105 protein-coding genes, 2 tRNA genes, 4 pseudogenes and 1 riboswitch (1 of these 112 cut by a window edge) are annotated in these 113054 nt (G+C 64.2%); of the genes and pseudogenes, 60 read left to right on the top strand and 51 right to left on the bottom strand.

The annotated features are described in order from the left end of the window. Positions 1–13, bottom strand: the beginning of a protein-coding gene (locus EJ071_RS09995; RefSeq protein ID WP_126097721.1) for a peptidylprolyl isomerase. Its footprint begins 905 nt before the window's first position; only the first 13 of its 918 coding nucleotides appear in the window; it begins with the start codon at positions 11–13; the stop codon falls past the left edge of the window. A 264-nt stretch (positions 14–277) separates the two neighbouring features. Here EJ071_RS09995 and secA point away from each other — a divergent pair, with 264 nt between their 5' ends. Next, positions 278–3010 (top strand): preprotein translocase subunit SecA, encoded by a 2733-nt coding sequence (gene secA / locus EJ071_RS09990; protein WP_126097720.1) that lies wholly within the window; start codon positions 278–280, stop codon positions 3008–3010. Between the two features lie 214 nt (positions 3011–3224). Here secA and EJ071_RS09980 read toward each other — a convergent pair whose 3' ends face one another. Next, the gene (locus EJ071_RS09980; RefSeq protein ID WP_126097719.1) at positions 3225–5810 is read right to left on the bottom strand and encodes a LuxR family transcriptional regulator; all 2586 of its coding nucleotides are present in this window, start codon (positions 5808–5810) and stop codon (positions 3225–3227) included. Between the two features lie 333 nt (positions 5811–6143). On the opposite strand from EJ071_RS09980, the gene EJ071_RS09975 reads away from it, so the two are divergent. The 5 genes from EJ071_RS09975 (at position 6144) to EJ071_RS09955 (ending at position 11619) form a co-directional block, all read left to right on the top strand. After that, positions 6144–6416: a DUF4242 domain-containing protein gene (locus EJ071_RS09975; protein WP_126097718.1), complete on the top strand. Its 273-nt coding sequence runs from the start codon at positions 6144–6146 to the stop codon at positions 6414–6416. Between the two features lie 496 nt (positions 6417–6912). Next, on the top strand, positions 6913–7416 hold the full coding sequence (locus tag EJ071_RS09970; protein ID WP_126097717.1) for a hypothetical protein: 504 nt from the start codon (positions 6913–6915) through the stop codon (positions 7414–7416). Positions 7417–7702: 286 nt separating this feature from the next. Next, positions 7703–9106: a lipopolysaccharide biosynthesis protein gene (locus tag EJ071_RS09965; RefSeq protein WP_126097716.1), complete on the top strand. Its 1404-nt coding sequence runs from the start codon at positions 7703–7705 to the stop codon at positions 9104–9106. Then, complete coding sequence (locus EJ071_RS09960) at positions 9106–10386, top strand: GNAT family N-acetyltransferase (protein WP_126097715.1); 1281 nt, start codon at positions 9106–9108, stop codon at positions 10384–10386. Before EJ071_RS09965 ends, EJ071_RS09960 begins: the two co-directional genes overlap by 1 nt. Positions 10387–10458: 72 nt before the next feature. Then, the gene (locus EJ071_RS09955; RefSeq protein ID WP_126097714.1) at positions 10459–11619 is read left to right on the top strand and encodes a YncE family protein; all 1161 of its coding nucleotides are present in this window, start codon (positions 10459–10461) and stop codon (positions 11617–11619) included. Between the two features lie 44 nt (positions 11620–11663). Here the strand turns inward: EJ071_RS09955 and EJ071_RS09950 are convergent. Further along, positions 11664–11748, bottom strand: a tRNA-Leu gene (locus EJ071_RS09950). Positions 11749–12022: 274 nt separating this feature from the next. Between EJ071_RS09950 and EJ071_RS09945 the strand changes: the two genes are divergently transcribed. Together EJ071_RS09945 and EJ071_RS09940 are read left to right on the top strand one after the other, a co-directional pair. After that, a complete protein-coding gene (locus tag EJ071_RS09945; RefSeq protein ID WP_126097713.1) occupies positions 12023–12613 on the top strand; it encodes a YqaA family protein in 591 nt (196 codons plus the stop codon). 24 nt (positions 12614–12637) lie between these two features. Continuing rightward, positions 12638–13156 carry a disulfide bond formation protein B gene (locus tag EJ071_RS09940; RefSeq protein WP_126097712.1) on the top strand — a complete coding sequence of 173 codons (519 nt, stop codon included), beginning with the start codon at positions 12638–12640 and terminating at the stop codon, positions 13154–13156. A gap of 286 nt (positions 13157–13442) precedes the next feature. On the opposite strand, the gene EJ071_RS09930 is transcribed toward EJ071_RS09940, so the two are convergent. Then, positions 13443–14000, bottom strand: a complete 558-nt coding sequence (locus EJ071_RS09930; RefSeq protein WP_126097711.1) for an HNH endonuclease — start codon at positions 13998–14000, stop codon at positions 13443–13445. A gap of 110 nt (positions 14001–14110) precedes the next feature. Next, positions 14111–14770 (bottom strand): DNA-3-methyladenine glycosylase, encoded by a 660-nt coding sequence (locus EJ071_RS09925; protein ID WP_126097710.1) that lies wholly within the window; start codon positions 14768–14770, stop codon positions 14111–14113. Positions 14771–14861: 91 nt separating this feature from the next. On the opposite strand from EJ071_RS09925, the gene gluQRS reads away from it, so the two are divergent. Further along, positions 14862–15731: a tRNA glutamyl-Q(34) synthetase GluQRS gene (gluQRS, locus tag EJ071_RS09920; protein ID WP_126097709.1), complete on the top strand. Its 870-nt coding sequence runs from the start codon at positions 14862–14864 to the stop codon at positions 15729–15731. On the opposite strand, the gene EJ071_RS09915 is transcribed toward gluQRS, so the two are convergent. After that, positions 15732–16019, bottom strand: coding sequence for a hypothetical protein (locus tag EJ071_RS09915; RefSeq protein WP_126097708.1), 288 nt, complete (start codon positions 16017–16019; stop codon positions 15732–15734). A 159-nt stretch (positions 16020–16178) separates the two neighbouring features. On the opposite strand from EJ071_RS09915, the pseudogene EJ071_RS09910 reads away from it, so the two are divergent. After that, positions 16179–17055: pseudogene (locus EJ071_RS09910) on the top strand (DMT family transporter). Between the two features lie 7 nt (positions 17056–17062). Here the strand turns inward: EJ071_RS09910 and EJ071_RS09905 are convergent. Further along, the gene (locus EJ071_RS09905) at positions 17063–17914 is read right to left on the bottom strand and encodes a YihY/virulence factor BrkB family protein (protein WP_126097707.1); all 852 of its coding nucleotides are present in this window, start codon (positions 17912–17914) and stop codon (positions 17063–17065) included. A gap of 58 nt (positions 17915–17972) precedes the next feature. Between EJ071_RS09905 and EJ071_RS09900 the strand changes: the two genes are divergently transcribed. The 7 genes from EJ071_RS09900 (at position 17973) to EJ071_RS09870 (ending at position 23540) form a co-directional block, all read left to right on the top strand. Then, positions 17973–18839 (top strand): SDR family oxidoreductase, encoded by an 867-nt coding sequence (locus EJ071_RS09900; RefSeq protein WP_126097706.1) that lies wholly within the window; start codon positions 17973–17975, stop codon positions 18837–18839. Between the two features lie 23 nt (positions 18840–18862). Further along, the gene (locus EJ071_RS09895) at positions 18863–19054 is read left to right on the top strand and encodes a twin transmembrane helix small protein (RefSeq protein WP_126097705.1); all 192 of its coding nucleotides are present in this window, start codon (positions 18863–18865) and stop codon (positions 19052–19054) included. 23 nt (positions 19055–19077) lie between these two features. Next, positions 19078–19659, top strand: coding sequence for a cob(I)yrinic acid a,c-diamide adenosyltransferase (locus EJ071_RS09890; protein ID WP_126097704.1), 582 nt, complete (start codon positions 19078–19080; stop codon positions 19657–19659). A gap of 25 nt (positions 19660–19684) precedes the next feature. Beyond that, the gene (locus tag EJ071_RS09885) at positions 19685–20494 is read left to right on the top strand and encodes a rhomboid family intramembrane serine protease (RefSeq protein WP_126097703.1); all 810 of its coding nucleotides are present in this window, start codon (positions 19685–19687) and stop codon (positions 20492–20494) included. Between the two features lie 249 nt (positions 20495–20743). Beyond that, on the top strand, positions 20744–21493 hold the full coding sequence (locus EJ071_RS09880) for an electron transfer flavoprotein subunit beta/FixA family protein (protein WP_040989245.1): 750 nt from the start codon (positions 20744–20746) through the stop codon (positions 21491–21493). A 22-nt stretch (positions 21494–21515) separates the two neighbouring features. Further along, positions 21516–22445: an electron transfer flavoprotein subunit alpha/FixB family protein gene (locus EJ071_RS09875; protein WP_126097702.1), complete on the top strand. Its 930-nt coding sequence runs from the start codon at positions 21516–21518 to the stop codon at positions 22443–22445. Between the two features lie 216 nt (positions 22446–22661). Next, the gene (locus tag EJ071_RS09870) at positions 22662–23540 is read left to right on the top strand and encodes a 3-hydroxybutyryl-CoA dehydrogenase (protein ID WP_126097701.1); all 879 of its coding nucleotides are present in this window, start codon (positions 22662–22664) and stop codon (positions 23538–23540) included. A 28-nt stretch (positions 23541–23568) separates the two neighbouring features. Here EJ071_RS09870 and EJ071_RS09865 read toward each other — a convergent pair whose 3' ends face one another. The 3 genes from EJ071_RS09865 to EJ071_RS09855 all read right to left on the bottom strand — a co-directional run bounded on the left by EJ071_RS09865 (position 23569) and on the right by EJ071_RS09855 (position 26840). Next, positions 23569–25470 carry a PAS domain S-box protein gene (locus tag EJ071_RS09865; protein ID WP_126097700.1) on the bottom strand — a complete coding sequence of 634 codons (1902 nt, stop codon included), beginning with the start codon at positions 25468–25470 and terminating at the stop codon, positions 23569–23571. A gap of 193 nt (positions 25471–25663) precedes the next feature. Continuing rightward, on the bottom strand, positions 25664–26302 hold the full coding sequence (locus EJ071_RS09860) for an NrsF family protein (protein ID WP_126097699.1): 639 nt from the start codon (positions 26300–26302) through the stop codon (positions 25664–25666). A 1-nt stretch (position 26303) separates the two neighbouring features. Then, the gene (locus EJ071_RS09855) at positions 26304–26840 is read right to left on the bottom strand and encodes a sigma-70 family RNA polymerase sigma factor (RefSeq protein ID WP_126102525.1); all 537 of its coding nucleotides are present in this window, start codon (positions 26838–26840) and stop codon (positions 26304–26306) included. A 207-nt stretch (positions 26841–27047) separates the two neighbouring features. Here EJ071_RS09855 and EJ071_RS09850 point away from each other — a divergent pair, with 207 nt between their 5' ends. The 3 genes from EJ071_RS09850 to EJ071_RS09840 all read left to right on the top strand — a co-directional run bounded on the left by EJ071_RS09850 (position 27048) and on the right by EJ071_RS09840 (position 30882). Continuing rightward, the gene (locus tag EJ071_RS09850; protein WP_126097698.1) at positions 27048–28055 is read left to right on the top strand and encodes an iron ABC transporter substrate-binding protein; all 1008 of its coding nucleotides are present in this window, start codon (positions 27048–27050) and stop codon (positions 28053–28055) included. A 173-nt stretch (positions 28056–28228) separates the two neighbouring features. Continuing rightward, a complete protein-coding gene (locus EJ071_RS09845) occupies positions 28229–29803 on the top strand; it encodes an iron ABC transporter permease (RefSeq protein WP_126097697.1) in 1575 nt (524 codons plus the stop codon). Continuing rightward, a complete protein-coding gene (locus tag EJ071_RS09840; RefSeq protein WP_126097696.1) occupies positions 29800–30882 on the top strand; it encodes an ABC transporter ATP-binding protein in 1083 nt (360 codons plus the stop codon). Before EJ071_RS09845 ends, EJ071_RS09840 begins: the two co-directional genes overlap by 4 nt. Positions 30883–30905: 23 nt before the next feature. Here EJ071_RS09840 and EJ071_RS09835 read toward each other — a convergent pair whose 3' ends face one another. The 9 genes from EJ071_RS09835 to ugpB form a co-directional block, all read right to left on the bottom strand. After that, positions 30906–31703 (bottom strand): phosphodiesterase, encoded by a 798-nt coding sequence (locus EJ071_RS09835; RefSeq protein ID WP_126097695.1) that lies wholly within the window; start codon positions 31701–31703, stop codon positions 30906–30908. Between the two features lie 22 nt (positions 31704–31725). After that, positions 31726–32826, bottom strand: coding sequence for a sn-glycerol-3-phosphate ABC transporter ATP-binding protein UgpC (gene ugpC / locus EJ071_RS09830; protein ID WP_126097694.1), 1101 nt, complete (start codon positions 32824–32826; stop codon positions 31726–31728). Between the two features lie 11 nt (positions 32827–32837). Beyond that, a complete protein-coding gene (locus EJ071_RS09825; protein WP_126097693.1) occupies positions 32838–33752 on the bottom strand; it encodes an ABC transporter permease subunit in 915 nt (304 codons plus the stop codon). A gap of 7 nt (positions 33753–33759) precedes the next feature. Next, positions 33760–34644 carry an ABC transporter permease subunit gene (locus EJ071_RS09820; protein WP_126097692.1) on the bottom strand — a complete coding sequence of 295 codons (885 nt, stop codon included), beginning with the start codon at positions 34642–34644 and terminating at the stop codon, positions 33760–33762. Positions 34645–34730: 86 nt separating this feature from the next. After that, complete coding sequence (locus EJ071_RS09815; RefSeq protein ID WP_126097691.1) at positions 34731–36083, bottom strand: extracellular solute-binding protein; 1353 nt, start codon at positions 36081–36083, stop codon at positions 34731–34733. A 201-nt stretch (positions 36084–36284) separates the two neighbouring features. Next, on the bottom strand, positions 36285–37352 hold the full coding sequence (locus EJ071_RS09810; RefSeq protein WP_126097690.1) for a sn-glycerol-3-phosphate import ATP-binding protein UgpC: 1068 nt from the start codon (positions 37350–37352) through the stop codon (positions 36285–36287). A gap of 6 nt (positions 37353–37358) precedes the next feature. Beyond that, positions 37359–38207 carry a sn-glycerol-3-phosphate ABC transporter permease UgpE gene (ugpE, locus tag EJ071_RS09805; RefSeq protein WP_126097689.1) on the bottom strand — a complete coding sequence of 283 codons (849 nt, stop codon included), beginning with the start codon at positions 38205–38207 and terminating at the stop codon, positions 37359–37361. Positions 38208–38215: 8 nt separating this feature from the next. Continuing rightward, on the bottom strand, positions 38216–39100 hold the full coding sequence (gene ugpA, locus EJ071_RS09800) for a sn-glycerol-3-phosphate ABC transporter permease UgpA (RefSeq protein WP_126102524.1): 885 nt from the start codon (positions 39098–39100) through the stop codon (positions 38216–38218). A 73-nt stretch (positions 39101–39173) separates the two neighbouring features. Continuing rightward, entirely contained in the window at positions 39174–40478 is a 1305-nt protein-coding gene (gene ugpB / locus EJ071_RS09795) for a sn-glycerol-3-phosphate ABC transporter substrate-binding protein UgpB (RefSeq protein ID WP_126097688.1), read from the bottom strand. Between the two features lie 342 nt (positions 40479–40820). Between ugpB and EJ071_RS09790 the strand changes: the two genes are divergently transcribed. Continuing rightward, positions 40821–43268 carry an EAL domain-containing protein gene (locus EJ071_RS09790; protein ID WP_126097687.1) on the top strand — a complete coding sequence of 816 codons (2448 nt, stop codon included), beginning with the start codon at positions 40821–40823 and terminating at the stop codon, positions 43266–43268. Here the strand turns inward: EJ071_RS09790 and EJ071_RS09785 are convergent. Together EJ071_RS09785 and EJ071_RS09780 are read right to left on the bottom strand one after the other, a co-directional pair. Then, positions 43252–43341, bottom strand: a pseudogene (locus tag EJ071_RS09785) (TlpA family protein disulfide reductase); the annotation flags it as partial. The gene EJ071_RS09790 and the pseudogene EJ071_RS09785 overlap by 17 nt on opposite strands. A 20-nt stretch (positions 43342–43361) precedes the next feature. After that, entirely contained in the window at positions 43362–44024 is a 663-nt protein-coding gene (locus EJ071_RS09780; RefSeq protein ID WP_245460190.1) for a WYL domain-containing protein, read from the bottom strand. A gap of 142 nt (positions 44025–44166) precedes the next feature. Between EJ071_RS09780 and EJ071_RS09775 the strand changes: the two genes are divergently transcribed. Then, positions 44167–44487, top strand: coding sequence for an antibiotic biosynthesis monooxygenase (locus EJ071_RS09775; RefSeq protein WP_126097685.1), 321 nt, complete (start codon positions 44167–44169; stop codon positions 44485–44487). 9 nt (positions 44488–44496) lie between these two features. After that, entirely contained in the window at positions 44497–45630 is a 1134-nt protein-coding gene (locus EJ071_RS09770; protein ID WP_126097684.1) for a DNA alkylation repair protein, read from the top strand. A gap of 42 nt (positions 45631–45672) precedes the next feature. Here the strand turns inward: EJ071_RS09770 and EJ071_RS09765 are convergent, their stop codons facing one another. Next, entirely contained in the window at positions 45673–46356 is a 684-nt protein-coding gene (locus EJ071_RS09765; RefSeq protein WP_126097683.1) for a TlpA disulfide reductase family protein, read from the bottom strand. Between the two features lie 36 nt (positions 46357–46392). Between EJ071_RS09765 and argH the strand changes: the two genes are divergently transcribed. The 3 genes from argH (at position 46393) to lysA (ending at position 49393) form a co-directional block, all read left to right on the top strand. Beyond that, positions 46393–47793 (top strand): argininosuccinate lyase, encoded by a 1401-nt coding sequence (gene argH, locus EJ071_RS09760; protein WP_126097682.1) that lies wholly within the window; start codon positions 46393–46395, stop codon positions 47791–47793. 72 nt (positions 47794–47865) lie between these two features. Then, a complete protein-coding gene (locus tag EJ071_RS09755; protein ID WP_126097681.1) occupies positions 47866–48072 on the top strand; it encodes a hypothetical protein in 207 nt (68 codons plus the stop codon). Positions 48073–48124: 52 nt separating this feature from the next. Then, on the top strand, positions 48125–49393 hold the full coding sequence (gene lysA, locus EJ071_RS09750; RefSeq protein WP_126097680.1) for a diaminopimelate decarboxylase: 1269 nt from the start codon (positions 48125–48127) through the stop codon (positions 49391–49393). A gap of 3 nt (positions 49394–49396) precedes the next feature. Here lysA and EJ071_RS09745 read toward each other — a convergent pair whose 3' ends face one another. After that, positions 49397–49699 (bottom strand): metalloregulator ArsR/SmtB family transcription factor, encoded by a 303-nt coding sequence (locus tag EJ071_RS09745; RefSeq protein ID WP_126097679.1) that lies wholly within the window; start codon positions 49697–49699, stop codon positions 49397–49399. 50 nt (positions 49700–49749) lie between these two features. Here EJ071_RS09745 and EJ071_RS09740 point away from each other — a divergent pair, with 50 nt between their 5' ends. Both EJ071_RS09740 and EJ071_RS09735 read left to right on the top strand, forming a co-directional pair. After that, positions 49750–50691 carry a threonine/serine dehydratase gene (locus EJ071_RS09740; protein WP_126097678.1) on the top strand — a complete coding sequence of 314 codons (942 nt, stop codon included), beginning with the start codon at positions 49750–49752 and terminating at the stop codon, positions 50689–50691. A gap of 114 nt (positions 50692–50805) precedes the next feature. Beyond that, on the top strand, positions 50806–53394 hold the full coding sequence (locus EJ071_RS09735) for a TIGR02302 family protein (protein ID WP_126097677.1): 2589 nt from the start codon (positions 50806–50808) through the stop codon (positions 53392–53394). Between the two features lie 51 nt (positions 53395–53445). Here the strand turns inward: EJ071_RS09735 and EJ071_RS09730 are convergent, their stop codons facing one another. Further along, complete coding sequence (locus EJ071_RS09730) at positions 53446–54330, bottom strand: LysR substrate-binding domain-containing protein (RefSeq protein ID WP_126097676.1); 885 nt, start codon at positions 54328–54330, stop codon at positions 53446–53448. A 189-nt stretch (positions 54331–54519) separates the two neighbouring features. Here EJ071_RS09730 and EJ071_RS09725 point away from each other — a divergent pair, with 189 nt between their 5' ends. Next, the gene (locus EJ071_RS09725; RefSeq protein WP_126097675.1) at positions 54520–55470 is read left to right on the top strand and encodes a DMT family transporter; all 951 of its coding nucleotides are present in this window, start codon (positions 54520–54522) and stop codon (positions 55468–55470) included. Between the two features lie 4 nt (positions 55471–55474). Here EJ071_RS09725 and EJ071_RS09720 read toward each other — a convergent pair whose 3' ends face one another. The 3 genes from EJ071_RS09720 to EJ071_RS09710 form a co-directional block, all read right to left on the bottom strand. After that, the gene (locus EJ071_RS09720) at positions 55475–55846 is read right to left on the bottom strand and encodes a response regulator (RefSeq protein ID WP_126097674.1); all 372 of its coding nucleotides are present in this window, start codon (positions 55844–55846) and stop codon (positions 55475–55477) included. Positions 55847–55917: 71 nt separating this feature from the next. Beyond that, entirely contained in the window at positions 55918–56460 is a 543-nt protein-coding gene (gene hpt / locus EJ071_RS09715; RefSeq protein ID WP_059187960.1) for a hypoxanthine phosphoribosyltransferase, read from the bottom strand. A gap of 24 nt (positions 56461–56484) precedes the next feature. Further along, a complete protein-coding gene (locus tag EJ071_RS09710; protein ID WP_126097673.1) occupies positions 56485–57126 on the bottom strand; it encodes a hypothetical protein in 642 nt (213 codons plus the stop codon). A 181-nt stretch (positions 57127–57307) separates the two neighbouring features. Here EJ071_RS09710 and ftsE point away from each other — a divergent pair, with 181 nt between their 5' ends. The 4 genes from ftsE to EJ071_RS09690 all read left to right on the top strand — a co-directional run bounded on the left by ftsE (position 57308) and on the right by EJ071_RS09690 (position 61266). Further along, a complete protein-coding gene (gene ftsE, locus EJ071_RS09705) occupies positions 57308–57967 on the top strand; it encodes a cell division ATP-binding protein FtsE (protein WP_126091697.1) in 660 nt (219 codons plus the stop codon). Continuing rightward, entirely contained in the window at positions 57960–58949 is a 990-nt protein-coding gene (locus EJ071_RS09700) for an ABC transporter permease (RefSeq protein ID WP_126097672.1), read from the top strand. The genes ftsE and EJ071_RS09700 overlap by 8 nt, the downstream gene beginning before the upstream one ends. 208 nt (positions 58950–59157) lie before the next feature. Continuing rightward, complete coding sequence (locus EJ071_RS09695; RefSeq protein ID WP_245460189.1) at positions 59158–59847, top strand: YdcF family protein; 690 nt, start codon at positions 59158–59160, stop codon at positions 59845–59847. 477 nt (positions 59848–60324) lie between these two features. Further along, entirely contained in the window at positions 60325–61266 is a 942-nt protein-coding gene (locus EJ071_RS09690; RefSeq protein WP_126096410.1) for an IS110 family transposase, read from the top strand. Positions 61267–61359: 93 nt separating this feature from the next. On the opposite strand, the gene EJ071_RS09685 is transcribed toward EJ071_RS09690, so the two are convergent. Then, positions 61360–61971, bottom strand: a complete 612-nt coding sequence (locus tag EJ071_RS09685; protein WP_126097670.1) for a pyridoxamine 5'-phosphate oxidase family protein — start codon at positions 61969–61971, stop codon at positions 61360–61362. Positions 61972–62073: 102 nt separating this feature from the next. On the opposite strand from EJ071_RS09685, the gene EJ071_RS09680 reads away from it, so the two are divergent. Beyond that, positions 62074–62976: a LysR family transcriptional regulator gene (locus EJ071_RS09680; protein ID WP_126097669.1), complete on the top strand. Its 903-nt coding sequence runs from the start codon at positions 62074–62076 to the stop codon at positions 62974–62976. Between the two features lie 82 nt (positions 62977–63058). Further along, complete coding sequence (locus EJ071_RS09675; RefSeq protein ID WP_126097668.1) at positions 63059–63859, top strand: 1-acyl-sn-glycerol-3-phosphate acyltransferase; 801 nt, start codon at positions 63059–63061, stop codon at positions 63857–63859. 102 nt (positions 63860–63961) lie between these two features. On the opposite strand, the gene EJ071_RS09670 is transcribed toward EJ071_RS09675, so the two are convergent. From EJ071_RS09670 to EJ071_RS09660, 3 genes are all read right to left on the bottom strand, one after another. After that, entirely contained in the window at positions 63962–64582 is a 621-nt protein-coding gene (locus tag EJ071_RS09670; RefSeq protein ID WP_126097667.1) for a LysE family translocator, read from the bottom strand. A 322-nt stretch (positions 64583–64904) separates the two neighbouring features. Then, the gene (locus EJ071_RS09665; RefSeq protein WP_126097666.1) at positions 64905–65852 is read right to left on the bottom strand and encodes an aldo/keto reductase; all 948 of its coding nucleotides are present in this window, start codon (positions 65850–65852) and stop codon (positions 64905–64907) included. A 132-nt stretch (positions 65853–65984) separates the two neighbouring features. Further along, on the bottom strand, positions 65985–66521 hold the full coding sequence (locus EJ071_RS09660; protein WP_126097665.1) for a gamma-glutamylcyclotransferase: 537 nt from the start codon (positions 66519–66521) through the stop codon (positions 65985–65987). 124 nt (positions 66522–66645) lie between these two features. On the opposite strand from EJ071_RS09660, the gene EJ071_RS09655 reads away from it, so the two are divergent. Both EJ071_RS09655 and EJ071_RS09650 read left to right on the top strand, forming a co-directional pair. Next, positions 66646–67644: a DUF2125 domain-containing protein gene (locus EJ071_RS09655; protein WP_126097664.1), complete on the top strand. Its 999-nt coding sequence runs from the start codon at positions 66646–66648 to the stop codon at positions 67642–67644. Positions 67645–67652: 8 nt separating this feature from the next. Further along, positions 67653–68582 carry a sugar kinase gene (locus EJ071_RS09650; RefSeq protein ID WP_126097663.1) on the top strand — a complete coding sequence of 310 codons (930 nt, stop codon included), beginning with the start codon at positions 67653–67655 and terminating at the stop codon, positions 68580–68582. Here the strand turns inward: EJ071_RS09650 and EJ071_RS09645 are convergent, their stop codons facing one another. Further along, positions 68583–69521, bottom strand: a complete 939-nt coding sequence (locus EJ071_RS09645; protein WP_189521436.1) for a prephenate/arogenate dehydrogenase family protein — start codon at positions 69519–69521, stop codon at positions 68583–68585. 6 nt (positions 69522–69527) lie between these two features. Next, complete coding sequence (gene hisC / locus EJ071_RS09640; protein WP_126097661.1) at positions 69528–70631, bottom strand: histidinol-phosphate transaminase; 1104 nt, start codon at positions 70629–70631, stop codon at positions 69528–69530. Between the two features lie 173 nt (positions 70632–70804). Next, positions 70805–70882, top strand: a riboswitch (SAM riboswitch). 92 nt (positions 70883–70974) lie between these two features. Here hisC and EJ071_RS09635 point away from each other — a divergent pair. From EJ071_RS09635 to EJ071_RS09615, 5 genes are all read left to right on the top strand, one after another. Next, positions 70975–72144 carry a homoserine O-acetyltransferase gene (locus EJ071_RS09635; protein WP_126097660.1) on the top strand — a complete coding sequence of 390 codons (1170 nt, stop codon included), beginning with the start codon at positions 70975–70977 and terminating at the stop codon, positions 72142–72144. A gap of 91 nt (positions 72145–72235) precedes the next feature. After that, positions 72236–72850: a methionine biosynthesis protein MetW gene (gene metW / locus EJ071_RS09630; protein ID WP_126097659.1), complete on the top strand. Its 615-nt coding sequence runs from the start codon at positions 72236–72238 to the stop codon at positions 72848–72850. Continuing rightward, positions 72799–73623, top strand: coding sequence for a Stf0 family sulfotransferase (locus EJ071_RS09625; RefSeq protein WP_126097658.1), 825 nt, complete (start codon positions 72799–72801; stop codon positions 73621–73623). Before metW ends, EJ071_RS09625 begins: the two co-directional genes overlap by 52 nt. Before the next feature lie 118 nt (positions 73624–73741). Then, positions 73742–74731, top strand: a complete 990-nt coding sequence (locus EJ071_RS09620) for a glycosyltransferase (RefSeq protein WP_126097657.1) — start codon at positions 73742–73744, stop codon at positions 74729–74731. 197 nt (positions 74732–74928) lie between these two features. After that, complete coding sequence (locus tag EJ071_RS09615) at positions 74929–75864, top strand: glycosyltransferase family 2 protein (RefSeq protein WP_126097656.1); 936 nt, start codon at positions 74929–74931, stop codon at positions 75862–75864. Positions 75865–75882: 18 nt separating this feature from the next. Here the strand turns inward: EJ071_RS09615 and EJ071_RS09610 are convergent, their stop codons facing one another. From EJ071_RS09610 to EJ071_RS09600, 3 genes are all read right to left on the bottom strand, one after another. Then, entirely contained in the window at positions 75883–76683 is an 801-nt protein-coding gene (locus EJ071_RS09610; RefSeq protein WP_126097655.1) for a DUF1194 domain-containing protein, read from the bottom strand. Between the two features lie 53 nt (positions 76684–76736). Further along, complete coding sequence (locus EJ071_RS09605) at positions 76737–78557, bottom strand: ABC transporter ATP-binding protein/permease (protein WP_126097654.1); 1821 nt, start codon at positions 78555–78557, stop codon at positions 76737–76739. Positions 78558–78664: 107 nt separating this feature from the next. Further along, positions 78665–79447: a methyltransferase domain-containing protein gene (locus EJ071_RS09600; protein WP_126102523.1), complete on the bottom strand. Its 783-nt coding sequence runs from the start codon at positions 79445–79447 to the stop codon at positions 78665–78667. A gap of 203 nt (positions 79448–79650) precedes the next feature. Here EJ071_RS09600 and gloB point away from each other — a divergent pair, with 203 nt between their 5' ends. Further along, on the top strand, positions 79651–80418 hold the full coding sequence (gene gloB / locus EJ071_RS09595) for a hydroxyacylglutathione hydrolase (protein ID WP_126097653.1): 768 nt from the start codon (positions 79651–79653) through the stop codon (positions 80416–80418). Between the two features lie 110 nt (positions 80419–80528). After that, positions 80529–80960, top strand: a complete 432-nt coding sequence (locus tag EJ071_RS09590) for a cupin domain-containing protein (RefSeq protein WP_126102522.1) — start codon at positions 80529–80531, stop codon at positions 80958–80960. On the opposite strand, the gene EJ071_RS09585 is transcribed toward EJ071_RS09590, so the two are convergent. The 3 genes from EJ071_RS09585 to EJ071_RS09575 form a co-directional block, all read right to left on the bottom strand. Then, a complete protein-coding gene (locus EJ071_RS09585; RefSeq protein WP_126097652.1) occupies positions 80957–81628 on the bottom strand; it encodes a lysoplasmalogenase in 672 nt (223 codons plus the stop codon). The genes EJ071_RS09590 and EJ071_RS09585 overlap by 4 nt on opposite strands. Next, positions 81625–82512 carry an EamA family transporter gene (locus EJ071_RS09580; protein ID WP_126097651.1) on the bottom strand — a complete coding sequence of 296 codons (888 nt, stop codon included), beginning with the start codon at positions 82510–82512 and terminating at the stop codon, positions 81625–81627. Before EJ071_RS09580 ends, EJ071_RS09585 begins: the two co-directional genes overlap by 4 nt. 142 nt (positions 82513–82654) lie before the next feature. Beyond that, positions 82655–83446 (bottom strand): DUF3108 domain-containing protein, encoded by a 792-nt coding sequence (locus EJ071_RS09575; RefSeq protein ID WP_126097650.1) that lies wholly within the window; start codon positions 83444–83446, stop codon positions 82655–82657. 255 nt (positions 83447–83701) lie between these two features. Between EJ071_RS09575 and rpmB the strand changes: the two genes are divergently transcribed. From rpmB to EJ071_RS09555, 4 genes are all read left to right on the top strand, one after another. Continuing rightward, the gene (gene rpmB, locus EJ071_RS09570) at positions 83702–83998 is read left to right on the top strand and encodes a 50S ribosomal protein L28 (protein WP_059187982.1); all 297 of its coding nucleotides are present in this window, start codon (positions 83702–83704) and stop codon (positions 83996–83998) included. A gap of 92 nt (positions 83999–84090) precedes the next feature. Further along, complete coding sequence (locus EJ071_RS09565; protein ID WP_126097649.1) at positions 84091–84771, top strand: queuosine precursor transporter; 681 nt, start codon at positions 84091–84093, stop codon at positions 84769–84771. Positions 84772–84773: 2 nt separating this feature from the next. Continuing rightward, a complete protein-coding gene (locus tag EJ071_RS09560; RefSeq protein WP_126097648.1) occupies positions 84774–85448 on the top strand; it encodes a hypothetical protein in 675 nt (224 codons plus the stop codon). A gap of 143 nt (positions 85449–85591) precedes the next feature. Next, positions 85592–87370: a GtrA family protein gene (locus EJ071_RS09555; RefSeq protein ID WP_126097647.1), complete on the top strand. Its 1779-nt coding sequence runs from the start codon at positions 85592–85594 to the stop codon at positions 87368–87370. A 43-nt stretch (positions 87371–87413) separates the two neighbouring features. Here EJ071_RS09555 and EJ071_RS09550 read toward each other — a convergent pair whose 3' ends face one another. The 4 genes from EJ071_RS09550 to EJ071_RS09535 form a co-directional block, all read right to left on the bottom strand. Next, on the bottom strand, positions 87414–88436 hold the full coding sequence (locus EJ071_RS09550; RefSeq protein WP_126097646.1) for an esterase-like activity of phytase family protein: 1023 nt from the start codon (positions 88434–88436) through the stop codon (positions 87414–87416). Continuing rightward, positions 88433–90331: a cobaltochelatase subunit CobT gene (gene cobT, locus EJ071_RS09545; RefSeq protein WP_126097645.1), complete on the bottom strand. Its 1899-nt coding sequence runs from the start codon at positions 90329–90331 to the stop codon at positions 88433–88435. Before cobT ends, EJ071_RS09550 begins: the two co-directional genes overlap by 4 nt. A 52-nt stretch (positions 90332–90383) precedes the next feature. Then, positions 90384–91370 carry a cobaltochelatase subunit CobS gene (cobS, locus tag EJ071_RS09540; RefSeq protein WP_059187986.1) on the bottom strand — a complete coding sequence of 329 codons (987 nt, stop codon included), beginning with the start codon at positions 91368–91370 and terminating at the stop codon, positions 90384–90386. A gap of 123 nt (positions 91371–91493) precedes the next feature. Next, on the bottom strand, positions 91494–92117 hold the full coding sequence (locus EJ071_RS09535) for a J domain-containing protein (RefSeq protein ID WP_126097644.1): 624 nt from the start codon (positions 92115–92117) through the stop codon (positions 91494–91496). Between the two features lie 136 nt (positions 92118–92253). Between EJ071_RS09535 and EJ071_RS09530 the strand changes: the two genes are divergently transcribed. Beyond that, positions 92254–92556: a BolA family protein gene (locus tag EJ071_RS09530; protein ID WP_126097643.1), complete on the top strand. Its 303-nt coding sequence runs from the start codon at positions 92254–92256 to the stop codon at positions 92554–92556. Positions 92557–92571: 15 nt separating this feature from the next. On the opposite strand, the gene EJ071_RS09525 is transcribed toward EJ071_RS09530, so the two are convergent. The 3 genes from EJ071_RS09525 to EJ071_RS09515 all read right to left on the bottom strand — a co-directional run bounded on the left by EJ071_RS09525 (position 92572) and on the right by EJ071_RS09515 (position 95734). Next, positions 92572–93636, bottom strand: coding sequence for an acyltransferase (locus EJ071_RS09525; RefSeq protein WP_126097642.1), 1065 nt, complete (start codon positions 93634–93636; stop codon positions 92572–92574). Continuing rightward, positions 93633–94697: an SGNH/GDSL hydrolase family protein gene (locus tag EJ071_RS09520; protein ID WP_126097641.1), complete on the bottom strand. Its 1065-nt coding sequence runs from the start codon at positions 94695–94697 to the stop codon at positions 93633–93635. Before EJ071_RS09520 ends, EJ071_RS09525 begins: the two co-directional genes overlap by 4 nt. 227 nt (positions 94698–94924) lie before the next feature. Beyond that, complete coding sequence (locus tag EJ071_RS09515; protein WP_126097640.1) at positions 94925–95734, bottom strand: alpha/beta hydrolase; 810 nt, start codon at positions 95732–95734, stop codon at positions 94925–94927. 290 nt (positions 95735–96024) lie between these two features. Here EJ071_RS09515 and EJ071_RS09510 point away from each other — a divergent pair, with 290 nt between their 5' ends. The 4 genes and pseudogenes from EJ071_RS09510 to EJ071_RS09495 all read left to right on the top strand — a co-directional run bounded on the left by EJ071_RS09510 (position 96025) and on the right by EJ071_RS09495 (position 101548). Further along, positions 96025–96390 (top strand): hypothetical protein, encoded by a 366-nt coding sequence (locus tag EJ071_RS09510; RefSeq protein WP_126097639.1) that lies wholly within the window; start codon positions 96025–96027, stop codon positions 96388–96390. A 219-nt stretch (positions 96391–96609) separates the two neighbouring features. Further along, the gene (locus EJ071_RS09505; protein ID WP_126097638.1) at positions 96610–98559 is read left to right on the top strand and encodes a PrkA family serine protein kinase; all 1950 of its coding nucleotides are present in this window, start codon (positions 96610–96612) and stop codon (positions 98557–98559) included. A 19-nt stretch (positions 98560–98578) separates the two neighbouring features. Then, a pseudogene (locus EJ071_RS09500) lies at positions 98579–99963 on the top strand (YeaH/YhbH family protein). A gap of 42 nt (positions 99964–100005) precedes the next feature. Beyond that, positions 100006–101548, top strand: a pseudogene (locus tag EJ071_RS09495) (SpoVR family protein). A 389-nt stretch (positions 101549–101937) separates the two neighbouring features. On the opposite strand, the gene EJ071_RS09490 reads toward EJ071_RS09495, so the two are convergent. From EJ071_RS09490 to EJ071_RS09480, 3 genes are read right to left on the bottom strand one after another with little or no spacing between them, the layout of a single operon-like run. Continuing rightward, positions 101938–102828 carry a transporter associated domain-containing protein gene (locus tag EJ071_RS09490; RefSeq protein WP_126102521.1) on the bottom strand — a complete coding sequence of 297 codons (891 nt, stop codon included), beginning with the start codon at positions 102826–102828 and terminating at the stop codon, positions 101938–101940. 10 nt (positions 102829–102838) lie between these two features. Next, the gene (gene aroB / locus EJ071_RS09485) at positions 102839–103969 is read right to left on the bottom strand and encodes a 3-dehydroquinate synthase (RefSeq protein ID WP_126097637.1); all 1131 of its coding nucleotides are present in this window, start codon (positions 103967–103969) and stop codon (positions 102839–102841) included. Further along, complete coding sequence (locus EJ071_RS09480) at positions 103966–104577, bottom strand: shikimate kinase (RefSeq protein ID WP_126097636.1); 612 nt, start codon at positions 104575–104577, stop codon at positions 103966–103968. The genes aroB and EJ071_RS09480 overlap by 4 nt, the downstream gene beginning before the upstream one ends. 196 nt (positions 104578–104773) lie before the next feature. Between EJ071_RS09480 and EJ071_RS09475 the strand changes: the two genes are divergently transcribed. The 5 genes from EJ071_RS09475 (at position 104774) to EJ071_RS09455 (ending at position 108673) form a co-directional block, all read left to right on the top strand. Continuing rightward, positions 104774–104926 carry a hypothetical protein gene (locus EJ071_RS09475; protein ID WP_040989318.1) on the top strand — a complete coding sequence of 51 codons (153 nt, stop codon included), beginning with the start codon at positions 104774–104776 and terminating at the stop codon, positions 104924–104926. Between the two features lie 23 nt (positions 104927–104949). Continuing rightward, positions 104950–105864: a site-specific tyrosine recombinase XerD gene (locus EJ071_RS09470; RefSeq protein WP_126097635.1), complete on the top strand. Its 915-nt coding sequence runs from the start codon at positions 104950–104952 to the stop codon at positions 105862–105864. Positions 105865–105963: 99 nt separating this feature from the next. Further along, a complete protein-coding gene (locus tag EJ071_RS09465; RefSeq protein WP_126097634.1) occupies positions 105964–106914 on the top strand; it encodes an acetyl-CoA carboxylase carboxyltransferase subunit alpha in 951 nt (316 codons plus the stop codon). Positions 106915–107124: 210 nt separating this feature from the next. Beyond that, on the top strand, positions 107125–108420 hold the full coding sequence (locus EJ071_RS09460; protein ID WP_126097633.1) for a murein L,D-transpeptidase family protein: 1296 nt from the start codon (positions 107125–107127) through the stop codon (positions 108418–108420). Between the two features lie 10 nt (positions 108421–108430). Continuing rightward, positions 108431–108673 carry a sulfurtransferase TusA family protein gene (locus EJ071_RS09455; protein WP_189521435.1) on the top strand — a complete coding sequence of 81 codons (243 nt, stop codon included), beginning with the start codon at positions 108431–108433 and terminating at the stop codon, positions 108671–108673. Positions 108674–108685: 12 nt separating this feature from the next. On the opposite strand, the gene EJ071_RS09450 is transcribed toward EJ071_RS09455, so the two are convergent. Further along, positions 108686–109789: a GTP-binding protein gene (locus EJ071_RS09450; protein ID WP_126097631.1), complete on the bottom strand. Its 1104-nt coding sequence runs from the start codon at positions 109787–109789 to the stop codon at positions 108686–108688. Between the two features lie 2 nt (positions 109790–109791). Further along, positions 109792–110958 carry a D-alanyl-D-alanine carboxypeptidase family protein gene (locus EJ071_RS09445; protein ID WP_126097630.1) on the bottom strand — a complete coding sequence of 389 codons (1167 nt, stop codon included), beginning with the start codon at positions 110956–110958 and terminating at the stop codon, positions 109792–109794. A 215-nt stretch (positions 110959–111173) separates the two neighbouring features. Here EJ071_RS09445 and EJ071_RS09440 point away from each other — a divergent pair, with 215 nt between their 5' ends. Then, the gene (locus EJ071_RS09440) at positions 111174–112337 is read left to right on the top strand and encodes a M20 aminoacylase family protein (RefSeq protein ID WP_126097629.1); all 1164 of its coding nucleotides are present in this window, start codon (positions 111174–111176) and stop codon (positions 112335–112337) included. A gap of 132 nt (positions 112338–112469) precedes the next feature. Then, positions 112470–112546 (top strand) — tRNA-Arg (locus EJ071_RS09435). The last annotated feature ends 508 nt before the right edge of the window (positions 112547–113054 follow it).

Raw genomic sequence — 113054 nt, 5'->3', positions numbered from 1 at the left:
ACGACAGGGACATCAAGATAAACTCCAATGGGGATTGCCAATAAGGATCGCTTGAGCGGAAAGGTTCCAGATCAGTCGGATTGTGGCGGAATTTGGCGCTGCCCATGGGGCTAACGCGGCGTTGACATCAGTTGAGCCCCCTCTTATCTGTCCAACGACTTGGCGTCCAGAACCGTTTTCCGGGCGCTATTTGCGTTTGTCCGCATTCACGCGGATTTGATGGGCCCGCCAGGCGCCCGTCGCAAACGGCTAAAATTGCTATCGAAAGGGCCATTGGATGGTCAGTCTCGGCGGTCTCGCCCGTAAGGTTTTCGGCTCCTCCAACGATCGCCGCGTCAAGTCGACCCGGCCCCGTGTCGAGGCCATCAACGCCATGGAAAACGAGATGCGGGCGTTCTCGGATGCCGAGCTGGCCGGCCGCACCGAAAAATTCCGCCAGGATCTCGCCAACGGCGCCTCGCTCGACGATCTTTTGATACCGGCCTTCGCCACCGTGCGCGAGGCGGCCCGCCGCGTTTTGGGCATGCGTCCTTTTGACGTGCAATTGATCGGCGGCATGGTGCTGCACAATGGCGGCATCGCCGAGATGCGCACCGGCGAGGGCAAGACGCTGGTCGCCACCTTGCCGGTCTATCTCAATGCGCTCGCCGCCAAGGGCGTTCATGTCGTGACCGTCAACGACTATCTCGCCAAGCGCGACGCCGAATGGATGGGCCGCGTCTACAAATTCCTCGGCCTGACCGTCGGCATCATCGTCCACGGCCTCTCCGACGACGAGCGCCGCGAGGCCTACGCCTGCGACGTCACCTACGCAACCAACAACGAGCTCGGCTTCGACTATCTGCGCGACAACATGAAATACGAGCGCTCGCAGATGGTGCAGCGCGGCCATGCCTACGCCATCGTCGACGAGGTCGATTCCATCCTGGTCGACGAGGCGCGCACGCCGCTGATCATTTCCGGTCCGCTCGAGGACCGCTCGGAAATGTACAACACCATCGACACCTACATGCTGAAACTCGGCCCGGCCGACTACGAGGTCGACGAGAAGCAGAAGACCACGATCTTCACCGAGGACGGCACCGAGAAGCTGGAAAACATGCTGCGCGACGCCGGCCTTTTGAAGGGCGAGTCGCTCTACGACGTCGAGAACGTCGCCATCGTCCACCACGTCAACAACGCGCTCAAGGCGCACCTCCTGTTCCAGAAGGACAGGGATTACATCGTGCGCAACGGCGAGATCGTCATCATCGACGAGTTCACCGGCCGCATGATGCCCGGCCGTCGCTATTCGGAAGGCCTGCACCAGGCGCTCGAGGCCAAGGAGCACGTGCAGATCCAGCCGGAGAACCAGACGCTCGCCTCCGTCACCTTCCAGAACTATTTCCGCCTCTACAAGAAGCTCGCGGGTATGACCGGCACGGCGCTGACCGAGGCCGAGGAATTTGCCAACATCTACAATCTCGAAGTCACCGAGATCCCGACCAACCTGCCGGTCGTGCGCAAGGATGAGGACGACGAGGTCTATCGGACGGTCGATGAAAAATACAAGGCGATCGTCAAGGAAATCAAGGAAGCGCGCGACAAGGGCCAGCCGATCCTGGTCGGCACCACCTCGATCGAGAAATCCGAGCAGTTGGCCGAGCGTCTGCGCAAGGATGGCTTCAAGAACTTCGAGGTCCTCAACGCCCGCCACCACGAGCGCGAGGCGTCCATCGTCGCCCAGGCCGGCAAGCCCGGTGCCATCACCATCGCCACCAACATGGCTGGCCGCGGCACCGACATTCAGCTCGGCGGCAATGCCGACATGCGCATCGCCGAGGAGCTTGCGGAGGTTCCGCCCGGACCGGAGCGCGAGGCCCGCGAAAAGCAGATCCGCGACGACATCGCGCAACTGAAGGAAAAGGCGCTGGCCGCCGGCGGCCTCTACGTTTTGGCCACCGAGCGCCATGAATCGCGCCGCATCGACAACCAGCTCCGCGGTCGTTCCGGCCGCCAGGGTGACCCCGGCCGCTCGAAATTCTTCCTGTCGCTGCAGGACGACCTGATGCGCATCTTCGGCTCCGAGCGCATGGACGGCATGCTGCAGAAGCTCGGCCTCAAGGAAGACGAGGCGATCATCCATCCCTGGATCAACAAGGCGCTTGAGAAGGCGCAGAAGAAGGTCGAGGCGCGCAACTTCGACATCCGCAAGAACCTTCTGAAATATGACGACGTCTCGAACGACCAGCGCAAGGTGGTGTTCGAGCAGCGCATCGAGCTGATGGACGGCGAAGGACTGTCCGAGACGGTCACCGAGATGCGCGAGGGCGTCATTGAGGAAATCGTCGCCAAGAACATTCCCGAAAACGCCTATGCCGAGCAGTGGAACGTCGCCGGCCTCAAGGAAGAAGTGGCGCAGTACCTCAACCTCGACCTGCCGGTCGAGGAGTGGGTCAAGGAAGAAGGCATCGCCGAGGACGACATCCGCGAGCGCATTTCGGCCGCTGCGGATGCCGCCGCCAAGGAGCGCGCCGAGCGCTTCGGCCCCGATGTGATGAGCTATGTCGAGCGCTCGGTGGTGCTGCAGACGCTTGACCATTTGTGGCGCGAGCACATCGTCAACCTCGACCACTTGCGCTCGGTCGTCGGCTTCCGCGGCTATGCCCAGCGCGACCCGCTGCAGGAGTACAAGGGCGAGGCGTTCGAGCTGTTCCAGGGCATGCTCGGCAATCTGCGCCAGGCCGTCACCGCGCAGCTGATGCGCGTCGAGCTGGTCCGCCAGGCGGCGGAAGCGCCGCCGCCGGAAGCGCCCGACATGTTCGGCAGCCATCTCGACGGCACCACCGGCGAGGACGATTTCCAGGGCGGCGAGACCGCACTTCTGGTCCGCCAGGAATCCAACGCCATCGTTGCGCCGGAAAATCGCGATCCGAAGAACCCGGCGACCTGGGGCAAGGTCGGCCGCAACGAGGCCTGTCCCTGCGGTTCGGGCAAAAAGTACAAGCACTGCCACGGCGCATTTGCTTGATTTTGATAGGTCGGCGGGACAGCACCCCCCTCTGGCCTGCCGGCCATCTCCCCCTCAAGGGGGGAGATTAGCGGTTTCGCCGACGGCGCCCAATCATCAACGTCAGCGATTGGCAAAAACCGAAGTAACGTCCGATCTCCCCCTTGAGGGAAGATGCCCGGCAGGGCAGAGGGGGGTGCCTGGCACCAACCTTCGAGTTCGCTCTCTCGAAACCTCACAACAACCCTGACGCCCGCGCGGCGGCCGTCGCCTCGCCGCGCGAGACGGCTTCCAGTTTCTCCAGCACCGCCGAAACATGGTGATCGACCGTCTTCGGCGAGATGGTCAGCTGCGCGGCGATCTTCTTGTTGGAGAAGCCGCGCTCGATCAGCTGCAGCACTTCCATCTGGCGCTGGGTGAGGCCGGCGCCATTGGCGCGCGTCGCCTGCCTTGGTCCCCGCGCGATATGAATGACGCCGCTCTGCCGCATCATGCCGCGCACACGCTGCGCCACCGGCCTTGCGCCAAGCCCTTCGAAAATACCGAGCGCCTCGCGCAGCGCCGCCTCGTCGCCTTGCAGCAAGGCGAGCGCGCGCTCGAAGGGGGCATCCATCCCGGCCCAGAATGCCGCGGCGCCGCGCCAATCGCCGGCAAGCAGAAGGCGATGCGGCTCAGTCATGCCGCGGGTGTCGCCGGGATCGCTCTCAGGCGACAGCAGCTGCCGCCAGGTCGCCAGCTCGCCGAACACCGCCCGCGTCGGCGACAGGTCTTCGGCAAGACCGATAAGGCGCAGCGCCTCGGCTCTGTCGCCCTGTCCAAGCCATGCGAGCTCGGCCATCACCGCCGCATAAGGCACCAGCCGTTGCAGCTCCATCCCCTTGTCCAGGAACCGCCTCATCTCGTCCAGCACCGGCTCGGCCGACGGATCGCCGCGCCGGATGCGCAGTTTCGCCAGCGCCACCAGCGAGGGATAGCGGACAAGCGCGGTGGTTGCCTCGTCGTCGATGACGTCATGCGCCACCGCGGCCGCGTCGTTCCACAGGCCGCGCCGCAGCAGCAATTGCGCCTGCACGCCGCGCATGTAATCGCACCAGGTCGCGAGATCGTTCTCGACGCAATAGGCGACGCCGCGGTCCAGAAGGGCTTCCGCCTCGTTGAGGTTGAGCCTGTTCATCTCGACGCAGGCGCAATTGGTGAAGGCGCGCGCCGCATGCTCCTGGAAATTCCCCGCGAGGGCTAATCCAAGGCTGCGGGCGAGATCGCGTCGCCCTTTGGCGAAATCCAGCCATTGCCCGGCGGCGCCGACATTGTTGAGCGCGTGACAGAGAATGTCCGGCCGGTTCAGCCGCTCGGCCAACTCGACCGCCTTGGCTCCAAGCGAAATCGTCTCGTCGAGCCTTTCGGCCAGCATCGCCAGCTGGGAGAGGTTCGAGTAAGCCATGGCAAGCTCGGGACTGTCGGGCGCCGTCTCCAGAAGCTCGACGGCCTGCGCCCCGAACCGGTCCGCCGCCGCGCGGTCGCCGAGCAGGTAGGCGAAGCGCGACAGGCATCTGAGGCTGTCGCCTTCCTTCAGCCTGTCTCCCAGCGCCTGCCGCAGCCGGCGCGCCTCGCCTTGCGCCTCCATGGCCGCGTCGACGCGGCCGATGAGGTGGCATTCGAAGGCATGGCCTTCATGCAGTGCCGCCTGGCTTTCCATCGGCAGGCCGTCGCAATATCGCAGGGCGACCTCGTAGTGGCCGGCGGCATCGCGATGCGCGCCGACGCGGGAAGCCTCGCGCGCGGCGAGCGGCGCGAGCTGGCGCACCGCCTCCAGGTCCTGCGCCTCAACCGCATGATGCACCAGCCTTGCGGTGGCCACATCCGGGTTTTCCCGCAGCGCCGCCAGCGCGCGCTGGTTGAACTCGCGCCGTCGGCTCGGTGTCAGAGCCGTCTCGATGGCCCGGCGAGCGATCTCATGCCTGAAGGCGTAGCCGTCGCCGAAATCCTCGAGCAGACCTTGGCTGATGCATTCGGCGAGCTGACCGGCGGCGGCGATCCCGCACAGGCCCTGCAGCGCCCAGCCGTCGGCGCGGCGCGGAAACACGGATACCGCGTCGAGCATCGAGCGGGCGCCGGGCGACAGCCGCTCCGCCCGCGCCAGCACCGCGTCGCGCACGCTGGCCGGCAGCGCGCTGTCGCTTTCGCCGGCGAGCAGCTCCGTGACGAAGAAGGCATTGCCGGCGGTGGCCCGGTAGATGGCGCCGCCGTCGCGGCCGGCTATCTCGGCCAGCGACAGCACGGCGGCTTCGCTGAGCAGCGGCACCTCGATACGCACGACATTGCCGGCCGGGATCTCGCCCAATGCCCGGCGTACGCGCATCTGACCCTCGCTGCGATCGGTGCGCGCCGTGACCAGAAGCAGGATGTGCGAGTTCGCAATACGACGACCGAGGAAGCGAACGAAATCGAGCGTCGCGTCATCCGCCCAATGCAGGTCCTCGATGATCAGCAGGCTCGGGCCTTTCGCCTCGAAGACGTCGAGCGCATCGGAAAACAGCGGCAGCCTCTGTCCCTGCCGGTCGTCGATCGCGCGCGGCAGTTCCCATTGCGCCTCGCGGGCGAGGTCATAGAGCGGCCCCAGCGGATCAGGGATCGATAGGTCCTCGCAGGCGCTGCGGAGCAGGGTCACACTTTGTCCCACACGATCCACCAAAGCCTCGACCAGCGCCGTCTTGCCGGCGCCGGCCTCGCCCGACAACGCCGCGACGCGGCCGCGGCCTTGCATTGCCTCCGCCAGGAGGGCTTCCAGTTGCCGCAGCTGCGTCTGCCGTTCCAGAAGCATTCTCGTTCTCTCACGCAAAGTCAGGATTTCACCGCGGCGGGTGCCGCCTCCGATAGTCCGGATGAGCGCGCCACAATGTGACCTTCCACACATTTTGGTGCGGTTCTCCACAATTAACGCTTCTAACATGGGGAATCGTCCCGCCCAATATGGGGAAAGGTTCCGATGCGCGGCCTTTCCGAGCGTGGTTTCAATGCATGTCGCCCAAAAGTGCGCAGCGGTTTTGGGAGAACGACATGCATCAAAACAAAGACCTAAAGCGCGTCGCCCGACGCGCTTTAGTCCAGCCGCGCTCTGATCGAGCGTGATTCAATCGTCAAAGGAAAACCAATCATGCCTCGCTATCTGGTTGAACGCACATTTCCCGACGGCCTCAACGTGCCGATGAACGATGCCGGCGCGACCGCCATGGGCGGCGTCATCGCCCGCAACGCCGAGAAGGGCGTGACCTGGGTGCAGTCCTTCGTCTCCCCCGACAAGGGCAAGAGCTTCTGCATCTATGACGCTCCCTCGCCCGAAGCGATCCGCAGCACGGCGCAGAAGAATTCGCTTCCCGTCGACAAGATCACGGAGGTGCGGGTCCTCGACCCCTACTTTTATCGCTGATCGAACAGCCGAGGGACGCAACGATGCGCTTCAGATCGTCCCCGCCGATGGCGGACCTGATGTCGTGCCGGACAGCGAGGGAGTATCCGCCCCGGCGGATATCTTCGCGCCACGGCGCGGCGTCATCCGGCGGGCCGTGTCGGCGCTGCTTTCGCCCTTGCGAAACCGGCGCCGCGGGATGCCCCCGCGGGACGACTATCTGAGACGCGACATCGGCCTCGAGGAGCGCGAGATGCCGCGCGAATACTGGGAATATTGGTGGCATCACCGCTGATTTTTGACCGGCGGACCTGATGCATGTCGCCCAAAAGCGCGCAGCGGTTTTGGGAGAACGACGTGCATCAATACAAAGACTAAAGCGCGTCGCCCGAATCCATTTCTGCGCGACGCGCTTTAGGCGGTTCCGCCAGCAATTACAGGCGTCGCAGGCATTCCAGGGCCGACCCTCAACAGGGCCGGTTCTGCCTTGCGCGCCTCAACTGAATTGGAGAGAAAAATGAGCATTCACAATTGTAATAGGTGCCTGGTCGCCGCGTCGGTCCTGGCCATCCTCACAACCGGCGCCGTCAGGGCCGAAACCGTCAATCCGCTCGCCGAAAAGGTGCTGGCGGCCGACAGCCGCTTCGAGGATGTCGCGGTGGCGAAAGCCGAAGGCTATGCGCCGATCCCTTGTGCCAGCGGCCTCACCGGCGGCGCCATGGGCATCCACTACGTCAATGCCGACTATCTGAAGGATGACGCCGTCGACGTCGCCAAGCCCGAGGCGGTGATGTACGAACCAATGGCCGACGGCACGCTGAAGCTGGTGGCCGTCGAGTACATCACCTCGAAGGGGCCGGCCTCGCTCGAAGGCCATCTGTTCAACTTCAACACCGCGCCCAACCGCTACGGCCTCGGCCCGTTCTACGAGCTGCATGTATGGGCCTGGAAGCAGAACCCGACCGGCGCCTTCGCCGACATGAACCCGAACGTGTCCTGCGACGCGATGAAGGGGATGTAAGGCAGACGCCATTTCCCTTCTCCCCTTGTGGGAGAAGGTGGATCGGCGCGCAGCGCCGAGACGGATGAGGGGTGTTGGAGGGAGCACGGCGCACAAGATTTGAGGATCTCAAGCGCCTGTGCCTGCAAAGCAGCGATCCTTCCAACATCCCTCATCCGTCGCCTTCAGCGACACCTTCTCCCGCAAGGGGAGAAGGAGGACGCCGCGCTCCCACCCAACCGTTTCTTAATGTGTTTCGAATACACCCGGCCGCTGAAAAAGAGGCGGAAAACGGAGAGTATTCGGGGTGCGCTTTTCCGCGGCGACGACTGCCGGGCGGTTCCTGCCGCAGCGCTGGGCGCTGCGCATGCGGCCGCTGCTTGGCCGCATCGACGCCGTGCTGTTCACCGCCGACGAGCGCGGCGAAGCCGGCCGCATGTCGCTGATCGCCTTCTCCATCCGCATCGTCAGCGCCGTTATCGCCTTCATCAGCCAGGTGCTGATGGCGCGTTGGATGGGCTCGTTCGAATACGGCATCTTCGTGCTGGTCTGGGTGACGATGGTGATCGTCGGCAATCTCGCCTGCCTCGGCTTCCACACCTCGGTCATCCGCTTCATTCCAGAATATCGCGAGCGCGGCATGCTCGCCGAGCTGCGCGGCATCGTGCTCGCGAGCCGGCTGTTCGTGCTTATTGCCTCGACGGTGATCGCAGGGCTAGGCGCGCTCGGCGTCTGGCTCGCCTCACCCTGGATCGAGAGCTACTACGTCGTTCCCTTCATCCTCGGTGTCATCTGCCTGCCGATGATCGCGATGGGCGATCTCCTGCAGGGCCTGGCCCGCGCCAATTCATGGGCGCTGTTCGCGCTGTCGCCGACCTACCTGGTGCGTCCGGTGCTGATCCTGGTGTTCATGGCGGCAATGCTCGCCATGCACTACCTGCCCGATGCCAAGACCGCGATCTTTGCATCCATTGCCGCCACCTATGTCACGACGCTCGGCCAGCTGGTGGGCGTCACCTCGCGCATGGACAAGAAAATTCCGGCCGGACCGATGGCCGTGCATTTCGGCCAGTGGTTCCTCGTCTCGCTGCCGATCTTCCTGGTCGAGAGTTTCTTCTTCCTGCTCACCAATGCCGACGTGCTGATGGTCGGCGCCTATCTCGACCCCAATGACGTTGCCGTCTATTTCGCTACGGTGAAGACGCTGGCGCTGGTGCATTTCGTCTATTTCGCCGTCAAGGCGGGCGTTGCCCAGCGCTATGCGCAGTTCACCCATGGCGAGCCGGAAAGGCTCGCCGCCTTCGCCCGCGAGACCGTCTCCTGGACCTTCTGGCCCTCGCTTTTGATGGCGCTGCTGGTGCTGGCGCTTGGCGAGCCGATGCTGGTGCTGTTCGGTCCGGAATTCAGCGCCGGCTATCCGCTGCTCTTCCTGCTGGTTCTCGGCGTCGTCGCGCGCGGCGCCGTCGGCCCCTGCGAAAGCCTGCTCACCATGAGCGGCAACCAGAACATCTGCGCCGCCGTCTATGCCATGACGCTTGCCCTGAACATCGGTCTCAACGTGGTCCTGATCCCGCTCTTCGGTCTCTGGGGCGCGGCGATCGCCACAAGCCTGGCGATGGTTTTCGAGGCCGCTGCGCTGTCCTTCACCGTCTGGCGCAAGCTCGGCATCGTGATGGCGATTTTCGTGCCTGCAAAGAAGGAAGTCGCCTGATGGCCGCCGTTCCGTTGCTCGAGGAGACCAGCGGCGGTACGGCCGGCGCCATGGTGTCGGGCCTTGCCGGCCTCGCCAGGGAGGCCGATCCCGCCCATATCGAGCTGTTCGCCAACAACCGGCCGGAGCGCAAGCTCGCGATCTATCCGGCATCCGCCGGTTTCGACCTCGTCGAGGAGCTCGACTATCTGAGCGCCCGCACGATCGAGCCCAACGTGTTCTTCAACCCGCGCTTCGTGGCGCCCGCCATGCCGAGGCTCGAGGACCGCGAGGTGCGGCTGGCCGTGATCCGCGACGGCGACGAATACCGCAACCGGCTGCGGCTCCTGGTGCCGTTCTCGGTCGAGCGCCCGGCGATCCCGCTCGGCGTCCCGGTCATGCGCACATGGTCGAGCCCGTTCGGCCCGCTCGGCACGCCGCTGGTCGACCGCGACGATCCGGTCGGCGTCATCGAGGATTTCTTCTCGATGCTGGGGAGGCCGCATCTCAAATTGCCGAAAGTGTTCGTGCTGCCCGACATGAAGCTGGACGGCCCGGTGGCGAGCCTGCTCACCTCCTTTGCCGACAGCCGCGGCCTGACCCTGGTCGTCACCGGCAAGGTCGAGCGCCCGGTGCTGGAAAGCGACGCCGACGGCGACGACTACCTCAAGGCATCGCTGCGCGCGCACCACTATCGCGAGTTTCGCCGGCTGAAGCGGCGGCTTGCCGACCTCGGCAGGCTCGAGCATGTCGTGGCGCGCGGGCCCGACGAGATCCGCCACGCCATCGAGAGCTTCCTGACGCTGGAGGCCGCCGGCTGGAAGGGGCGCGAGCGCACGGCCATGGCGATTGACCGCTACCGCGCCGCCTTCGCCCGCGAGGCCGTGCACAGGCTCGCCGAGCACGACATGTGTCGCATCCATTCGCTGAAGCTCGATGGCCGCACCATTGCCTGTCTCGTCGTCTTCGTCGAGGCGGGCATGGCCTACACCTGGAAGACGGCCTACGACGAGACGCTCTCCGCCTATTCGCCGGGCACGCTGCTGATGATCGAGGTGACGAAGCAGCATCTCGACGATCCCAACATCGTCATGACCGATTCCTGCGCGGTGCCCGACCATCCGGTGATGAGCCGGCTGTGGACGGAGCGCAAGCCGACGGGCACGCTGGTCGTGGGCCTCACGCCCGACGCCGACCGGCTTGCCCGCCAGGCGGCCTCGCAGCTCCACCTCTACCGCGAGACCCGCAACATGGCGCGCATCCTGCGCAACCGCATGCGGAGCCTGTTGAAAAGGCGCTAGATGGAGAGCGGATTACCGCGTATGGCATCCGGCGGCCGGATCCGGCCGGCCTTCACCACAAAGCATTTCCCAATGATCGAAACCTTCCTGCGCTTCGCCCGCCTTTGTGCGCCGCTTGTCCTCTTCGCCGTGCTTCCGGCCCGCGCCCTCGCCGATTCCTGCCCCGAGGATTGCAGCGAACCTCCGCCGCCGCCCGTCAACATCTACAGCCACACCACCGCCGCCGATGTGAGCCCCGCCACGGCCGGCGCACTGGCGCGCGTCTATGTGCCGAACCGCTCCTCGAACAGCGTTTCCGTGATCGACCCGGCGACGTTGAAGGAAGTCGACAGGTTTCCGGTCGGCAGCAAGCCGCAGCACGTCGTTCCTTCCTGGGACCTGAAGACGCTCTGGGTCGCCAACAACGGCACCGGCAAGAACGGCAGCCTGACGCCGATCGACCCGACGACCGCCAAGCCCGGCAAGCAGGTGCCGGTCGACGACCCCTACAACATGTACTTCATGCCGGACGGCAGCGCCGCCGTCATCGTCGACGAGGCGCTGAAGCAGCTCGACCTGCGCGATCCGCAGACCATGGCGCTGAAATCGATCATCCCGACCCCCGATTGCCCCGGCATCAACCATGCCGATTTCTCAGCCGACAATTCCTACGCCATCTTCACCTGCGAATATGGCGACGGCGGCCTGGCCAAGATCGACCTGAAGAACCGGAAGGTGCTCGGCCATCTCGACCTGTCGAAGATGGGCATGCCGCAGGACATCCGCCTCTCGCCCGACGGCAAGGTCTTCTACGTCGCCGACATGATGAATGACGGCGTGTTTCTCGTCGACGGCGACAGCTTCAAGGAGATCGGCTTCATTCCGACGGGAATAGGCGCGCACGGCTTCGTCGTCAGCCGCGACGGCAAGCGGCTCTACGTCTCGAACCGCGGCTCGCACAAGATGGAGCAGGGCCGCGCCGACGGTCCGGGCAGCGTGACCGTGATCGACTTCGCCACCCGCTCGGTCGTCGCCCAATGGCCGATCCCTGACGGCGGCAGCCCCGACATGGGCAATGTCAGCGCCGACGGCAAGCAGCTATGGCTCTCCGGCCGCTTCGACAGCGAGGTTTATATGATCGACACGACGAGCGGCGCGGTGACGAAGATCCGCGTCGGCGTGGAACCGCATGGGCTGACGGTATGGCCGCAGCCGGGGCGGTATTCGCAGGGCCATACGGGGAATATGCGGTAGGACTTTTCAGGTGGCCTGCCATCCGAAGCTCGCAGAGCGAAGGATGGTGCCCCTAGCCGGGATCGAACCAGCACTCCTTGCGGAACTCGATTTTGAGTCGAGCGCGTCTACCAATTCCGCCATAGGGGCTCAGGCCGGGCGGCCTGGATGGGCGCGGACTATACGGGCGGAGGGCCTTTCGTCAACTGGCCTGTTGCCGAATTCACCAGCGCCAACCGCGGCCAAACCGTCCCTTTCGGTTGCTAGACGGCGCCGCCATTGTGCGGCGCGGAAATTCTTTCTAGACAGACTGCGGGTCGGGTGGCCGGGCCAAAAGCATTCACTGCGGCGCTTTGGGTCCTTGCTTCGTGCATGCCGGTGGCCGAAAACCGCTCCGCCATTCGGAACCAAATCAGGAGAGCCGATGCTTCGCGGACTTTACGACTGGACCCTGTCGCTGGCGGCGCGCAAATCCGCCGAATGGTGGCTGGCCTTCATCGCCTTCGTCGAAAGCTCGGTCTTCCTGGTGCCGGCCGACGTGCTTTACCTGCCGATGGCGCTTTCCAAGCCGGAGCGCGCGTATCGCTACGCGCTGATCGCGACGATAGCCTCGGTGCTCGGCGGCGTCGCCGGCTGGTTCATCGGCCATTACGCCTATGAGGCGGTCGCCAAGCCGATCCTCGAATTCTACGGGAAATATGACGAGTTCGAGCAGCTGCGCACCTCGTCGGGCGTCGGCTTCATCATCCTGATGCTGATCACCTCGGGCGCGGCGCATCTGCCGCCGATCAAGGTGGTGACGATCCTGTCCGGCGTCATCGGCGTCAACCTCTTGCTGTTCATCGGGCTTGCGATCGTGGCGCGCGGCGCCCGTTTCCTGCTGCTTGCCTGGCTGCTGCGCCGCTACGGCGAATCGATCAGGGAGTTCATCGAAAAACGCTTGGGGCTCATCGTCAGCGCCGGTGCCACTGCCCTTATTTTGCTCTATATCGCGGTCAGATACGCCCACGGGTAAAGCCAAGCGAACGGACCAGGACCGATGACAGCGACCATGACTGCCGACACCGGACGCCAGCGGACGCGCGCCGCGCTGTTTCTCGCCGTGGCCATGGCAGCGACCGTCGGCTCCGCGCTCGCCTTCCAGTACATAGGCGGTTACATCCCCTGCCATCTCTGCCTCGAGCAGCGCACGCCCTACTACATCGGCGTGCCGCTGATGCTGGTGGCGGCGATCGCCTCGATGCTGCGCACGCCGGCCTGGGCGACGCGCGGCCTGCTGGCGATCGGCGGCCTTTTGATGCTCTACGGCCTCTATCTCGGCGTCTACCACTCCGGCGTCGAATGGGCCTGGTGGCCGGGCCCGGCCGATTGCACCGCCGGCGCCGGCCCGGTCGATACCGGCGGCAAGGGCGTGCTCGACGCGCTCGACAAATTCGTGCCGCCCTCCTGCGACAAGGCAGCCTTGCGCATCCTCGGCCTCTCGCTCGCCGGCTGGAACGTCATCGCGAGCCTCATCCTGGCCGCCGTCGCCTTCCGCAGCGCGCTGTCGCGCGACTGATTTTTTGAGCCGGAACGCCCCCGAAGCTCACGGCACCCGTCCTGGGGCTAGATTTGGAACGTCGGCGCCGCCCCTCATTGCCCTGCCGGGCATTTCTCCCCGTCTAGAGACGGGGAGAAAGATGCCGTCATCAATGGTTTCGCCAATCATCAACGCTGCAGAATTAGTGCCGGCGTCGCGGACAAGTTCCCTTCTCCCCGTCACTATACGGGGAGAAGGTGGCGGCAGCCGGATGAGGGGCAGCGCCAAGATCGACAATTTGCATAGCTGGTCAGTGTGCCGAACGCTACGGCTCAAGCTCAACATCCCAGTAGAGATAATCCATCCAGCTTTCGTGCAGATGGTTGGGCGGGAACAGGCGGCCGTTGTTGTGCAGGTCGTGAACCGTCGGCTGATAGGGTTTTTGCAGCGGCCACATCTTGGCCTGCGCCGGCATCATGCCGCCCTTCCTCAGATTGCAGGGCGAGCAGGCGGCGACGACATTCTCCCAGGTCGTCGCGCCGCCGCGATGGCGCGGGACGACATGGTCGAAGGTGAGGTCGTCCGGAGTGCCGCAATACTGGCACTGGAAGCGGTCGCGCAGGAAGACGTTGAAGCGCGTGAAGGCCGGATGCCGCGACGGCTTAACATAGGCCTTGAGGCTGACCACGCTCGGCAGCTTCATCGAGAAAGTCGGCGAGGAGACGGCGTGCTCGTATTCGGCAACGATATTGACCCGGTCGAGGAAGACAGCCTTGATGGCGTCCTGCCACGACCAGAGCGACAAGGGGTAATAGCTGAGCGGACGGTAATCCGCATTCAGCACCAGCGCGGGAAGCCCATCCGGAGATACGGCAACCGTCACGTCGTTGGCCTCCTTATTCCAGAACCGAACGGCGCGGATACTGTAAGCCCGACATGACAGGGATGTGAAGCGGATTGTCGTTCGACGAAACGGTCAAAAACGCATGATTTTCATGCTTTTTCGGCCATTTCGACAGGGGGCGCCGCATCCCTGCCCTTCAATTCACGATAATAGGCCCAGAAAAGCCGCGACGCCACACCTCGCCACGGGCTCCATGATTCGGCCAGTCGAATCAGCGTTTTCTCCGGCGGACGGGGGTCTATGCCCAGCGCATGGCCGACCGCCGTCTGCAGCGCGACATCCCGCGCCGGAAAGACGTCGGGATGGCCGGCGGCGAAAAGCAGATAGCACTCCGCCGTCCAGGGGCCGATACCGGGCACCGCCGTCATCGCCGCGATCGCCTCGCCGGCGTCGAGCGAGCAGAGGTGGTAGAGGTCGAGTCCGCCAGCCACGGCCTCGGCGACAGCGATGAGCCCGCGCTGCTTCGGCCGCGACAGGCCGGCCTCGCGGAAAATATCCTCGCCGGCGAAGAGAATCCCTTCCGGCGTCAGCGGATCGACCAGCCTGGTCAGCCGGCCGAAGATGGCGTCCGCACTGGCGCGAGAAACCTGCTGCGAGACGATGATGGACGCGAGGCTCCCGAACCCGGGCTCGGACAGCCTGAGCGGCACCTCGCCCGCCATGCCACGCACCTTCTCCAGCCGCGGATCGATGAGGCAGAGCGCGTCGAGTCCTGCCGAAATGTCGTCGAGCGAGGCGATGCGTTGCACGTTGCTTGTTCCCCAGGCGGCCGCGATATGGCTATTGATGGCTAACTAGCAACCGCCGGAAGCGCCTTTCAACCCGAATGCGCCTTGAGACATGACGCTCCTGACATTCCGCTTCGCGCCGAGCCCCAATGGCGAATTGCATCTCGGCCATGCCTATTCGGCCCTGCTCAACCAGCAGATGGCGGCGCGGGCGGGCGGGCGGCTGTTGCTGCGCATCGAGGATATCGACATCGCGCGCTGCACGCCGGAATTCGAGGCCGGCATATTTCACGACCTGAAATGGCTGGGGCTCGGCTGGGAGGAGCCGGTGCGGCGCCAGTCCGAGCATTTTGCCGAATATAGGGCGGTGCTCGACCGGCTGATCGTCGAGGAGCTGGTCTATCCCGGCTTCATGAGCCGGGGCGAGATCCGCGCCTTCATCGCCGAGACCGGTGGCCGCGACTGGCCGCGCGACCCCGACGGGGTGCCGCTCTACCCATCCCTGGACAAGGCGCTGTCGATGAAAGAGCGCAAGCGACGCATCGCCGAGAACATACCCTTCGCCTGGCGGCTCGACGTCGAAGCGGCAACGGCGCGCATGTCCGGCGCCTTGTCGTGGTTCGAGTTCACTGACGAGACCATGACCGCGACGCATACGGTCGAAGCGAAGCCGCAGGCTTGGGGCGATGTCATCGTGGCGCGCCGCGATATCCCGACCAGCTATCATCTCGCCGTGGTCGTCGACGACGCGCTGCAGGGCGTCAGCCATGTCGTGCGCGGTCAGGATCTTTACGCGGCCACGGGCGTGCAGCGCCTGCTCCAGGAATTGCTCGGTCTCTCGCCGCCACGCTATTTTCACCACCGCCTGATCCTGGGGCCGGACGGCAGGAAATTGTCGAAGAGCCTCAAGGACACCGGCCTCGCCGCGCTCAGGCACGCGGGCATGTCGCCGCAAGACGTCAGGCGGCTCGTCGGGCTTTGATTACAGGCGCGCGAGTCCCGCCTTGATCAGCGCCATCACGCTGATGAGAACGAAGGCGCCGCTCAAACCCCATGCCACCGCAAGTCCGAGGTCCCTGAAGGTGATGCCGTGCTCATTGGCGCCCATCACCGCAACGAAGAAGCCCAGCGTGAACAGCAGCGTGTTGCCGGTCGAGCCGAATCCGTCTTCCTTCATGATGGCGTCGAGCGCCGTGCCGAAGAAGAAGCCGAAAACCGCGACGGTCGCGACCGCGAACAGCAGCCACGTCGTACCGAGATGCAAAAGCATGCCTCTCCATGGCGTGCCTTAACGCCATGCCCCTCTGGCACCGATTGTTGAATTCGAATGAGCTTATGGATCAACCGTTTCGTTTTGCTTGCCGAATTGAACGGCATTAGAGCAATTGCCGTCATCAACCCTTCACCGCAGCCAGAGCCCTCTCCCACAATGCACAGCATCAAGCGGTTCATTCCCGCCTCCTTCGTCGTCCTGTGGGCGACCGGCTTCATCGGCGCGCGCTATGCCATGCCGTGGGCGGAGCCTTTCACCTTCCTCGCCATCCGCTTCGTGCTGGCGGCGATCCTGTTTGCGGGCCTGACCCTTCTGCTCGGCTAGCGCAGGGGCGAGCCGCGAGCAGGCGCTGCACGCAACGGTGGCCGGCGTCCTCATGCACGGCGTCTATCTGGGCGGCGTGTTCTGGGCGATCCACCGGGGCATGCCGGCTGGTCTTTCGGCGCTGATTGTCGGCCTGCAGCCGCTGATCACGGCGGTGCTTGCCGGCAAATTCCTCGGCGAGGCGATCCTGCCGCGCCATTGGGCGGGCCTTGCCGTGGGGCTGTTGGGCGTCGTCATCGTGCTCTGGCCGAAGCTCGGCATGATTGGCGGCGGCGTCACCGCGGCGACGTTGACGGCCTCGCTGGTCTCGGTGCTCGGCATGGCCGCCGGAACGATCTGGCAGAAGCGCTTCGCCTCCGGCGGCGACCTCGTCTCGGCGACGATGTGGCAGTATGTCGGCGGCTCCGTCGTGACGATCCTGGGATCGCTCGCCTTCGAGACGCGTGCGATGACCGTCAACGGCGAGCTCATCTTCGCATTTGCCTGGCTGGTCCTTGTGCTGTCGGTCGGGGCCATCTTCCTGTTGATGGTGATGATCAGGGACGGCGAGATGTCGAAGGTCGCTTCGCTGTTCTATCTGGTGCCGGCCGTCACCGCCGTCATCGCCTGGGCTCTGTTCGGCGAGCAGCTCAATCTGCTGCAGATCGCCGGCATGGCGATCGCCACGCTGGGCGTCGGCCTGGCGACCGCGCGGCCAGCCAAGGCATGATCTTGCCTCAACCTACCCTCGCGCGCGCCTCGAGATAACGGCTGATGGCGGCATTAAGCTCGCCGCCGAGGATGAAGATGGCCGAGATGATGTAGAGGAACACCACCGCGATCATGATCGAGGCCAGTCCCGCATAGGTCGTCACATAAGACGAGAAATGGTCGAGATAGGTGGCGAAGATGGTCGAGCCGGCCAGCCAGGCGACCAGCGTGAAGACGATGCCGGGCACGATGGAGACGAAGCGGCGCTTGCCGGCCGGCAGCCAGATATGCACGGCGAAAAGGCCGATGACGATGACTGTCGAGGCGATCACGTAACGCCAAATCGTGATCGTGCCCATATAGGGCTTGATCCATTCCAGATGCGCTTCGGCCAGCCGCGCCAGCAGCGGCGCGAACACGAGAAGCACGCTGACGGCAAGAAAACAGGCCGTAGCGATCAGCACGAAAATGATGCTCTGCACCCTGCGGTGGATGATGCCGCGCGTCTCGGTGACCCTGTAGGCGCGGTTGAGCGAGGTGCGCAAAGCCTCGATGCCGTTCGAGGCGAAGTAGGCGGCTAAAAGAACGCCATAGGTCAGAAGGTCGGTGCGCCGCACGGTGAGCACGTTCTGCACCTCGCGCGCGATCGGCTTGGCGATCTGCTCCGGCCAGGTGTCGAAGACCAGATGCACGGCCGTGTCGGCGAAGGCGCGCGCGCCGAGGAAGCTCGCAAGCGTCGTGGCAAAGATTAGGAACGGAAACAGCGCCATCAGCGAGGTGATCGCCAGATGGCTGGCCATTGCCCAGCCGTCGTCGGTGTTGAAATGGCCGATCGCATCGTAGAGCACTCGCTTGACCGCGACGATATTCCTGAGCAAGGACCCGCGCTCCGCTCGATTGTGTCGACGCCGCGAATATGGGAAGTGATTGCGGCAAATGGCAACCCCAGGTCAAACCGCGATTCCCACCGCCAAAGAGTTGCGCACCATTATCGTCACCGGCGCCTCCTCCGGCATAGGCGCCTATTGCGCGCGGGCATTGAAGGCGGAAGGCTGGCGCGTATTCGCCACGGCACGCAAGCCGACCGACATCGAGGCTCTCGAGGCCGACGGTATCGAGGCCTTCTATCTCGACTATCGTGAGCCGGAGTCGATTGCCGCCCTGGTCGACGCGGTCTTGGAGCGCACCGAGGGCAAACTCGATGCGCTGTTCAACAACGGCGCCTACGCGCAGCCCGGCGCCGTCGAGGACCTGCCAGTCGAGGCGCTGCGCGAGCAGTTCGAGGCCAATTTCTTCGGCTGGCACGACCTGACGCGGCGCGTCGTGCCGGTCATGCGCAGCCAGGGTCACGGCCGTCTCGTCCACTGCTCCTCGATCCTGGGCCTTGCCCCGGTCCGCTTTCGCGGCGCCTATTCGGCGTCCAAACACGCCATCGAAGGCCTTATGCTGTGCATGCGCCAGGAACTCGAAGGCAGCGGCATCCAGCTTTCGCTGATCGAGCCTGGGCCGGTGACCTCGAAGATCGCCAGCAACGGCCTTGCCTGGTTCCTGAAGAATATCGACATCGAGAACTCCGTGCACCGCGCCGACTATAAGGCGCAGCTTGCGCGGCTGCAGGCTGGCGGCAGCGTCTCGCGGCTGAAGCCCGGACCGGAAGTTGTCCATGTTGCCTTGCGCCACGCGCTTCTGTCACAGCGCCCGCGCCCGCACTATGTGGTAACGGTGCCGGCCAGAATCGGCGTGATGCTCAAGCGCATCCTGCCGGCATCAGCGCTCTACCGCGTGCTCGCCAGGCGCGCGTAACGAAACCGAACCGGAGCCAGCCCATGGCAACCACCTTCAAAATCCTCGCCCTGGTCGTCATGGCCGCCGTCGTCGTCGTGCTGATCCGCGGTCTCGTCAACATGATGCGAGGCGGCTCCGGCGTGACCTCCAACAAGCTGATGCAGGCGCGCGTTCTGCTGCAGGCCGTGGCCCTGGCGCTGATCCTGCTGGCCGTCTGGTTCACTCGCAAGTGACGTTCGCCGCAAGGAGGTAAGGCGTGGTCAAGCTCAACAAGATCTACACCCGCACCGGTGACGACGGCACCACCGGTCTCGGCAGCGGCGAGCGGCGGCTGAAATCCGATCTGCGCGTCGAAGCCTACGGCACGGTCGACGAGGCCAATGCTTGCATCGGCATGGCGCGCCTCCACACCGGAAAGGATCATCCGGCGATCGACGTCATGCTGTCGCGCATCCAGAACGACCTTTTCGACCTCGGCGCCGATCTTGCGGTGCCGGACGAAGGCAAGCCGCTCGACTACGAGCCGCTGCGCATCGTTGCCGCGCAGACCGAGCGCGTCGAAAAGGACATCGATCTTCTCAACAAGCAGCTGCAGCCGCTGAAGTCCTTCGTGCTGAATGGCGGCACGCCGGCGGCGGCCGCCCTGCATCTGGCGCGCACGGTGGCGCGGCGCGCCGAACGCGTCATGGTGGCGCTGGCGCAGCATCCTGCCGAGCACGTCAACCGCGAGGCGCTGAAATACATCAACCGGGTCTCGGACTTCCTTTTCGTCGCCGCGCGTGCGGTCAATGACAACGGAAATGCCGACGTGCTATGGGTTCCCGGCAAGAACCGCTGACAATCGGGTATGGCGGGAGGATCCGATGTTTATCCCGCTCTATGACACCAACAGGCTGCGCCACATCCGCCTGCAATATGTGACGATCGGCCTGATCGCGGCGAACGCCCTGGTCTATCTCGCGACCACGCTTGGCGGCGAGAACTTCAACAATGCCGCGGTGCTCGGCCTCGGCTTCATCCCTTCGGTCGTCCACGACAAGGTCGAGTTGTCGCCCGAATTCGTCGTCATTCCCGAGAGCCTCAGCTATCTCACCTATTCCTTCCTGCATGCCGACATCTTCCACCTCGGCGGCAACATGCTGTTCCTGTGGGTGTTCGGGGACAATGTCGAGGACGCGCTCGGCCATATCCGCTACCTGATCTTCTACCTCGCCTGCGCGGCGGCGGGTGCTTTCGTTCAAGGGTTGGTTGGCTGGGATTCGCAGGTGCCGCTGATCGGCGCCTCCGGCGCCATCGCCGGCGTGGTCGCGGCCTACCTGATCCTCTATCCCAGGGTTAAGGTCTGGGTGCTGGCCTTCGCCCGCATCCCTCTGCGCATTCCTGCCTTCATCCCGCTCATCCTCTGGATCCTGTTCCAGATCGTGATGTTTGCCGCGGGCGGCGAGGACCAGGTCTCGTGGGCCTGCCATATCGGCGGCATCATTGCCGGCGCGGTTCTCGTTCTGGTGCTGCGCAGCCGCGGCGTGCCGCTGCTTGCCGGTGCCGACGGCGAGCCGGGCCCTACGCCGAATGTCCAGCAGGTGCCCGTTCCGATTGAGCCCGGGGCAACGCCGGAGCCCCCGGCGCAGTCCGCGCCGCAATGGGGCCGCGGGGCTGCGTCGCCTCAGGACTGAACCGATTTGAATGCGTCACGCATATTGACGCGCCGGATTGCCGCCACTACGGAAACGCCACCCCGGGGCTGATCCCGAAAAGCGGGAACCGGTTTTCGGAAAAGATCGTGCTCAAACGAAAGATCGGGGTGGAACAGGTTCTTGGCGGTTGAAGGCCAGAATTCCGCCCGGAATGTCGGCTTTCGACAACTCTGGCAAGGCGCACACTGCTATAGCGCGCCCGACTATCTCAGGAGAGGTGACAGGAAAATGAAGATCCTTGTGCCCGTGAAGCGGGTTGTGGATGCGAACGTCAAGGTCCGGGTCAAGGCCGACGGGCTGGGCGTCGAGCTCGCCAACGTCAAGATGGCGATGAACCCGTTCGACGAGATCGCGGTCGAGGAAGCGATCCGGATCAAGGAAGCCGGCAAGGCCGAGGAGATCATCGTCGTGTCGATCGGCCCGCAGCAGGCGCAGGAAACGCTCCGCACCGCTCTCGCCATGGGCGCCGATCGCGCCATCCTAGTCAAGACCGACGAGCAGACCGAGCCGCTCGGCGTCGCCAAGGTGCTGAAGGGCGTGGTCGAGGCCGAGAAGCCGGGCCTCGTCATCCTCGGCAAGCAGGCGATCGACGACGACAGCAATCAGACCGGCCAGATGCTGGCGGCGCTGCTGGGCTGGGCTCAGGGCACCTTCGCCTCCAAGGTGGAGCTCGCCGGCGATCATGCCAAGGTGACGCGCGAAGTCGACGGCGGCCTGCAGACCGTCGAGCTGAAGATGCCGGCGATCGTGACCGCCGACCTTCGCCTCAACCAGCCGCGCTATGCCTCGCTGCCCAACATCATGAAGGCCAAGAAGAAGCCGCTCGACGAGAAGAGCCCGGCCGACTACGGCGCCGACGTCAAGCCGCGCCTCAAGGTGATCAAGACCGAGGAGCCGGGCGGCCGCAAGGCGGGCGTCAAGGTCAAGAGCGTCGCCGAGCTGGTCGAGAAGCTCAAGAACGAAGCCGGCGTGCTCTGAGCGGTCAGGAAAGGAACAGAAAATGGCAATTCTCCTCATCGCCGAACACGACAACGCGAGCCTTTCCGACCAGACCGCCAAGGCGCTGTCGGCGGCCCTCCAGATCGGCTCGGATGTCGACGTGCTGGTCGCCGGCAAGGGCGCCAAGGCTGCTGCCGACGCCGCGTCGAAACTGAAGGGCGTGCGCAAGGTGCTGCTCGCCGAGGCCGACGAGCTTTCGGAGCGTCTCGCCGAACCGACGGCGGCGCTCGTCGTCTCGCTGGCAGGCTCCTATGACGCCATCGTCGCGCCGGCCACGTCGGTCGGCAAGAATGTCGCGCCGCGCGCGGCCGCCTTGCTCGACGTCGCCCAGGTGTCCGAGATCATCGAGGTGGTCTCGCCCGACACCTTCAAGCGGCCGATCTATGCCGGCAACGCCATCCAGACCGTGCAGTCGACCGACGCCAAGAAGGTTATCACGGTCCGCACCGCCTCTTTCCAGGCCGCGCCCGAGGGTGGCTCGGCTGCGGTCGAGACGGTCGGCGCCGCCGCCAACCCCGGCCTCTCCTCCTTCGTCGAGAACAAGCTCTCCGAAACCGATCGTCCGGAGCTGACCTCGGCCAAGATCATCATCTCGGGCGGCCGCGCGCTCGGCTCCTCGGAGAAGTTCCAGGAAGTGATCCTGCCCGTCGCCGACAAGCTTGGCGCCGCTGTTGGCGCCTCGCGCGCCGCGGTTGATGCAGGCTACGCCCCCAACGACTGGCAGGTGGGCCAGACCGGCAAGGTGGTCGCCCCCGACCTCTACATCGCCGTCGGCATTTCCGGCGCCATCCAGCATCTCGCCGGCATGAAGGATTCGAAGGTCATCGTCGCCATCAACAAGGACGAGGAAGCGCCGATCTTCCAGGTCGCCGACTACGGCCTCGTCGGCGATCTCTTCGTCATCCTGCCGGAACTGCAAAAGGCGCTTTGACGCCTTCCGCTCAGGCATATTAAAATCCGAAGGGTGGGGTAGACGAAGTCTCCCCGCCCTTTTAGTTTGCGCTGCACAAAAAGCAGGCTGCTAAGGCTTGAAAGCAATTCCAGGGAAAGTGCGTAGCGGTTTTCCATCCGGAATTGCGCGAAACAAGAGATAGGAGCGTTTTCTCGCTTCGGGGAAGCGGAAAAGCTCCAGACGGGATTGGGGTAAATGAGCAAGATCGAGACGATCGGCATTGTCGGCGCGGGTCAAATGGGTGGCGGTATCGCCCATGTCTCGGCGCTGGCCGGCTACAAGGTCCTGATCCACGACGTCTCGTCCGACCGCATCGAGAAGGGCATCGCCACTGTCAGCGGCAACATGGCTCGCCAGGTCGGTTCAGGGAAGCTCGAGGAGAAGGCGCGCAACGAAGCGATGGCACGCATCTCGTCGGCATCCACCATGGCTGATCTCGCCGCCGCCGACCTCGTGATCGAGGCGGCGACCGAGGACGAAACGGTCAAGCGCAAGATCTATGCCCAGCTCTGCCCACAGCTCAATCCGGAAGCGATTCTGGCGACCAATACCTCGTCGATTTCGATCACGCGGCTCGCCGCCCAGACCGACCGGCCGGAGCGCTTCATCGGCATACATTTCATGAACCCGGTGCCGGTGATGAAGCTGGTCGAGCTGGTGCGAGGCATCGCCACCGAGGACAAGACCTTCGAAGCAGCCAAGGCCTTCGTCAACCACCTCGACAAGACGATCACCGTCTCCGAGGATTTCCCGGCCTTCATCGTCAACCGCATCCTGCTGCCGATGATCAACGAGGCGATCTACACGCTCTATGAGGGCGTCGGCACGGTCGACGCCATCGACACCGCCATGCGGCTCGGCGCCAATCATCCGATGGGACCGCTGCAGCTCGCCGACTTCATCGGCCTCGACACCTGCCTGTCGATTATGCAGGTGCTGCATGAGGGGCTGTCGGACTCGAAGTACCGCCCCTGCCCGCTTTTGGTGAAATATGTCGAGGCCGGCTGGCTGGGTCGCAAGACCGGACGCGGCTTCTACGACTATCGCGGCGACCATCCGGTGCCGACGCGCTGATCCTCGTCGATTGAGCGCTTTCCGGCGCTCAGGATGCCGCGGCAAGCGGTAGAGACGCCCCTTCCCTCGGGGCTTCGTCGGGTGCTGCCGAAACGCAACCGCGTCCGGCCGCCTTGGCGGCATAGCAGGCGGCGTCCGCCCGGGCGATGATCTCATCCACTTCGCCGCAGCCGGCGCGGATCGCCGCGAGCCCGATGCTGGCGCCGATCGAATGCGGGCGGCCGTCCCAGACGAAGTTCAGGTTGCGGATGGCGTCGATGACGGAGCGCGCCGCGATTGCCGCCGGTGCCGACGCGCTGGCTTTCAGGATGACGGCAAACTCGTCGCCACCGAGGCGGGCAACGATATCTTCCGGCCCAAGCACGTTGCGGATGGCGTCGGCGACGCGCTTGAGCAGCGCATCGCCCGCGGCGTGACCGCCGGTGTCGTTGACCGCCTTGAAATGATCGAGGTCGACGAACATGAACTGGTGCTCGCCGCCGTTGAGACGGCACTGATCGACCAGCTTCTCCATCGTGCGGATGAAGCTCGAACGGTTGGCGAGCCCGGTCAGCGCGTCGTGGGCCGCGGCATAGGCCAGCTGGCGCTGCAGGGCGCGCGCATCGGTGAAATCCTGGAAGACGATGACGAGTCCGCAGAACTCGTTGCGATCGTTCATGATTGGCGACACCACCTGCCGGATGCTGCAGCGCGTGTCGTCGCGCCGGACGAGAACGGCACGTGTGTTCTGGTCGCAATGTTGACGGTCGCCGGCCGAGGGACGCGTCAGGCCGATCCTCTGCCCGGTTTCCTCGTCGACCGCCCAATAGACATGGCTGAGCGCCTTGCCCAGTGCCTCGCCGGCGGCAACGCCGGTCAGCTTTTCGGCGACCGGGTTCATGAAGGTGATGCGGTTGGCGGCGTCGGTGCAGATAACCGCATCGCCGATCGACTGCAGCGTCACCCTGAGCCGCTCCTTCTCGTCGGCCAGCATGGCCGCCGAAACCTTGAGACGTTCTTCCGCTTCCTTGCGCTCGGTGATGTCGGTCAGGCTGCCGATGGCGCGGATCAGCCGGCCTTCGCCGTCGCGCTCGATCGCCTTGCCGCGGTCCAGGATCCACACCCAATGACCGTCCTTGTGGCGCATCCGGAACTCGGCCTCGAAGAAGGCAGTCTCATCGGCAAGATGCGCCCGGTCTGCCTCGGCGACGCGCTCGCGGTCGTCCGGGTGGATCATCGTCAGCCAGCGGTCGGGATCACCGTCGAGCTCGCCGTCGTCATAACCAAGCATCCTCACCCAGGTTTCGGAATAGGTCGTGCCGCCCTTGCGCATGTCGAGGCTCCAGACGCCTTGTCCGGCGCTGGTCAGCGCGAAGTTCCAGCGGGTCTCCGCTTCGGCGATGCGCGCTTCGGCCTGCTTGCGCGCATCGATGTCCTCGATCTGCGACACGAGATAGAGTGGCCTGCCGGTCCCCTCTTCGCGGATGACGGAGCCGGCAAGCTGCGCCCAGACCGGAGTGCCGTCCTTCTTGAGGTAGCGCTTCTCGAAATGGAAGGAATCGATCTTTCCCTCCTTCAGCGCAACCATCGTCTCGCGGCCGAGCTGCTGATCGTCCGGATGCGTGATCTGGAAAAAAGTCAGCGCCTCGATTTCCGCGCGGCTGTAGCCGAGCATGGCGGCGAAGGCGGGATTGGTCTGCACGATGCGACCGTCGAGACCGACGATAGCGACGCCGATCGCTGAATCCTCCATCGCGCGGCGGAAGCGCTGCTCGCTTTCGGCGATTTGCCGGTGGTCGCCGGCGATCCGGCGAATGAACAGCGCGAAAAGGAAAAGCGACGCTCCGATCGCGGCAATCGACAGCTGCAGGCAGAGCCTGAGCGCCTCGGCGCTAAGCTGAAAGCTCGGCGACAGAATCGATGCGGCCACGGCAACGATGCCGGCTGTCATCAAGACCAGCACCGCGCGCTCGCTGGCCCGCGGAGCTTTCAAACCCAACCACGTCAAATGCGATCCACCCCATGCGCAACTGCGCGTTGCCACAACCCTGGCGGATCGATTTTAAGGAATGGTTGCATGGGAGACCGGCCGCTCCGCTAACCGGCAAACAATTGCCGGCATGATTAAGGATCGGTGTGCAATCCTACCAGCGCACGAATAGCCGCCCGCCAAGCGCGCCGAGCGCGGTCAGGAAGGCGATGGCGATCGTGTACCAGGTGGCGACGAACAGCGGCGAATCGTCGAAGCAATGCGCGGCATAGAAGGTCGCCGCCAATCCGCCCGCCAAAAGGCCCGCGACCGCGCCGGCCAGCACCGGTCGCGTCGGCGCGCCGTAGCGCAGCATGCCGAGGAAGATCGCCAGGGGGCCGATGCCGATCAGCGGAATGAAGCTCATGCAGATCATCATGTTGGATCCCACGAGCCGCCTGCCCCAGTCGGCCTCGGGCACGACGAAAAGCTCCAGGACCACCGCCACCGCGACGAGCAATGGCGCGGCGACCATCCACGCCATCGTCCGCTTTGTTGCCGCGCCGGGTGTCGACAGGGTGCGGATCAGCGCGAAAGCGCTGGCGGCGAGCGTGAGTGTGAAGACGAACTTCGACATGAAGCGCATCGTGTGCATGGCGGGCATGATGTCGGGGCGCGGGCCGATCGTCATGAAGAAGACCGCCGCCGCGACCACCACCGCCACGCCGAAGGCTGCCCACCAGGCCAGCCCCAGCGGCATCGCCTTGCTGCTTGCATCGGCGTCGAGCGCCTTGATGAGATCCTCGGTTCTCATGTCACTGCCGTCCGAACCTTTTGGCGATCGCGGCAAGGCCGCGATGCAGCGACACCCTGACCGCCGTCTCGCTGACGCCGAGCTTCGCCGCCGTCTCGCCGATCGAGCGGCCATCGACCGAAATCGAGGAAACCACCGAGCGCTGCGTCGGCGGCAGGCCGTCCAGGGCCCTGGCGATGTCCCGCTCGCTGACCGTCTCGGCTGCCGGCTCGGCGAAAGTCTCGGCGATCTCGTCGATCTCGATCTCGATCCGACGCCCGCGCCTGCGGAACGCGTCGATCAGCTTGAAGCGGGCGATCGCATAGACCCATGGCAGCACCGGCGCGTCCTCGCGCCAGGTATGCCGTTTGACGTGAATGGCCAGCAAGGTTTCCTGCACGACATCCTCGGGGTCGACCCCGCCCTGTACGATCTTGCGCCGGACAAAGCCGCGAACGAGAGCGGCAATCCGGTGCAGAAAGTCGGCATACGCCCTTTCATTTCCCGCGATTGCGGCCCTGAACAGCCCGGAGAGTTCGGTCTCGTCCTTGCCGGTCACAGAGTCCACTCCCCCGATTTTCGTGCCTCGGCGCTGATTTGTTACGTGGCCGATCAAATAATGTCCAAGCCAAAGTACCGGAAAATCACGAAAGCTTGTGGCGCGGCGACCAATTGAAGCAGCGTCACAATGTTGACTATGATAATCAGGTATTGCTAGGTGCGGCCGTGCCCGAACCCCTGTCTCCAGATTTTGAGGACGATGCCCATGAAACTTCCCCTTTCGACCCTTGCCGGCGCCGTTGCGCTGACAGCCAGCCTGATCGCAGCGCCGGCTATGGCGGAGGATGCAAGCATCATCGTCTACAACGCCCAGCATGAGAGCCTCGCCAAGGAATGGGCGAAAGGTTTCACCAAGGAAACCGGCATCAAGGTGACGCTGCGCAATGGCGGCGACAGCGATTTCTCCAACCAGATCGTAGCCGAAGGCGCTGCCTCGCCGGCCGATGTGTTCCTGACCGAAAACTCGCCGGCGATGGCGCTGGTCGAGGCGGCGGGCCTGTTCGCGCCGGTCGATGCCGACACGCTGGCGCAGGTGCCGCAGGAATACCAGCCCTCGAGCGGCAAATGGGTCGGCGTCGCCGCCCGCAGCACCGTCTTTGCTTACAACAAGGACAAGCTCAAGGAAGACCAGCTGCCCAAGTCGCTGCTCGACCTCGCCGATCCAAGCTGGAAGGGCCGCTGGGCCGCCTCGCAGGCCGGCGCCGATTTCCAGGCCATCGTCAGCGCCCTGCTCGAACTCAAGGGCGAAGCCGCGACCGCCGACTGGCTGAAGGCCATGAAGGAGAACTTCACCGCCTACAAGGGCAACAGCACGGTGATGAAGGCGGTCAATGCCGGCGAGATCGATGGCGGTGTGATCTACCACTACTATTATTTCGGCGACCAGGCCAAGACCGGCGAGAACAGCAAGAATGTCGGCCTGCACTATTTCAAGAACCAGGACCCGGGCGCGTTCGTGTCGATCTCCGGCGGCGGCGTGCTGGCCTCGAGCAAGCATCCGAAGGAGGCTCAGGCCTTCCTGAAATGGGTGACCGGCAAAGGCGGCCAGGAGGTGCTGAAAACCGGAACCTCCTATGAATACGCTGTGGGCAAAGGTGCCGAGTCCAACCCGAAGCTCGTGCCGCTGGCCGATCTGCAGGCACCCAAGATCGATCCGACGCACCTGAACTCCAAGAAGGTCATCGACCTGATGACGCAAGCCGGCTTGCTTTAGTTCGCGTTCGTCCTAAAAGGACAACCGACCGTGCTCCTGCGGGAATTCGCTTTCCGCGGGAGCGTTTTTGTTTTGGAGATGGCCTCGTCGATGACGATCAGCTACCTTTCCGGCCGCGTCAGCGGTTCATCGAATCGCCTTCGTTCGTCGAGCCTGGCGATGCACACCCCCTGATGGCGTCCGCAATCGACCTCACGCCTGCAGGCTTGCCGGCTGCCGCAAGGCAACGCCGAAGGTCCACGTCGTGGATCACACTTGCCGCCGCACTGATCTCGCTGATCGCGCTGCTGCCGCTCGCCTTCATCGTTTGGACAGCGATCCAGACCGGCTGGGAAACGGTGATCGCGCTGATCTTCCGCCAGCGCGTCGGCGAGCTCCTGGTCAACACCATCCTGCTCGTCGTGGTCACCGTCCCGATCGCCATCGTGCTGTCGGTGGCGCTCGCCTGGCTGACCGAGCGCAGCGATCTGCCCGGCAACCGGCTGTGGTCGTGGCTGTCGGTCGCGCCGCTCGCCATTCCTGCTTTCGTCCACAGCTATGCCTGGATCAGCCTTGTGCCTGGCCTGCACGGGCTCTGGGCCGGCGTGCTGGTATCCGTCATCGCCTATTTTCCCTTCCTCTATCTGCCGATCGCGGCGGCGCTGCGCCGACTCGATCCCGCGCTGGAGGACGCCGCTGCCGCCCTTGGCCTCGGCCCATGGCGTGTCTTCGCGCGCGTCGTGCTGCCGCAATTGAGGCTCGCCATCTGCGGCGGCTCGCTGCTGGTCGGCCTGCACCTGCTTGCCGAATACGGGCTTTATGTCTTCATCCGCTTCGACACCTTCACCACGGCGATCGTCGACCAGTTTCAGTCGACCTTCAACGGCCCGGCGGCCAATATGCTCGCCGCCGTTTTGGTCGCCTGTTGTTTCGTGCTGCTCGGCGTGGAGGTGATCGTGCGTGGCGAGGAGCGTTATGCGCGCGTCGGTTCCGGCGCGGCGCGCCAGCAGCAGCGCACCCGGCTCGGCCGCGCCATGCTGCCTTGCCTGCTGCTGCCTGTCGGCACCGCGCTGCTCACGCTCGGTGTTCCCTTTGTCACGGTCGGCCGCTGGCTGCTCGCCGGCGGCGCCGATATCTGGCGTTGGGACGAGATCGCCCCCGCATTCAGCCAGACGCTGTTCCTCGCCATCGCCGGCGCGCTGCTTGCCACGATCGCCGCGATGCCCATGGCCTGGATCTCGATCCGCGCGCCGGGCCCGTTGCAGCGCCTGCTCGAGAGCTGCAACTACATCGTCGGGTCGTTGCCCGGTGTCGTCATCGCGCTGGCGCTGGTGACCATCACCGTGCGCGTCGCCTTGCCGCTCTATCAGACGCTGTTCACCATCCTGTTCGGCTATGCGCTGATGTTCCTGCCGCGCGCGCTGGTCAGCCTGCGCGCTTCGATCGCGCAGGCGCCGGTGGAGCTCGAACGCGCCGCCTCAAGCCTCGGCCGCCCGCCGCTCAAGGCGCTGTGGGCGACGACGATCCGGCTGTCGGCGCCGGGTGCCGCGGCCGGCATGGCGATGGTTGCGCTCGGCATCACCAATGAACTGACCGCCACCCAGATGCTGGCGCCGAACGGCACCCGCACCCTAGCGATGGCGTTCTGGTCCTACAGCGGTGAAATCGACTATGCCTCCGCCGCACCCTACGCCCTGATCATGGTCGCGATCTCGCTGCCAATGACCTTGATGCTCTATGTCCAGTCGAAGCGGATGGCCGGACGATGAGCTTCCTCGAACTCAATGGCGTGGCGAAATACTATGGCAAGGTGGCAGCACTTGCCGGCGTCGACCTGCAAGTCGAAAGCGGCAGCCGCACCGCGATCGTCGGGCCGTCCGGCTGCGGCAAGACCACCTTGCTGAGGCTGATCGCCGGCTTCGAGGCGCCGGACCGTGGCCGCATCGCGCTCGACGGCAAGGTGCTTGCCAATGGCGGCGCCGCCGTGCCGGCGCATCGCCGCAGCATCGGCGTGGTGGCGCAGGACGGCGCGCTGTTCCCGCATCTCACCATCGCCGACAATATCGGTTTCGGCATGGCGCGCGGCGAGGAAAAGCGCATGGAGCGCATCGTAGAGCTCGCCTATATCGTCGGGCTGGACAAGGCCATCCTGAAGCGCCGGCCGCATGAGCTTTCCGGCGGCCAGCAACAACGCGTCGCGCTGGCCCGCGCCATGGCCATGAAACCCCGGCTGATGCTGCTCGACGAGCCGTTCTCGGCGCTCGACACCGGCCTGCGCGCTTCGATGCGCAAGGCGGTGGCCGAGCTTCTGGAGGAAGCAGGCATCACCACCATCCTGGTCACTCACGACCAGGCTGAGGCGCTGTCCTTCGCCAGCCAGGTGGCCGTCATGCGCGACGGCCTGTTCTCGCAGGTCGGCACGCCGCGCGAGCTCTATTTCCAGCCCAAGGACAGGATGGTTGCCGAGTTCCTCGGCGATGCCATCATCGTGCCGGCCAAGATCGCGGACGGCTTCGCCATCTCGCCGCTCGGCCGTATCGCCGTCGACACGGCCGAGCGGCGCGACGTCGCCCGCATCATGCTCAGACCCGAGCAGGTTCAGCTCAAGCGGACGTCGCGCGAGGGCATGTCCGGAACGCCGGACATGCTGTTCGGCGAAGTGACTGCGTCCGAATTCGCCGGCTCGGTCTGCACCGTCGCGGTGCGGCTGCTCAACAGCCCCGACCCGCCAGATGCGGCCGCTATCGGCAACACGCCGCTCATCCTGCGCAAGACAGGCATGGACGCGCCGGCGGTCGGCGAGATCGTGCGCCTCACCGTCATCGGCAAGGCGCACGTATTCGCCTGAACCGCAGGCTGCCTGCGGCTGCTCTACCGTACGCGCTCCCCGGTCGCCGGCGACCAGAGCGGCCAGCTCTCCAGGAAATCGTGGCTGTGGACGATGACGCGCTGGCCGTCGATCAGGATGATCGAATAGGCTGGCGGCGCCTGCTCGACTACCTCGTCGCCGACCAGGTCGAGCATGAAGCGGGCATGCAGGCCGCGCTGCGCCGAGAACGGAATGCCGGCGACCGTACCGGCAATGTCGCGATGGACATGGCCGAAGAAGATGTAGCGGACATTGCCGTGACGCATGAGCACGTCGAGCAGACGCTGCGGCTGCTCGAGGCCGAGCGGATCGAGAATAGTCAAGCCGAGCTCGACCGGCGGATGATGCAGGAACAGATAGACCGGCCTGCCGGCCGCTTCGGCAAGCCGTGCGTCCAGCCAGGCAAGCCGGTTGTCGCACAGTTCTCCGGTGACGCGGCCTTCGGCCAGGCTGTCGAGGAACACCAGCCGCCCCTCCGGCGTGTCGAAGACCGATTGCACGAAGCCGTTGCCGTCGGTTCCGTTTTCCGGAAAGGTGGCGATCAGGTTGGCGCGCCGGTCGTGGTTGCCGGGCAGCAGCCGGTACGGCACAGAGAGCCGGCTCAGCGCCGATCCCAGGTCGGCATAGCTCTCGGTCTCGCCGGATTCGGTCAGGTCTCCGGTGAAGACACACAGCGCCGCGTCGCCATGGCGGGCATTGATATGGTCGACGCAGCGGTCGAGCCGCTCATTGAGGTTCGCCCCGAAGCGCACCTCGCCCCGACGGCCGAGGTGGACGTCGGTCACCTGGATGATCTTCATTCCGTGAATCCTCTTTCGATCCTTACAGCGCAGGCTCCGGCACCGAAGCCTTGAACACGTCGAGCCGGCTTCCGGTTTCCGACGAGAAGAAGTGCAGGTCGCTGTCGGTGAATTGCAGGCCGACGGCGCTGCCCGGCTCCGGGTGAACGGTCTCGGAGGTCACCACCGAGAACGGCGCGCCGTCGAGATCGACATAGACAACCCGGCCGGCGCCCAGTTCCTCGACGAGGTCGACCGTTGCATCGAGTGCGCCCGGCGTGCCCGGCGCCACCATGCGCACGGCTTCCGGCCGGATACCGACCGCGACTTTCGAGCCCACGGCGAGGCCCGCGCGGGAAACCGCCAGCCGCCGGCTGCCGCCAAGCAGCGACAGGCCGTCGAGCGTGACCGCGCTTTCGAGCATGTTCATCGCCGGCGTGCCGACGAAGGTCGCCACGAAGCGGCTCGCCGGCCGGCTGTAGACTTGCGCCGGAGTGCCGACCTGCTCGACGCGGCCGCCATTCATCACCACCAGCCGGTCGGCCAGCGTCATCGCCTCGACCTGGTCGTGGGTCACGAAGACCGAGGTGGCGTTGAGGCGCCGGTGCAGCTTGCGGATTTCCGAACGCATCTGCACGCGCAGCTTGGCATCGAGGTTGGAGAGCGGCTCGTCGAACAGGAAGACCTTGGGCTCGCGGATCATGGCGCGGCCCATGGCGACGCGCTGGCGCTGGCCGCCGGAAAGCGCCATCGGCTTGCGGTCGAGCAGATGCTCGAGCTCCAGGACGCGGGCCACGGCCTGGATGCGCTGCGTGCGTTCGGCGGCGGCAATGCCGGCCACCTTCAGCGAATAGCCGATGTTCTGGGCCACGCTCATATGCGGATAGAGCGCGTAGTTCTGGAACACCATGGCGCAGCCGCGCTCGCGCGGCTCGAGCTTGTTGACCACCGTGCCGTCGATCGCGATCGTGCCGTCGGAGGTCTCCTCCAGCCCCGCGATCATGCGGAGCAGCGTGGACTTGCCGCAGCCCGACGGCCCGAGGATGACGACGAATTCGCCGGATTTGATGTCGAGATTGACGCCATGCACGACCTGCATCTTGGCGTAGCTCTTGCGGACGTCGCGAATGGTGATGGAGGCCATTGTCCGTCTCCTTATTTCTCGGTGGCGATCAGGCCGCGCACGAACCAGCGCTGCATCAGCACTACGACGATCAGCGGCGGCAGCATGACGATCAGCGTGCCGGCCATGGCGATATGCCACTCCGGCGCGCCGCCAACATTGGGGATGAGCTGCTTCAGCTCGGTCACCGCCGTCGCATGCGACTGATCGGTGGTGATCAGCAGCGGCCACAGATACTGGTTCCAGGCCCACAGGAACATGATGGTGCCGAGCGCCGCCATGTTGTTGCGCGACAGCGGCAGCAGGATATCGACGAAGAAACGCAGCGCGCCGGCGCCATCCATGCGCGCCGCCTCTGTCAATTCGTCCGGCACGGTCAGGAAGAACTGTCGGTAGAGGAAGGTGCCGGTGGCGGTCGCGACCAGCGGCAGGATCAGGCCGCTGTAGGAATTGAGCAGCCCAAGGCTCAGCGAAACCTGCACGCCCGATATCTTCTCGATCAGCCAGGAGAGCCCGGTCAGGTCCATGATCGCCTGATAGGGCGACAAGACGTTGGCGACCACCGCGTAGGTCGGCACGATACGCACTTCCAGCGGCAGCATCAGCGTGACGAAGATCAGCCAGAAGATCAGCATCCGCCCGGGGTAACGGAAATAGACGATCGAGAAGGCTGTGAGCGCCGAGACGATCACCTTGCCGGCGGCGACGCCCGCCGCCATGACGAAGCTGTTGAAGAGCTTCGGACCGAGGTCGGCCGTCGTCCAGGCGGTCTTGACGTTGACCCAGAAGTCGCTGCCCGGCAGCAGCGACATCGGCACATCATTGACCTCCTTCAGATTGTGCGAGGCGGCGATCGCCACGATGACGAACGGCGCCACGCAGAAAACGAAGCCGACGAACAAGATCAGATGCGTGAAGAAGTTGAGGAACGGGGTGCGCTCGACCATGGCCGCCTCACCGATAATGCACGCGCCGCTCGATGAAGCGGAACTGGACGATGGTGAGCATGATGATGAGCAGCATCAGGATAATGCTCTGCGCGGCCGCGCCCGAATAGTCGAGGCCTTTGAAGCCGTCGGAATAGATCTTGTAGACCATCAGGTTGGTGGCGTTCGCCGGGCCGCCGGCGGTCATGATATCGACGATACCGAAGGAGTCCTGGAAGCTTTCGGTGATGTTGATGACCAGCAGGAAGAAGATCGTCGGCGTGATCAGCGGAAACTGGATGTCCCGGAAGCGGCGCACGACGCCCGAGCCGTCCATCGCCGCCGCCTCGATCAGCGAGCGCGGGATTGCCTGCAGGGCGGCGAGGAAGAAGATGAAATTGTAGCCGACATATTTCCATGAGAAGGCGATGATGACGGAGGCCATAGCGTCGGCGCCGTTGAGGCCGGGGTCCCAGACGCCCGGCCAGAACTTGTTGACGGCGGCCATGAAGCCGGCTTCCGGCGCCAGGATGAAACGGAAGGCCAGCGCTAGCGCGGGTGCCGCGATGCCGTAAGGCCAGATCAGCACGACGCGGTAGAGACGTGAGCCGGCAAGCTGCCGGTCGGTCAAAGTGGCGAGCACCAGCGCGATGACCATGGCGAGCCCGGTGCTGGTCGCCGCGAAGACAAGGCTGGCTGTGATCGAATTCCAGTAGTCGGCGTTGGCGAGGATCGAGCGGAAATTGTCGAGCCCGACCCAGATATTGCCGCCGCCCCAAGGCTGCTGCAGCGTCAGCGACCAATAGACCGCCTGTCCGGCCGGCCAGTAGAAGAAGGTGAAGATCAGGATCAGCTGCGGCACCGCGAACAGGATGCCGATCGTCCATTTGCCGAAGGTAACGCGTTTTTCCATCGATCCGCCGAAGCCGTCGAGCGGCTAGCCCTGATAAGAAAAGACCGCTCGCCGGCTGCCGGCGAGCGGCCTTGAATTCTATTCGCTTAGGGCAGCATCTTGTTGGGGTAGGTCTGCTGGAAGCGGTCGAGGATCGCGTCGCCGTTCTTGACCAGCGAGTCTATGCCGTCCTGCACGCTCTCCTTGTTGGCGAAGATCGCCTGCATCTGCGTGCCGAACTCGGCGCGGATCTGGGTGAAGTTGCCGAGGCGGATGCCGCGGGTGATCTCGGTCGGCTCCGAGGCGGTCAGGCTTTCGATCGCCACTTCACGGCCCTTGTAAGGCGCCTTGTCGTAAAAGCCGTTTGCCTTCATGTATTCGAAGCCCGACTTCGTCACCGGGATGTAGCCGGTGTTGGTCGACCAGAACAACGCGGTCTTGGGATCGTGGATGAAGTTGAGGAAGGCAGCGGCCCCTTTGTACTCCGCCTCCGACTTGCCGGACAGCACCCACAGCGACGCGCCGCCGACCAGCGAGTTCTTGCGCTCGGTGCCGGCATAGACCGGCAGCTCGGCGACATCCCAGTTCATGCCTTCCTTCTGGGTCTTGCCGACCGTGCCATGGTCGCCGACCGAGGTCATGATGACCTGGCAGGTGCCGGTGGCGAAGGCCTGGACCATATCCTGGCCGAGGTCCTTCGATTTGATCTTGATCAGGCCGTCGTCATACCACTTCTTCAGGTCGGTGACGTACTGGACGAACTTGGTCTTGTTCATTTCCAGGCGGGCGTCGAGACCGTCATAGCCGTTGTTCTTGGTGGCGATCGGCTGGTTGTGGAGCGCCGAGAACTGCTCCATGAGCTGCCAGCTTTCGTTGCCGGAGATGTTGATCGCCATCGGGCAATCATAGCCGGCGTCCTTCAGCGCCTTGAGGTCGGCGCCGACATCTTCCCAGGTCCTCGGCGCCTCGGTCTTGCCGATCTTGGTGAAAGCGTCCTTGTTCCAGTACATCAGCGCCGTGGACGAGTTGAACGGGAATGACAGCATCTCGCCCTTCGACGTCGCGTAGTAGCGGGCGATGCCGGGAAAATAGTCGCTGTAGTCGATCTTGTAGCCGTTCTCTTCCATCAGCTTGTCGGCGGGCTTGTAGGCGCCCGACAGCATCATCGTGGCGGTGCCGACGTCATAGACCTGGACGACGGTCGGCTGTTTGCCGGCGCGGAAGGCGGCGATCGTGTTCTGCAGCGTGGCGTCGTAATTGCCCTGGCTGGTGCATACCACCTCATAGTCGGACTGCGAGGCGTTGAAGTTCTTGCACAGCGTGTCGACGACGCGTGCCAGATCGCCCGACAGGCCGAACCAGAAATCGAATTTAACCGGCGCTGCGGCGGCAGGCAGCGCGAGCGCGACGCCGAGCGTGCCAGCGGCAAAAGCCGCAAGGCCCTGCTTGATGATCGACATGGATTTATTCCCTCTTGAGTGGCTGAAGACAACGGGCTTGCGCAAGTCCTTGTCTGCTCTCTTAGAGAAGGTATGTGACAGTTCTGCTGTGGCTCGAGGCGTTGTGGAAAAGCCAGGTTGCGCGGCAACCGAACACGGCTTCCTCGGCCTGCAGCGCCTTATGGCCTTGCCGGCCGCGCTCGATCGTCGGGCGACGCCGCTTCAGCCGACTCGCTTGCCGTCGCCGTCGAACCAGTGCAGCTTTTCGGCGCCGGCAGCGACATGCAGCCGGTCGCCCGGCTTGGCGCTGGCGCGGCCGCCGACGCGCACGACGATGCGGCCGCCGCCGGCCGCGCAGTGAAGGAAGCTCTCGGCCCCAACCGGCTCGACGGCTTCGACGGTCGCCGGCAAGACCAGAGCGCCGGTCGGCATCTCCGCGGCGACGGCGATATCGGCATCCTCCGGCCGAAAACCGATCGTTGCGGCTCGTCGCTCGGTGGGCGCGAGGTTGATCGCCGTCCCATCGGACAGCGCCAGACCGGCCGGTCGTTCCGCCAGGGGCAGCAGGTTCATCGGCGGCGCGCCGATGAAGGACGCGACGAATGTCGAGGCCGGCTTTTCGTAGATGTCGAGCGGAGCGCCCATCTGCTCGACCAGCCCGGCATTCATGACGACAAGCATGTCGGCCAAAGTCATCGCCTCGAGCTGGTCGTGGGTGACATAGACCGAAGTGACGCCTAGTGAACGCTGCAGGTTCTTGATTTCCACTCGCATCTGGCCTCGCAGCTTGGCGTCGAGGTTGGAGAGCGGCTCGTCGAACAGGAAGACTTTCGGATTGCGCACGATGGCGCGGCCCATGGCGACGCGCTGGCGCTGCCCGCCGGAAAGCTCGCGCGGGCGCCGGTCGAGCAGCGCCGACAGTTCCAGGATTTTGGCGGTCGCGCGCACCCTGCTGTCGATCTCGGCTTTCGGCGTGCCGCGATTGCGCAGGCCGTAGGCCATGTTGTCGTACACCTTCATGTGCGGGTAGAGCGCGTAGTTCTGGAACACCATGGCGATGTCGCGCTCGGTCGGACCGATGGAGTTGACGATCTTGCCGTCGATCGCAACCGTCCCGGAAGAGATGGTCTCGAGTCCGGCGATCATCCTGAGCAGCGTGGACTTGCCGCAGCCGGAGGGACCGACCAGCACGCAAAGCTGCTTGTCCGGAATGGCGATGGAAACGCCTTTCACGGCCTCGACGCCACCGGCATAGACCTTTTTCATATCGTTCAGATCAACGGTCGCCATCGGCCCTCACTTCTCGGATTCAACGAGCCCGCGCACGAACCAGCGCTGCATCAGCACCACGACAAGGATCGGCGGCACGATGGCCAACATCGCCGTTACCATGACAAGGTGCCACTGGGTGTCGGCATCTGCGAAGGAGACCATCTTTTTCAGCGCGATGACGATGGTGTTCATGTCGTTGCTGTTGGTGACCAGCAGCGGCCACAGATATTGCGTCCAGCCATAGATGAAGAGGATGACGAACAGCGCCGCGATGTTGGTGCGCGACAGCGGCAGGAGGATGTCGAAGAAGAAGCGCCACGGCCCAGCCCCGTCGACGCGCGCCGCCTCGACGAGCTCGCCCGGAATGGTCATGAAAAACTGCCTGAACAACAGCGTCGCGGTGGCCGAGGCGATCAGCGGGATGATCAGGCCGGCATAGGTGTCGATCATGCCGAGATCGACCATCACCTTGTAGGTCGGCAGGATGCGCACCTCGACGGGCAGCATCAGGGTGATGAAGATCAGCCAGAAGAAGGTCATGCGCAGCGGAAAACGGAAAAAGACGATCGCGTAGGCCGACAGGATCGAGATGAAGATCTTTCCGGCCGCAACGCCGAGCGCCATGATCGTGGTGTTGAAAAGCAGCCTGCCGACGCTGACCCCGCCGATGCGCCCGACACCGCCGAACAGCGCCTCGCCGTAATTGTTCCAGAACTGGTCGCCGGGCAGCAGCGGCAAAGGCGGCTTGAGGATCGTCTGCAGCGTCTGCGTCGAGGCGACGAAGGTATAGTAGATGGGAAATGCGACGATCAGAATGCCGAGGATGAGAGCGGCATGGGCGATCAGGATGCGCAACGGGGACTGGCCGATCATCGCTCGCCTCAGCCGTAATGAACCTTGCGTTCCACATAGCGGAACTGGATGGCTGTGAGAGCGATGACGATGGCCATCAGGATTACCGACTGCGCCGCCGAATCGCCGAGGATCAGGTTGACGAAGCCATCATTGTAGACCTTGTAAACCAGCGTCTCGGTCGTCTTGCCCGGTCCGCCGCCGGTGACGGCATGGACGATGCCGAACGTGTCGAACAGGGCATAGACCGTATTGACGACCAGCAGGAAGAAGGTCGTCGGCGCAAGCAGCGGGAAGACGATGGTCCAGAAGCGCTTGGTCTCGCGAGCGCCATCGATCGCCGCCGCCTCGATCAGGGTTTTGGGCACCGCCTGCAGCCCGGCGACGAAGAACAGGAAATTGTAGCTGATCTGCTTCCATGCCGCGGCGGACACCAAAAGGATCATGGCGTGGTTGCCGTTGAGCAGCGGGTCCCAGGCGATGCCGAGACTTCTCAGCACATAGGACAGCGAGCCGATCGAGGGGTTGAACAGGAACAGCCACAACATGCCGGCGATCGCCGGCGCTACCGCATAGGGCCAGATCATCAGCGTGCGGTAGAGCGCTTTGCCGCGCACCACCTTTTCGGCCATCACGGCAAGCAGCAATGCCACGGCCATCGCCACGATCGCGGTGGCAAGCGAAAACGCGACCGTGACCTTGATCGAGTTGAGATAGGCCGGATCGGCAAGCACTTTCCGGAAATTGGCGAACCACACGAACTTGCTCTTCAGCCCGAACGGATCCTGCCTGAGCATGGACTGGTAGAGCGCCTGCCCGGCCGGCCAGTAGAAGAAAACCAGCGTTATGGCGAGTTGCGGCGCCACGAGCAGGTAAGGCAGGACCTTGTTGGGAAAAACGACGCGAGGGGTCAGCTTCGTGCTCTCATCATGCGAGGGTCGCCCACGCGAACCTGCGCGGGCGACGTTCCGTCTCGACAGCCAGGGTCTAGTTCCCCAACGCGTCCTTGATGGCGGCATTGCCGCGCGAGACGGCATTGTCGAGCGCCTGCTGGGCCGTTTCCTGGCCGGCCAGCATCTTCTCGAGCTCCTCGTTCTGGATATCGCGCACCTGCGGCAGATTGGGCAGCCGCACACCCTTCGAATTCTCGGTCGGCGCCTTGCCGGTCATCTGCAGGATCGGTGTCTCGCGGCCGGGGTTCTTGTCATAGAAGCCGGATTTCTTGGTCGCCTCATACGCTGCGAGCGTTACCGGCAGGTAGCCCGACTTCTGGTGCAGATATTCCTGCACCTCGGTCTTGGAGAGATAGGCGAAGAAGGCAGCGACGCCCTTGTATTCTTCATCCGACTTGCCGCTGAAAACCCAGAGGCTGGCGCCGCCCGGCGTCGTGTTCTGCGGCGCGCCCTTGGCGTCGCTGTCGTAAGGCAACTGGCCGATGCCGTAGTTCATGCCGGACTTGACGATGTCGCCGAGACCACCTGACGATTCCGTGAAGATGCCGCATTCGCCGGCGAGGAATATCTGCTTTGCTTCGGAGGTGCGTCCGCCATATTTGAAGGTGCCGTCCTTGGCGAGGTCCGCCAGCGCCTGAAAGTGGTTAACGAAGATCGGCGCGTTGATCTTGAGCTCGACATCGCCTCCGGCCAGTCCGTTCTGCTGGGTCGCCCAGGACACATTGTTCCAGGCGGCAAAATTCTCCAGATGGATCCAGGTCAGCCATGTCGAGGTGTAGCCGCAAGGAGCGGCGCCGCTCGCCTTGATCTTCTTTGCCGCTTCCCAGACCTCGTTCCAGGTCTTGGGCGGGCTGTTCACGTCGAGGCCGGCCTTCTGGAAGATGTCCTTGTTATAGTAGAGGATCGGCGAGGACGAATTGTAGGGGAAGGACAGCATGGTACCGTCCGGCTTCGAATAGTAGCCGACGATCCCGGGCAGATACTGGCTCTTGTCGAAAGTCATCCCGGCGCCCGTCAACACATCGGCCACCGGCTTGATCGCGCTTTCGGCCGCCATCATGACGCCGGTGCCGACGTCGAACACCTGGATGATGTCTGGCGCTTGGCCGGCCCGGAAGGCAGCGATGCCGGCATTTAGCGTTTCGGGATAGGTGCCCTTGAACACCGGCACGACCTGGTAGTCGCTCTGGCTGGCGTTGAAGTCCTTCGAGATCTTGTCGACGACCTCGGCATTGGCGCCTGTCATGGCGTGCCACCAGCTGATCTGTGTGACGGCAAAGGCAGAGGTGGTGGAAAACAGCATCAAGGCGGCACCGGCCGCGAAGCCGAAGAACTTCATGTTTTCATCTCCCGTTTGTCATTGGCGGAAGGAATACTCCCGCAAAGCCAATATGTGCCGCCCGCCTCCGTCGGACAACGGTTTTGTTGCTCCTCGGCATACTTCGCTTCCGGCTAAAGTAGCGAGAAGCAATGTAGATAGCCGGCTCACCAAAGGGCGAACGATACGCCGGCCCGGAAGGATTGTCTGCCAAGTCGGCCTCTGCCCATTGTCATTGCAAACCGTCCAGTGCTCTACAACCCGCAAAGCACGCTGTAGTTGCATGCGCAATAACTGATTTTTCAATCGTCGAGCCCTAATCAATTCCGACTTGATTGATGCGGGAAGATCAGGTGAAGCAGGATGTTGACCGTCTATAATTGCATCGTGCACGAGCACGATCTGAGATTGGTCGCGCTTGCGGCGCTCATCTGCGGAATCTCCTGTTATTCCGCGGTCAATCTTCTCCGCCACGTCCAGCAATCGACCAGTCGAAACCGCTATGCCTGGCTGCTGATCGCCGCCACGGCGACAGGATTCGGCATCTGGGCGACGCATTTCATCGCCATGGTCGCCTTCACGCCGGGAATACCCAACGCCTACAACGCGGAGCTTTCCGCGCTGTCGCTGGCCGCTTCCGTCATCCTGACGGCGGCGGGAATGTGGATCGCCACTATGCGTGGCGGCATCGATCACTACCTTGTCGGCGGCGCCGTGCTCGGCGCAGGCATCGCCGTGATGCACTATACCGGCATGGCGGCGTTCGAGGTCCAGGGCAGAATCGTCTGGAATGAGCTGCTCGTCGCTCTTTCGCTGGTGGCGGGCATCACGCTTGCCGCGCTTTCGCTGCTCGTTGTGCTGCGCCGCCCGTCGACACTTACGACGATCGCCGCCGCCATCCTGCTCACATTGGCGATCTGCACCCTGCATTTCATCGCCATGGGGGCCGTCTCGATCTACCCGGATTCCTCGATAGAGATCTCTCAATTCACGATAGCGCCGCTGTCGCAGGCCTTTGCCGCCGCGGCGGCGAGCCTGGTCATCCTCGTGCTCTCGGCCGCGGCGCTCAGGATCGATCTGCGCTTCCGCCGTCACCGGGTCGAGGCCGAGCGCATGCATGGCCTGGCCAACGCCGCCGTGGAAGGGCTCATCGTCTGCGACGGCAGCCGCATCGTCAGCGCCAACGACAGCATCGCGGCGCTGAGCGGCGCCACCGCCGGCACGCTGAACACGATGACGCTTGGCGACCTTTTCGGCGAGCGCATCGCCTCCAGCATCGCCGGCGGCAACGGCCAGGCGCAGGAAGCCGAGTTGCGCAGCCAGGACGGCACCCGGATCCCCGTCGAGCTGATCGCCCGCAGCATCGACTATTGCGGCAAGCCTCACGACGTCGTCGCCGTCCGCGATATACGAGAACGCAAGAAGGCCGAGCAGGAAATCATTCGCCTCGCGCATTTCGATCCGCTGACCGGGCTTGCCAATCGCCGCAGCTTCACCAGCCGGCTCGAGGCCGAGATCGCCGCGGCGGGCACGAGCCGCAAGGGCGGGCAGCTCGCGCTCATGCTTCTCGACCTCGACCGGTTCAAGGAGGTGAACGACCTTTTCGGTCATGCGGCCGGCGACGCCGTGCTGCAACGGGTGGCGCAATGCGCTTCGAGCGTGCTTCGCCACGGGCAGATGCTTGCCCGTCTCGGCGGCGACGAGTTCGCCATCATAGCGCCGAACCTTCCCGACCCGCAGGCAGCCGGCCGGATCGCCGAGGCGGTGCTTTCCAAGCTGCGCCAGGAGAGCCAGTTGTCGCCCGGCGGCGAATTGGTGTCGGCCAGTATCGGCATCGCCCTTTTCCCGCTCGACGCCGACGAGCAGGCGTCGCTGGTCAGCCACGCCGACACCGCGCTCTATCGCGCCAAGGCCGAGGGCAAGGACACCTATCGCTATTTCGAGGCTTCGATGGGTGCGGAGACGCGCGACAGGCGCGCCATGGAGCACGATCTGCGCCAGGCGGTGGCACGCGGCGAGTTCCGGCTGGTCTACCAGCCGCAAAAGGAAATCAGCAGCGGCAAGATGATCGGCTTCGAAGCCCTGATCCGCTGGCATCATCCCGAACGCGGCAATATCCCGCCGTCCGTTTTCATCCCCGTGGCCGAAGACAGCGGCGGCATCGCCCAGATCGGCGAATGGGTGCTGGCGACGGCTTGCGAGGAGGCCGCGCGCTGGAAAAATCCGCTGACGATCGCCGTCAATGTTTCGGCGGTGCAACTGCACAATCCGAATTTCAGCCGCAAGGTGCACGAGATCCTTCTCCGCACCGGCCTTGCACCCGGCCGGCTGGAGCTCGAGGTGACCGAGACGGCGCTTATCAAGGACATGCCGCGGGCGCTCGCGACCTTGCGGCAGGTCAAGGCGCTTGGTGTCCGCGTCGCGATGGACGATTTCGGAACCGGCTATTCGTCGCTGTCCAACCTGCGCGCCTTCCCCTTCGACAAGATCAAGATCGACGGCTCCTTCATCAAATCGGTCGACAGGAACGGCCAGGTCGCGGCCATCGTGCGCGCCGTGCTGGGGCTGGGGCGAGGCCTCGGACTGCCGGTTCTGGCCGAAGGCGTCGAGACGCTGGACGAATTGCGCTTCCTCGATGCCGAGGACTGCGAGATCGGCCAGGGATACTATCTCGGCAGGCCGGGCCCGATCGAGACCTTCAGCGAGCTGACCGGCGTGCCGGCGCCGGCGGCCAACGATCGCGTCACGCCTCGCGGCGGCAGCATCCTGATGCTGGAGCCGGCCGCCGCTGCGCTCAGCCTGACGGGCTGACCGCCGCCTCCACCAGCCGCTTGGCGTCGGGGCTCGACCATTCGGCCGGGCCGTTCATATGCGCGATCGGGCAGGCCCAGCGCCGGCTCATGTTCAAGGCTTGATCACGTCCACGCCTTCAATCGCTTTGTCGAAAATTTCAGGCCGCCGCAGCTGAAACTGTTCCTCCTCGACGAGCGCGAATCTCATCCTGTCGCATCGGAAGCTGCGCACTGCGTCACGATCTCGATCCCATCCGATCACGTACCAGACGGGATAGTTCAATAGCAGGAGTTGCGGTTCCACCAGCCGCATCGCTTTTCTGTTCTGCACGTCCGTGTAGCTGAAACGCAACACGCGTGTTTCGAGGAAGGCGCGAAACAGCGCATTGATGCTATCGCCGTCGGGGACCGCGAAGCCCTGTACGACCGAAGCGGATGCGCTGTGGCCGATGAGGATACGGTTCCGCAACGCTTCGATGCGGTCGCGGAGGGCCGGGGCGAAGGACGCCGTCAGCTTGCGCCGAATCGAGGATAGATTGGCAATCAGCCAGGGGGACTGAAGCTGCTCCGCGATGGCGAGGCTAACCAGCAGGTCGACCGCTTCGCGATAGGTCAGCGTCACGCGCCCAATACCCCATGTCCGGTGCAGCCGGACGCCGCCCCCTCGACCTCGATCCGACTCTACCGGCAGCCCTCGCTCGCGCAGGATCTCGAGGTCGCGGGCGAGCGTCCGCGCGCTGATGCCGAGCTCGCTGGCGATCTCAGCGATGGTCATTGGTTCGTCCGCTTTAAGACGGCTCGCGAGCAAATCAAGCCGGTCAAGCCGGCTGCGGGCAGAGGCACGTGGCATTGGAGAAATATGCCATAAAATGACAGCTTTAAAACTACGAGAAATCATCGCAATCGAGGATACGACAATGACTGCAATCACTGTGGAAATGGCGAAGATCAATTTGGCCGTCGGGAAATCAGAAGCCGAACTCGTCGCTGCATCAGAACGGTTTCAGCGAGAGTTTCTTGGCAGGCAACCGGGGTTCCTCCGCCGTGAGCTTCTACGGCTGTACGAAGGAAACTACCTCGATCTTGTCCATTGGCGAAGCGCTGCCGACGCCAGAGCGGTAATGGAGCATGCGATGGAGTCGCCCCAGTGCCAGGCGTATTTCGCGGTTATGGCGATGGACGCGGACAAGCCCGACGAGGGGGTTGCTCACTATACGTCCCTCGCGGTCTACGGCTGAGGTCCGCTCTTGGAGCCGTTCAAGAACGTCTTCTCGCCGGATTTGGTGCGCTGTCTGGCGGCGCACCTGAAGCGGTGCATGCGAGGATTCGATGCCGCGGCCTTTGCTGCCGCAATCGAGCCGCGGCTTGCCGGGCTGGAGCTCAAAGCACGAGCACAGTTGATTGCAGACCAGCTGCATGACGCCCTGCCTGCCGATCCGGCTCGTCGCGCGGAAATCCTGCTTGCGACGCTCCACCCTGACCGGCTCGATCATGCCGATCAGCCTTCCGATGAAGACGGCATCTGCGGATGGGCCATCATGCCGCTGACGATGCTGGTCGGCCACCATGGGATCGACGATTTCGACCGTTCGATGTCGCTCATGCGCGAGTTGACCACGCGCTTTTCAGCGGAGTTCGGCATCCGCTACTTGCTGCTCGCGGACCAGCCCCGCGCATTGGCGATCATGGCGGGTTGGATCGGCGATCCCAACCGCCATGTGCGACGATTGGTTTCAGAAGGTACACGGCCGCGCTTGCCCTGGGCCATGCAATTGCCGGCGCTGATAACCGATCCGGGGCCAGTTATACCGCTGCTTGAACGATTGCGCGACGACCCCGAACCTTATGTGCGTCGATCAGTGGCGAACCACCTCAACGACATTTCCAAAGATCATCCCGCCATAGTTATCGAATTTGCAGCTCGATGGATGATCGGAGCAGAGGGCGAGCGCAAAGCGTTGCTTCGGCACGCCTGCCGCACGCTCATCAAGCAAGGCCAGGCAGACGCCCTTGCGATTTTCGGAAGCCGCCGACCGGAAATCGAGATGGAACCGCCCAGGCTGTCGGCACGAGAAGTCAGGATGGGCGAAACAATCGACCTGTCAATCACGCTGCGGTCGCTGTCGACGCAATCGCAGCGCCTGACCATCGACTATGTGCTGCATCTCCTGAAGGCCGGCGGTTCAAGACGACCGAAAGTCTTCAAGGGTGGGAATATCGTCCTCGCCCCTGGTGAGGCGACGACATTCAGCCGCCGGCACGCCTTCAAGGAGGTCACGACGCGGCGGCACTATCCAGGCGCGCACGGGGTTTCGTTTCGAATCAACGGACAGGACACCGCGCAGGCAGATTTCTCTCTGTTATTAGATGGGCATAGCTGACCCGGGAACTTCTCCCGAACTGAAATTTTGGCAGACCCGCGTTCACGGCGCCAATGCGGTCTCCACCAGCCGCTTGGCGTCGGGGCTCGACCATTCGGCCGGCCCGTTCATATGCGCGATCAGGCAGCCTTCGCCGTCGATCAGCATCGTCACCGGCAGGCCCAGCGCCAGCCCGCGTGTCTTGACCTCGTTGAACAAAGCTATCGTCGGATCCCGGTAATAGCCGAGCGTCTCGACGCCGATCTCCTTGAGGAATTTCTTAGGCTTGGCGTCGTCGCCGGTGTCGACGTTGACCGAGACGACCTCGAAGGCGTCGCTGCCCTTTTCCTTCTGCAGCCCGTCGAGCGCCGGCATTTCGGCGCGGCAGGGCGCGCACCATGTCGCCCAGAGATTGAGCAGCACCGTCTTGCCGGCACGGTCGGCGATCGTCATCGGTTTGCCGTCGGGGCCGTTGAAGGCAAGGCTCTTCAGCGACTGCGGCGGATCGGCCGGCTGCAGCGCTGCCACCTGGCCGACGGCCTTTGCCGCGACCTGCCTGGCCCGCTCGCCCTTGGCCTTGCACGCGACGTCGTCCTTGCTGCTGCCGGCGGCGGCAACCTGATCTGGCGCGTTGTTGCCAGAACCGCTCTCGCTGACATATACCGCGACCGCGCCCGCCAGCACGCCCGCCGCAAGGGCGGCGAGGATGAGGCGCGGGGCCGGGAAGAATTTATTGCCGTCTGCCATTTTCTTAAAAACTGCTCCGGAGCACGGGTTATAGCGATGAGCGACAAGAAGGCCAGCAACCAGATGTGGGGCGGACGTTTTGCCTCGGGTCCGGCCGCGATCATGGAAGCGATCAACGCGTCGATCTCCTTCGACCGCAAACTCTACGCACAGGACATCCGCGGATCGATCGCCCATAGCGAGATGCTGGCGCAAACGGGCATTATTTCGGCGGCCGATCAAGAAAAAATCGCTCACGGGCTGAACACGATCCTGAAAGAGATCGAGGCCGGTAAGTTCGAATTCTCGACCAGGCTCGAAGACATCCACATGAATGTCGAGGCGCGCCTTGCCGACCTGATCGGTACGGCCGCCGGCCGCCTGCACACCGCCCGCTCGCGCAACGACCAGGTAGCGGTCGATCTGAGACTCTGGGTCAAGGAGGAATGCCAGCGCGTCGCCCTGGCACTGAAGGACCTCATCGCCGCGTTCCTCGAACGCGCCGAGGAGCACGCCGCGACTGTCATGCCCGGCTTCACCCACATGCAGGCGGCGCAGCCGGTGACCTTCGGCCACCATTGCATGGCCTATGTCGAGATGTTCGGCCGCGATCTGTCGCGCGTCCGCGACGCCATCGAACGGATGGACGAGAGCCCGTTGGGCGCCGCCGCGCTCGCCGGCACCAGCTTCGGCATCGATCGTCACATGACGGCGAAGGCGCTCGGCTTCCGCGAGCCGATGCGCAATTCCCTCGACAGCGTCTCGGACCGCGATTTCGCGCTCGAGTTCCTGTCCATCGCCGCGATCTGCGGCACGCATCTGTCGCGGCTTGCCGAGGAGATCATCATCTGGTCTACGCCGCAGTTCGGCTTCGTCCGGCTCTCGGACTCCTTCTCGACCGGCTCCTCCATCATGCCGCAGAAGAAGAACCCCGACGCCGCCGAGCTGGTGCGCGGCAAGACTGGCCGCGTCAACGGCCATTTGATCGGCCTGCTGACGGTGATGAAGGGCATGCCGCTGACCTATGGCAAGGACATGCAGGAGGACAAGGAATCGGTCTTCGATGCCGCCGAGACGCTCGACCTGATGCTGGCGGCGACCACCGGCATGGTGCGCGACATGACGGTGAACACGGCCGCCATGAAGAAGGCCGCCGGCGCCGGTCATGCGACCGCGACCGACCTTGCCGACTGGCTGGTGCGCAATCTCGGCCTTCCCTTCCGCGAGGCGCATCACGTCACCGGCCGCGCCGTCGCCCTTGCCGAGGAGAAGAAGATCGGCCTGGAAAAGCTCCAACTGGAGGACCTGCGCTCGATCCATCCCGGCATCACCGACGACATCTTTTCGGTGCTTGCCGTGCAGAATTCGGTGAAGAGCCGCGTGAGCTTCGGCGGCACCGCGCCGTCGGAAGTGAGGAAACAAATCCGCTACTGGAAAAAGCGGCTGACGAAGGCGTAATGCCGGGATGCAATGCGCCGAAAACTCAGCTAAAAGCGGCGGCACAAGAAAACAGTTCGAACGGATGGATCGATGACCCGAGGCAGGATTTTGGTGACGCTCGCGCTGCTGGCGGCGGTTGTCACCGTCACGGCCTGCGGCCGGAGGGCAGGCCTCGATACGCCCTACGAGGCTGCCATGCAGGCGCGCAAGGACGCGGAGAAGGCGAAGCAGCCGCTGCCGCCCGAGCCGGAGAAACCGGTCAAGGACAAGAAGTTCATTCTCGACCCCTTGCTCTAAAGCCGATGAGATCGCCCGATCTCATCGCGCTCCAACTTTCGGACCATTTCCCGTGAACCATTTCGACTACCGCGACGGTGTGCTTCACGCCGAGGACGTCGCGATCCCCGACATCGCAAAGCAGGTCGGCACGCCGTTCTATTGCTATTCGACGGCGACGCTGACCAGGCACTTCCGCGTCTTCAGAGAAGCTTTTGCCGGCCTCGACGCGCTGGTCTGTTACGCCATGAAGGCGAACTCCAACCAGGCCGTTCTCAAGACGCTTGCCAGGCAAGGGGCCGGCGCCGACGTGGTGTCGGAAGGCGAATTGCGCCGCGCTTTGGCCGCCGGCATCCCGGCCGGCAGGATCTTGTTTTCGGGCGTCGGCAAGACCGCGCGGGAAATGGACTTTGCCCTCACCGCCGGCATCCTCTGCTTCAACGTCGAGTCCGAGCCGGAGCTGGAACTGCTCTCGGCGCGCGCCGTAGCGCTCGGCAAGGTGGCGCCGATTTCGCTGCGCATCAATCCGGACGTCGATGCCAAGACTCACAAGAAGATCTCGACCGGCAAGGCCGAGAACAAGTTCGGCATTCCGTGGCAGCGGGCGCGCCAGGTCTACGCCCGCGCGGCAGAGCTCCCCGGCATCAAGGTGACCGGCATCGACACCCACATCGGCAGCCAGATAACCGAGCTCCAGCCTTTCGACGACGCCTTCGCGCTGCTGGTCGAACTGGTCGGCGTGCTGCGCGCCGATGGCCATGCCATCGAGCATGTCGACCTCGGCGGCGGCCTCGGCATCCCGTACCGCGTCGACAACAGCCCGCCGCCGCTGCCTGACGCCTATGCCGAGATCGTCCGCAAGCACGTCGACAAGCTCGGCCTGAAGGTGATGTTCGAGCCTGGCCGGCTGATCGTCGGCAATGCCGGCATCCTGGTGTCGGAAGTGATCTATGTGAAGGAAGGCGACGCCAAGAACTTCCTCGTCGTCGACGCCGCCATGAACGACCTGATCCGGCCGACGCTCTACGACGCCTTCCACGATATCAAGCCGGTGGTGCAGCCGCCGGCTGTCACGCCGCGCATGAAGGTCGATATTGTCGGCCCGGTCTGCGAGACCGGCGACTTCATCGGCCTCGACCGCGACCTGCCCAGGCTGAAGGCCGGCGACCTCATCGCAGTCGCCACCGCCGGCGCCTATGGCGCGGTGCAGGCCGGCACCTACAACACCAGGCTCCTGGTGCCGGAAGTGCTGGTCGACGGCGACCGCTTCCATGTCGTGCGGCAGCGCCAGACCTATGAGGAGCTGATCGGACTGGACTCGCTGCCCGATTGGCTGGAGTGACGCCTAAATCTTCTGCTGGATGAGCGCCTTGGCTTCGGCGATCCTGTCCTCGTCGCGGCGATAGAATATCCATTGCTTGGTGCGCTTGGCGCTGAGCAGGCCCGCCTGGGTCAAGACGCGCATATGTTCGCTGAGCGTCGCCTGGGTGATGCCGAGCTTTTCGGCGATCAGCAGAGCGCAGACGCCGTCCTCGACCAGATCGCCATCGGCCTGGCGCGGGAAATGGGCGGGCGGATCCTTCAGCCAATCGAGGATCTGCAGCCTGCGTTCGTTGGCAATCGCCTTGAAGATGTCGACCTCTTGCATTTAGCCATTTTGCTAAGTTACTAATTGAAGTCAATCCCAGGGAGCCTCGCATGCTGAACAGCAGGACGATCACGCGCGAACGCATCGCCGCCGTGGAGCCGCGCATCCGCCCATACGTCCGCCACACGCCGGTGATGCGCGTCGACATGGCCGATTTCGGCCGGCCGGCCTTCCCGGTCGACCTGAAACTCGAATGCCTGCAGCATTCCGGCTCCTTCAAGGCGCGCGGCGCCTTCACCAACCTGCTCGAGCGGCAGGTGCCCGAAGCCGGCGTCGTCGCCGCTTCCGGCGGTAATCATGGCGCTGCCGTCGCCTACGCCGCCATGAAGCTCGGGCACAAAGCGACGATCTTCGTGCCCGAGGTCAGCCCGGCGGCGAAGCTCGAACGCATCCGCGGCTACGGCGCCGAACTGGTCGTCGGCGGCGCGCGCTACGCCGAGGCGCTGGCCGCCAGCGAGGATTTTGCCGCCAGGACCGGCGCCTTGCAGATCCATGCCTTCAACCAGGAAGAGACGCTCGTCGGCCAGGGCACACTCGGCCTCGAGATCGGAGCCGACCTGCCCGAGATCGACACACTTCTGGTCGCCGTCGGCGGCGGCGGCTTGATCGGCGGCATCGCCGCCTGGTTCGCTGGCCGTATCCGCATCGTCGCCATCGAGCCGGAAGGCGCGCCGACGCTCTACCGCGCCTTCGAGGCCGGCAAGCCGATCGATGCGCCGGCGGAAGGCATCGCCGCCGATTCGCTGGCGCCGAAGCGCGTCGGCGAGATGATGTTCCCGATTGCGGAAGCCTTCGTGGAGCGCTCGATCCTGGTCAGCGACGACGACATCGTGGCCGCCCAGAGAGCGCTCTGGGACCGCGTGCGAATCATCGCCGAGCCCGGCGGGGCCGCTGCCTTCGCCGCGATGCTTTTCGGCCGCTACGCGCCGGCACCTGGCGAGCGCGTGGCCGTCCTGGTCTGCGGTTCCAATACAAATCCCGCGAATTTCTAACGATAATCTGGGCGAAGCTCTTCACGATTTTGGAACCCGCCTCGCCTTTGCCGTGTTTGCTGTTATTCTTCTGCTCATGAGGCTCGGGCTGTCCTGCCCGAGCAGGAAGGGCCGATGACGGAACGACCCATTTCCAGCGAACGCGGCCTGGCCGGGCGACTTGCCTTGAGCCGGCTGGCGACGCGGGCCTCGATGATCTTCGAGCGTGGCTGGCCGTTGCTGCTGCCGCTGGCAGTGGTCGCCGGCCTGTTCCTCAGCGTCTCGTGGTTCGCCCTGTTCCAGCGTTTGCCGGATTTGGCGCGGATCGGCCTGCTGATCCTGTTCTCCATCTCGGCGCTGGCGGCGCTCTATCCGCTGCGCTTCTTCCGCGTTCCTTCCACCGCCGAGGTCGACCGGCGCATCGAGGCCGCGAACGAGCTGCTGCACAGCCCCGTACAGGTGCAGACCGACAGGCCGAGCGGCGCGGAGAGCCTTTTCTCGCAGGCTCTGTGGCGCGAGCACCAGAAGCGCATGGCCGAGCGGCTCTCCAGTCTCGGCGCCGACAGGCCGCGCACAAACGTGCCGGATTACGACCGCTGGGGCCTGCGGGCCCTTGTCGGCCTGCTGTTCGTCACCGCCTTTGCCTTCTCGTTCGGTCCTTTCGGCGGCAGGATCGGCGACGGCTTCGTCGCCAGCGCCGCGCGCGATACCGTGCCGCCGCGCATCGATGCCTGGGTGACGCCGCCCGCCTATACCGGCAAGCCGCCGCTGTTTTTGACCGCCGACGTCAAGCAGGCCGCGCAGACCTTCAGCATCCCGCAGGGCAGCGACGTCTCGCTGCGCGTCACCGGCGGCTCGGGCGAGGAAACGTTGAGCTATGCCGACACGAACGGCAATGACCGCGCCATCGAGCCGGCCGCGCCGAAGGGTGTCGCCCCAGCCGCCGCCCAGCCTGGACCCAAGGTGCGCCAGTTCTCCGGCAAGCTGAGCACCAATGGCACGCTGACGCTCAAGTCCGGCGAGGACGACCTCGGCCGCTGGGCCTTCGCCATCATTCCGGACAAGCCGCCGACGATCCGTTTCGTCGGTGAGCCGAAGCGCGCCGTCAACGGCGCCATCGAGCTCAACTACCAGATCGACGACGATTATGGCGCGGCCTCCGCCAAGGCTGCCTTCGAGCTGTCGGATCCGCCGCCGGCCAATGCGCATCCGCTCTATGGCCCGCCCGACATGCCCCTGACCCTGCCGCGTCGCGGCGGCAAGGCGAACACGGCCAAGACGACCAAGGACCTGACCGAGCATGTCTGGGCCGGCAGCACCATCAAGCTGAAGCTCATCGCCACCGACGATGCCGGCCACACCGCCACCAGCGAAACCAGGACTTTGGTGATGCCGGAGCGGCCCTTCGCCAATCCGCTGGCCCGCGCCGTGATCGAGCAGCGCCGGCTGCTGGCGCTCGACACCAACGCCAAGCCGCGCGTGCTCGACCTGATGGACGCGATCACGCTGCGCCCCGAGGATACCTTCGACAACATGTCGCATTATCTCGCGATCATGAGCGCGAGGAGCCGGCTGAAACTCTCCGGGACCGACGACCAGTTGCGCAACGAGGTGGGTTATCTGTGGGAGATCGCGCTCGGCATCGAGGAAGGCAATCTGTCGGCCGCCGAGCGGCGCTTGCGCCAGGCGCAGCAGGCGCTGCAGGACGCCATCAAGAACGGCGCCAGCGACGAAGAGCTCGAGAAGGCGATGAAGGAACTGCGCGAGGCGATGAACCAGTTCCTGCAGGAATTCGCCCAGCGCGCGCAGCAGAACCCGAACGCGCCGCAGATGCAGCAGAACGGCCGGGAACTGCGCCAGAGCGACATCAACCGGATGATGGACGAGATCGAGAATCTCGCCAAATCCGGTGACCGCGACCGGGCCCAGCAGCTCCTGTCGGAGCTGCAGGACATGATGAACAACCTGCAGGCCGGCCGCCAGCAGCAGGGCGGCGAGCAGGACAGCGAGATGCGCCAGCAGATGGACAAGCTGGGCGAGATCATGCGCCGTCAGCAGGAGATGATGAACGACACCTTCCGCCTCGATCAGATGCAGCGTGGCCAGCGCGGCCAGAACGGCGACCAGCAGATGGGCGAGGATGGCGAGCAGAGCCAGTCGCAGGAAGGGCAGAAGCCAGGCCCCGGCGACGACCGCGACCCGCTTGGCCGGCAGAAGCCGATGACGCAGCAGGAATTCTCCGACGCGCTGAAGCAACTGCAGGAGGGCCAGGGCCAGTTGCAGAGCGAGCTCGACAAGCTGAAGAAGGGCCTCGAAGGCATGGGCATGCAGCCCAATGAGGGCTTCGGCGAGGCCGGCAAATCCATGGGCGATGCCGAGCATGCGCTTGGCGAAGGCGAAGGCGACCAGGCGGTCGGCCATCAGGGCCGGGCGCTGGAGGCGCTGCGCCGCGGCGCCAAGGACATGATGAAGCAGATGCAGGCCATGCAAGGCGACCAGGGCGGCAGCGAGCAGGGCGGGCGTCAGCAGGATGCCGACCGCGATCCGCTCGGCCGGCCGCGCGCCACCAAGGGTCCCGACGACGGCAACTCGGTCAAGGTGCCGGACGAGATCGATGTGCAGCGCGCCCGCCAGATCCTCGAAGCGATCCGCAAGCGCCTCGGCAACGCACTGAGCCCCGACATCGAGCGCAGCTACCTCGAACGGCTGCTCGAGCTGAAGTAGCCGTCAGGCCACTTTGCCGAAGTTCCGGGCGAGCCGGGCGGTTTCAATCAATCAAAGATCGGCTGTCGCTTGCGCCTGCCTGGTCAGCATGAAAGCCTCCCGGATCGCGTCCTCCATGCCGTCGATCGCTTCGCCGGCCGCCTGCGGATTTCGGTGCAGCACCACATTGGAGGAATCGATGTCGCCGAAGCCGTCGGCGGCCGTCAGCTCGCGGCAATCCGGCGGGATGTTGCTGCGTGAGATCGGCGCGATCGCGAGACCGGAAGTGACGGCCAGCGCCAGGCCGCCATTGGTGTCGCTGGTATAGGCGACGCGGTAATCGAGGCCGCGCTGCTGCAGCGACTTGATCGCGAAGTCGCGGCACCAGCCGTCGCGGCTGTAGAGCGCGATCGGCACCGGCCGCTCCTCATGCATGTGGTGCAGCGTCGATGTCACCCACACCGTAGGATCGTGCATCAGCACCTCGCCGCCGGAAAAGCCTTCCCACTCGAACACCACGGCGAGGTCGAGCTCGCCCGCCGCCAGCGCCCTCACCTGCGAGGCCGAATGGGCGTAGCGCACCGTAACCTCCACGCGCGGATGGCGTTTGGCGAATTCGCCGAGCGCCCGCGACAGGATCGAACGGCCGTATTCGGCAGGGATCCCGATGCGCACCAGCCCGCCGAGCGGCGGCGCCACCAGCGACGCAGCCGTCTCGTCGAGCAGCGACACGATCCGACGGGCGTTGCCGATGAGCTCGCCGCCGCGCCGCGTCAGCGCCACCCCGCGCGAGCCGCGCTCGAACAGGCTGTCGCCGACCATGTCCTCCAGCTTCTTCATCTGCATGGACACCGCCGACTGGGTGCGTCCGGCCTTTTCGGCGGCCTTGGTGAAATTGCCCGTCTCGGCCACCGCCACGAAGGTGCGCAGGAGGTCGCTGTCGAGGGTGGGCTTCATCGATATCGCCATAAGAAATTTTGATTGCTGGTATCATTCCAATTCGTTTGCAACATGTCAAACGCCGCAGGATAGTTGGTCTACCCATTGGATATGCGGCCGCGAGTTTCGGCCGCGGACCAATTCGAAGAGTCCTCACTCGTGCCCGCTGCCCGAAACGGTAGCGGGCTCTTTTTCGCTGGATCGACCATGCAGAACCGGACGGCGCTTGGCATTCTGAGCCTCTGCCTGGGTGTTCTCGTTTTTTCGTTGCAGGACCCGCTGGTGAAGGCGGTTTCAGGCGGCTATCCGGTGACGGAAGTGATAGCGATCCGCGCCATCGTCGCGTTGCCGATCCTTATCGTTATCGTTCATGCCGACGTCGGTCTGAAGGCTTTGTTGTCGAAGCGAGCAGGCATGCTGACGCTGCGCGCCTTCATCCAATTCAGCTCCTACACCGTCTACTATTTGGCGATCGCCGCCCTATCGCTGGCCGACGCCATAGCACTTTATTTCATGGCGCCACTCTTCATCATGGCGCTTGCCGGGCCTTATCTCGGGGAGCACGTCTCCTGGCGGACGCTGACGACCGTGCTCATCGGCCTGGTCGGGGTGGTCGTGATGCTGCGTCCGGGCGCCGGATTGTTCGACTGGGCAGCACTCCTGTCGCTCGGCTCGGCGTTTCTTTACGGCTTCTCGCAGCTGATGGCGCGCCGGATCGGCGACACCGAATCCTCCACCGTCATGGCCTTCTACCAGAACGGTGCCTATCTCACCGGCGCTGTGGCGGTCGCCACGATATTTCATCTTGCCGGCATCACCCACGCGGGCCATCCGAGCCTCGACTTCCTGGTGCGGCCATGGGTGTGGCCGGCGCTGCCGGACTTCCTGAAGATGGCCGCCTGCGGCTTCGTCGCTTCCGCCGGCATGATTTTGCTGTCGCAGGCCTACCGGATGGCGCCCGCGAACCGCGTCGCCACCTTCGAATATACCGGCATCCTTTGGTCGCCGCTCTGGGGTTTCCTGTTTTTCGCCGAGGTGCCGCGCGAAACGACGGTGCTGGGCGCGGCGCTCATTATCGGCGCCGGCCTGGTTGCGCTCAACGGTGAACGCCGGCGCAGTGCGGCACCAACGGTCGCCGCGACCGGCGATGCTGTCTAAACGGTCAAGCGAAGCAGCTTAAGGCCCGACCGACGCGGGCGCGGATTTCGGCCAGCGTGAACGGCTTCTGCACGACGTCGAGGATGATCCCGTTCAGTTCCTCGGCGCGCTCGCGCTGGTCGGCATAGCCGGTCATCAGCATGATCTTCATCGCCGGGAACTGTTTTGCTGCCGCCGTCGCCATCTCGATGCCGTCCATCTCCGGCATGCGGATGTCGGACACCACGAGATCGTAGCCGCCATGCGCCTGCCGGATCAGCGCCAGGCCCTGCGCGCCGTCGGCGGCAATGGTTACGTTGTGCCCATCGCGCTCCAGCGCGCGGGCGGCGAGGGTACGGACGGACTCATCGTCCTCGACGATCAGAAGTTTTGCCATGCCGAAATACATGGCGGGGAAACGTTGACTTTTTCTGAAAATTTGAAAGGTCGATGGAGCCTTTCGGCGCCTTATGCGTCACCCTTGACGACGCCGACAAACGGCAACTCGCGAAAAGCATGCGCGACATCCATGCCGTAGCCGACGACGAAATAGTCGGGACAGTCGAAGCCGACATAATCGGCGTTGAGCGTGGTCTGGCGCCGCATGCGCTTGTCGAGCAGCACCGCGATGGCGCAACTCCTGGCGCCGCGCGACAGCATGAGGTCGCGGGTGAAGGAAAGCGTCTTGCCGGATTCCAGTATGTCGTCGATCAGCAGCACGTCGCGGCCGGCAACTTCATTGTCGATGTCGCGCAGCACCTTGACCTCGCCGCTGGTGGTGCCGGCGCCATAGCTGGAGATGAAGATGAATTCCACCTCGGGCGACAGGCCGACATCGTGCATGGCGCGGATCAGATCGGCGGCGAAGACGAACGAGCCCTTCAGGATCGAAATCACCAGAAGGTCGTGGTAGTCGCGCCCGGCGATCTCCTTGGCGAGCTCGAGATTGCGGCGGGCGATCGCCGACGCCGAAAACAGGACCTCGATGTCCTTGCCGCGCACAACTGGCATCGATTGCCTTTCTTGAGAGATCGCCTAGCCGGCGAAGATTACAGAGACGGTTTTTACACCGTTTCTAGGCACATCGAGCCGGCTGGAAAAGCCGAATCTTTCGCCGGGTGCCAGCGGGCGGTTGGATGTCCCCAGCCTGTAGCGGATGACGTTGCTGGCTTTGTCGGTGACGCGTATCTCGATTGGCGGCAGCGACTCCGATCTTGCGCCGTCATTGGCGGCCTCGCCGTCGACGAAAAGAACGGGCTTCAATCCCGAAGCATCGATTCGCGACGTCACGCCGGAAATGCTCAGCGCGCTTGCCGGCTGCGCAGCCGCCCAGAAAGGGCTCTGACGCACCAGCGCGTGCCCGCCCGAGACCCAGAAAGCGACGAGTGCCGCGCCCACGCCGGCGGTCCAGAAGACCGGACCGCCGCGCGAGGCCGGGCGCGCTGGCGCGGCCTCCGGTTTGCGCAGCATGCCCATGCCTTCGATGGAGGGCGTCGAGGGCGTTGGCGGTGGCGCCGCGATCGGTCCCGGACGGGCTGCGAAACGCGGCAGCACAACATAGTCGGCATCGACGATGTCGGGCGGCACATCGAGCACCGCGCGCTCCGGCGCGGCATTCGCCGCCGTGCCGGTCATGATTTCGCCGGAAACAGGGCGCGCGGTTCTATCCTCAGCCATTACGGCCCCAGTGCAATCTTCGTTTGTTTTGGGTAAACGCAAATGGTTAACGCTTCCCCACCGGAACCGCTGTGAAACGTCGAAAACGAGCCGAAATTAACCGACCATTAACCATGCCGGCCGATGGTCTTGGCAAAGAACAGGCCGGCAGGACGCCGCCCAAGGTTTCAGGTCGCCGAACGTGATCCGCTTCGAAAATGTCGGCCTCCGCTATGGCATGGGTCCGGAGATCCTCCGCGACATTTCCTTGCACATTCCGGAGCGCTCCTTTCAGTTCCTGAGCGGTCCCTCCGGCGCCGGCAAGACGACCTTGCTGCGCCTTCTCTTCATGTCGCTGAAGCCGACGCGTGGGCTGATCACCATTTTCGGCAAGGACCGCTCGCGCATCTCGCGCGGCGAGCTGCCGCTGCTCAGGCGTCGCATCGGCGTGGTGTTCCAGGATTTCCGCCTGCTCGATCATATGACCACCTATGAGAACGTCGCGCTGCCCTTGCGCGTGCGCGGGCGCGAGGAGGCAGGCTACCGCACCGACGTCACCGAGCTCCTGAAATGGGTCGGCCTCGGCGACCGCATGCACGTGCTGCCGCCGGTGCTGTCCGGCGGCGAGAAGCAGCGCGCCGCTATCGCACGCGCGCTGATCGAGCAGCCGGAGATCCTGCTTGCCGACGAGCCGACCGGCAATGTCGATCCGCCGCTGGCGCGCCGGCTGCTGAGGCTATTCATCGAGCTCAACCGGCTCGGCACCGCCGTGGTGATCGCCACCCACGACCTCGGCCTGATGGAGCAGGTCGATGCGCGGCGCATGATTCTCGCCGGCGGAAGGCTGGACGTCTATGACTGACCTTCCGGCCGATCACCTGCATGACGAAGCCGTCGAGACGACGGCGGCGGTGCGGCGCGTTCAGCGCAAGATGGCGCCGATCGTGCCGGCGCAGAACATCGCCGGCCGGGCACTGGTGCTGGTCATCGCCATCATGACCTTCCTGTCCTGCCTGACCTTCGGCGCCGTGACGCTGGTGCGCGACACCGCTTCGGTGTGGGAGAACCAGATCTCGCGCGAGGCGACGATCCAGATCAAGCCGGTCGAGGGCCTCGACATGGAAGCAGCCCTCGCGCAGGCCTCGCAGATCGCCAGCGAGTTTCCCGGCGTGAAGGGCACGAAGATCGTCGACCGCGAGGCGACGGCGCGCCTCTTGGAGCCGTGGCTGGGCACCGGCCTCAACATCGACGAACTGCCGGTGCCGCGCCTCATCGTCGTCACCATCGACGAGGCCAGTCCGCCCGACTTCGCCGCCATGCGCGCCGCGATCACGCCCAAGCTGCCGAGCGCTGCGCTCGACGATCACCGCACCTGGGTCGACCGGCTGGTCGCAATGGCGCATACAACGGTGACGATCGGCTTTGCCGTTCTGGCGCTGATATTGTCGGCGACGGTGCTGACGGTGGTGTTCGCCACGCGCGGCGCCATGGCGGGCAACGGCCACATCATCGAAGTGCTGCATTTCGTCGGCGCCGAAGCCCGCTTCATCGCGCGCGAATTCCGCTGGCATTTCCTGGTCACCGGCATGAAGGGTGCCGCCGCCGGCGGCGCGGCGGCCATTTTGGTCTTCATCGTCTTTTCCTGGTGGTCGTCGCGCAACATGGCGACGCCTGAGGCCGACCAGGCGACCGCGCTGTTCGGCAATTTCGCCATCGGCTCCACCGGCTATCTCGGCGTCGGCCTGATGGTGCTGGTGATCGGCGCGCTGACGGCGGCGACCTCGCATGCCACGGTCGTTGCCTATCTCAGCGATATCGACATCCGCCAGCCGGATGCGGGCTGATCATGACGCGATCGCCGTGGGACGAAATGAACACCGGTCTGAAACCGTTATGTTCGGGAAGGAAAACGATCACAGAGTGGGAGCTGCCGTAACGCAATGTGCGCCGCCTTATCTATCAAAGGCCGCATTTCAGAGTTAACCATAGGATGTTTTCAGGATTAACCTGGGGATGATGGACGCGCGGGATTCGATCGGAACGGCTGGACGGATGCCAGCAGCGCTTGCGCGCGGCGCGGTGCCTGCAAGGTCCGGGCGTCTGAGATTTGCGCTTCGTATCTGCTCCTTCTTCGTGCTTGCCCTGCTGGCGCTTTTCGCCGGCGGCTTCGGATGGTTCGCCGACAAAGTCAGCAGCATGACGACGCCGGCCAATCCGGCCAAGGCCGATGCCATCATCGTGCTCACCGGCGGCCAGTCGCGGCTCGACGCCGCCATGGATCTGCTGGCGTCGGGCAAAGGCGAGCGGTTGCTGATCAGCGGCGTTCACCCCTCGGCCAGCCGCCGCCAGCTGCAAGTGGCGATGGGCGGCGACAAGCAGCTGTTCTCCTGCTGCGTCGACATCGACCGCGCCGCGCTCGACACGATCGGCAATGCCGAGGAGAGCGCCAAATGGGTGGAAAGCCACGCCTATGGCAGCATCATCCTGGTCACCAACAATTATCACATGCCGCGCAGCCTGCTCGAGATGGGCCGGCTGCTGCATGGCGCGCGGCTCGAGCCCTATCCGGTGGTCAACACCAATCTCGGCAACGGCAGCTGGCTGACCAAGCCGGAAGCGCTGCGCGTTCTGCTCACCGAATACAGCAAATACGTGCTGGCGCTGGCGCGCGGCGTCGTTCCGCTTCGCCCGACCGCCGAGGGCGTCACCATCGCCGAAGCTTCCACAGTCAGGAAGAACTAGTTTCTCCCGGCACAGAAATTTTAGCGAATCGGATAGCGCTTGCATTGGCAGATCGCATGCCTTGGCGATTGGCCGAAAACGCCCCTCGCTTCGTCATCCTATGGCGGAGCAAGGAGCGAAGCGACGCGGCGCAGACCATAGGATCCATGCCGTGGCTTCGACGTGCCGCTGCGGTGCAGAATTCTGCTCCGCTGCGTTCTTCGGCTAAGGTCACGGCATGGATCCTTGGGTCTTCGCTCCGCTTCGCGTCGCTACGCCCAAGGATTGTTTGAGAAGGATCGGGTAGTTTGGCGGCCGGGACTGCAGGCCCATCACAGCCAGCAGTCCCGGCGGCAGGCGACCGTCCTAAGGACCGGGTAACACCCGACGTCATCATGGTCCCTGCCGTCTTTGTCCGCCATCGCTTGGAGAGTTGATTGGCCGCTGGCCTGAGCCACGCCCGCAAACAATCCGAAGCCTTTTAAGGATACCACCAGCATGGCCTTCTTGCACCACCAGCCGCAGCTGTGCCTCGGCTTCGACATCGCCAAGGACACCATCACCGTCGCCGACGGCACCACCACCCGCACCATAGCCAATCAGCGGCGTGCAATCCGTGCCCTCCTCAAGCGCTACAAACACATCGACCTTGTCGTGTGCGAGCCGACCGGAGGTCATGAAAGCCTGCTGCTCGAGGAGTGCCTGCGCGCCGGCATCGCCTGCCACCGCGCCGACACGCTCAAGGTCAAAAGCTTCATCCGCTCCTTCGGCACCCACGGCAAGAGCGACGCCATCGATGCCGGCATGCTTTCTGCCTACGGCCGTGAGCGCTGGGAGAAGCTGTGCCTGTGGCAGGCTCCGGATGCCGATGCGACACGCCTACGCGCCTTGGTTCGCCGCCGCCAGGAGCTCATGGCCTTCAGGGGTGCTGAGAAGAACCGCCTCAAGGCCCCCGGCGGCCGCGGGCTCGCTGCCTCCTTCAAGGCGATGATCAAAGCCGTCGACAATCAGATCAAGACCATCGAGGCCGACATCCGCGAACTGATCGCCAACAGCCGCACCCTCAAGCACCGGGCAGCCATATGCACGGCCATGGACAATCTCGGCCCGATCATGGCGGCCAAGCTGCTGGCCAGCTTGCCCGAGCTCGGCTCCCTGACCCGCCGCAAGGCTGCAGCCCTTGCAGGGCTCGCGCCTCATCCAAACGACAGCGGCCAAAAACACGGCTACCGCAAAATCCGTGGCGGACGCCCTGACGTCAGAACCATGCTCTACATGCCGGCCCTGTGCGCCGCAGCCGGAAAGGGCGAGTTCGCAGCCTTCTACAAACGCCTGCGCGCCAACGGCAAAAAGCCTATGGTGGCCATCGCCGCCGTCATGCGAAAGATCGTCGTCACCCTAAATGCCAGGCTCCGGGACGCCATGATTCCTCAGAGTTGATGACGACGTTGGGAAAGCCTCGCCTAATCACGAACGTTTGCGATGATTCACCGAAACGAGCATCTGCAACCTTTCAATCCCTGTGTCGAAGAACTAGGCTTCATTGTCGCGCAGGCCTGCGACCTCCTGTTCCAGATCGGCGATGCGCCGGTCGCGTTCGGCAAGCGCCGCGGCCACGTCTGCTGCTTCAAAACGCTGCGGAATGTGCTGCGGGCAATTGGCATCCCAGGCTGTGACGGTGAGCAGAATAGCCTGCTCCGGCCGCGCCTTGTAGTTTGCCGGCATCAGCCTTGCCGTCAGCGCCGCATCGTCTTCGACCACCCGCGCCCTGCCCCAGATCTTGATGCGCTGCCGAAGCATGTAGTCGATCAGGAACAGGAAGGCTTGGGCGTTGTCTTGAAGATTGCCCTGGGTGATGAACTGCCGGTTGCCTGAGAAATCGGCAAAGCCGATCGTGTGCTCGTCGACCACTTTTAGGAAGCCGGCCGGGCCGCCGCGATGCTGGATGTAGGGCTGGCCCCCGGCATTGGCCGTCGCCAGGAAAACGCTGGTCTGCGCCTCGATGAAGGCGGCGAGATCGGGGGTGATCGTTGCCTGCCAGCCGCCCCGCTCCTCGACGCGAGCATAGGTTCCGCGCGACCCCTTGCGGGACTGAATGGCCTTGACCGTAGGCGTGAAGGCGACATCGCTGGTAAAGGCGTTCATGCCGGTGCTCCTCTAACCAAGTAGCAGGACATTTAGTCCCTTCCGAAATCCGGAGGTAGAAGGCATATTCGTAATCTGTCCTTCCATTTTCCGGAAGAATGAATGGATCGCCTTGACGCCATGTCCCTGTTCGTCGCCACGGTGGAGGCCGGCAGCCTCTCCGCCGCCGCGCGGCGCGCCGGCATGCCGCTGGCGACGGTCAGCCGCAAGCTCTCCGAATTGGAGAAGCATCTGAAGACGCGTCTGCTCAAACGCTCGACCCGGCGCCTCACCCTGACCGACGCCGGTCAGTCTTATCTCGCCGCCTGCCGCCGCATCTTGGATGAGGTGAGCGAAGCCGAGCGCGCCGCCGCCGGCGAATATTTGAGCCCGACCGGCGACCTGGCCGTCACCGCGCCGGTCGTCTTCGGCCGCCTGCACGTGCTGCCCGTGATCACCGCCTTCCTCGCCGCCTATCCCGACGTCGACATCCGCCTGACGCTGTCCGACCGGATCACCCAACTGGTCGAAGAGCATATCGATCTCGCCGTGCGCATCGGCGAGCTTCCAGATTCGGCCATGGTCGCAACGCGCGTCGGCGCGATCCGCCGCATCGTTTGCGCAAGCCCGGCCTATCTCGCCGAGCACGGCGTGCCACTTGAACCGCGCGACCTGGCGGCCCACAGCTGCGTCACCTTCGAAAGCCTTGCCGCTCTTGCGACATGGAGCTTCGGCACGGGCAAGAGCGAGACCGCGGTTTCGGTCCGCTCGCGGCTGCAGGTCAACACCGCCGAGGCGGCAATCGATGCGGCGATCGCCGGTCTCGGCCTGACCACGGTGCTCTCCTACCAGGCGGACGCCGCCGTGCGCGCGGGCACGCTTCGCGTGGTGCTCGAGCCGTTCGAGCCGCAGCCCTGGCCGGTCAGCCTTGTGCATGCCGGCCAGGGCCTGCTGCCGGTGAAGCTGCGCGCTTTCCTCGATTTCGCCGCGCCGCGCCTGAGGGAGAGGCTGGCGCGGTCATTGTGACGGGGTTCGCTCGCCACGCCGTTTCCTTTTTGCCCGCGCTTGGTGTAACCAACGCACACTTTCACACCGGGCTCCTTCCCGCATGCTTTATATCCGCTCGCTGGCGTTCAACCTTGCCTTCTATCTCAGCCTGGTCGTCCAGATGATCTTCTGGACGCCCTTCTATTTCCTGTCGCCGCGCCATCGCGCCTGGTTCGTGCCGAAATTCTGGTCGCGCACCTCGATGTGGCTCTACGACAAGATCGCCGGCACCAGGAGCGAGATCACGGGCGCCGAGAACCTGCCTGAAGGGTCCTTCATCCTGGCGCCCAAGCATCAGTCCTTCTGGGACGCGATCGCCTTTTTTCCTTATCTCGACGACGCCTTGTATATCCTGAAGCGGGAGCTGACCTGGATCCCCTTCTTCGGCTGGTACATCATGAAGATGCGCATGATCCCGGTCGACCGCGGCAGCCGCTCGAAGGCGTTGAAGGCGGTCGTTGCCGCGACCAGGCAAGAGATGGCGCGCAATCCCCGCCAGCTCATCATCTATCCCGAGGGCACACGCCGCCCGCCGGGTGCCGAGCCGTCCTACAAATACGGCATCGTCGAGCTCTACACCCAGCTCGGCGTTCCCGTGGTGCCGGTCGCCCATGTCGCCGGCCTCTACTGGCCGCGCCGCAAGTTCATGCGTTATCCCGGCACCATCAAGGCCCGCTTCCTGCCGCCGATTCCGCCCGGGCTCGACAAGGAGGAATTCATGCAGCGGCTGATCGGCGAGACCGAAGCCGCCTGCGATCAGCTTTTGATCGAAGCCTCGCGCGCGCCGAACCCGCCGCCCATGCCGCCGACGGCGGTGAAGCGGCTAGCGGAGCTTGGCGCGGCGGCACAGGCTAAAGCATGATCCCGAAAAGTGGGAACCGGTTTTCGGAGAAAGATCATGCTCCGCAAAGAGTTAGATCGGGATGGCGATTCAGCGAAACGCCATCACGATCTAAGGCCTGACTCACGGCAGCGCCGCCAAGGCGGTGGTCAGCACCAGCGTCGCCGCGAAAACCAGGTTGATGACCCGCGACGCCGACGGATTGCGCAGCAGCCCTGCGAAGACCGTTCCGGCGACAAGCCAGAGCACATGGATGGCGACGATCATCGCGGCGAGCACCAGCAGCTTGCTCGAAAGCCCCAGCTCATCGACCTTTGACGAAGCGCCGGCAAACACGGCGCCGATCGCCACATAGGCCTTCGGATTGGCGACGGCGAGCATGAAGCCGCCAAGGAAGGTGGGATGTGCCGCGTCGTTTCCGCCTTCGGTCAACGGCCGCGCCGTCGCGATCCTGAAGGCGAGATAGAGGATATAGGCGGCCGAAGCGATCGTCAGCATGGGCGCCAGTCCCGGCATCGAAGTGAGCACGCTGACAATGCCGGCGGCCACCACCAGAAGCACGGCGATCGTTCCAAGCACGACGCCGCAAGTGTAGCGCAGCGAGGGCCGAAGGCCGAAGGCTGCGCCGACGGCCGTGACGCTGATCGTCGCCGGACCCGGACTGCCCATCACCACGGTGGCCGCCAACACCAGCGCCAGCAATTGCTGCCAGGGCTGCGCTCCAGACAGAACTCCTCCGGCCATGCCGAACCTCAATTCCCGCCGCGATACGGCAAGGAATTATCGCGGGGCTCCCGCATGGTCTTGGACGATCGTGCGGACTGCACCAAGGTATGTTGAGATTCAGGTCAGGCCGAGCCGGAGTCGAAGACGGGCGCGAAGCGACCAAAATGGCGGCATCCGAGAACCGGAGCGGAGCGTACTTAAAGTACGTGAGCACCGGCCCACGCCGGCCGTAGCCTTAACTGCCACACCACTCTCAAGTCATGGATGCTTCGGCCGGCGAAGGCCGGAAGCGCAGGAGGCCGCCATTTGCAGACCGGCATCACCTGAATATCAACACGCCTTAGGCGCTGGCCCGGTCGAGCGCTCCGATATCGTCCGCGGAAAGTTTCAGCGATGCAGCACGGATCAAGCTGTCCATCTGGGCGGGCGTCGTGGCGCTGGCAATTGGTGCGGTGACGCCCGGTCGCGCTATGATCCAGGCCAGCGCCACTTCCGCCTGCTTGGCCGAATGGCGCCCGGCGGCGGCATCGAGCGCGGAGAGAATGCGCATGCCGCGCTCGTTGAGATACTCGGCCACATCTTCACCGCGCTCGCTCTGACCGAGATCGGCCTTGGAGCGGTATTTGCCGCTCAGGAACCCCTTGGCGAGGCTGAAATAGGTGATGACGCCGAGACCCTCCGCCTTGCAGAGATCGAGCAGCGGGCCATCCAGCGAAGAGCGGTCGTACAAATTGTATTCGGGCTGCAGAACTTCATAACGCGGCAGGCTCCGCAGACTGGCGACGTCGAGGGCCGCGCGGAATTGCCCGGCATCGAGATTGGAACAGCCCGGATAGCGGATCTTGCCCTTCTCGAGCAGGCGCTGATAGGCGCCGAGCGTTTCCTCGTAAGGCGTGGCCGGGTCCGGCCAATGCGACAGATAGAGGTCGATGACGTCGGTTTGCAGCCGTTTGAGCGACGCATCGACGGCTTTCTCGATGTAGGCCGCGGACAGATCCCGCCTGCCCTGGCCCATGTCGGAGCCGACCTTGGTGATGACGACTATTTTGTCGCGGTTGCCGCGGCTCTTCATCCAGTTGCCGATGATGGTCTCGGATTCGCCGCCCTTGTTGCCCGGGACCCAGCGCGAATAGGCGTCCGCCGTGTCGACGGCATTGAAGCCGGCCTCGGCAAAGCGGTCGAGCAGGTCGAAGGAAGTCTTCTCGTCGGCGGTCCAGCCGAAGACGTTGCCGCCCAGAACCAGCGGCGCGATGGAAAGGTCGGTGCGACCGAGACGGCGTTTCTGCAAGATTGATCTCCGATGCTGGGATGGGGCCTCGACGCCGCCCAAGGATGGATTGCCGAGATGGATTGCGGTTAAGCTAGGTCTTGTCCCGCCGAGGTCAAAGGCATGGTTTTGCTTTTTGATCGGGCCAGGCCGTCACGAAGGCGCGACCTGCCGCCCAACCTGCTCCAGCCAGTGATCGCGAATGCCGAGCGCTTTCAGGTGCTCGAGCGTGCTGAGCACATAGTCCTCGTTCCGGCCCGACTGGCCGACGGCGCCGCGAACGACTGCCGCGGCATGGCTGGCGTCGAGTCCGCCGGCATATTGCTCATGCGCGCGGTCGACGATGTAGGCGACCGCCTCGACCGTTCGGTCTCCTCCCGCCCTATTCCCGTCGAGCCGGACATCGAGCATGCGTTCGAGATAGACATTGGTCACCAGCTCGCGCTCGCGCAGGTAGGAAAGCACTTCATTCCGCAAATCGCCCGGCACGCGGAACGCCAGGCCGATGCAGGAGCCGCCGCGGTCGAGACCCAGCACCAGGCCCGGTCTCTCGCGTGTGCCGCGATGCACGAAGGAATAGACGCAAAGCGACCGGCGATAGCCGTAAAGGCGGGCCCGCCGCGTCTCGACATGTGCGAATCCCGGCCGCCAGATCAGCGACCCATAGCCAAAAACCCAAAAATCGCCCATATCGCCAAGCCTGATCGCACTCGAGTGACGACATCGCACCGTGAGGTGTTTCTTCTGTCCCCCGCTTGTTGTGCATGAGATTAACAGCCCGCTCGCCGCACGAGGGGTTAACGAGAGCCGCAGCATGACGTCAAGTGACGAGCGATCGCGCAAACCTCGCCGCCGGCTGTTCTGGCTTGCCGCATTCATTGTCGTGCTGTTCGCGCTCTACAGCGCCGGCTGGTTCTATCTTGCCGACCGCCTCAAGACGGAGACCGACCAGGCGGTGGCCAAACTCGGCACCAAGGGCATCGCCGCCGGCTGCGCCAACCTTACCGTCAGCGGCTATCCGCTGAGCTTTGCCGTTTCCTGCGACAGCCTGGCCTATCAGGACGATAGCAAAAACATCGCCGCCTCCACGGGCAACTTCAACGCGGTCGCCGGGATCACGCAGCCTTTGTCGCCGGTGGCCGACGTGCGGGGCCCGCTCAGAACCTCGGCGCCGGGCATGCCGCCGCTTTGGATCGACTGGGACAAGCTGAACGCGACGGTCAAACTGTCCTGGCCGCTGCCCAGGCGCGTGTCGCTGCAGGCTGAAGGCCTGTCAGGCCAGACCGACCCGGCTGACGATTCCGATCCAGCCGAATTGTTCTACGCGGCAAACGCGGCCGGCCAACTGTCCCCCAAGGACCAGGACGTCGTCTATACCGGCAGCTTCAGCGATCTTGAAATCGATGCCGACGCGATCGGCGGCCGCGTGCTGCCGGCGCTCGATGGCGGCGGTGAGGCGACGCTGAAGAACGGCGTCGCGCTGATCGCGGCACCGCCCAAAAGCCTGCGCGGCCAGTCGGTCGACATCGCCAAGCTCGACCTGTCGTCCGGAACGGCGCGCGTGACGGTGTCCGGACCGGTCTCGGTCGACGCGGACGGGCTGATCGACGCCAATCTGACGATCAAGCTCAAGGATCCGAAGGCGGTGGCCGCCATTCTCTCAGGTGCGATCCCCGAGCACAAAAACGAGATCGAGCAGGGTTTTGCCGGCCTGGCCATGCTCGGCAACGAGCCGTCCATGCCGCTCAGGATCGTCAAGGGCAAGGCCTCGCTCGGCTTCATCCCGCTCGGCAAGATCAAGCCGGTCGATTGAGGGCTGCGATGGCGGAACCGGTCAGACTGCTCAGCGTCGGCGCATTCACCCTCGACACGATCCTTCGTGTCGAGACGCTTCCGACGCATCAAGGCAAGTTCATCGCCAGCGACGGCATCCAGATCGCCTCGGGCATGGCAACGAGCGCCGCTTGCGCCGCGCATCGCCTCGGCGCCAGCGTATCGCTCTGGGCGAGCGCGGGAGACGATGCGGTCGGCGACCAGCTGATCGCCGAGATCGAGGCGGAGGGCGTCGACTGCAGCCTGGTCCGCCGCGTCGCCGGCGCGCGCTCGGCGCTGGCCGCGATCCTGGTCGATGCCCATGGCGAACGCGTCATCGTGCCGTACTACGACAGCAAGGCGCAGGCAGATCCCAACTCTCTGCCGCTTGCCGACCTTTCCAGCTTCGATGCCGTACTGGTGGATGTGCGCTGGCCGGGCGCCGCGGCGCTCGCCCTGACAGCGGCGCGGGACGCCGGCCGTCCGGCGATCCTCGACGCCGACACCGCACCGATCGAGGTGCTGGAGCGGCTCTTACCGCTGGCCTCGCACATCGTCGCCTCGGAACCGGCGGCGCGTATCGTCTGCGGCCATGCGCTCTACCCGGAAAGCGCCTGCGCAGATCTTGCCTCGCGCACCGACGCCTTTGTTGCGGTGACAGGCGGCGCTGCCGGAACCTGGTGGCATGACAAGGCGGCCGGCCGCGTCCGCCATGTCGAGGCGCCGAAGGTCAAGGCGATAGATACGCTCGCCGCCGGCGACGTCTTCCACGGCGCGTTTGCCGTCGGCCTTGCCGAGGCGATGCCGCCCGAGCAGGCGCTACGCTTTGCCAGCGCCGCCGCGGCGCTCAAATGCCTGCGCTTCGGCGGCCGGCTCGGTGCTCCGGACAGGGCCGAGACGCTGGCGATGATGGCAGCGCACTGGCCGCCATCGACCTGACTAAGATTTGGCCCCAGGATGTTCGACCGCCTGGCGGCCGAAGTCCGGCACATCGATGTCCTGGCCGGCCTCGATGATCGAGCGGCGGATGGCGCGGGTACGGGTGAAGAGGTCGAACAGCTTTTCGCCGTCGCCCCAGCGGATCGCCCGCTGCAGCGAGGCGAGATCCTCCGAGAACCGCGCCAGCATCTCCAGGATCGCGTCCTTGTTGTGCAGGCACACGTCCCGCCACATGGTCGGGTCGGAGGCCGCCAGACGGGTGAAATCGCGAAAACCGGAAGCGGAATATTTGATGACTTCCGTCTTGGTCACCGATTCCAGGTCGTCGGCGGTGCCGACGATGTTGTAGGCGATGATATGCGGCAGGTGCGAGACGATGGCCAGGGTCATGTCGTGATGCTGCGGGTCCATCGTGTCGATGTTCGAGCCGCAGCGCCGCCAGAATTCGGAGAGCTTCTCCAGCGCCTCAGGATCGGTGCCCGGCAGCGGCGTGAAGATGCACCAGCGGTTGTCGAAAAGATCGGCAAAGCCGGCATCGGGGCCCGATTTTTCCGTACCCGCCAACGGGTGGCCCGGGATGAAATGCACGCCGTCGGGCACATGCGGCTCAATCTGCGCGATCACCGATGCCTTGGTCGAGCCGACATCGGTGAGGATGGCGCCTTTCTTCAGCGCCGGCGCGATCTCGGCGGCGACCTCGCCGGACGAGCCGACCGGCACCGAGATGATGACGAGATCCGCGTCGCGTGCCGCTTCTTTGGCCTCGGTCGTGTAGGAATCGCCGAGGCCGAGTTCCTCGGCCCGCTTGAGCGTCGCTTTGCTGCGCGTCGCGATGGCGATATGGCGGGCAAGCCCCTCCCGGCGGATGACGCGGGCGAGCGACGAGCCGATCAGGCCGATGCCGACCAGCGCTATTTTCTCGAACATCGGTGATGTCATGGTGCTTCAGCTTTTCAGGAAACTCGTCAGCGCTTCGACGACGCCGCGATTGGCCTCTTCGGTGCCGATGCTCATGCGCAGCGCGTTCGGGAAGCCGTAGCCGGTGACGCGGCGCAGGATATAGCCCCTCGCGCTGAGATAATCGTCCGCGGCCGCCGCCGAATGCCGCCTGTCGTCGGGAAAGTGGATCAGCACGAAATTGCCGACGCTCGGCGTCACGCGCAGCCCGAGCAGGGTCACCTGTTCGCTGACCCAGGCCAGCCATTTCTCGTTATGCGCCACACTGCGCTCGACATGGGCGCGGTCGCGGATGGCCGCGATGCCCGCCTCGATCGCTGTCGCGTTGACGTTGAACGGTCCACGCACCCGGTTGATCGCATCGACGATATGCGCCGGGCCGTACATCCAGCCGACGCGCGCGCCGCCGAGGCCGAGCTTGGAGAAGGTGCGGGTCATGACCACGTTCTCGGCGCTGCCGGCCAGCTCGATGCCGGCTTCATAATCGTTGCGCCGCACATATTCGGCATAGGCCGCGTCGAGCACCAGGAGCACGTTCTTCGGCAGCCCGGCATGCAGCCGGCGCACCTCCTGGAACGGCACATAGGTGCCGGTCGGATTGTTGGGATTGGCGAGGAACACGATCCGGGTCGCCGGCGTCACCGCGGCGAGGATCGCGTCGATGTCGGCCCGCTCGTCGGTTTCCTTGACCGCGACCGGTCTGGCGCCGGCGGCCTGGATGTAGATCTTGTAGACCATGAAGGCGTGTTCGGTGAACACGGCCTCGTCGCCCGGCGCGAGATAGGTTTGCGCCAGGAGCCCCAGTATCTCGTCGGAGCCGTTGGAGCAGACGATGTTTGCCGGATTGAGCCCATGCACGTCGCCGATCGCCTCGCGCAGCCGGCGAGCTGAGCCGTCGGGATAGACATCCAACCTAGAAGCCACGTCCCGCGCGGCCTCGATCGCCTTCGGCGACGGCCCGAGCGGGTTCTCGTTGGACGACAGCTTGTAGACTTTCGTCACGCCGGCCGGCGCCGTGCTCTTGCCCGGCACGTAGGCCTCGATGTCCATGATGCCCGCGCGGGGCGTCGGACGTGGCTGATCCTGCTTCATGTCACAAATCCGTCGAGAAGGCCGTCGAGGCCGCAGCGGAAATACAGGCCGTGGCCCCGAATGTCGAGTGCCGGTGCTTGCGCCAAGATGCCGATCCCAAGGTGCTGCCCCCAAGATGCTGCCCCCAGGGATGCTGCCCGTTGACGAAGCGCGGCGCTGGTCCTAGAAGAGCAGCCGGACTCCGTGGTGATTTGGCCGGTCGGCTTGCAGCCACGTTAAACAATTCGCTAAAGGGCCGTTTGCAACCTGTAACCGGCTTTGCGAAGGCAGGCCGGTTTTTTGTTGTCCGCTGCCGGCCGGATACCGCATCGGCGAAATCGATGCGGACTGGATGGGGAATGCGATGGCCGCTCAGCGCGCTCTAAGGACCAACAACGAGGCCGACCACCCGTCGAGCCCGGTGTTGCAGTTCGGCCCCGACAAGCCGCTGAAGCTCGATGCGGGCACGGTGCTGTCGCCGTTCCAGGTCGCTTACCAAACCTATGGCATCCTCAACGACGCCCGCTCCAACGCCATCCTCGTCTGCCACGCGCTGACCGGCGACCAGCATGTCGCCAACACCAATCCGGTGACCGGCAAGCCGGGCTGGTGGGAGGTGCTGATCGGCCCCGGCAAGATCATCGACACCAACCGCTTTTTCGTCATCTGCTCCAACGTCGTCGGCGGCTGCCTCGGCTCCACCGGCCCGGCCTCGATCAATCCGGCGACAGGCCGGCCCTACGGCCTCGACCTGCCGATCATCACCATCCGCGACATGGTGCGCGCGCAGCTGATGCTGGTCGACCATTTCGGCATCGAGAAGCTGTTTTGCGTGCTCGGCGGCTCAATGGGCGGCATGCAGGTGCTGGAGTGGGCCGCCAGCCATTCGGAGCGCGTCTTCTCCGTGCTGCCGATCGCCACCGGAGCCCGCCATTCCTCGCAGAACATCGCCTTCCATGAGGTCGGGCGGCAGGCCGTCATGGCCGATCCGGAGTGGCACGGCGGCAAATATCTCGATTTCGGCAGACGTCCGGAAAAAGGGCTCGCCGTGGCGCGCATGGCCGCCCACATCACCTATCTGTCGGAGGCGGCCCTTCACCGCAAGTTCGGTCGCAACCTGCAGGACCGCGAGGCGCTCACCTTCGGTTTCGACGCCGACTTCCAGATCGAAAGCTATCTGCGCCACCAGGGCATGACCTTCGTCGATCGCTTCGACGCAAACTCCTACCTCTATCTGACCCGCGCAATGGACTATTTCGACCTCGCCGCCGACCATGGCGGACGGCTGGCCGATGCCTTCGCCGGCACCAAGACGCGGTTTTGCCTGGTATCCTTCACATCAGACTGGCTGTTCCCGACCGGGGAGAGCCGCTCGATCGTTCATGCGCTGAACGCCGCCGGCGCTTCCGTCTCCTTCGTCGAGATCGAGACCGATCGCGGCCATGACGCCTTCCTGCTCGACGAACCGGAACTGTTCGCGGCCATCAACGGCTTCATCGCCTCGGCCGCCCGCGCCAGGGGACTCAGCCTATGAGCGGCTCGCGATCTCTTCGTTTTAGCAGCATTTCTGCGACACCGAGCGATTCCGCCTTGGCTTCGAATGCTCTAAGGCCGCGGGTGTTCCCATGAGCGTCAATCGTGCCCAACGTGTCGATCTCGAGGTTATCAACGATCTCATCCCGGCCCGTTCGCGTGTCCTCGATGTCGGCTCGGGCGACGGCCTGCTGCTGGAGCTTCTCCAGGAGACAAAACAGGTCGACGGCCGCGGGATGGAGCTGTCGCAGCGCGGCGTCAACGAATGCGTGGCGCGCGGCCTTTCCGTGATCCAGGGCGATGCCGACAAGGACCTCGAATTCTATCCCGACAAGGGCTTCGATTTCGTTGTGCTGTCGCAGACCTTGCAGGCGACCCGCAATCCGAAGCTGGTGCTCGACGAGCTGCTTCGGATCGGCAACCGCGCCATCGTATCGTTCCCCAATTTCGGCCATTGGCGCGTGCGCTTCTCGCTGCTGATCAAGGGCAGGATGCCGGTCACCAAGGATCTGCCCTATTCCTGGTACGACACGCCGAACATCCACTTCTGCACCATCCGCGACTTCGTCAATCTGTGCGAGGAGCTTGGCGCAACGGTCGAGAAGGCGACCGCACTCGACGCCAACGGCCAGAAGATCGGCCTGTCGATGCCCTGGTGGTTCTGGAATTTCTTCGGCCAGCAGGCGGTGTTTTTGCTGAAGCGATGATCGGGATGCAGCTTTTTCGTCGGCGGCCGCCGACGGTTAAAATCCCTCCGGACATTCTGTCGGAGATACGAGCGGGAATTCTCGTCTGCACATCGCCGCGCAGCGGCAGCAATCATCTTGCAGGACTAATGGCTTCGGCCGGGTTGGGCAATCCACTGGAATGGTTTGGCGGTCGCCGTCTGCTTGAACTGCCCGGCTACCCGCGCGAACCGAGCGCCCAGCTTCTTCGTGCGTTGACGGAGGGGCGGTCCTCTTCCGGAGTCTACGCGATCAAGCTCTTCGCGAGCCAGTTCGCTCAAGTGGCCAAGAAGGTGAACCTGCCGGCCAGTCTTCCGAACCCGCGCTATGTGCGCCTGACGCGTAGCGATCTGCTGGGCCAGGCGATCTCATGGGCACGCGCGCGGCAAACCCGCAGATTCCGCTCCACTGAAGTCAGCCATGCACCGCCACGCTACGACAGCGGAGCGATTGCCGAGTCGCTTGAGAAGATTTTGATGGAGAATTTGGCTTGGGATGCTTGGTTCGCGAAAAACGGACTGTCTTTTCTCGCATTGACCTATGAGCAAATTCAGCAAGATCCGGTTGGAAGCCTCAAGACGATCGCGCAGCTGGCGGGTGTAGAGCCCGTCTGGAGAACGAACCTCGAGTCAGGTCTCGAAGTCCAGCGCGACGCGATCAACGACGAATGGAGAAAGCGTTTCCTGTCTGAATATACCGACCCGTCGAGCTTCCGGCATGGAAAAAACTATATCCGTGGCTTCTTGAAGAACTAGCAATCGGTGAACCGCCAATCGAAGCGGAAACTCGCAAATAGATGGCGCCTTTGATCGTTTGACAGCATACGTTCAGGGCTATAGCGACTATCCCGATAAGCTGGTGGTGATTAACTCTATGGCTGAACATCCAACCTATTCGATCGTCGTGGAGATGGAGAACGCCAAATCCATTGACTGGGACGAGATTGGCGTGGGCCTGAAGGCCCTGGCGCGTGAAATTGCTGCCGTTTCCGCAACTGGTTTCGCAAGGCCGAAGGTTGTCGTGTCGCATGGCGGGCCCGATTCGGACGCCGATTTGCTGCGAGCGAGCATCGACGCTGAAGCACCTCAACTTACGCAGGTTGCCGAACTGACATTCGCGGCCTGCTCCGGTGGTCGGTATTACGACCTCAAGAACAATGGCGTGCCCTTGACCGAAGGAAACATCGTCGTTTTCCTGGATTCCGACACAGTCCCCGAGCGGGATTGGCTCTCAACTCTGCTGAAGCCCTTCCAACACCCGGAAACCCTCTGCGTAAACGGGCATACCTATCTTTCCTACGACGATTTTTTCTCGCGAACCTTTGCTTTGATCTGGTTCTTCCCGATGGCCCGGGGGGACGAAAGGTTCGCCTCGAAACGTGCGATCAATGCCAACAACATTGCCTTCCAACGCGACTGGATAGCCAGCCATCCGTTCCCGGCACACAACGGCTTCAAGGTTTCCTGCACGCTGCTGATGCACCAGCTTTGGCGCGAGGGCCACAGAATCGTCAATGTCGATGCGCGCGTCTATCACTACTCGCCGCGCGGCTGGCGGTTCTTCTATTGGCGCGCGCTGGTGACCGGCAGGGATGCCGACCGAAAATTCGTCGAGCTCCATTCCCCCACCCGCGCCCAGCGTATCGTCAAATCGTTCACACGCTGGGGGACGATGTCGTGGCGCACGACACGACGCGTGATCGGTCATGCGCCGCAAACGGGCATGCCAATCTGGCAGATTCCGTTTTCAGTGGCGGTCGGCCTGGCCTTTTACACGCTGGCATTTTTCGGCCATTTCAGCCTCGCAGCCGGTCTCGTTCGCGACGAAATCGAGATCGTGCCGGACTATGTGGGCCACAGTTGAGGACAAGTCGCCCGCAAAGTGTTGCTTTCAAACCGCATGGCTTTGAAGAAATATGCTCCGAACTTGATCCTGACGCGACGCTTCAGGTGACATAGACGCCTCTTTTCTGTAGCGTTTTGTCCATCCGGGGGCGGACACGGAGGGGCAGGTACGAGATCCAACCGATCATCGCGTATCCGCTCCACAACGAAAGTTAGATGCCGGCTGCTTCCGACACAGCTCCGCTGATCACCGTGATCACGCCGACGCACAACCGGCGCAGCCAGGTCGTGCGCGCCGTGGAAAGCGTTCTTGCCCAGACACTTACGCGCTTCGAGCACATCGTGGTCGACGATGGCTCGACCGATGGGACGGCCCTGGCGCTCGCCGAAATTCGCGACCCCAGACTGATCTATGTCGGGGCGAAATGGCGCGGCGCCAATGCCGCGCGCAACGCGGGCATCGAGCGCGCGCGGGCGCCGATCGTGACCTTCCTTGATTCGGACGATGTCTATCTGCCGGACCGCCTGGAGCGGACGGTGGCGCATTTCGACAAAAACCCTTCGCTTGAAGTGCTGATCAGCTCCTTCATCTCGGTGAAGGGCAACCGCAGCACCAAATGTATCAATCGCCAGGCCTTGCTCGACAAGAGCACGCTGCAGCGCGCGCTGGTCTCGCAGACGATCTTCATCGCCGGTTCGGCGATTAGCGCCCGGCACGAATCGCTGCTTGCGATCGGTGGCTTCGACAGCGACATCACGCGCATGCAGGACCGCGAGCTGCTGCTGCGTTTTGCCAACCGCGGCGGCGCCCTGCTGTCGGAGGAGATCGACTGGAAGAAGTATAATTCGGAGAACTCGATCTCCGGCCGCCGCGATGGCTATGTCGAGGCCTATGCCAACTTGATCGGCAAGCACCCTTATATCGCCGACCGTTATCCCGACGTGCCGCCCTATATGATCGCGCGCCAGATCATCGCCGATACCCTGAAAGGCCGGCTGCCTCAGGCTTTCTCGGGCTATCTGGCCAACCGGTCGTCCAAAGCCCTCGGCTATTCGCTGCCGCAACTGCTGCGCGGCTATGTTGTCGGCCGCCGCTGGCGTCGCGATTGCTATGACGAATTCCGCGCCAAATATGGCGCCCGGGCGGCCTGAGGCGCACCAAGTGGTGCCTCACCGATCCAGCTCCGGAAAATACGGATCGGAAAACCGCTGCCGCAGCCGCTCGCCGAGCAAGCAGTCGGTCGGCGCCTCCGCATCGACGCGGATCTTTGTGGCATCACCGACACTGCTCACCTCCTGGATCAGCTTGCGGCGGATCGCGGTCGAGAATTCGGACGCCGCATAGATCGGCAACACGAACGAGCCGGGGCCGCCGGTGACGCAATCGGCATAGTAGCGATCGAGACGGCTGACGCTCGGCGACGGGCTGATCAGGATCGGCAGGCCGTTGATGATTATGCCGCTGGCCAGGGCGGCGTCACGGGTCAGGGCGACAGGCAGCCCGGCATTGTTGGGCCCGTCCCCCGATATGTCGATGACCCGACGCGGCGCCGAAAAGCCATTTTTCTCCAAAAGCCCGGCGCCGAAGCCGAGAGCGCCGGAAATCGAGGTGCCGCGAAAGCTCCGGAACGGCCGGCCCGCGATCTTGTCGGCAAAGGCGTTGGCGCTGTCTGCGCCGTCGATGACCTGCCAGGCGATCACGCCGTCGTCGCGCACGACGCCCGCCCATTCGAAATAGGCGAGCGCGATACGGCCCTTCGGGCCTGAGCGCACCGCGCTGATGAAGTCGGGATGGCGCAGCGCCTCGACATAGCCGGCGCGCTGCAGGGCGAACTCCCCTTCGTCCATCGACTGCGAGATGTCGACAGCCAGCACGAGCTCGACATCGACGGGCGTATCGCCGCCGATTGCAGGCATTGGCGCCGCCTCGGCGCAGGCAAGGCAGGCAAGCAGACTGAGCAGCTTGAGCATGGCACAGCTCCGACCACGCCGGGATTCTTCCCGGCGATCGCGGCGAAATAAAGCTATTTCTTGGCTCTCGCCGCGGTCGGTGGCGGTTCGATCGCCCCGGCGCGCAGGCGGGCCGGCTTGAGCGCCGATCCGCCGCTGTCCTTGACGATGGTAAGCGCGCGCGGGAAGAACTGGTTGTTGTGCAGGCCGCGCCCGATATTGAGGATCGCAGCGTCCGCCAGTCTCGCCTGCAGCATGGCCAGCACGCGCCGCAACGTGGCGCCGTCGAACGTATCCAGCGCTTCGTCGATGATCACCCATTTCGGCTTCCTCAGCGCAAGCCGGGCAAAGGCGAGCAGCCGCTGCTCGTCGTCGGCCAGCTCATGCTCCCAGCGCGCCGAGCGGTCGAGCTGGGATGACAGGCGCTCCAGGCCGACTTCGTTCAGCACCGCTGAAATCTCGGCGTCGTCTATCCTCGCGCCTTCGGCATGGTTGAGCGCGTCGCGCAGCGTGCCGAGCGGAAAATAGGGCGTGCGCGGCACGAAGAATGGCGTCTCCCCCGCCGGCATGCCGATGCGGCCGCTTCCCCATGGCCAGAGGCCGGCGATGGCGCGGAAGAACAGCGTCTTGCCGGCGCGCGGATCGCCGGTGATCATGACGCGCTCGCCGGCCTGGATCTCGACGCTCGTCTCGGCAAGCTTGGTGCAGCCGTCGGGCGACGCGACTTCGAGCTTGTCGAATGTCAGCTTGCCATTTTCGTTCTCGCCGAACTCGATGCGCTTTTCCTTGGCGTGCAGGATGTCCGTTTCGCCAAGTGCGATGCGGAAGTCGGCGACGCGCATCAGCGTTGCCCGCCAATCGGCGATGGCGCCGATATTGTTGATGAACCAGCGCAGCGAGGAATTCACCTGGTTGAAGGCGCCGACCGCCATCATCAGTCCGCCGAAGCTGATGTCGCCGGCGAAATAGACCGGCGCCGCGACGAGGATCGGCGCCACCACGGTGACCCAGCCATAGGCGTCGGTGACCCAGGACAGGTTGATCTGAGCGCCGTAGATGCGCCGCATGGCGCCAAGCACGCCGCCGAGGTCGACATCGAGCCGCCGGCTGGCGTCGGCCTCGCCATGGGCAAGCGCGATGGCGTCGATATTCTCGTTGATGCGGACCATGGAGGAGCGCAGCTCCGCCTCCCGCGTATAGCGATCGCTGTTGAAGCGGATCAGCGGCCGGCCCACCAGCCAGCTCAGCCACGAGGCGATGCCGGCATAGAGGATCGCCGCCCAGACCATGTAGCCGGGTATGGCCAGGGAATGGCCGCCGACATGGAAGACGAAGCCGGAAGAGAGCTCCCAAAGCACGCCGATAAAGGACACAAGAAGGATGAAGGACTGCAAGAGGCCCACGCTGAGATCGGTCGACAGATCCGACAAATGGCCGGCATCCTGCTGCATGCGTTGGTCGGGGTTGACGCCGATGGCTCCCGCGTGGGTGAGCCGGAAGGCGCGCGCCGGCCGCATCCATTCATCGATGAGGTCCAGCGTCAGCGCCTCGCGCAGCCTCAGCCGGATCATCTGGTTGAGCCAGGTCTGGCCGACGTTGAGCACCAGGAGGCTACCGGCGATTACGGCAAAAACCATCAGCTGGTGCAGGAAACCCGGCAAGTCGCGCCGCGCCAGGGCATCGTAGAAAGGCTGGTTCCAGCGATTGAGCAGGACCTGCCCGACCGATGTCGCGACGATGACGCCGACAATGCCGATCGATACCCACGAAAGCTGCCTGCGAACCGGAGACGTCTTCAGCGCCTGCCTGATTGTCGCCAGTTGGTCACGCAGGCTGCTTGCCTCGACCGAGACAGTCTGTTCGGTTTCTGGCTTGTCAACCGTTTGGTAGTCCATGTGCAAAATCCCTGCTTTCGGGAATGGTCATCGACGCCGATGCCGCGCCGTGTCCCCGTCCCTGAGATAGGGCGATGATTGCCGTGCGGCGCAAGGCTTGATCCCGATCACGAACGCGTCACTTGCCCGGTCCGGGACATTGCCTCGGTCGTCTTTCGTCCAAGCCGCGTCGCGCCCTGCGGCGAGAACACCGGCACGAAGACGCGGCGCGAGGCGCGCTGCGCGACTGGCACGCCCTGGTAGAGCCGCTTCTGCGCCTCGACGACGATGACGCCGGAAAAGATCGGCCAGAAGCGCCGGCCGGCGCGCTCCAGCACATTGTGGAACTGCATCATGAAACGCCGCGGCGATGGCGGGAAGAACAGCGCGTCGGACCATGCGGCGGGCGTGAAATTCGCCTCGCGCAGCAATTCGGTGAGCTGGCCGCGCGAGAACGGCCGGCCATTGCCGAAGGGCGTATGCTCGAAGCGCGCCCAGACACCGCGCCGGTTGGGCACGACGATGACGACTCTGCCCGCCGGCGACAGCACGCGCCAGATCTCGTTCAGCGTCTCGCGCGGATTTTCGACATGTTCGAGCGAATGCACGAGCAGCATGCGGTCGATGCAGGAATCGACCAGCGGCAGCTCCTCGTCGAAGACCAGCGCCGTCGCCGTCGGTCCCGTCGCCGGCCACACCACCGCCCCTTGCGTCGCCGGCATGAAGGCAAAGACTCGCTCGGCATCGGTGCCGAATCGCTCCAGCCAGGGCAGCGTGTAGCCGAGGCCGACCAGACGCTCGTTGGGAACGCTTGCCCATATCGATGAGAGCGCCATGGTGATCGCGCGCTCGGCCAGGCGGCCGAGCGTGGTCGAATAGAAGGAACGGAGGTCGACGATGTCCGAATGCATGCGGGCGACGGTAGCCGCGATAAATGCCGAGTTCAACAAAGGCCGATGACATCGGCCGCCGGCCGCCCTATGTCTGCGGCAGCTCCTGCATCGGCCCGAAATCGGTTTCGATTTCGGAAAGCACGATGCGGCAGATACCAAGTATTAGAGTGTCCTTTTGTGCATCCACCTGGTTGCACGGCGCTCTAGCGGAGAGCGATGGGATGCCGGTCGAAATCGAACAGTTCATGTGCCGCACCGACAATTTCGGCGTGCTGGTGCACGATCCCGAAAGCGGGCAGACGGCGATCATCGACGCTCCGGAGGAAGCCCCGATCCTGGCCGCGATCAAGCGCACCGGCTGGACGCCGACGATGATCCTGACCACGCATCACCATGGCGACCATGTCGAGGCCAACCTGGCCCTGAAAGAGCGCTTCAAGCTCACCATCGTCGGGCCGGAAGCGGAAAAGGCGAAGATCCCCGGCATCGACGAGACCGTCAGGCAAGGTTCCGTCATCCGGCTTGGCGAGGAAAGGATCGAAGTCATCGAAACGCCCGGCCACACCGCCGGCCATGTCTCCTACCATCTGCCGGCCTCGAAAGTGGCCTTCACCGCCGACACGCTGTTCGCGCTGGGCTGCGGCCGGATCTTCGAGTGCAAGCCGCCGGTGATGCACGACTCGCTGAAGAAGCTTGCCGCCCTTCCGGCCGAGACCGTCGTCTATTGCGGCCACGAATACACTTTAGCCAACGCCCGCTTCGCGCTGACCGTCGACCCCACGAATTCAGCCTTGAAGGAGCGCGCCGTCAGGATCGAGGCGCTTCGCGCCGACAACAAGCCGACCCTGCCGACGACGATCGGCGAGGAACTGTCGACCAACCCGTTCCTGCGCTGGCACGACCCGGCGATTCGCAGGCATCTCGGCATGGAGCGGGCGAGCGACGTCGAGGTGTTCGCGGAAATCCGCAAGCGCAAGGACCATTTCTAGAGCTGTTGCCCGAAAGTGCGCAAAGCAATTCCAGGAAAAGTGTGAAACCGGAATTGCGCTAAAATAAAGAGCGGTTCTGCGATAACGACATGCATCAAACAAAGACCGGCATGACCAGCGCCGCTGAAATCATCGCAACGCTCGGCCTCGAGCCGCACCCCGAAGGCGGCTGGTATGCCGAGACTTTTCGCGATGGTGCGGGAGGCAGGCGCGGCCATTCGACCGCGATCTATTTCCTTCTGGAGCAAGGCCAGCTTTCGGCCTGGCACCGGGTGAAGGATGCCGCGGAGGTCTGGCACTTCTATGCCGGCGCGCCGCTCGCGCTCGCCATGCATGAGGAAGGCACCGGCGCCGTCATCGAACAGGTGCTGGGCGCGGCACTTGCCTCGGGCGAGCGGCCGCAGATCGTCGTGCCGGCAGGCTGGTGGCAGTCGGCGCGCAGCCTCGGCGAATGGACGCTGGTCGGCTGCACGGTGGCGCCTGGCTTCGACTTCGCCGCCTTCGAGCTGGCCGAGCCGGGTTGGCAGCCGAAAACCGCTTAACTCAGCAGGAAACCGAGCGTAGTGGCGAGTTGGGCTGCATAGTAGAGCACCCAGACCGCGTAGCGCATCCAGACGCGCTGCGGCGAGATCGCCGCTAGCAGGAAACGCTCCGCTGCCAGCAACCCGTCCGAGGCCATGAACAGCACGGCGCCGGCGATGACCCAGGGATGGTAGCCGGTGAGCGCCGAGATGCCCATGGCGAGGATCGCGGCGACATAGACAGCGATCGGGATACGGAGCGATGGGCCGACGCGGCGCCACAACGCGGCGAGCATAACGATGACGAACGCCGCCATCGCCAGCGCCATCGCACCACGCCAGGATTCTGCGGCGAGCAGCCCGATCCCGCCGCCTGCCTCGAGGAACAGGGCGACATAGGCGATATGCGCGGCAAGAAAGCTCGCCAGCCCGCCGAGGAAGGCCTTCTCGCCGTGCTGCGAGAGGAACGCATCGCCGACGGCGCTCAGCGCCAGCGCCGCGACGAGCAGCAGCGGACCGCCCTGCATGACGGCGAGCGCCGCCAGCAAGGCGACGGCCAGCGTCTTCGCGGCGGAGCGGGCGAGCCGCGGCGACAGTTCGAGCGCAAAGGCGTAGATCGCAGCAGCTGCGATCGAAAATAAAAGCGTCGCGTTCGGGTTGGCGTCGATGCCGCCTGGAAACGGCATCATGCGTGCGCCCCGCCGGTCGCGGGCCTGCGCGGCAACAGCGACTTGGCTGCGAGTGCTGCTCCGCCGGTGATGAGCACGCAGGCCGCGAGGATGCGCGGCGACGGCTCGGCCACGCCCGCGGCGATCAGCACCAGCGTCGACAAAAGCGGCGCGGCGTAGCTTGCGGCGCCCAGCACCTGGATGTTGCCGCGCTTGACGCCGATGTCCCAGGCATAAAAGGCGGCCCCCACCGGCATCAGGCCGAGCCCGATGACCGCCAGCCACTGGCCCGGGCCGTCGGGCAGCACGGTTTTTTCGAGCAGCAAGTGGCAGGCGAGCGAAAGCACCGACGTCGCCGCACAGAACCATGTGACGATCGAGGTCGGCACCGACGGGAAGCGCCGCGACAAGAGCGAATAGGACGACCACAAAAGCGCGCAGACGGCCGCCATCGTATAACCGAAGGCGTAATGCGCGTCGAAGGCGAGCCCACCGCCCTTGGTGACGATGAGGAAAGTGCCGGCCAGCCCGAGCAGCGCGCCGACGACATGGTTCCAGGCAAGCCGCTCGCCAGGCATCAGCGCCGAGCCGAGCACGATCAAGAGCGGCCACAGATACGCGATCAGGCTCGCCTCGACGGCCGGCGCGTTGCGCAGCGCGGTGAAGTAGAAGAAATGGTAGCCGAACAGGCCGGCAATTCCGATCAGCCACACCTGCGGCGGTACCTTCCGGCTCTTGTCGCGAGAAGGCATCACCAGCCTGGCGGCAAGCCCGACGCAGGTGCCGATGGCGAAGGTGATTGCCGACAGCAGGAATGGCGGCACCTGCCCCGAGGCGTCGGTGAGCAGTGCGAGCAGCGCCCACATGGCGACCGCCGAGAAGCCGATCAGTGTTGCGCGCCCCATAGCTGCCCCCCGACGGCGCGCCGGGGCGCCCCTCAAGCAATTCCAGGAAAAGTGTGTAACCGTTCGGAACTGCGTAAAAACAAATGACTAGAGCAATCCCAGGAAAAATGCGTGGCGGTTTTCCGTCCGGAATTGCATAAAATTACTCGACGGCTTCGAACCGTCTCGCGCTGATGGTCAGCGGACCGATCTGGGTCCCGACCGTGGCGCGGATCGGCGCATATACGCCGGATTGGCCGACCGGCGCAAATGTCACCATAATGCGGCTCTTGTTCTTGAGGAACTCCAGCGCCTTGCGGCCCTTGCGATAGCCCGCGACCGGCTCGAAGCCCATCTTGCAGGTGACGGTGTCGCCCTTGAAGCCGGGCACCGAGATCGACCCTTTCGAGGCATAGGTCAGCGACAGGTTGGCGCGCATCTCGCCGTCATAGAATTTGACGGTCCGCCCGCAGACCTTGTCCAGGCTGTCGGCGTGGATGACGGTCGCCGCCATCGGGTCGAGCACCGACCTCAGGTCGCCGTCGCCGACCGGCACCCAGCTCTTGGGATCGCGCTTGCCGGGTTCCGGGACGACCTTCGTCGAGGCGACATCGCCCTTGGCGAAGCGTATGTCGACCACCGAGGCTTTCTTGCCGGAGGTGTAATCCGCCCGGAAGGCCTGCGGCCGCATCTGCTGGCCCGAAATCGTGCCTTGCGATGAGATCGTGCCCTTCGTGTCGTCGAACAGCTTGGCGATGCCGGCGGCCGAGACAGTGCCGTTGATGGCGTAGTTGTCGCCGTCGTAACGGCTCGAAAAAGTCGCCCTGGCGACCGAAAGGCCAAGGAAAGACACCGTGTATTCGCCCTTGAAGGACTGCGGCGAGGCAGCGGCGAAGCCCGTCGTCGGCACAGAGACGGCGAGCAGGGCGGCAAGGGCATGGGATGGTCGAAGCATGGCGGGCGGTAAGTCCTTGATACTGGCCGGAAACGCGTCGGTTCCAGCCTGGCAATCCCTTCGCTAAGGGCTTATAGGGCGAAATCCGGCCTTTATATGGAGTGCGCCCCATCGTTGGCCACGTGCCGGAGCTTGACGTGGTGGCGAAATGCAACTATGGAACGCCAACTTTTCCAAAGGCCGCCTGACCGAGACCGCGCGCCGCCTGGCGCGGGCAGAATGGTTTGGCAGATTTAGAACTGAAGGTTAGACAAGATGTCCCGTACCTGCGAGCTCACTGCCAAGGCAGTCCAGACCGGCAACAATGTGAGCCATGCCAACAACAAGACCAAGCGCCGCTTCCTGCCGAACCTGGTCAATGTGACGCTGATTTCCGAAGTGTTGAACCAGAACGTGCGCCTGCGCATTTCGGCCAACGCGCTGCGTTCTGTCGAGCATCGCGGCGGCCTCGACGCCTTCTTGGCCAAGGCCGACGCCAAGGACCTGTCGCAGCGCGCGCGCCTGCTCAAGAAGCAGATCGCCAAGAAGCTCGCTGAGCAGCCGGCCGCCTAAGACCGCTTTCAGGCGGGGACGAACCGCCTTCCAAGGAGTGTCGTGCGGATTCGGCATGACATTCCGCTGGTTCCATTACCCAGGATAAAAAAATGAACTTCCTGACACGATACCTGCCCTTCGTGGCCGCCATGGCGCTTGTCGTCGTGGCGTCGAACATTCTTGTCCAGTTCCCGATGCAGGGTCAGATCGGCGGCCTGTCGCTGGCCGACCTGCTCACTTGGGGCGCCTTCACCTATCCCTTCTCCTTCCTGGTCACCGACCTTGCCAATCGCCGCTACGGCCCGGCCGTGGCGCGCAAGGTGGTGTTCGTCGGCTTCATGACGGCAGTGATCTGCTCGATCCTGGTTCCGCCCTTCCTGTTCCGCCACGGCCTGATCGAATTCGAGACCGCCGCCGACCGGCTGGTGCGCATCGCGGCCGCTTCCGGCGCCGCGTTCCTCACCGCGCAACTGCTCGACGTGACCGTGTTCAACCGGCTGCGCCGGCAAAGCTGGTGGCGCGCACCGATCGTCGGCACGCTGGTCGGCTCCATCTTCGACACGGTGGTGTTCTTCGGCGTCGCCTTCTCAGCCGCTTTCGCCTTTGCCGGACCGAACGACAGCTTCGCGCTGGAGACGGCGCCGCTGATGGGCGTGCTGCCTGTCGAGACGATGCGCTGGGTGTCCTGGGCGTTGGGCGATCTCTCGGTCAAGCTGATCATCGCTGTGGTTGCGTTGATCCCCTACCGGCTGCTTGCCACCCGCTGGAGCCAGCCCGCGATCGCTGTATAATCGTGATCCCTTGGGTTCAGCTCGACTCAGCCCGCACGCCTGATGGCGGCCAGGAACTTCGCCTGAAGCAGCGCGGCACCGAATTCTCGATCATGCTGGGCACGAATGAGCTGATGAACAGCCGCCTCAGCGGTTCCGAGGAGGCGCTCGCCAGGCTTTCTTGCGAGCGGATCGCTGCCCGCAAGCGGCCAAGGATCCTCATCGGCGGGCTCGGCATGGGCTTCACCTTGCGCGCCGCCCTCGCCGCGCTCGATGGCGACGCTGCCGTCACAGTTGCCGAGCTTGTCCCCGCGGTCGTCGCCTGGGCACGCGGCCCGATGTCCGCGATCTTCGACGACTGCCTCGACGATCCCCGCGTCACCATTCGCGAGGCTGATGTCGGTCAACTGATAAGGGCGCAAGCGGCCGCTTGGGACGCCATCCTGCTCGACGTCGACAATGGCCCGGAAGGCATCGTCTACAAGGGCAATGACGCGCTCTACGGCACGGCCGGCCTCGCAGCCGCGCGTGCCGCATTGAAACCCGGCGGCGTGTTGGCCGTCTGGTCACAGGGACCGGACAGCGGCTTCACGCGGCGCCTGAAACAGGCAGGTTTCGTGGTCGAGGAAATCAACACGCGCGCCCGCGGCAAGCGCGGCGCCCGCCATGTCATCTGGATCGCAACCAACGGGCGCTGACCTCTGCAGGCTGCCCACCGCCCACCTGAGCCAGCCCGCCATCGCCTGACGGTCCAACTGGTTGAAAATACTGTGGCGACTTTACGCTTTGTTACGGCCATTGGTGCAGGATCGCGAAAACGATCCAGGACCTCGCCATCAGCATGACCATCCAGGGCACCGGTTGGAAACATGACTTCCTGCTTGCGCTTTGCGCGACGCTGGTCGTGCTGGCGATCAATGCGATCTCGGGCTTCCCGACGATCGCGGACCTTGGCACCGACAACGACAGCATGCTGAGGCTGGTCGAGGTTCGCGACCTGCTGGCGGGCCAGGGCTGGTTCGATCTTCACCAATATAGGATGGGCCTGACTGGCGGCTTCGTCATGCACTGGTCGCGGCTGGTCGACACGCCGATCGCGCTGATCATCCTCGCCTTCCAGACTCTGGGCACCGGCACCGCCGCCGCTGAAAGAGCCGCGCAGATCATCTGGCCGCTCTCTCTTTATGGGCTCACCATATTCGTCATCCTGCGCGCCTCGCGGCGTTTTGCGGGAGCGGACGTGGCGATGCCGTCGCTGGTGCTCGCCACCGCGGCGCTGTTCTTTCTCGGCACTTTCAGCCCCGGCACGCTCGACCATCACAATGTCCAGCTCCTTTTGACGGCGGCCAGTCTCTGGCTTCTGATGGAGGCTCCGTTCTGGCGGCCCGCAGCCCTTCTGTCCGGCCTTTGCGCGGGCCTCACGCTGGCCGTCGGCATGGAGACCGCTCCTTATGTCGCCGCACTTGGCGCCTGTGCCGCCGTGCTTTTCATCCTCGATGAAAAGGAGCGCCTGACCGCGCGCGGCTTCGGCATCGGATTTGCCGCAACAGCCTCGTTGGTCCTTGTCGCCACCATATCGCCGGCGGAATGGGGCGTAGCCCAGTGCGACGCCTTCTCGGCCTTTCAGTTCGTCATCGCGGCGCTGTCCGGCTTCGGCCTGGCGGCGATTGCCGGCCTGCCCGGGCAATCGACGGCCAGGGCGCGGCTCGTCTCGATGTCCGCATTGGCGGTGGCCGTCGCGGCCATCGCGATCCTGTTCTTCCCGCAATGCCTGGCAGCGCCCTATGCCGGCATCGACGAGCGCGTTCGCACCTATTGGCTGAACGACGTCGTCGAGGCGCAGCCCTTCCTCAGCGTCGCCGTGAACCAGCCGAAGTTGATGGCGGCGCGCTATGTGACGCCCTTCATCGCGATCCTGTTGATCAGTCTTCAGCTGCGCAGCCGCCGCCTGCGCCGCGAGGAAGCCCTTGCCGCAGTGCTGCTGGTCGTCGCTTTCGTCGTTAGCCTCTGGCAGGTGCGCGGCTCGACCTTCTCGGTCGCCTTCGCGGTGCTGCCGCTCTCGACCTGGATCGCCGGGATTCGCCTGCAGGCGAGCGCCGCCCAGTCATGGCGCATCTCCTCCCGCATCGCGGCGGCATGGCTGGTGTCGCTCAACGCGACCTGGGCGGGCGTTGCGGTCGCCGCGCAGTCCGTGGTCCAAAAGGCGCCGACAGGAGTCAATTCCGATGCGGATCATGCGCTGACCTGCAGCAAGGCCTCAGACTTCAGCGAGCTGGCCGCCATGCCGGCAACGACGGTGCTTGCGTCTTCCAATCTCGGCTCGGCAATAGTGATGTTTACCGGCCACAGGGCGTTGGCCGGCCCCTACCATCGCAATGTCGGCGGCAACCTCGCCATGCTCGACGCCTTCATGGGAACGCCGGACGCCGCCCGCGCCATCGTCGAGCGCGAACATGTCGGGCTGGTCGCCATATGCCGCAGCAATTCGGAAGAGCTGTCGCTCGCCGCCGAAGCTCCCACGGGCCTGGCCGCGCGGTTGCTGAAGCGAGACGCGCCCGACTGGCTGGAATTGGTGAGCTCGACGGCGGACAAGCCCGTCGAGATCTACAAGGTCCGCTGAGGATCAATTCCAGGGATTGTCTGAAATAGGAACAGAGCGCTGCTCAATCCTGATGCAGAATGAACTCCAGATAGAGATTGCGCTGCAGGATCGAGTGGTTGTCGTCCGACACCAGCGACACCATCAGCGCGCCGTCGTCGCGGGTCCAGACGTCCAGCCCTTCCAGATTGTCGATCTGGTAGCCCATATCGGCTTCCATCAGCACCGGGCCGTCGGCCACCGCGCCCTTCTCGATGCTCTCGCCGTAGATGCGCCGCAGCCGCATCTTCACCCCGCGCGCCATCGAGAAGCTGCGTTCGAGCAGAAGCAGGTCGCCGTCCGGCAGGAAGGCGCCGTCGGTGATGTCGAAATCGCCGTTGCGCTTGACGGTGAAGACGCCCTTCCTCGGTCCCTCGATGATGGCGGCATAGATGTTGCCGGCCTTGTCGAGGCTCTTTTCCGAGACCACGACCAGGCCGCCCTCGTGCTGGCCATGGGGATTGGCATGAGCGACCGTCTCGAAGCCGCGGTTCTGGCGCAGCTCCCGGGCCGGCACCAGATAGTCGAGCGTCTTGAAGGGCGCCTTCATATTGTCCGGATCGATTTTGAACTGGACGACGCGTTGCTCGCGCTCGAAACCGACGGTGGCGATGCCGTCCTTGACCGCGAGGCCTTCCGCATCGACCTCCCACTTCTCCTCGATCGGCCGGCCCGAAGCGTCGACCATCTGCTGCATGCGGAAATCCGACACGCCCGAGGGACGCTTGTCGGCATCGTGCGTGATGGTGCCGAAAAACCAGAAACCGGTGTCGGCGACACCGATGAAATCGCCGCCGGGCTTGAGAAAGCGAAAGGCCGACAGCGCGCCGAAATCGCGCGAGGATGCGGTCATCTCCAGCCCGCCGACGAATTCCAGCGGCCCGAACAGCTTTTGGTTATGACCGACTTGGAACTCAGTGATCGGCCGCGCCGAAACCTCGATCGCCTCGACCGGGGCGCGCGCCTCGGCGAATGCCGGCGAAACCGACGCGCAAGCCAACACGCAAGCGAGAAGCGCTTGCCGTATCCCGCCCCGCGAGAAGATCATCCCGTACGCCGCAGGCCACCGCGCCGCACGTCTCGCGCGCTTTCCTCGTCGAACAGCGAGGCCAATTGCTCGGTCATGGCGCCCGCCAGCTCCTCGGCGTCGACGATGGTGACGGCGCGGCGATAGTAGCGGGTCACGTCGTGGCCGATACCGATGGCGAGCAATTCGACCGGCGAGCGCGTCTCGATGAGATCGATCACCGCGCGCAGGTGACGCTCCAGGTAGTTGCCTGGGTTGACCGACAGAGTGGAATCGTCGACCGGCGCGCCGTCCGAGATCATCATCAGGATCTTGCGCTGCTCCGGCCTTCCGATCAGCCGGTTGTGCGCCCAAAGCAGCGCCTCGCCGTCGATGTTCTCCTTGAGCAGGCCCTCGCGCATCATCAGGCCGAGATTGCGGCGCGCGCGCCGCCACGGATGGTCGGCAGACTTGTAGATGATGTGGCGCAGGTCGTTGAGCCGGCCGGGATTCGGCGGCTTGCCGTCCTTCAGCCATTTCTCGCGCGCCTGCCCGCCTTTCCAAGCGCGGGTGGTGAAGCCGAGGATTTCCACCGAAACGCCGCAGCGCTCCAGCGTGCGCGCCAGGATGTCGGCGCAAGTCGCGGCCACCGTGATCGGCCGGCCGCGCATCGAGCCCGAATTGTCGAGCACCAGCGACACCACCGTGTCGCGGAACTTGGTGTCGCGCTCCTGCTTGAAAGACAGCGGCTGCATCGGATCGATGACGACGCGCACCAGCCGCGCCGGATCGAGATAGCCTTCCTCCAGGTCGAAATCCCAGGAGCGGTTCTGCTGCGCCATCAGGCGACGCTGCAGCCGGTTGGCGAGCCGGCCGACCACGCCGGAGAGATTGGCGAGCTGCTTGTCGAGGAAGGCGCGCAGCCGGTCGAGCTCCTCTTCCTCGCAAAGGTCCTCTGCTCCGACCGTCTCGTCGAAGGCGGTGGTGAAGACCTTGTAGTCGATTTCCTTCGGCAGGTTGAGGAACGGGTTGTCGTTGCGGCGCGCCTCGCCCGGCGTCTCGGCGTCGGAATCGTCCTCGTCGGAGAGGTCGTCGGATGTGGCGTCCGTCGCCTCCGTCTCGGCAGAGTCCTCCTCGTCGGCGGAGGCCTCGGCATCCTCCGACTGCGACTGGTCGGAGCCGGAATCGTCCTCGCCGCCCTCCTCGCTCTGCTCCTCGCCCTGCTGCTCGTTCTCTTCGTTGTCCTCGGAGTCCTCGGTCTCCTGGTCGTCGCCGAGCTCCTCGGCCATTTCCATGGAGACGAGCATGTCGCGCACGATCCGGGCGAAAGCCTGTTGATCATCGAGCTTGGACGACAGGCCGTCGAGATCGGCGCTCGCCTTCTCCTCGACCCAGGGGCGCCACAGATCGACCAGCCGCTCGCCGCTCTTCGGCACGGGGCGGCCGGTGAGCTTCTCGCGCACCATCAGCGCCACCGCCTCCTCGAGCGGCGCATCGGCCTTGTCCCTGACGTCGACGAGGTTTGCCTTGGCGTATTTGTCCTCGAGCATCGAGCCGATGTTGTCGGCCACGCCCTGCATGGCGCGGCTGCCGATCGCCTCGACGCGCGCCTGTTCGACGGCGTCGTAGATGGCGCGCGCCAGCTTGCCTTCCGGCGCCAGCTTCGTGTGGATGCGCTGATCGTGGCAGGCGCGCTTCAGCGCCATGGAATCGCCGATGCCGCGGGTGATCGCGATGTCGGTGCGGGACGCCTTCTTCGGCAGTTCGGGCAGGCGGGCGCGGTTTCCCGCCAGCGCCGGCCGGTCCTTGGCGAAGCCGACCTCGAGGTCCTTGTCGCCGGCGACCGCGCGCATGCAGACGGTGACGGCGCGCTTGAAGCTGTCGGCTTCAGACCCGTTCTTCGGCTTGTTGCGCGTGTTGTCGCCCGGACCCGCCATCGATCATTCCCTGCGCGATTTGGCCCGAAAGGCCAAGCCTTCCGGCACGCGCTTAGCCAAGCACCACGTTGGCGGCGCTCTCCGGCAGATCCTCGCCGAAGGCGCGCTGGTAGAATTCGGCGACCACCGACCGCTCCAGTTCGTCGCATTTGTTGAGGAAGGTCAGCCGGAACGCCATGCCGATATCGCCGAAGATCTCGGCGTTCTCGGCCCAGGTGATGACGGTGCGCGGGCTCATAACGGTCGACAGGTCGCCATTGATGAAGGCCGAGCGCGTCATGTCGGCGACGCGCACCATCTTGTTGACGATCTCCTTGCCCTTGCTGTCGCGGTAGTGCTTGGCCTTGGCCAGCACGATCGACACCTCGTTGTCATGCGGCAGGTAATTGAGCGTGGTGACGATCGACCAGCGGTCCATCTGCGCCTGGTTGATCTGCTGCGTGCCGTGATAGAGGCCGGTGGTGTCGCCCAGCCCGACCGTGTTGGCGGTGGCGAACAGCCGGAAGGCCGGATGCGGGCGGATGACCCGGCTCTGGTCGAGCAGCGTCAGGCGGCCCGACGATTCCAGCACGCGCTGGATGACGAACATCACGTCCGGGCGGCCGGCATCGTACTCGTCGAAGCAGAGCGCAACATTGTGCTGATAGGCCCAGGGCAGGATGCCGTCGCGGAATTCGGTGATCTGCAGGCCTTCCTTGACGACGATGGCGTCCTTGCCGACGAGGTCGATGCGGCTGACATGGCTGTCGAGGTTGACGCGCACGCATGGCCAGTTGAGGCGCGCGGCGACCTGCTCGATATGCGTCGACTTGCCGGTGCCATGATAGCCCGACACCATGACGCGGCGGTTGTAGGCGAAGCCGGCGAGGATCGCCAATGTCGTCGCCTTGTCGAAGAGGTAGTCCGGGTCGATGTCGGGCACATGCTCGGTCGAGACCGAATAGGCGGGAACCACCATCTTGGAATCGAAGCCGAATTTCTCCTTCACCGGCACCGTCGTGTCGGGCAGGTTGGCGATGTCGCGATCGACCTTGTTCATCACTATCAACGTCTCCACGGGCGAAACGCCGCGTTTCGCCGGCAATCGATTTTGTTCGGGGGCGGTCTTAGAGCCTTTTCCAACCTTATGTAAGTTGGAAAACGACACGGACCGTAGGGTCGCTCAGCACAATCCTGCTTGCTTGAGCACGCGATAGGCCTGCAGCACATCGCGGAACCGGTCTTCCGAACCCCTGTCGCCGCCATTCGCATCGGGATGGTGGCGCTTTACGAGTTCCTTATAGCGCGCCTTGATATCCTTGCCAGTCGCCTTTGTATCAAGGCCAAGCGTTTCCAGCGCCTTGGCCTCAAGCGGCTTTGCCTTGCGCTCGCGCACCTCCCGCGTTCCGCCGCCGAACAGGTTGAAGGGGTCGCGCATGCGATTGTAGTAACCGGCGCGCCCCGAACGCTGCTGCGCGAAATCGGGCGCCGAACGCATCCCGCCGCCATTGGCGCCCATGCGCCAGGTCGGCCGGTGGCCGGTCAGCGCCTCCTTCTGGAAGCGGGCGATCTCGCTGTCCGACACGCCCGAGAAATAGTTGAAACCCTTGTTGTATTCGCGCACATGCTCGAAGCAGAAGCGGAAATACTCGCCCTCCTTCAGGCGTCCGACCGGCGCGCGATGCGTGCCGGCCTCGCTGCAACCGTCCCACTGGCAGATCGGGGCGCGCGACTTCAGCTCCGCATCCTTTTCCGGCCGAATGCGGATTTTCTCGAAATATTTGGGGTACGGTTTCATCTCACCCATTTATGGGCTGTTCGCTAGTGCGAAACAAGAATTGACATTTCGCCGATGATCGCCCTAACCGCTGAATCGCGGCTTAAAAGCGGTCGAAAATTGAGATTTTGCGGCTATGCCGCAGATGTGGTGAAGGGAAGGCCCGATGTCCATACAGTCGACGATGGAAAACAAGCTGAAGGCGGCATTTTCGCCGGAAAGACTCACCGTCATCAACGAAAGCCACCTTCACGCCGGCCATCATCATGTCGAGTCGGGCCATCACGCCACCTTTGACGGCACCGGCGAGACGCATTTCCGCGTCCGCATCGTCTCGCCGGATTTTGCCGGCATGAGCCGCATCGACCGCCACCGCGCCGTCAACCAGCTGCTTGCCGACGAGCTGAAGGCCGGCGTGCACGCGCTGGCGATCGAGCCGGCCGCGCCCGGCGAGAAGACCCGCTGGTAAGTGCAGCGAGCCCTGTCATTGTGGCTTCGGGACAGGCGCGGCAAGCCGCGCCGGCCGTTCGATCACAAAATACAGCACGATCGACAGGGCAATTGAAAGCACGCAGGCGGCACCGCCCAGCAGGACCTGCGTGGCGGTCCCCGCGTGGTCCGGCATCAGTTTGACGGCGAGTTGAAGCACGTAAGGGTGCGACAGATAAAGCGAATAGGACACGTTCCCCAGCAGAACCATGAACAGGACGATTGGCGTCGGGGCCGGCGCCCATGGCAGGACGGCGGCGACCAGCAGGACCGCCGGAATGCCGTTGGCCACCAGCCAATGGATTTCAAGCAGCGGCGCGCGCAACGCCATAGCCGCTACGAACATGAGGAATATCGGCAACGAGCGCCCGTGAAAGATCGCGGGGCTGCGCCTGTAAAGAAGGTAAAGGCCGATGCCGAGCACGAATTCGAGCATCAAAGGATTGGTATAGAACCGCCACGGGACATAATCCAACTTCACAAGACTCACCGCGGCGACGAGAAGTACGATGATTGCGGCCGGCACGAGCGGGCTGCGTTGGCCGAGCGCCAAGCACGCGGCATAGATGGCGTAGAAGAACATCTCATAATTGAGCGTCCAACCCAGAAACAGGATCGGCTGCACGGCTCCATTCGCTTTTGCGAACGGGATGAAGAACAGGGACTTGATCAAGGTCTCGCCGTTGACCACCGTCGAATTCAGCAGATCGGGTTTCAGCATGGCCAGGACCGCAATGCCCGCGGTCAGCGTCCAGTAGAGTGGGACGATGCGCATAAGCCGACGCCTGACAAAATACAGCGCGCCTGTTTTGGGATCGGTCGTGTAGGCGATGATGAAGCCGCTGATGACAAAGAAGATGTCGACCCCAACCGCTCCGTTGCGAAAGATGTTGGTCCGGTTTCCAAATTCGGCCTGCAAAGTGACGCCAAGATGAAACAGGACCACGAAAAAGGCGGCCACAAACCGCAGCATCTGCAGGCCGAGCAGTTTAGAACGGACGGACGGCCCGCGCGGCGGCGCGCCGGCGTCTTGCAAGCCAGCCGTGGATGCTGCCTTCATTGGGTGTGCGTCCAGCCGAGGTCCGCCTCGATCCGGTCCTCAAGCTGATTGGCCATGCGTTGCTGGCCGGCCTCGTTGGGATGCCAGTCGCAGCCGCGCAACGACGCCCCAGGCGGTTCGGTGAAGCGGATCATCGCCGTCTTGCTGTCGCCGGCGTCACGCCGCTGCTTGACCACGTCGTCCACTGCCTTGTCCGCCGCGGCGAAGTCCTCCCCCGTTAGCAATGGCCCGAACCCGGCGTAGATCATCGCATCAGGTGCATTGGCGCGCAGTTTCGCCAACAATTCGGCATAGCTGGCTGCAAAATTGGCGGGCCGGGCACCGCCGCTGAAATCGTTCGTCCCGAGATGAACGATGATGACGTCGGTTTTGGGCAGCGTTTCGCGATCCCGCCGCGAGGGCAGAACCCGGTCGTACAAATCCACCATTGTGCGCCCCTTGGCTCCCTGAAAGTTGCGAACGAGCCCCTTTCCCGAAGCGGCCAAGGTGATTACGTCCGCATCGTAGCGTCGCGCCGCGATCGCGGCATAGGTCAGGTACTGGTTTTCCGTATCGGCGCTGAACTTGCATTTTGCGTCCTTGCCCTCGATGCCGTAACCGGCGGAAATCGAGTCGCCGATCACCAACAGGCTGCGCTTCTTCGGCTCAGGCTGCAGAAGCGTGCCGTCGGTGCGCACATCCTTGAGAGTGGTGGTTCCGAAAAACGCCTCGGTACGGCGCACGAGCCGGACGGAGTGGCGACCCGCGCCCTGCCCCGCGACGAGACGGTAGCTGTTGGAGCCCTTCTTCAGATCGATCCGGGAGAGTTTGCCGTCGACATCCAGCACCAGGCTGTTCTTGCCGCGGTCGTCAAGCACGACGTCCAGCCAACTGCCCTCGAACGCGAACTCGATCGCGCTGCCGGGCCACTCGAAAACCGCTTGATCGCCGGTGTCGAGAAACCGTCCGATCAGCCGGGCACTCTTCAAGGCTGGCTCGGCAGCATATGTTGGCCAGGCAGCAAACCCAATGACAAGCAACAATGCGGCCATCAGGGTTGCCTGCGCGCGTTTATCAATCATCTCGGGCAGGACCTTTCAGGGGGGCGGCGTTCAACTAAAACGCGAACGCCCGCTCCCCCCAAAGGTTGCACCGCCTCGCCGACAATTAGTCGCAGCGTGCTTGGCCACCGCTTCGATGAGGAACAGCCCCGGGCGCGACAGCGCGCCGTCGAGCAGCGCGTCGAAACGTTCGAACGTGCCGGCGCGCCGCTTCCACCGACTTTGACGTGATCCAGTTTCGCCGGCGTTCAGGCGACCGTCGCCTTCAGGAAAGCCATGACCGCCGCGGTCAGCGCATCGCCATCCTCGCCGACCCGGCGGTTGATCGCCATGTGCGAATAGGCGCTGCCGTCAAACAGCGTAACCTTGGTGCCTCCGGTCCGCAGACGATCCGCCAAATCACGCGCCACGGCCGCGCGGATCGGCGCGTTCGAATAGGCGATGAAGACAGGCGGATGCTTGTCCTTGCCGATATAGGTCGCCGGAGACAGCGCCCGCCACCGGCTTGGATCCGAAAAGGCTTGCGCGTAGATCGGCCGCAGCGTGCCGCCCTGCGCCCTGGCCAGGGCCTCGATGTCATAGGCTTCGGTATCGTCGAGCACCAGCCCGGCGACGCCCGGCAAGCCGCCGCGAAACCCCGTCAACGCCGCGAGATGGCAACCGGCCGAGTGGCCCATCACCACGATGCGGTCGGGATCGCCGCCATATTCGGCGATATTTGCCCGCACATAGGCATAGGCCTTCTCGACGTCGCTCGCCTGGGTGGCGACATCGGCCTTGGGCAGCAGGCGATAGTCGATAGAGACGAACAGGAAGCCGTTGGCGAGCAGGAAGCCTGGCTTGGCGTTGACATTGTTGCGGTTGCCGAGCCGCCAGGCGCCGCCATGGATGAACAAGACGACCGGATCGCCCTTGGCGCCGTCGCGTGCGTAGACGTCGAGCTTGGCCGGCCCATAGTCGAGCGTCTGCGGCGGCCGGCGCAGGCGCCAGGCTGTCTGCGCACCTGTCGGCAGCAGCGCGGCAACGGACACAAGGACAAAATGTCGCCGATCGATCATCGTCATCTCCTGACCACCCATCCCGCCCTGCCCCCTTCGGTCGCGACCGCGCCGGCAAAGAGTGCATGCGAGCACGGCGGGCGTCCAGTTAAGGATTGTTCATCGGCCGCACGATTGGCTCGTCAACAGTTGGCCAACTTTCGCCCCATCGAATGCGCCGGCGCGCAACTCCGCCGCCTGGGGGACCATGGAACATTTCCCTGGTCTGGCAGTTTTGATTGCCGGGCGGATTGCTAGTCAGACCGGACCACCGACGCCCTCAGCCGGTGCTTTCCGAACGGTGATTACCCATGAAGAAGACGTATCGAGTTCCAGCCGCGCATCGTAACGGGCGCCCAGGCAGTTTGCGGCTTCTGCGGCTGTTTCCCGCAATTGCGCTCGCGGCTTTCCTTTCCGGTCCCGCCGCCGCGCATCAGGCTCCCAAGGGCTGGCAGTACGACAGCTCATGCTGCTCGGGGATGGATTGCTACCAGGCGCCCACGGCCGACGTGAAGGAGACGAAATATGGCTACCAGCTCTCCACCGGAGAGCTCATTCCCTACTCCGACAGTCGGATCAAGCGCTCGGGCGACGAGTTCTTTCACGAGTGCAAGCCCGGCGGCGACGCAAATTCCCGGCACTCGTTCTGCCTCTATGTTCCCGACCACGACATGTAAGTGGGGGAAAAACCAAGATTCTCCTTGAAGCTCTCCCGGCTATCACCACCTAAATATAACAGGTGAGCATTCCGTCTGAGTCGGGTGCTTTGAGACGTCGATGCCCGATTGCAGACGCTCTCCTTCATGTGAGGGAACCACAATGCTTTCCGGCAGTTGAATACGAGACGAGCCGACTTGGCCGACTGGAAGCCAGAGCGGCTCTGAGGGCACAATATCATGCGTGAGAACCAATCCGACGTCTTCGATCTGTTTTCGGAGATTTATTCCAACGCAGCCCAGGAAGAGTTGAGCCTCCAGCAATATCTGCTTGGCTGCCGAGAGGACAAGTCGATGTATGCCTCGGCACCCGAACGGATGGTCGAGGCAGTCGGCGAGCCGAACCTGGTCGACACCAGCAAGGACGAGCGGCTCGGGCGCATTTTCTCGAACCGCACCGTGAAGGTGTACCCCTCCTTTTCCGATTTCTACGGAATGGAGGATACGATCGAGCGCATCGCCGGCTATTTCCGCTACGCCTCGCAGGGGCTGGAGGAGCGCAAGCAGATCCTCTACCTCCTCGGCCCGGTCGGCGGAGGCAAGTCCTCGCTCGCCGAACGGCTGAAGAAGCTGATGGAGCAGCGCCCGATCTACACGCTGAAGGTCGGCAACCAGATCAGCCCCGTTTTCGAATCGCCGCTCGGCCTTTTCCATCCCGACCGGATGGGCGATTTGCTGGAAGACAAATACGGAATAAGCCGCCGTCGGCTCAATGGGCTGATCTCGCCCTGGGCGGCCAAGCGCCTGGACGAGCTTTCCGGCGACATTTCCAAATTCAGCGTGGTCAAGCTCCTGCCGTCGCGGCTTCGCCAGATCGCCATCGCCAAGACCGAGCCCGGCGACGAGAACAATCAGGACGTCTCGGCCCTCGTCGGCAAGGTCGACATCAGGCAATTGGAGAACTTCAGCCAGTCCGATCCGGATGCCTATTCCTACAGCGGCGGCTTGAACCGCACTACGCAGGGCCTGCTCGAGTTCGTCGAAATGTTCAAGGCGCCCATCAAGGTCCTGCACCCGTTGCTGACGGCAACCCAGGAAGGCAGCTACAACGGCACCGAGAATTTCGGCTCCTTCCCCTATCAGGGCATCGTCGTTGCCCATTCCAATGAGTCGGAATGGCAGCAGTTCAAGAACAACAAGAACAATGAGGCCTTCCTCGACCGCATCCTGGTGGTCAAGGTTCCCTATTGCCTTCGCATCACCGAAGAAAGGCAGATTTACGAAAAACTTCTGCGCGAAAGCGATCTGGCGAACAGCCCCTGCGCGCCTGAAGTGCTGGACATCTTGAGCCGTTTCACCGTCTCAACCCGCCTTGCAGAGCACGAGAACTCCCCGCTCTACACCAAGATGCGCGCCTATGACGGCGAGAATCTCAAGGAAATCGACCCGAAGGCGAAGTCGGTCCAGGAATATCGCGATGCCGCGGGCGTCGACGAAGGCATGACCGGGGTCAGCACGCGCTTCGCCTTCAAGATTCTGTCGCAGACCTTCAATTACGACACCAAGGAGGTGGCCGCCGATCCCGTGCATCTGATGTACATCCTCGAGGAGGCGATCAAGCGCGAGCAATTCCCGAAAGAGACCGAAGCCGCCTATCTCGAGTTCATCAAGTCGGAGCTCACAACGCGCTATGCCGAGTTCATCGGCCACGAGATCCAGAAGGCCTATCTGGAATCGTACAGCGAGTACGGCCAGAACCTCTTCGACCGCTACATCGCCTATGCCGACGCCTGGATCGAGGATCAGGACTACAAGGACCCCGATACCGGGCAGATCCTCAATCGTGAGGTTCTGGACAAGGAATTGTCGCAGGTCGAGAAGCCGGCCGGCATCGCCAATCCCAAGGACTTCCGCAACGAAGTGGTGAAATTCACCTTGCGCGCCCGGGCTCGCAACCATGGCCGCAACCCGTCTTGGACAAGCTATGAAAAGCTTCGCGAGGTCATCGAGAAGCGCATGTTCGGCCAGGTCGAGGATCTGTTGCCGGTGATCAGTTTCGGCTCCAAGCAGGACAGCGTCACGGAAAAGCGGCACAATGAATTCGTGCAGCGCATGGTGGAACGCGGCTACACCGAGCGGCAGGTGCGCCGGCTGGTCGACTGGTACATGCGCGTGAACAAGGCGGGCTGAGCAAAACCGGGACGGTTCCATGCCGATCTTCATCGACCGCCGCCTGAACCCGAAGGACAAAAGCCTGGGCAACCGTCAGCGCTTCCTGAGGCGCGCGCGGGAAGAGCTCAAGCGGAATATTCGCGACCACGTCCGCACAGGCCGCATCGCCGAGCTCGACCGGGAGCATGCCGTGCCGATGCCTCGCAAGGGCACCAGCGAGCCGACCTTCAGCGGCGCCAAGGACAGCGGACGGCGCCAGCATACCTGCCCGGCCAGGCGTTCAGCCCCGGTGACCGATCGCAGCGCGATCGCGGCCAAGGCAGCGGACGGCGCCAGCTATCCGCCCGGCAACAGGTCGTCAGCCCCGGTGACCTGATCCCCAAGCCCAGCGGCGGGGGCACGGGCCCTTCGGGTCCGGGGACCACCGAATCCGAAGACGACTTCCGCTTCGTGCTGTCGCGCGAGGAAGTGCTCGACCTCTTCTTCGAGGATCTCGAACTGCCCGATCTGGTCAAGCTCAGCCTGAAGCAGATATTGAGCTTCAAGCCGAGGCGGGCGGGCTTCACGGCAAGCGGCGCGCCGACCAACATCAATGTCGGGCGCACGATGCGCAACAGCCACGGGCGCCGCATCGCGCTCAAGCGGCCCAAGCAAGAGGAACTGGACGCGGTTGCCAGGCAACTGGCCGAACTGGAATCGAAACCGCCAAACGGGGCAGCACGCGACCGCATCGCGGCCCTGCGCAAGGATCTTGAGCGCCTTGAACGGCGGCGCAGGCGAATTGCCTATGTCGATCCGGTCGACATTCGGTTCAATCGCTTCGACCCCCAGCCGGTGCCGAATGCCAGCGCGGTCATGTTCTGCCTGATGGACGTGTCGGGATCGATGGGGGAGCGCGAGAAGGATCTGGCCAAACGCTTTTTCGTGCTGCTGCATCTGTTCCTGACGCGGCGCTACGATCGCACCGAGATCGTCTTCATTCGCCACACCCACGAAGCCCAGGAGGTGGACGAGCATACATTCTTCTACCACACGCAAAGCGGCGGCACCGTCGTTTCCACGGCGCTCGAGGAAATGCACCGCATCATCGAGCAACGCTATCCGGTCGCCGAATGGAACATCTACGCCGCCCAGGCTTCCGACGGCGACAACTTCGCCACCGACTCGGAACGCTGCATAGAACTGCTCGACCGCAGGCTGATGCATCTTTGCCAGTATTTCGCCTATGTGGAGATCATCGACGAGCGGGAAAGCCACATTTTCGGCTCGACCGAAAACGGGACGTCGCTGTGGCGCGCCTACAGCGCCATCGACGAGAAATGGCCGAACTTCCAGATGAGGCGCATCGCTGCTCCGGCCGATATCTATCCAGTCTTTCGCGAGCTTTTCGCCAGGCAACCCGCCTTGCGCAAGAGCGCGTGAGGGCATAGGCCGAAGGGACAGGGGCCGATGGGACAGAGGCCGATGGTCAGTCAGGCGCGCAAATCCGAGTTGCTTTTTTCTGGAGCCGACTGGGATTTCAAGAAACTGTCGCGGGCCTACGAAGAGATCGAATCGATCGGGGTCGAAGAACTTCGCCTCGACATCTATCCGGTGCAGATGGAGGTCATTTCCTCCGAGCAGATGCTCGACGCCTATTCCTCGGTAGGCATGCCGCTGATGTATCGGCATTGGTCATTCGGCAAGCATTTCCTTTACAACGAGCTTCTCTACCGCAAGGGCGCGCGCGGTTTGGCCTACGAACTGGTCATCAACTCCAACCCTTGCATCGTCTACCTCATGGAAGAGAACACCATGGCCTTGCAGGCCCTGGTGACCGCTCATGCCGCGCTTGGGCACAATCATTTCTTCAAGAACAATCATCTCTTCCGGCAATGGACGGACGCCGGAGGCATCCTGAGCTATCTGGATTTTGCCAAGAGCTACATCTCCCGATGCGAGGAACGGCATGGCCCGGCGGCCGTGGAGGCGGTCCTCGATTCCGCCCACGCGCTGATGGAACAAGGCGTCTTCCGCTACCATCGGCCGCCGAAGCTGTCGTCGGAGCAGCAGCGCGAAGGGCTTCGCGAACGCCTCGAATACGAGGAGCGTTCCTACAATGATTTGTGGCGCACGCTGCCCCCTCGCAGGGAAAGAACAAGCCGGAAGCCGAGGACGCGGGTTTTGCCGAGCGGAAGAAATCGCTCAATCTGCCCGAGGAGAACCTGCTCTACTTCCTCGAGAAGAACAGCCTGGTGCTTGAGCCTGGCAGCGCGAGATCATCAGAATCGTGCGGGTCATTGCGCAATATTTTTACCCGCAGCGGCAAACCCAGGTGATGAACGAGGGCTGCGCCACCTTCGTCCACTACACGCTCATGAACATGCTTTTCGACCGCGGCCGCATCAGCGAAGGCGCCATGCTCGAGATCCTGCGCAACCATTCGAACGTGGTCTTCCAGCCGGCCTTCGATGACCCGCGTTTTTCCGGCATCAATCCCTATGCCCTCGGGCTCGACATGATGCAGGACATCCAGCGCATCTCGACCGCACCGACCGCGGAGGACCGCGACTGGTTTCCCGACATCGCCGGCCGCGGCGACTGGCGCGACACCCTGCTCGACGCCTGGGCCAACCACCGTGACGAATCCTTCATCCGCCAGTATCTGAGCCCGACTCTGATCCGGAAATGGCGGCTCTTCGTGCTGGCCGACGGCGCCGACGAGCCGCACTACGAAGTCGCTTCGATCCACAATGAGCGCGGCTACGGCAAGATACGGTCCGCGCTGGCCCAAAGCTACGACGTGGGGGCGACCAGGCCCGACATCCAGGTGGTTGACGTCGACCTGTTGGGCGACCGGCATCTGCGGCTGCAGCACAATGTCAAGGACGGCATCCTGCTCGAGGACGAAAGCCGCGACGCGACCCTGCGCCATATCCGAAGCCTTTGGGGCTACGACGTCAGCCTGGCGGCTATGGACGGCGAAACCGGCGCGATGCTCAGCGAGCGCTCGACAAAGGAACTTTGAGCCGCCTAATTCCTCGACATAGGGGTCTGAACGGTTGCCATTTGTCGATGGGCGAGATTTTCACCGTTCATTTCCGTAAATCAGTGCAGACGCTGGGGATTGGCTGAAGCCTCCCAACCTCGTCATCCCAGGGCGAAGCAGGAGCGAAGCTCCGTCGCGGAGACCCTGGGATCCATTCCGTTACCTTGATCGAAGAGGGCAGCGGAGCAGAATTCTGTACCGCTGCAACGCTCATATGTAACGGAATGGATCCTTGGGTCTACGCGGTACGCTTCGCTTCCCGCTCCGCCCAAGGATGACGATCGCGATGGGTGTTTCGGCCAATCTCCAAGGTATGCGACCTGCCAACGCAACATAGCCGACCCGGTCAAGATTTCTGTGCCCGGCAACTAGCCCTCGCCGGCGGGCCGGATCCTCAATCTCGCGATGCGATTCTTGTCGCGCTTCATCACGACGAAACGCTTGCCGTGGAAGGTGAAGGCCTGCTTCTCCTCGGGGATCGTCTGCGTCTCATGGATGACGAGGCCGGCGATCGTCGTGGCCTCCTCGTCCGGCAGGTCCCAGTCGAGCGCACGGTTGAGGTCACGGATCGGCACCGTGCCGTCGACGACGACCGAGCCGTCGGCCTCCTGCTTGACGCCCTGCATGTCGACATCGTGCTCGTCGGCGATCTCGCCGACGATCTCCTCGATGATGTCTTCCAGCGTCACCAGCCCTTCCATCTCGCCATATTCGTCGACGACGATGGCGAAATGCGCCTTACGGCGCAGGAAGGCGTTGAGCTGGTCCTGCAAGGTGGTGGTGTCGGGCACGAACCATGGCTTCGACGCTATTTTTGTCACGTCGATCTTGGAAAAGTCGTTGCCGACCTCGTTGAGGGCCCTGAGCAGATCCTTGGCGTGCAGCACGCCGACGATGTTGTCGAACGAGCCTTTCCAGAGCGGCATGCGCGTGTGCGGGCTCTGCAGGATCTCACGCACCACCATTTCCGGCGGATCGTCGGCATTGACCGAGCGCATGTTGGTGCGATGGACCATAACATCCGACACTTCGAGCTCCTCGAGATCGAAAAGCTCGCCCAGCCGGTTGCGGTCCTCGCGCGCCTGCCCGTTGCGGCGGGGATCGTCGCCGTTCTCGTCCGAGAGATCGTCCTCGGGCGCCATCGGCTCGATCGGCTGCAGACTATAGCCGAGCGCCGCGAAGAGGCGGGTGAGGAAGACAAGCGCCAGCACGACGATGGCGGCAAGGATGGCGGCGGCGATCCAACCGGCGTCGATCATCTGGAATGGCTCATCTTGAGCCATTGGGATGGCTCGCCTTGAGGAAGGACAGCACTTCCGACGGCGGCACGTCCTTGGCGATGAAGGCCTGGCCGACGCCGCGCGTCAGGATGAAGATGAGCGCGCCGCGCGAGACCTTCTTGTCCTGGGTGATGAAGCCAAGCAGCGCTTCGGCGTCGGGCAATTCGCCTGGAATATCGGCTATGCGCCAGGGCAGGCCCACGGCGCGAAGATGCGCTTCCACGCGCTCCGCGTCGTCCGGGCTCGCCAGGTTGAGGCGCGCGGAAAAACGATGCGCCAGCGCCATGCCGATGGCGACGCCCTCGCCATGGACGAGGCGGGCGCCGTCATAATTCGTGGCGGCTTCGAGCGCATGGCCGAAAGTGTGGCCGAGATTGAGCAGCGCGCGGTCGCCGGTCTCGAACTCGTCGCGGGCCACGACATCAGCCTTGGCGCGGCAAGCCTCGGCGATGGCCTCGGTCCGCGGCTCTCCGCCCGCGAACACTTTCTGCCAGTTCTCCTCCAGCCAGGCGAAGAAGCCCGGGCGGTCGATCAGGCCGTATTTGGCAAGCTCGGCATAGCCCGCGCGGAACTCGCGTATCGGCAGCGTGTCGAGCACGCCGGTGTCGGCAAGCACCAGTTTTGGCTGGTTGAAGACCCCGACCAGGTTCTTGCCGCGCGCGCTGTTGATGCCGGTCTTGCCGCCGACGGAAGAATCGACCTGCGCCAGCAGCGAGGTCGGCACCTGCACGAAGTTCATCCCGCGTCGCACGATGCCGGCGGCGAAGCCGGCAAGATCGCCTATCACGCCGCCACCGAGCGCTATCACCACGTCGCGGCGTTCGAGCTTGGCGGCGAGCACGCCGTCGACGACCTCTTCGAGGTGAGCGAAGCTCTTGGTCTTTTCGCCGGCCGGCAGCGTGATGACGGCCGCCCGGATGCCGCCCTTTTCCAGGCCGGCCTTCAACGTTTCGAGATGCGCGGCGGCGACGTTCTCGTCGGTGACGATGGCCGCGCGCGTGCCGGGAAGGCGGTCCGCAATTTCCGTTCCGGCGCCGGAGAGCAGGCCGGGGCCGATCAAAATGTCATAGGCACGGTCGCCGAGGCCGACCTCGACCTTCACTGGCTCGGTATGGCTCACGGGTCCACCTCGTCGCTGGTCGCGATGGCGGCGATCCCGAGATAGGAACAAAGCGCGCACACCACTTCGCCGGCGATGACTTCCTTGCGGTCGTCGCGGGTCGAGACCGTGATGTCGGCCGTGGCATAGACCGGATAGCGCTCGCTCATCAGTCGCTCCAGCACGCCGCGCGGATCGGGATTCTTCAACAGCGGACGGTTCTGTTTCTTCGAGACCCGCTCCATCAGGAGATCGAGATCCGCCTTCAGCCAGACCGAGACGCCGTGACCGGCGATCGCCTCGCGCGTCTGCGCGTTCATGAAGGCGCCGCCGCCGGTCGACAGCACCTGCGGGCCGTTTTCGAGCAGGCGCAAGATCACCCGCTGCTCCAGCGCCCGGAACTCGGGCTCGCCATAGCGCTCGAACAGCTCCGGCACGGTCATGCGCGAAACGTTCTCGATCTCCTGGTCGCTGTCGATGAAGGGCAGCGAAAGCATCGTCGCCACCTTGCGGCCGATCGCCGTCTTGCCGGCGCCCATCAGCCCGACAAAGACGATCGAGCGGCTGCCGAGCTGCTCAAGCAGCGCGGCACGGCCTTCGTCCGGCGGATTTGCTGGTAGCGCGTTCATGCGGAACCCTCTTTGCGCCGTATCGACATCAAAAGCCTGTTTGCGTCAAGCACGGCGCCGCAAGCGGAGCGGATCGCGCGACTTTCCACCCAGAACCTTCGTCGACAAACCCTTCGTCCTTGAATTGCCCGGATTGGCGTCCCATAAGGGCACAGGGTTTGGAAAACGCAGAACAAGAAGACGGGCGAAAAACTGAATGCCGACATTGTTTCGCTTTGTCGTGACGCTGGCGGTTCTTGCAGGCATTGCCTATGGCGCGATGTTCGCTCTGGCGATGTTCGTGGAACCGAAGAAGGCGGAAATGAGCGTGCGCATTCCCGCCGAGAAGCTCAATCCGAAGAAAAACTAACCGAGAAGAACTGATCCGGCCAGATGAACAGCGCGGCCCGCATCGAAGCCTTCCTGGAGATGATGAGCGCCGAGCGGGGGGCGGCCGAGAACACGCTTTCCTCCTACCGCCGCGACCTGGAAGACGCCTCCGAAGCCATCGGCGGCGGGCTGGCGGGAGCGGGAGCGGCCGATATCCGCGCCTATCTCGACGACATCGCGGCCAGAGGCTTCGCGCCGACCTCGCAGGCGCGCAAATTGTCGGCGATCCGCCAGTTCTTCAAATTCCTCTACGCCGAAGGTCTGCGTGGGGACGACCCGACGGGAACGCTGGACAGCCCGAGGAAGGGCCGGCCGCTGCCGAAGACGATGAACGAAGCCGAGACCGGCCGCCTGCTCGATCGCGCGGCCGAGGAAGCGGCCGGTGCCGCGCCGGACGGCGACCGGCTGGCGGCGTTGCGCCTGCACGCGTTGGTCGAGGTGCTTTATGCCACAGGCCTGCGCGTCTCCGAGCTGGTCGGCCTGCCGGTGACGGTGGCGCAGCGCGACGACCGTTTCTTCATGGTGCGCGGCAAGGGCGACAAGGAGCGCATGGTGCCGCTGTCGGCCAAGGCGCGCGCCGCGATGCGGGCATGGCTTTCGGAACGGGCATCCAAGCCCGCCCTTACCGACAGTCCCTACCTGTTTCCCGCCGCCTCCGACAGCGGCCACCTCTCCCGGCAGGTCTTCGCGCGCGATCTCAAGGGCCTGGCGGCCCGGGCCGGCATCGCCTCGGCCAAGATCTCGCCGCATGTGCTTCGCCACGCCTTTGCCAGCCATCTCTTGCAGAACGGGGCGGATTTGCGGGCCGTGCAGCAACTGCTTGGCCACGCCGACATCTCCACCACGCAGATCTACACCCATGTGCTGGAGGAGCGTCTGGTGCGGCTGGTCAACGATCATCATCCGCTTGCCGACTAGGCCTCATATCGCTATGTGAGGGCGACGTTCCACCGCCCGGAGCCAGCATTTCTAAGGTTCCGCCTGCCATTGCCTTCCGACGGATCGGTCCGCCCAAGCATGTACAATTACCTCGATTTCGAAAAGCCGGTGCAGGATCTGGAGCTGAAGATCCTCGAGCTGAAGAAGCTTGCCGAAAACGGCGAGGCGGTTGACGTCGCCGACGAGATCAACCGGCTGGAGAAGCGTTCGCGCGATGCGCTGCGCGACCTCTACAAGGCGCTCACCCCCTGGCAGAAGGTGCAGGTCGCGCGCCATCCCGACCGGCCGCATTGCGTCGACTACATCAAGGGCCTGTTCAGCGATTTCACGCCTTTGGCCGGCGACCGCAATTTCGGCGACGACCAGGCGATCGTCGGCGGCTTCGCCCGCTTCCGCGGCGAGCCGGTGGCGGTGATCGGCCAGGAGAAGGGCTCGGACACGGCAAGCCGCATCAAGCATAATTTCGGCTCGGTGCGGCCTGAAGGCTACCGCAAGGCGGTGCGCCTGATGGAGCTTGCCGACCGCTTCAATATCCCGCTTTTGACGCTGGTCGACACCGCAGGCGCCTATCCCGGCGTCGGCGCCGAGGAACGCGGCCAGGCTGAGGCCATCGCGCGCTCGACCTCGGCCTGCCTGGCGCTGAAAGTGCCGTCGATCTCGGTCGTCATCGGCGAAGGCGGCTCGGGCGGCGCCATTGCGATTGCCACCGCCAACCGCGTCTACATGCTGGAGCATGCCATCTATTCGGTCATTTCGCCGGAGGGCGCGGCCTCGATCCTGTGGCGCGACACCACCCGATCCAAGGACGCGGCCACCAACATGAAGATCACCGCCCAGGACCTGCTCGAGATGAAGATCATCGACGCCATCGTTCCCGAGCCGATGGGCGGCGCCCAGCGCGCGCCGGAAACGGTGATAGCCGCCACCGGCGACCTCATCGCCAAGACGATGAAGGATTTTGCCGGCGCCAACACCGATTTCCGCGAGCAGCGCCGCGAGAAATACCTGGCGATGGGCCGCAGCCTTTAATCAGGCTCTTCGTGGTAAACTGTGGCGGGAACGCACAATTCCGCCACAAAAATGCCGCCGGATTCGGTTCAATGGAAATCGCCGTGAGGGGTTGGCCGAGGCTTGCGGTAAGGAATTTTCAAGGTTAACGGGCTTACGGTCCATTGGTGTTCAGCCTGCGGGCCCGGCCATGCCGAAGCCGTTGGCCCGAAGAAAGACGTAGCCGTACCGATGTTTGCCAAGCTTGCCCGCACCGGAGTCCTGATCGCCGCGATAGGCGTCGCCGGCTGCAACGATTCGTCGATGAAGGATTTCGCGCCGGAGGCCAACAAGCCGCTGCCGGACAAGATCTTGGCCGACATGAGGGCCAAGGGCATGGTGCGCACCTCCTCGGTGATGGCGCGCATCTTCAAGGAAGAAGGCAAGCTGGAGATCTGGAAGGCCAAGACCAACGGCCGCTACGATCTCGTCGCCAGTTACGACATCTGCAAATGGTCGGGCAAGCTCGGCCCTAAATACACCGAGGGCGACCGCCAGGCGCCGGAAGGCTTCTACACGGTGCGTCCGTCGCAGATGAATCCGCGCTCGAACTACCATCTGTCCTTCAACATCGGCTTTCCCAACGCCTATGACCGCGCCAACGGCCGCACCGGCGCCAATCTGATGGTGCACGGCGCCTGTTCGTCCTCCGGCTGCTATTCGATGACCGACGCGCAGATCGAGCAGATCTATGCCTTCGGCCGCGATGCCTTCCAGGGCGGCCAGACCGAGTTCCAAATCCAGGCTTTCCCGTTCCGCATGACCGCCGCCAACATGGCGCGCTACCGCAACGACCCGAACTACGAGTTCTGGAAGATGCTGAAGGTCGGCTACGACAATTTCGAGATCACCAAGGTGCCGCCGAAGGTCGACGTCTGCGAAAAGCGCTACGTCTTCAACCAGGTGGCGCCCGAAGGCACGACCTTCGATCCGACCGGCCCCTGCCCGGCAAGCACCCAGCCGGACTCGTTGAAGACGGCCTACGCCAACTATGAGAAGGGCTACGACGCGGCCTTCAACTCGGCCGTGAAGTCGAGCACCCCGGCACCGAAGCCGACCATCGCCGGCATCAAGGAAGCCAGCATCGTTTCCGACTGGTCGAAGCGCCGCGCCCGCGGCGAACGCGTTCCGATCGATCCGCCTTCGATGAATTCCGACGGTTCGGTGACGGAGACGACGCGCATGGGCCGCATCGATTCCCCGCTCGGCCGCAAGATGGCGGCGATCGATGCGGAGAAGGAGGCCAAGCGCAAGGCCGAGGAGCAGCGGCTGGCGGCGATCGAGGCCGCCAGGGCCGCCAAGGAACAGGCCAAGGCGCAGGCGCTGGCCGAGAAGGAAGCCGCCAAGCAGGCGGCCCAGCAGCCGGTGGTCACCGCAGGCGTCGAGGCCGCGCCCGCCCAACCGGCGATCGAGACCCAGGCGGCAAGCGCCGATGAGGGCACGGTGTCGAAGCTGAAGAAGAAGCTGCTCGGCATGTTCGGCGGCTGAGATTTTTGCCTTGCCCAGGCCAGCCACGTACGACCTCAAGGGATTGAACTGCCCATTGCCGGTGCTGAAAGCCCGCAAGCGCCTGGCCGCGATGCGGCCCGGCAGCCGGCTCTGGCTCGAAACCACCGACCCGCTGGCCGTGATCGACATTCCGGCCTTCTGCGCCGATGCCGGCCACCAGCTGGTCGAGACGGCCGCGGTCGACGGCGGCCATCGTTTCCTGGTCGAGCGCGGCGGCGCGACCTCAACCTAACTGCTTTTCGGCTTACAGTCCGGCGATCGCCAGCGGATTGGCCTCGAGCGCCGTCCGGTCCGGCGTGTCGATCGACGGCCTGTTGGTGAAGGCGGCGAACAGCCGCTGGATGTAGTCTTGCGGCATGTCGAGCGTGACCAGCACCAGGCGGGTGCCGCGCTGCCCGTCCGGCCAGGCCGGCAGCCTCGCCGGCGGATGTAGGATCTTCTGCACGCCGTGGATGACCAGCGGCCGCGACGGATCCTCCATCAACTCGATGACACCCTTCATGCGCAGCAGCTTCTCGCCATGCGTGGAGCGCAGAAGATCGAGGAACATCTCGATCGCCGAGAACGGCACCGGGCCGTCATGGACGAGTGCGTGGGAGCGCACGCGGCTGTCGTGGCGGTGGTCGTGATGATGGTGGCTGTGATCATGGTCATCATGGTGGTGATGATCATGCGCGGCCTCTTCGCCGAGCCAGCGCCGCACGTCGGCGCTCTTGGTCTCCGGGTTGTAGAGGCCGCAATTGAACAGAGACGCGGCGCCCGTGCCCGGATCGTTGACGTCGAGCAGCAGGGCGCCCGGGTTTATCTGGTGAAGTCGGGCCCTCAGGGCCTCGACATCGCTGCTCTCGGCGAGGTCGGTCTTGGTCAGCACGATGCGGTCGGCGACCGCCGCCTGCTTCACCGCCTCGACATGGCCGTCGAGCGCGGCCTCGCCGTTGACGGCATCGATCAGCGTGATGACGCTGTCGAGCCGGAAAGCCTGCACCAGCGCCGGATGCGCCATGATCGACTGCAGCACCGGCGCGGGATCGGCAAGCCCTGTGGTCTCGACGACGACGCGCACCAGCCTGGCGATGCGGCCGGTCTGCAGCCGGTCGACGAGGTCGGCCAGCGTGTCGACGAGGTCGCCGCGCACCGTGCAGCAGAGGCAGCCGTCGGAAAGCTGGATGATGCCGTCCGAAGCCTGCTCGACCAGCAAATGGTCGATCGCCACCTCGCCGAACTCGTTGATGATGACAGCCGTGTCGGCGAGCTGCGGATCCTTGAGCAGCCGGTTGAGCAGCGTCGTCTTGCCGGCGCCGAGAAAACCGGTGAGCACCGAGACGGGAATGGGAAAGCCGCCGCTCATCGCTAGTTCGCGGCCTTGGCCGGCTGATCCCCCTGCGCCGCGGCGGAAGCGGTGGCGGCGGGTGCGGCGCCGGCTGGCAGCGGCTTGTCGGGCCGCCAGCTCGGCAGCGGCACATCGGCATAGTTCTGATCGGTCTGGTCGACGAAGGCCTTGGGCGCCGGTCCGGTCGCGCCGCCGAGGCCGACCGCGATCAGCGTCGGGTGGTCGAGTTTCACCTGATAAGGCGATTTCGGCTTGTCCTTGGCATCCACGGTGGGCGCTGCCTCGGATTGCTCTTCTTTCGTCTTCTTCTTGCAGATCTCGTCATTCATGTCGTTGGGCGACAGCGTGTCGCCATAGGGCTTGAGCGCCGCGAGCGTCGTCGAGCCGGCCGCCGGAGTGTCAAAACCCTGGTCGAGCAGCTTCGCCGCGGCTTCAGCGCGGCTGATGGCGGATTTTTCGCCAAGCACCACGGCGACCAGCGTGCGGCCGTCGCGCGTCGCGGAGCCGATCATGTTGAAGCCCGACGAGCAGACGAAGCCTGTCTTCATGCCGTCGGCGCCCGGGTAGCGGCCGATGAGCAGATTGTAGTTCGGGAGCGCCTTCTTGCCGACGGCAAGTCCCTCGATGGAGAACCACGGCGCATATTGCGGGAAGTCGTTGCGGAGCGCCGTCACCAGGACAGCGAGGTCGCGCGCGGTCGTGTACTGGTCCGGCGAATAGAGTCCGTTCGGATTGACGAAATGCGTTCCGACCATGCCGAGCCTGGCGGCCTCGGCGTTCATGCGGTCGGCGAAGGCGGCCTGCGATCCGCCGATATTCTCGCCGACGGCCATGGCGATGTCGTTGGCCGATTTGACCAGCATCATCTTCAGCGCATTGTCGAGCCGCATTACCGAGCCCGGCTTGAAGCCCATCTTGCTCGGCGGCTCGCCGGCGGAATGTTTCGTCACCTTGATCGGCGAATCGAGCGCCACCTCGCCGGCCGCGATCGCCCGGAACGTGACATAGGCCGTCATCAGCTTGCTGAGCGAGGCCGGATACCAGCGCTTGAAGGCGTCCTGATGCTCGAGCACCTTGCCGCTCTTCAGGTCGAAAAGCACCACCGGATTGGCGCGCGCCGCACCCGAAAGCACCGGTAGCGCCAGCGCGCCCGCAAGCAATAGGTTGAGGAAATGCCTTTGCCGCATGATCAATTCCGAAATCGCCTCTTGCCGTAATTGCCGCTGGCTCCGTAAGATTTCGTTACGCGATGGCCAGCATGGTGCGGACCGTCCCTCGACGCCGTGCCGCATTATGCGGTGCTATTTAGCCTATGTGACGCCAAAATGGCAAAGCGCCACACAATCACAATTGCCGGGCAACCGACCTGAACCGCCTGCCCCAACAAAGAAATGGACCGATTATGCCAATTCTCAACCGTGCCGCGGAAATGCAGGAAGAAGTCGCCGGCTGGCGACGCCATCTGCACCAGACGCCGGAACTGAACTTCGACGTGTTCCAGACCGCCGCCTTCGTCATCGACAAGCTGGAGGCCTTCGGCTGCGACGAGGTTGTGACGGGGCTCGGCAAGACCGGTGTCGTCGGCATCATCCGCGGCCGCAAGGGCGAAGGCCCGACCATCGGGTTGCGCGCCGACATGGACGCGTTGCCGATCAACGAGATCACCGGCAAGCCCTATGCGTCGACCGTCGCCGGCAAGATGCATGCCTGCGGCCATGACGGCCACACCGCCATGCTGCTCGGCGCCGCCAAATATCTCGCCGAGACGCGCAATTTCGCCGGTTCCGTGGCGGTGATCTTCCAGCCGGCCGAGGAAGGCGGCGGCGGCGGCAACGAAATGGTCAAGGACGGCATGATGGAGCGCTTCGGCATCTCGAAGGTGTTCGGCATGCACAACATGCCCGGCCTTCCCGTCGGCGAGTTCGCCATCAAGCCCGGCCCGATCATGGCGGCGACCGCTGAATTCACCATAACCGTCAAGGGGCATGGCGGCCATGCGGCGATGCCGCACGGCACCATCGACCCGATCGTCATCACCAGCCAGCTGGTGGGCGCTTTGCAGACCATTGCCTCGCGCAGCACCGATCCGGTCGAGGCCGTGGTGGTGTCGGTGACCAAATTCCACGCCGGCGATGCCTATAACGTCATTCCGGAACAAGCCGAGATCGCCGGTACGGTGCGCACGCTGAAGAAGGAAGTGGCGAGGAAGGCGGAAGAGCGCATCCGCGCCATCTGCGCCGGCCTTGCGTCGGCCTTTGGCGCGACGATCGAGGTCGATTACGACGCCAACTATCCCGTCACCTTCAACCACGCCGAAGAGACGGTCTTCGCCAGCGATATCGCCGCCGACGTCGCCGGCGACGCCCATGTCCACCGCGCCATCCAGCCGGTGATGGGCGGCGAGGATTTTTCCTACATGCTGGAAGCGCGCCCCGGCGCCTTCATCTTCATCGGCAACGGCGACTCGGCCGGCCTGCATCATCCGGCGTACGACTTCAACGACGAGGTCATCCCGCATGGCATGAGCTACTGGGTGCGGTTGGCGGAGACGGCTCTGGCCGCCTGAGCGCCTCCACTGCGCGGCGGCGAGATTCGCCTCGCCGCCCGCACGGCCGGCGTCACGGAGCAAAGTGCTGCCCGGCACGCCAGCAACGCCTCTTGGCGAACCGGCCCGAAGCGTTTATGTGTCGGGCCGCGTGGTCCCGTAGCTCAGTAGGATAGAGCGGCAGATTCCTAATCTGTAGGTCACAGGTTCGATTCCTGTCGGGATCACCACGTTTTCAACGGGTTAGCGAGTTTTCCGTCGTACTTTTTCTGAAGATTAGTATGTCAAATGTCGCGGATGCTTCGTGGCTGGCACGGTCAGCAACGGCCGCGCGACCGGAATTTGGAAGTTCGTTGGGCGAAAAGACGGATTGCAGTCAGCGCTCCAAATCCTTGCATTGCCTTGCCATCAGCACCGCTGGCGGCATGCCGCTTCGATGCAGACCAGGACCATAGAGTGCAGTCACTCGGCCATCGTTTTTCCAGCCAGAGCAGCAAGGACGGAGATCACATCGGCGTCGGATGAGCCGGACGACGCTGTATTGCCTAGGCGATAACCCATTCATAGGTAGATTTATTGATAGCGCACAAGCATACTTGGGCGGGGCGCGCGGCGGTTGAAAATGGTCGCGCCGCGCTATGTTATTTGCAAGCTGCGCCAGTTCCTTTCGCTCGGTTGTGGCGTTGGCAATTTGGCGAAAAACGATTGCGGACAAGGGGCAGCTCTTGTCCCACAAGA

The sequence above is a fragment of the Mesorhizobium sp. M1B.F.Ca.ET.045.04.1.1 genome (assembly GCF_003952465.1).
In the GTDB taxonomy this organism is placed as follows: Bacteria; Pseudomonadota; Alphaproteobacteria; order Rhizobiales; family Rhizobiaceae; genus Mesorhizobium; species Mesorhizobium shonense.
Note: the sequence above shows the minus strand (reverse complement) of the source record. Positions and strands in the feature narration are given on the sequence as shown.

Bases quoted from the DNA above. Each gene is read 5' to 3' on its own strand.
- EJ071_RS09970 (WP_126097717.1), top strand. From the start codon at position 6,913: ATGAGCATTCACAATTGTAATAGGTGCCTGGTCGCCGCGTCGGTCCTG.
- EJ071_RS09535 (WP_126097644.1), bottom strand. From the start codon at position 92,117: ATGGGTGAGATGAAACCGTACCCCAAATATTTCGAGAAAATCCGCATT.
- EJ071_RS09725 (WP_126097675.1), top strand. From the start codon at position 54,520: ATGCAGAACCGGACGGCGCTTGGCATTCTGAGCCTCTGCCTGGGTGTT.
- ugpB (WP_126097688.1), bottom strand. From the start codon at position 40,478: ATGAAGTTCTTCGGCTTCGCGGCCGGTGCCGCCTTGATGCTGTTTTCC.
- EJ071_RS09880 (WP_040989245.1), top strand. From the start codon at position 20,744: ATGAAGATCCTTGTGCCCGTGAAGCGGGTTGTGGATGCGAACGTCAAG.
- EJ071_RS09510 (WP_126097639.1), top strand. From the start codon at position 96,025: ATGAAGAAGACGTATCGAGTTCCAGCCGCGCATCGTAACGGGCGCCCA.
- EJ071_RS09575 (WP_126097650.1), bottom strand. From the start codon at position 83,446: ATGCTTCGACCATCCCATGCCCTTGCCGCCCTGCTCGCCGTCTCTGTG.
- cobT (WP_126097645.1), bottom strand. From the start codon at position 90,331: ATGGCGGGTCCGGGCGACAACACGCGCAACAAGCCGAAGAACGGGTCT.
- EJ071_RS09870 (WP_126097701.1), top strand. From the start codon at position 22,662: ATGAGCAAGATCGAGACGATCGGCATTGTCGGCGCGGGTCAAATGGGT.
- hpt (WP_059187960.1), bottom strand. From the start codon at position 56,460: ATGCCAGTTGTGCGCGGCAAGGACATCGAGGTCCTGTTTTCGGCGTCG.
- EJ071_RS09475 (WP_040989318.1), top strand. From the start codon at position 104,774: ATGCCGACATTGTTTCGCTTTGTCGTGACGCTGGCGGTTCTTGCAGGC.
- cobS (WP_059187986.1), bottom strand. From the start codon at position 91,370: ATGAACAAGGTCGATCGCGACATCGCCAACCTGCCCGACACGACGGTG.
- EJ071_RS09955 (WP_126097714.1), top strand. From the start codon at position 10,459: ATGATCGAAACCTTCCTGCGCTTCGCCCGCCTTTGTGCGCCGCTTGTC.
- EJ071_RS09600 (WP_126102523.1), bottom strand. From the start codon at position 79,447: ATGCATTCGGACATCGTCGACCTCCGTTCCTTCTATTCGACCACGCTC.
- EJ071_RS09465 (WP_126097634.1), top strand. From the start codon at position 105,964: ATGTACAATTACCTCGATTTCGAAAAGCCGGTGCAGGATCTGGAGCTG.
- ugpC (WP_126097694.1), bottom strand. From the start codon at position 32,826: ATGGCCTCCATCACCATTCGCGACGTCCGCAAGAGCTACGCCAAGATG.
- EJ071_RS09690 (WP_126096410.1), top strand. From the start codon at position 60,325: ATGGCCTTCTTGCACCACCAGCCGCAGCTGTGCCTCGGCTTCGACATC.
- EJ071_RS09780 (WP_245460190.1), bottom strand. From the start codon at position 44,024: ATGACCATCGCTGAGATCGCCAGCGAGCTCGGCATCAGCGCGCGGACG.
- EJ071_RS09765 (WP_126097683.1), bottom strand. From the start codon at position 46,356: ATGGCAGACGGCAATAAATTCTTCCCGGCCCCGCGCCTCATCCTCGCC.
- EJ071_RS09735 (WP_126097677.1), top strand. From the start codon at position 50,806: ATGACGGAACGACCCATTTCCAGCGAACGCGGCCTGGCCGGGCGACTT.
- gluQRS (WP_126097709.1), top strand. From the start codon at position 14,862: ATGACGCTCCTGACATTCCGCTTCGCGCCGAGCCCCAATGGCGAATTG.
- metW (WP_126097659.1), top strand. From the start codon at position 72,236: ATGAGCGTCAATCGTGCCCAACGTGTCGATCTCGAGGTTATCAACGAT.
- EJ071_RS09895 (WP_126097705.1), top strand. From the start codon at position 18,863: ATGGCAACCACCTTCAAAATCCTCGCCCTGGTCGTCATGGCCGCCGTC.
- EJ071_RS09940 (WP_126097712.1), top strand. From the start codon at position 12,638: ATGACAGCGACCATGACTGCCGACACCGGACGCCAGCGGACGCGCGCC.
- EJ071_RS09460 (WP_126097633.1), top strand. From the start codon at position 107,125: ATGTTTGCCAAGCTTGCCCGCACCGGAGTCCTGATCGCCGCGATAGGC.
- EJ071_RS09650 (WP_126097663.1), top strand. From the start codon at position 67,653: ATGGCGGAACCGGTCAGACTGCTCAGCGTCGGCGCATTCACCCTCGAC.
- EJ071_RS09440 (WP_126097629.1), top strand. From the start codon at position 111,174: ATGCCAATTCTCAACCGTGCCGCGGAAATGCAGGAAGAAGTCGCCGGC.
- EJ071_RS09515 (WP_126097640.1), bottom strand. From the start codon at position 95,734: ATGATCGATCGGCGACATTTTGTCCTTGTGTCCGTTGCCGCGCTGCTG.
- EJ071_RS09585 (WP_126097652.1), bottom strand. From the start codon at position 81,628: ATGATGCCGTTTCCAGGCGGCATCGACGCCAACCCGAACGCGACGCTT.
- EJ071_RS09695 (WP_245460189.1), top strand. From the start codon at position 59,158: ATGCCAGCAGCGCTTGCGCGCGGCGCGGTGCCTGCAAGGTCCGGGCGT.
- EJ071_RS09945 (WP_126097713.1), top strand. From the start codon at position 12,023: ATGCTTCGCGGACTTTACGACTGGACCCTGTCGCTGGCGGCGCGCAAA.
- EJ071_RS09590 (WP_126102522.1), top strand. From the start codon at position 80,529: ATGACCAGCGCCGCTGAAATCATCGCAACGCTCGGCCTCGAGCCGCAC.
- EJ071_RS09635 (WP_126097660.1), top strand. From the start codon at position 70,975: ATGGCCGCTCAGCGCGCTCTAAGGACCAACAACGAGGCCGACCACCCG.
- EJ071_RS09975 (WP_126097718.1), top strand. From the start codon at position 6,144: ATGCCTCGCTATCTGGTTGAACGCACATTTCCCGACGGCCTCAACGTG.
- ugpE (WP_126097689.1), bottom strand. From the start codon at position 38,207: ATGATCGGCCAGTCCCCGTTGCGCATCCTGATCGCCCATGCCGCTCTC.
- EJ071_RS09530 (WP_126097643.1), top strand. From the start codon at position 92,254: ATGTCCATACAGTCGACGATGGAAAACAAGCTGAAGGCGGCATTTTCG.
- EJ071_RS09900 (WP_126097706.1), top strand. From the start codon at position 17,973: ATGGCAACCCCAGGTCAAACCGCGATTCCCACCGCCAAAGAGTTGCGC.
- EJ071_RS09580 (WP_126097651.1), bottom strand. From the start codon at position 82,512: ATGGGGCGCGCAACACTGATCGGCTTCTCGGCGGTCGCCATGTGGGCG.
- rpmB (WP_059187982.1), top strand. From the start codon at position 83,702: ATGTCCCGTACCTGCGAGCTCACTGCCAAGGCAGTCCAGACCGGCAAC.
- EJ071_RS09450 (WP_126097631.1), bottom strand. From the start codon at position 109,789: ATGAGCGGCGGCTTTCCCATTCCCGTCTCGGTGCTCACCGGTTTTCTC.
- EJ071_RS09660 (WP_126097665.1), bottom strand. From the start codon at position 66,521: ATGGGCGATTTTTGGGTTTTTGGCTATGGGTCGCTGATCTGGCGGCCG.
- EJ071_RS09685 (WP_126097670.1), bottom strand. From the start codon at position 61,971: ATGAACGCCTTTACCAGCGATGTCGCCTTCACGCCTACGGTCAAGGCC.
- EJ071_RS09565 (WP_126097649.1), top strand. From the start codon at position 84,091: ATGAACTTCCTGACACGATACCTGCCCTTCGTGGCCGCCATGGCGCTT.
- EJ071_RS09670 (WP_126097667.1), bottom strand. From the start codon at position 64,582: ATGGCCGGAGGAGTTCTGTCTGGAGCGCAGCCCTGGCAGCAATTGCTG.
- EJ071_RS09810 (WP_126097690.1), bottom strand. From the start codon at position 37,352: ATGGCGACCGTTGATCTGAACGATATGAAAAAGGTCTATGCCGGTGGC.
- argH (WP_126097682.1), top strand. From the start codon at position 46,393: ATGAGCGACAAGAAGGCCAGCAACCAGATGTGGGGCGGACGTTTTGCC.
- EJ071_RS09885 (WP_126097703.1), top strand. From the start codon at position 19,685: ATGTTTATCCCGCTCTATGACACCAACAGGCTGCGCCACATCCGCCTG.
- EJ071_RS09470 (WP_126097635.1), top strand. From the start codon at position 104,950: ATGAACAGCGCGGCCCGCATCGAAGCCTTCCTGGAGATGATGAGCGCC.
- EJ071_RS09730 (WP_126097676.1), bottom strand. From the start codon at position 54,330: ATGAAGCCCACCCTCGACAGCGACCTCCTGCGCACCTTCGTGGCGGTG.
- EJ071_RS09980 (WP_126097719.1), bottom strand. From the start codon at position 5,810: ATGCTTCTGGAACGGCAGACGCAGCTGCGGCAACTGGAAGCCCTCCTG.
- EJ071_RS09720 (WP_126097674.1), bottom strand. From the start codon at position 55,846: ATGGCAAAACTTCTGATCGTCGAGGACGATGAGTCCGTCCGTACCCTC.
- EJ071_RS09700 (WP_126097672.1), top strand. From the start codon at position 57,960: ATGACTGACCTTCCGGCCGATCACCTGCATGACGAAGCCGTCGAGACG.
- EJ071_RS09610 (WP_126097655.1), bottom strand. From the start codon at position 76,683: ATGCTCAAGCTGCTCAGTCTGCTTGCCTGCCTTGCCTGCGCCGAGGCG.
- EJ071_RS09655 (WP_126097664.1), top strand. From the start codon at position 66,646: ATGACGTCAAGTGACGAGCGATCGCGCAAACCTCGCCGCCGGCTGTTC.
- EJ071_RS09525 (WP_126097642.1), bottom strand. From the start codon at position 93,636: ATGAAGGCAGCATCCACGGCTGGCTTGCAAGACGCCGGCGCGCCGCCG.
- EJ071_RS09820 (WP_126097692.1), bottom strand. From the start codon at position 34,644: ATGGAAAAACGCGTTACCTTCGGCAAATGGACGATCGGCATCCTGTTC.
- EJ071_RS09445 (WP_126097630.1), bottom strand. From the start codon at position 110,958: ATGCGGCAAAGGCATTTCCTCAACCTATTGCTTGCGGGCGCGCTGGCG.
- EJ071_RS09850 (WP_126097698.1), top strand. From the start codon at position 27,048: ATGAAACTTCCCCTTTCGACCCTTGCCGGCGCCGTTGCGCTGACAGCC.
- EJ071_RS09520 (WP_126097641.1), bottom strand. From the start codon at position 94,697: ATGATTGATAAACGCGCGCAGGCAACCCTGATGGCCGCATTGTTGCTT.
- EJ071_RS09815 (WP_126097691.1), bottom strand. From the start codon at position 36,083: ATGTCGATCATCAAGCAGGGCCTTGCGGCTTTTGCCGCTGGCACGCTC.
- EJ071_RS09755 (WP_126097681.1), top strand. From the start codon at position 47,866: ATGACCCGAGGCAGGATTTTGGTGACGCTCGCGCTGCTGGCGGCGGTT.
- EJ071_RS09960 (WP_126097715.1), top strand. From the start codon at position 9,106: ATGGCCGCCGTTCCGTTGCTCGAGGAGACCAGCGGCGGTACGGCCGGC.
- EJ071_RS09675 (WP_126097668.1), top strand. From the start codon at position 63,059: ATGCTTTATATCCGCTCGCTGGCGTTCAACCTTGCCTTCTATCTCAGC.
- EJ071_RS09710 (WP_126097673.1), bottom strand. From the start codon at position 57,126: ATGGCTGAGGATAGAACCGCGCGCCCTGTTTCCGGCGAAATCATGACC.
- EJ071_RS09790 (WP_126097687.1), top strand. From the start codon at position 40,821: ATGTTGACCGTCTATAATTGCATCGTGCACGAGCACGATCTGAGATTG.
- EJ071_RS09615 (WP_126097656.1), top strand. From the start codon at position 74,929: ATGCCGGCTGCTTCCGACACAGCTCCGCTGATCACCGTGATCACGCCG.
- EJ071_RS09860 (WP_126097699.1), bottom strand. From the start codon at position 26,302: ATGAGAACCGAGGATCTCATCAAGGCGCTCGACGCCGATGCAAGCAGC.
- EJ071_RS09740 (WP_126097678.1), top strand. From the start codon at position 49,750: ATGCTGAACAGCAGGACGATCACGCGCGAACGCATCGCCGCCGTGGAG.
- EJ071_RS09825 (WP_126097693.1), bottom strand. From the start codon at position 33,752: ATGGTCGAGCGCACCCCGTTCCTCAACTTCTTCACGCATCTGATCTTG.
- EJ071_RS09680 (WP_126097669.1), top strand. From the start codon at position 62,074: ATGGATCGCCTTGACGCCATGTCCCTGTTCGTCGCCACGGTGGAGGCC.
- EJ071_RS09835 (WP_126097695.1), bottom strand. From the start codon at position 31,703: ATGAAGATCATCCAGGTGACCGACGTCCACCTCGGCCGTCGGGGCGAG.
- EJ071_RS09915 (WP_126097708.1), bottom strand. From the start codon at position 16,019: ATGCTTTTGCATCTCGGTACGACGTGGCTGCTGTTCGCGGTCGCGACC.
- EJ071_RS09505 (WP_126097638.1), top strand. From the start codon at position 96,610: ATGCGTGAGAACCAATCCGACGTCTTCGATCTGTTTTCGGAGATTTAT.
- EJ071_RS09490 (WP_126102521.1), bottom strand. From the start codon at position 102,828: ATGATCGACGCCGGTTGGATCGCCGCCGCCATCCTTGCCGCCATCGTC.
- EJ071_RS09775 (WP_126097685.1), top strand. From the start codon at position 44,167: ATGACTGCAATCACTGTGGAAATGGCGAAGATCAATTTGGCCGTCGGG.
- EJ071_RS09645 (WP_189521436.1), bottom strand. From the start codon at position 69,521: ATGACATCACCGATGTTCGAGAAAATAGCGCTGGTCGGCATCGGCCTG.
- EJ071_RS09840 (WP_126097696.1), top strand. From the start codon at position 29,800: ATGAGCTTCCTCGAACTCAATGGCGTGGCGAAATACTATGGCAAGGTG.
- EJ071_RS09865 (WP_126097700.1), bottom strand. From the start codon at position 25,470: ATGACAGCCGGCATCGTTGCCGTGGCCGCATCGATTCTGTCGCCGAGC.
- hisC (WP_126097661.1), bottom strand. From the start codon at position 70,631: ATGAAGCAGGATCAGCCACGTCCGACGCCCCGCGCGGGCATCATGGAC.
- gloB (WP_126097653.1), top strand. From the start codon at position 79,651: ATGCCGGTCGAAATCGAACAGTTCATGTGCCGCACCGACAATTTCGGC.
- EJ071_RS09550 (WP_126097646.1), bottom strand. From the start codon at position 88,436: ATGATCTTCTCGCGGGGCGGGATACGGCAAGCGCTTCTCGCTTGCGTG.
- EJ071_RS09845 (WP_126097697.1), top strand. From the start codon at position 28,229: ATGGCGTCCGCAATCGACCTCACGCCTGCAGGCTTGCCGGCTGCCGCA.
- EJ071_RS09555 (WP_126097647.1), top strand. From the start codon at position 85,592: ATGACCATCCAGGGCACCGGTTGGAAACATGACTTCCTGCTTGCGCTT.
- EJ071_RS09605 (WP_126097654.1), bottom strand. From the start codon at position 78,557: ATGGACTACCAAACGGTTGACAAGCCAGAAACCGAACAGACTGTCTCG.
- secA (WP_126097720.1), top strand. From the start codon at position 278: ATGGTCAGTCTCGGCGGTCTCGCCCGTAAGGTTTTCGGCTCCTCCAAC.
- EJ071_RS09480 (WP_126097636.1), bottom strand. From the start codon at position 104,577: ATGAACGCGCTACCAGCAAATCCGCCGGACGAAGGCCGTGCCGCGCTG.
- EJ071_RS09620 (WP_126097657.1), top strand. From the start codon at position 73,742: ATGGCTGAACATCCAACCTATTCGATCGTCGTGGAGATGGAGAACGCC.
- EJ071_RS09745 (WP_126097679.1), bottom strand. From the start codon at position 49,699: ATGCAAGAGGTCGACATCTTCAAGGCGATTGCCAACGAACGCAGGCTG.
- EJ071_RS09875 (WP_126097702.1), top strand. From the start codon at position 21,516: ATGGCAATTCTCCTCATCGCCGAACACGACAACGCGAGCCTTTCCGAC.